Raw genomic sequence first — 114,359 nt, forward strand, 5'->3', positions numbered from 1 at the left:
ATATCTCGCCCAGCCGCTCGGTTGAGCCAACGGGTGAGGTCGATTCGAGAATGACAACATTGCCCTTCTCAAGCACCGGCGCGATGGTGCGCGCGGCAGCTTCTACAAACGCCATGTCCGGACCTTCGTTCACCATCGGCGTGGGAACTGCGATCAGGAAAAATTCAGCTGGTTCGGGCGTAGTCGTCGCGCGCAGGCGTTTGGTGTCGACAGCAGCGGACAGCAGCATCTGCAAGTCCGGTTCCTGAAAATGCGCCTGCCCTGCGTTCACCGCGTCAACAACGCTCTGGTTCACATCGAGCCCGATAACTTCGTGTCCCCTGCTCGCCAGCATGGCGGCGGTTGGCAGGCCGATATAGCCCAGCCCCACGGTGCAAACTTTCATTGTGCTTGATCCTTCGGGACTTGCGCAGACTTTACGAATTCAGCGACCGACGCGGCGATTTTCTGTGATGCCGTGCCGTCGCCATAAGGAAAAACCTTGCGCGCGCGGCGGCCGTAATGGTCGGGATCAGACAGGAGGCGCGTTGCCGCGGCCACAATCCCGTCAACATCGGTGCCAACCAATTGGGCAACGCCGGTGGCAACTGCTTCGGGGCGCTCCGTCACTTCGCGCATAACCAGCACCGGCTTACCCAGCGCGGGCGCTTCTTCCTGAATGCCGCCGCTGTCGGTCAGCACGAAATGCGAAGCCTGCATCAGCGCGACCATCTGCACGTAATCGACTGGCGGGATAAGGTGGATGGAACTTGTGTCGCCAAGTCTGCGTTCGACCACTTCTTTCACTTGAGGGTTGAGGTGGACGGGATAGACGATCTCTACATCGCCGCGCGCGGCGATCGTGCCCAGTGCATCACAAATCCGGCCAAACCCGTCACCGAAGCTTTCACGGCGATGCCCCGTCACGAGAATGAGCTTCTTCGCCGGGTCAAGCGTGAGGCCGAGCGATTTTGTTTCATCACCCTTCAGGCCGTTTGCGACATGCAGCAAGGCATCGATCCCGGAATTGCCGGTAATCTCTATATGGCGTGTCTTGTCGCGCTTCACCGGGCGTTCTGCGCGCAGGTTCTGCACCGCCATGCTGGTTGGTGCCCACAAAAGCTGCGCTAGCGCATCAATGGAAATGCGGTTGTATTCCTCTGGCCAAGGGCGCTGGATATCATGGCTTCGCAAGCCTGCTTCCACATGCCCCACCGGCACGCGCGCATAAAATGCTGCAAGGGCAGCGGCCATGGCGGACGTTGTGTCGCCGTGCACCATCACCAGTCCCGGATCATACTCAGCAATCAGACGCTCCATTTCCTTGAGCACGCGCGAGGTAATATCACCCAGCGTTTGCCCCGGCGTCATCAGATCCAGGTCGATGTCTGGCTGTTCGCCAAACACGGCAAACACCTGATCGAGCATCTGGCGATGCTGGCCGGTGGTGACGACCTTCAGATCCACCTCCGGCACTTGCCGCAGAGCGCGCACAACGGGCAGCATCTTGATCGCTTCCGGCCTGGTGCCGATTACGAGCAGAACTGGCGTCACCTGGTGAGCGCCGACGAGAGAGGATGGATTGAGTTCGACCACGAACCCGCTCTAGCAAGCCCGCGTAAAAATAGTCCTACCGGGACATTCACCTTATTGCACTGTCTGTCCGGCCAGCGCCGCCGCGCGCGTCAACGGCGGCCTGCACCACTTCATAAAACGCATCACGTTGCGCCATGGCTCCGCCTTCACCCCTGCCATCGGGCCAATTGGCGTTGCTGGCAATAATGAGGTCCCGTGCAGGATCGATGAAAATACCCTGCCCGAACAAACCGCGCGCGGCGTAGGCTGCACCGGGATAGGTCCACCATTGATAGCCGTAACCAACTGATCGGCCACCCGTTTCATACAGAGACTGGGTCGCCTCCTCAAACCAGCCCTCAGGCACCATTTGCGCCCCGCCAGCTTCCCCGCCGCCCATGACAAAAAGGCCAAAACGCGCCATGTCGCGCGTACTCGCCTGAATGCAGCAGCCGGATATCTCGCTGCCGGTACTGGACAGCAGCCATGTGGCATCCTGTTCCATGCCAAACGGTGCCCAGACTTTCTCAGACAGGTAGTCAGCCAGATTCTTGCCTGTCGCCTCGCGCACCAACATACCGATCATGTTCGTCTCGCCGGTATTATATTGCCACCGCGTACCCGGCTCTGCATCGCGCGGAAGCTGGCGCATGTAATCAACCAGAGCGTCGACGCCCTGCTGGGTGGTTACATGCTCGTTGAAGCGTGCGACGTCGCTTTCGGGGTCGTTGTAATCCTCGCTCCACTGAATGCCGCTGGTCATGGTCAGAAGCTGCTTGATCGTAACACCATCATAGGCGGAGCCCGCAAGGTCGGGCAGATACTGCGTCACAAGATCATCCACGCTGCCAATATTGCCATCGGCAATGGCTGCACCGACCAATGTAGAAGTAAGGCTTTTCGCGACGGAGAAGCTGGTCCAGCGGCCTTGTGCAGTAAAGTCACTGTCATAGCGTTCCAGTACCACCTCACCGTCCAGCACAATCACGATTGCAGCTGAATTTTGCGCGTCGGCAAAGGCATCAAGGTCGAAATCACCAAGGTCCAGCGTTTCGCCTTCAGGCAAGGGATAAGTCGGTCCCCCCGCCTCGATCACACGTGACTGGGCGAGTGCCGGCAGCGCATCCATCGCACGGAAGGCAGCGTTGCGCGTATCGTAATCCCAGAACAGCACATTGCGGTCTGTCGGCATATTCGCGATCAGGTTGCGTTGGTCTTGATCAAGCGAGTACCAGCCAATCCCGAACAGCCCCGCCAGAGCAACAGCGATAACGAGCAGCCACTTTTTCATGGTTTGAGCCTTTGCGTCAGTTGCTTATTCGCTGCCGCGCGCATCGACAGCTGCCATCACCGCACGGTAAAATCCGAAGGTTCGCGCACCCGTTCCGTTGCCGCCAGATGCCTGAGGCCAATTCGAATTGGTGGCAATGACCAGGTTTCGCGCGGGATCGATGAAGATGCCCTGCCCGAAGATTCCTTGCGCCGCATAGATTTCGCCGGGGAAGGTCCACCATTGGTAGCCATATCCGCGGCCCGAATCGCCAAGCGAAACAACCGGAGACGTTGCTTCGGCAAACCAGCCCTCTGGCACAACGCGCTCTCCGTTGATCATGCCGTCACCCAAGGTCAGAAGCCCAAAACGCGCCATGTCGCGGGTGCCTGCCTGAATGCAGCAACCGGCAATTTCCTGCCCGGTGTTGCCAAGCAGCCATGTGGCATCATGCGCCATCCCGAACGGTACCCAGACCTTTTCAGACAGGTAATCCGCCAAGGTTTTCCCGGTTGCTTCTGTCACCAGCACGCCGACCAGATTGGTTTCCCCGGTACTGTAATTCCAATTCGTGCCAGGATCAGAAGCGCGCGGCAAATTGCGCAAGTAGCTGACTGTTGGATCGAAGCCATCTTCATCCACATGATTGTTGAATTGTGCGACGTCCGAATTCGGATCACCGTAGTCTTCGTTCCACTGCACACCCGAAGTCATCGTCAACAGTTGGCGTATCGAAACGCCATCATAGGCGGAACCGCGCAAATCGGTGATGTAGTCTGTGACAGGATCATCGAGACTGGTGATATATCCATCAACGATTGCTGCACCGACAAGGGTAGATGTCAGGCTTTTGGCCACCGAAAAGCTGGTCCAGCGTTCGTCCGCAGAAAAGCCGAGGCCGTAACGCTCCAGCACAATCTCGCCGTCCAATACTACGATGATTGCGGCAGTGCTTTGCTCCTGCATGAAACCATCCAGATCAAAGTCACCCAGATCAAGCGTTTCGCCTATCGGCAACGATACCGCGTTCCCGCTCGCAGCAATGGTTCGTGATTCGGCCAATTGCGGCATCTGGTCCATCACCCGGAAAGCTGCTGCGCGCTGTTCCTGGCTCCAGAACAGGACATTGCGATCGGTTGGCATGGCGACAGCGTTGGTCGACATTGCCTGCGGGGCAGGCGGCGCCGTTGCTGCTACAGTGGCGATCGGTTCCGCATGATTGGCGGTGCAGCCTGCCAGAAGCATTCCGGCCAAAGTCAGAGCATAGCCGCCACGTATCTTGCTGTTCATCCAGTTTGCCCTTTCACAAGTGTTACCTGGCTTACCGTAATCCCGCCGCCGCGAAAGCCGCCTTCGCAATACATCAGGTAAAACCGCCAAAGGTCGCGAAAACGGCCGTCGAAGCCTGAGGGCAGCTGATTGGCGATCGCTGCAGCGTCGAAGCGCTCGCGCCAGATTTTCAGGGTTTCGGCATAGTCGAGGGCGAAATCTTCCTGATCGGTCCAAACCAATCCGCGTGCCTCGGCCAACTGGCGGAATTCGCTGGTGCGGATCAGCAGACCTCCCGGGAAGACATAGGCCTGAATGAAGTCGGCACTTCTGGCGTAGGCATCGAACAGATCGTCGCGCATGGCGATGAACTGGATCGCCGCCTTACCGCCGGGTTTAAGATTTCTGGCAATGCAGTCCATGAATGTGGGCCAGTATTCACGGCCGAGGGCCTCCACCATCTCGACACTGACGATGGCATCGAATTGCCCGGCGGTATCGCGGTAATCCTGCTTCAGGAATTGCACGCCGGGATGGTGCATCCGCGCCCAGTCCAGCTGTTCATCCGATAGGCTGATCGCATCGACCCGCGCGCCATTTTGCGCAAAATGCGCTGACAGTGCGCCCCAGCCACAACCGATTTCGAGCAGGCCTTCAGGGCTGCCAAGCCGCTGCGACAATCGGTCCCACTTGCGGCGCTGCGCAGCCTCCAGATCGCCCCCGTCCGTCTGATACGCGCTGGAATAGCTCATCGTCGGATCAAGCCATGCGGCGTAGAAATCATTACCGAGATCGTAATGTGCGTGGATGTTCTTTTCAGCCTGCGCCTTGGTATTGCGATTCAGTGCGTGCAGCGCCCTTGCCGCCCAGCGCCATGGGCCTTTTGCCCGCGCCGTGTCGCCCAGGGAATCGCTGTTCGCGACGAACAGGGCGAAGAAGTTGACAGGATCAGGACTGGACCACTCGGCTGCTTCCCATGCCTGATACAGGCCGATGGAGCCATTGGTGGCGATGCGTAGCAATGCGCGCCAATCGTGCAGGGTGACATCGCATTCGAAACCAGGTGCACGCCCGCCCAAGGTGCAGCGCGAACCATCGGGCAAGGTGCCGTGCAAAGTGCCGCGTTCAAGCCCGCGATCTATGATTTCAAGCAGGCGGTTGGTGGCAGGGGTAAAGAGACGCGCAACAAAACCTGGCTCCGCCGCATAACGCCGCCCGCTTTCGAGCAGCATGCCTCCTCTTTCGTCTTGCGCCTGCATCCGGGCGCTTATGGCGGGCCTCCATGACAGGGGCAAGCTCAGCGGGGCGTTCTTCGCAGTTTAATCCTTGTTCGCGCGGTAGGTTTCCAAAGCACGTTCCCGCGCTTCCTTATGCCCGATGATCTTGGGTGGGTAATTTGCAGGCTTGCAGCCGTGCTCCTCCGGATCATGGACGTAAGGATCGCTCAATTCCGCCAGTTCGGGTATCCATTTGCGAATGTAATCACCGGCATCGAATTTCTCGCTCTGGCTGAGGGGCGCCATGATCCGCACGAACATATTGCTGTCCACGCCCGTTCCGCTCACCCATTGCCAATTGGTTGCATTAGAGGCGTAATCCGCATCCACCAACGTATCCCAGAACCACCGTTCGCCGTGGGTCCAGTTTATCATGAGGTGCTTGATAAGGAAGCTGGCGGCAATCATCCGCACGCGGTTATGCATCCAGCCGGTCGAGTATAATTCACGCATTCCGGCATCGACAATCGGATATCCGGTCTGGCCGCGCTGCCATGCTTCCAGTTCTTGCTGGATATCATCGCTGCGATTGGGATTGCGCCAGAAATTCTCGCCGTAACCCTCGCGATAAGGCTCTACGCCATATGACGGATATTGGCAGATGACATTTTGCGCGTAATCGCGCCACACCAGTTCTTGCCGGTAAATGGTCGCTCCTTCGCTGGTGTACCGGCTCATTGCGTCCCACAGCATTCGCGGAGAGACCTCTCCGAAATGCAGGTGCGGGCTCATCCGGCTCGTACCCTCTATAGAGGGCAAATTGCGCTTCTCGTCGTATTCGGAAACGATATCGAGGTAGTCTTCGAATTGCGCCATTGCCGCCGCAGTGCCATGCCGGGCACCCCAGAATTCCCGCATCCCGCCTGCCCAATCCGGCTTTGCGGGCAACAAGTCCCATGCTGCAAGATCATCACTGTTAGGCCAGCTTTCCGGCGCAGAAAGGCTTGGTTCGGGCAGGATGTCAAAGCTGTCGATCGCCTCGAACATGGCGTTCTTAAATGGCGTGTAAATCTTGTACGGATTGCCCGATCCGGTTTTAACTGTGCCTGGCGGAAGCAAGTAATTGCCGTCATGCAATTGCAGGTCGAGACTGTCCTTCAGCGCCCCTTGCGCCTTGCGCCACCACGGTTCGTAATGTCGGATAGCGTGAACGGTTTTCGCGCCCGTTTCACCAGCCAGCCTGGCCAGTTCTTCTGCCGCAGTGCCTCGCCGCAGGATCAGTTTTGAATTGTGCCGTCCAAGGTCCTTCTGCAGGGCAGAGAGCGAATGGTGCAACCACCACCGGCTTGCCCCGCCCATCTTGTGGTCGCCGGGTGTGTCATCATCAAGGACATAGACCGCGATGACCGGCCCCGCTTGTGCGGCAGCAGCAAAGGCGGGATGATCGGTGATGCGCAAGTCGCGCCGCAGCCAGACGATTTGTGGTTCAGACAATCAGTTTCCCCAAGGGCTTCACATTTCAGGGCCTCAACCGCCAACGGGTTCCAGGCAGAATTCATTCGGCACTATCACGCTGAACCTTCCGTCCCGCACTGCATAGTAACGAGCATCGGCCAATTGGTAGGATCCGTCCTCCAATTGATCGAGAACCGGAGCGCGCGACCAAAACAGGAAGGCGTCAACCTGCGCGTTCCGGTCTCGTGCCGCATCCAGATCGCACGCAGCAAGCGGCTTGCTGCCGACACGCTCTCCTGCGACAAAAAAGCTCCCGCTGCCACTCACGCCGATGCTTTGTCGCTGCCAGAAGGCAAGCGGCGGCGGGGAACTGATCGTTTCGACAAATGCACCATTCTGCATCCGGTCATATTGCGAGATGGCATAATTCGCAGCGAGATAAAGGCCGGCAATTCCCAGCACATTGCGCGCCAGCCTGCGCCAGTCACCGCCGCGCTTTTCTCTCCGGAAGGATAGCCACAGGCCAATTCCCATTAGCAACCATAGCCAAACATCAATGATGAACAGCACGTCGCCATAGAACCAGCGGCTGCTGAACGGTTCAAGCAAGCGAATGCCATAAACGTTCATCCAGTCGAGTGCAGGGTGTGTCAGGCAACCAATAAGCGCGAGCGCGTAGAGCCAGCCAAAATGTACTGGCAAACGCTTTTCGGGCCGTCTCCCGCGCGAAGTTTGCCAGCGGTCCCAACCCCATAACAATCCCGCCAGTATCAGTGGGAGGAGCACCAAGGCCGGCGGCCCGTGGGTAATACCGCGCCGGAAAGCAAGGTGTTCTACCCCTTCAAGCCAGAAGAAGCAGGCCGCATCAACATCGGGCAGGTTCGCGCCGATAATCAACGCAGGCATGGCAAGGCCCGATTTCTTCTTGAGGCCTGCCTGTCCGATCAAGGCGCCGACTAGAGAGTGGGTCAGATTGTCCACCTGCCTAAGCTGACTTGCCAACGAAATCGGGGCCGGCAAATGCGGGGCTAACAAATGCGGGACAATCGCCCTTCCCCAGCACCCACCGGTACATAGCCAGATATTGCTGTGCCACGCTGCCCCAGGTGAATTTCTCCGCGCACAAGGCCTTTGCCCGCGCAGCCATGGCGGCAAGGTGGGGATCTTCAAGCCGTGCGCGCAACACTTGCGCCAGTTCAACAGGATCGGTCGTCACGCGAACTGCCGCATCACGCATAAAGCCTTCAGGCAAATTACAACCGTCGGTGATGAATGTCGGAGTGCTGTAAGCCCATGCCTCCAGCACGGCGACGGGCAGGCCTTCGGAATAGGACGGCAGGATAAAAGCATCAGCGTCACAGAAGGCCGCGTGCTTTTCTTCGCCATGAAGCGCCCCCGGGAAATCAACTTGCGCGATGTCTGGCAAACTGGCGGCCTGCGCCATCAAAGCCGCGCGGTGACCGCCATCGTCCCAACCGGCAATGACGACCCGCCAACGGGCGGCAAGCAAGGGATCTTCACGGGCCACCGTGTCCCATGCGAACAGCAATTCCTGCACGCCCTTTTTGGGATGCAGCCGGCCAAGAAACAGCAGCGTCTTGCGTTCACCCGATGAGGAAGGCGGACATGACGTTTCGGGAAGATCAATCCCGTTGGGAATTTCCGCAACCGGATTGATATAACCCGCAGCGCGAATGGCCTTGGTTTCGGCATCAGCCAAAGCGTGCAAACAAGCTGCACCGCGCAAATTTGCACGTTCATACAGAGCGCCTGCCAATTTCTTCTTCCAACCCGAATTGGCCAATGCCCATGGGTCCAGCATGCCATGAGGAGAAATCACCACAGGTCTGCCCGTTTGATTGCGCCAGCGGCTGACAGCCAGCGACGGACCTTGCCAAATGCCATGCTGATGGAGCAGATCATGGTTTCCCAGCCGCCTCGTCAGATCGGGTGAATAGCCAAGTGCTGCAGGCCCTGCCGGTTCGACAAGGACTGTCTTGATATGCCCCCAATCGGCCAGATCGGCAGCGGAATGTTCATCGCGCAAAGCATATACAGTCACATCGCAACCGAGCGCTGCCAGCCCCTGCACTGCCCGCCGCAGCACGACTGACACTCCGCCGGCCTTTCGGGAAATACTGGTGCAGACGAATCCGATATCCAGTCTTGCGCCTTCGCTCATGCCGGATCACCAGCGCTCAATGTATCTACGTGGGCAGCAAAATACGCATGCAATTTCAACGCTGCCTGACGGGACGGCAGACCGTCAAGTGTGCCTAACCTGGTCAGGATGGCGGCTTGCCCGGCGCGGTTACCGGCAACACCCCATTCGCTGTGAGGGCTGTAATTTGGCGCTCGCCCGACCCGCGCAATGCTAACGCGGTCGCGCACGGAATTGACCGATTGCACAAACTCGTCATGCACCTCGGGTGTATCCAAAGCCATACCAAAGCGGGCGTTGATCGCCTGCACGACAAGGTCAAACCTTTCGAGCAGGAGCGCAAAGGGCGTAATCACAAATCCTGCTTCACGTCCCTTAAGTGGCCGGTAATAGGCGCAGTAATCGCGGTAATGAATGTCTGGCTGGTCCACTCCGGAAGCTGCGATCATGCTTGCCACGGCATCATCCGGGTCGCGTAGCAAGAGCACGGCTGCCACGCCTTTATCCATCGCGCGCAATATCTGCGCGGGGCTGTGGGCATGGCTTTTCAGGGCGATACCGCGCGCGCGTTGCGAGTGGAGAAACGCGGCCTCTGCAAAGCTGTTTCCGCTGCGGGGAAAGCCATCGACGACCAGTTCCGTATCATGGTCCAGCAATTGCCGGTTCCCCGTCAGCCTGGCGAATGGAAAGAACAGCGCCGGGCGGCCCACGATGTGGCGGCGAAAGGCTCTGACAAGAGGGAAATAGCGCAAGAGTGGGACTTCCGGAATCCACGGGTTCTCCCCGCCATGTTGATCTGCACCTACCAACCGCCGCCGCCGCGCTCAAGGCTGATGCGGCCCGCTATGCCGGTGCAAGTTGATTTCGGAAGGTTCGCCGCATAAAGCTGCGCCGTCGCAACGGCACGTGAAACCCGCGTCCGGCACCAAGTGGAGATTTTGGCAGGCTGGCAATCGCAGTCTGTTGAATACATCGATGAAATTGTCACCGCTCCCTCCGCCTTCATTGGCCAATAAGCTGAAGCGATTTGTGTGGTCGCTGGCCTGGGTGTTTCTTTACCGGCCTACCCCGTCGATGATGCATGGCTGGCGCTGCTTCCTGCTCCGCTGTTTCGGCGCGGATATTCGTAAAGGGGCGCATCCCTACCCTTCTGCCAGGATTTGGGCACCGTGGAATCTCGTCATGCTGGAAGACAGCTGCCTTGGTCCGAACACCGATTGCTACAATGCCGCCAAAGTCACGCTGGGGAAACGGGCGATTGTCAGCCAGAAGGCGTATTTGTGCACTCCCAGTCACACGATTGATGACAGTTTCACGCTGGTAGGGGCGCCAATCCACATCGATGATTTCGCCTGGGTGGCAGCCCGCGCGATGGTCGGCCCTGGCGTGACCATCAATCGCGGCGCAGTGGTTGGCGCAGGCGCAGTCGTGACGAAGGATGTTGCGCCCGGCAAGATCGTGGCAGGCAATCCGGCGCGAGAGGTCAGTGAAAGCGCGCTAGGCCAAAGCGATGGCGCAATCACGCGGCAGGCCGACCGGTGACCAGCCCCACCGTTACCGCGATCATCCTTACCATGAATGAGGAGCAGCACCTGCGCCGGGCGCTGCAATCCGCGATGCCGCATTGCTGCGAAGTGATCGTGGTAGATTCCGGTTCGACAGACGGTACGGAGGCTATTGCCCGCGAACTGGGTGCCAGATGGCATATCAATCCGTGGATCAATTACGCCACCCAATTCAACCACGGCGTCGATCTTGCAGGCGAAACATCGGACTGGATCCTGCGCCTTGATGCAGACGAGGTTCTGGATGGCGACTGGTATTCGCGTTTCTGCGCGCTGGTGGCGCACAAGCCGGAAACCACTGGCATTGCCCTGCGCCGAATGATGACTTTTCGCGGAAAGGCCATTCGCCACGGTCTTGCACAGACGTGGCAGTTGCGCCTCTTCAGATCGGGCCGCGGCCGCTGCGAAGCGCGCTGGATGGACGAGCATATCGTCGTCGATGGCCCTGTTGAACAGCTGCCCGTGCAATTGCTTGACGACAACTTGAACGATCTGAAGTGGTGGACGCAGAAACATCTCGGCTATGCCGACCGGGAGGCAGTTGACCTGCTGCTGAGTGAGGAGCGCGCTGCGACAGTCGCGCCTGCGCAAGCGGGGGCCATGACGGGACAAGCCAGGCTGAAACGCTGGCTGAAAATCAAGGTCTATGCCCGCCTGCCAATCGGGCTGCGCGCGCTTCTGTTTTTCGTCCTGCGCTATGTCTTTGCGCTGGGCTTTCTGGATGGCCTGCGCGGCTTCCAGTTCCATTTTCTGCAAGGCTTCTGGTACCGGATGTATACGGACATAAGGCTTGATGAGATCCGTAACCTGCAAGCGGCAGAAAACCTGCCTTTAGAAGAAGCAATCCGGCGCGTAACGGGCTTGGAAGTGCCCCTTCAACACGTGCTCGCCAAGGATCCGGAAAATGGCGGATAAGCCCGCGCGCGGTTCGCTGATCTTCGTCAATCGCTACTTCTGGCCAGACCGAAGCGCGACGTCGCAGATTCTTACCGATGTCGCGTTCCATCTGGCGCAAGAAGGTTACGGCGTCAAAGTGATCGCCAGCCGCCTTTCGTACGAAAGTGATGAAGGCCGCTATGCGGCAGCAGAAACGCACAAGGGCGTTGCTGTAGAGCGCGTTGCGACCCCAAGTTTCGGACGCGGAAGCATTGCGGGGCGCGTAGCCGACTATCTCGGCTTTTACATCACAGCCTTTTTCAAGACGCTGGCGACAGCGAAAAAGGGCGATGTTGTCATTGCCAAAACCGATCCGCCGGTTCTGTCATGGCCGATAGGCCTCGCCGCCCGGATAAAGGGCGCGCGCCGCGCCAATTGGTTGCAGGACCTCTATCCCGAAGTGGCAGAAGCTTTTGGCGTTCTTGGCAGCGATGCAATTTCAACGCGCATGGTGCGCCGACTGCGGGACAATTCGCTGCGCCAGGCAGATTGTAATGTCGCCATCGGAGACCGCATGGCGGACCTGCTGCGCCAACAAGGCGTGGCAGACAGCCGTATCACTGTGATCCCAAATATGACCGATGACGAGGCCATTCGCCCTATCGCTGCGGAGGACAATCCCTTGCGAAAGGAATGGGGCTTTGCCGATAGCGATCTGGTCGTTGGCTATTCCGGTAATCTTGGACGCGCGCATGAAGTAGACACACTGCTGGATGCGGCGCAGCTGTTACAGGCGGAGGGCCGCAGCGAAATTCATTTTCTTGTCATCGGTGGCGGGTTTCTGCGCGAAAAGCTCGAGAGCGAGATAACGAGACGCAGCCTCTCCAATTTCAGGCTGGAACCCTATCAACCGCGCGATCAGCTGCATTTCTCTCTGACGGTGCCCGATGTCCACTGGGTATCTCTGCTACCCGACCTCGAAGGGTTGATCGTGCCGAGCAAGTTCTACGGCGCTGCGGCAAGCGGCAGACCCGTGATTTTCATCGGCAGCCATTCCGGTGAACTGGGCAGCATCGTGCCGGAGCGCAATTGCGGCGCTGTGGTGGACGTTGGCGCATTTGAGCGATTGGCGGACTTGCTGCGCGGCTATGCCGATAATCCGGCAAACCGGCTCCATCAGGGTCGCAATGCCCGTGAATTGGTGGAAGGCGGCTTCAATCGCGCGGCCGTTTTCGCGAAATGGGAAACATTCGCTGCGAGTTTCGTAGGCCGCAGCTAGACTGGCTCAAGGGGCTTGGCTCTTGGAGCTGGCTCCAGGGTCTGGCTCCAGGGTCTGGTCCACGGGTAGCTCTACTCTGGCTACTCCGTCAGAAACGAAATCCTATTTCGCGCCCTGCCCGCTGAAAACGACTTGGGCCGTGCGCGCCAGAATCACGAAATCCAGCCAGTACGAAAAATTCTTGATATAATAGAAGTCGTACTGAAGCTTGTCGTCGACGTCCGATAGCCGCGTCACGTGTCCCTGATTGACTTGCGCCCACCCGGTGATGCCGGGGCGCACGATGTGACGGTAATCGTAAAATGGTATTTCCTGCTGATACCAGCGTGACAGCTCCATCGCCTCAGGACGCGGACCAATCCAGCTCATATGGCCACGCAGGATGTTGTACATTTGCGGCAATTCATCAATGCGTGTCTGGCGCAGGAAGCGGCCGAATTTCGTGACACGCGGATCGGCATCGCCCGTCATGGCGTTGTGACGGCGTGTTTCCTCATCCATCTCTGCCAATTCAACACACATCGTGCGGAACTTCAGAACGTAAAAAGGATCACCGCGATAGCCGATGCGGCGCTGCCGGAAAAAAGCGGGCCCGGGTGAATCAAGCCTGATCATCATGGCAACGATGGCCAGCGGAACGATCATGATCGGCAATAAGAACAGAACCAACGCAATATCGGCAAACCTCTTCAACCGCATGAAAGACATGCTGGGAAGCAATGATCCAAAGCTGTTTTCGGAAAGGTGCTCGATCCTGATCTTGCCAGTCGCCGCTTCGTAAACCTGTTTGAAGTGGAAGACCGGAATACCCTGCAAGGCGGCGCTGGCCAGCAAACGCTCCCAAGCGTCATCGTGATCGGCATGAAGGTCAGCCACCAGAATAGCTCCGCGATGCTTGGGCAGCATTGGTTCTGAAAGCTCATGGGTCTGCAAACCGACGTTCTTCAAACGTTTGATCCGCCCGCCGGGGACGGTGTAAAAAATGTTCTGATCGGACCGCGTAGCCAGCACCATCACGATCAGATAGACCGAAAGCGACATGGCAAAGTTCATGCCGAACACAGGGATCGAATAGGTCAGACGAAGCATCAAGATGGCCATGGCAACCACGCCAAAGCTCATGATGAAAGACGGGATCACCGATCCGAACTGTTTCACGCCGGGATAAATATTAACGCGGCGGGCAAACAGGATACCGCCAATGCTTGCGATGACAGTTCCGATTACCGAATGCTGGACGGGGCCAGGTGTCAGAAAGGCCACCCGGCTGCCGAAAAACAGCAGTGGCGGCAACAGCGACCCAAGCATCAGACATGACAGGACCTGCAGCCCGAAAGAGCGATAGAGGCTGCGACCATCCTGGATCAGCTCATTTGGTGCTGCCATCAACATTGCGATGTCGCCTTGATCCCTGTCAACTCTATGTTTTTGTGCACTATTTTCAAAGCGCAGACACGCCTACTACGCCTGTCTTGCATTAACTGCAAGGTTGCGTACCAGACTTTACCTCAGGCCGGCAATGTCATGTCATTGTCGATTATCGCAACGGGAAAAGGCCCCGGGGGATTATTCCGCGTCGACGGTCCAGGTCTGACCCTTGGCGAGAAGTGCGGAAAGATTTGGTTCCTTGCCTTCACTCGCCCGCTCGCGCTCTTCCGCCACAAGCGTTTCAAAAGTCGGTGCCGGGTCGTCGTAGATCACGCCCAAAGCTTTCGGAAACGGGCCGAACGGCAATTCCACCAGCATATGCGCGATAGAGCGGTTCTTTACGTTGTGCCGGATCACACCCGCCGCCTGCCAATCGCCATCAACCACGTCGACGATCTTGAGCGCAAGCGTTTCAAGATCAAGCGCAACGCCCTTGGCACCATTAGCAAACAGCATCGGTTCGCCATCTTCCAGCCAAAGCTGGCTGTCTTCCGCGCCCTTGGGCGCAGCGAAGCCGTCGAACACGTCCTTGTTGTAGACGATGCAGTTCTGGTAAATTTCAATGATTGCAGCACCTTGGTGCGCATGCGCGGCCTTGAGCACTTCGGGCAATTTTTTCGAAACATCGAAGCCACGCGCAACAAAACGTGCACCCACGCCCAGTGCGAAAGCTGCAACGCGTGTGGGGCTGTCTACCGAGCCGGTCGGGGTCGACGGACTTCGCGTACCGATACGGCTGGTGGGCGATGCCTGACCCTTTGTCAGGCCGTAAATCTCGTTATTGAACAGCAGAATCTGCATGTTCACATTACGCCGCAGCACATGCATGAGATGGTTGCCGCCAATGGACAGGCCATCGCCGTCGCCAGTCACCAGCCACACATCCAGATCGGGATTGGCCAGCTTCACGCCCGTCGCCACCGCCGGCGCGCGGCCGTGGATCGTATGAAAGCCATAGCTTTCAATGTAATAGGGGAACCGGCTGGAACAGCCGATGCCGCTGATGAAAACGGTGTTTGCCGGATCACATCCAAGCTCCGGCAAGGTGCGCTGCACTGCCTTCAGAATGGCATAGTCACCGCAGCCGGGGCACCAGCGCACTTCCTGGTCGGTTTCCCAGTCCTTCAGGGTGGTTTCGATTTTTACAGGAGCGTTCATATGAATATCCGAAGAAAGCTTAGAGCGAGATAAAGACGACGATGTTGATCAGAATCACAGCAACAATGCTGATGAACCACCAACGCCGGAGACGGACAGAAATGGCATTTTCGGGCTCATAGGTCATTCATCGCCTCCTACCGGGCTCGGCAATTGCTGCTCATTCACAGCAACCTGCCCGCCCTCATTATCCGGAATGCCGTCAAAATATTTGCCGATAGCGTCTTCTATCTCGGCAATCGCAAATGGCTGGCCACTCGTTTTGGTAAGCGGCTGGGCGTCGACCAGATATTGATCGCGCAGCACGGTCTTGAACTGGCCGGTATTCATTTCCGGCACCAGCACATGATCGAAGCCGCGCAGCAAATCGCCCAGATTGCCAGGTAGAGGCCAGATGTGGCGCACATGGATGTGGCTGACCGAAAGCCCCTTCGCGATGGCGCGCTTCACACCCTGATGGATCGGGCCATAAGAACTTCCCCAACCGACCACAGCGAGCGTGCCGGAGGACTCTCCAAGACACACGTCCTGATCAGGAATATCCACGCCGAGTATTTTGTTCTGGCGCAGATCCGTCATCAGCTGGTGGTTGTCCGGCGAATAATCGATATGGCCGGTATCTGCCGCCTTCTCGATTCCGCCGATGCGGTGCATCATGCCGGGTGTGCCGGGCTTGATCCACGGACGAGCGCCGCGTTCATTGCGCTTGTAGGGGAGCAATTGCTCGCCGCGCGGCTCTGTCAGGAATTCAGCCGGAAACCGCTCGAAACTGTCAGGATCGGGCACTTGCCATGGCTCGCTGGCATTGGCGATATAACCATCGGTCAACAGCATCACCGGGGTCATGTATTGTACTGCAATCCGGCACGCCTCGATGGCGCATTCAAATGCATCACCGGGGCTGCGCGCTGCGATAACCGGCATTGGTGCATCGCCATTACGGCCATAGACGGCCTGATAGAGGTCGCTCTGCTCGGTCTTGGTGGGTAGGCCGGTGGAAGGGCCGCCGCGCTGGCTGTTGATGATGACTAGCGGCAGCTCTGTCATGATGCCCAGCCCCATCGCTTCGCCCTTCAGCGCAATGCCGGGGCCGGATGATGACGTGACGCCGAGCGAACCCGCATAGCTGGCCCCGATGGCAGCACAGATCGCGGCGATTTCATCTTCCGCCTGAAACGTAGTTACGTTGAACTCTTTCAGCTTCGCAAGGTGATGCAGGATCGCGCTGGCCGGAGTGATCGGGTATCCGCCGAAAAACATCGGCAAGCGGAGCAACCGTGCACCGGCCACCAGCCCAAGCGAAATCGCCTCTGCTCCGGTGACAGTCCGGTACAACCCTGGCGCCGTTGGTACGGGATCAAGATGCACCTGCTGCAACGGCCCGGCCAGTTCAGCCGTTTCACCATAAGCATGGCCCGCGTCGAGCGCGGCGATATTGGCGTCGGCAATGTCCGGCTTCTTGGCAAATTTTTCACGTAGCCAGTTTTGCAGCGGCTCTCGCGGGCGATCGAACATCCACAGCGCCAGGCCCAGCGTCCACATGTTCTTGCAGCGCAGCGCCTCTTTCTTGCCGAGGCCGAACGGCTTCACCGCTTCCAGCGTCATGTCGGAAATATCGAGCTGCAACGTATCGTATTTTGCCAGCGTATCGTCTTCCAGCGGGCTGACGTCGTATTTGGCCTTGTCGAGATTACGCTTCGTAAATTCACCGGTGTCGATGATGACCAGGCCGCCGGGCTTCAATGCCGGAAGATTGGTCTTCAGCGCGGCCGGGTTCATCGCCACGAGTACATCGGGCGTATCGCCAGCCGTATCGACTTCACGGGCACCGAAATTGATCTGGAACGCAGAAACGCCAAACAGCGTGCCTTGCGGCGCGCGAATTTCGGCGGGAAAATCCGGGAAAGTCGCAAGATCATTGCCCGCGAGCGCAGTGGAAAGCGTAAATTGTCCGCCGGTCAGCTGCATCCCGTCGCCGCTGTCGCCAGCGAAGCGGACAGTGATTGCATCCTGCTGAGAAAGGTCGGACCGCGGTGCGGCCTTTTGGGTTGCCATAAATATTCTTCCTGCGGCGCCCGATTGCCGTGTTAAGTTTGGCGCGCTTGTTTCGAATGCGACCTAGGTTCCCATTCGGTCCGAGACAATCAAGTTTTTCTGTTTGTCCTGCAATAGCTGGCTTTCGCCCGTCCACTGGTGCGGCTACATCGGCTTCATGACCAGACCAGATTACGACCAGTATCGCCCGTGCGTGGGCACAATGCTCATCAATGCATCCAGCAAGGTTTTTGTCGGAAAACGCATCGACAACCGGGAAGGCGACTGGTGGCAGATGCCCCAAGGCGGTGTTGATCCAGGCGAAGATCTGGATGTCGCCATGATCCGCGAATTGGGCGAAGAAACGGGCGCCCGTTCAGAACACCTGACGATCATGCACCGGATGGAGGAAGAGCTGTTTTACGACCTTCCGCCTGAACTGCAGGGCAAGTTATGGGGCGGCAGATACAAGGGACAGCGGCAGATATGGTATCTCGCGCGATTTACCGGCGCGGATAGCGACATCGACCTGGAGGCGCACAAGCACCCGGAATTTTGCGAATGGAAGTGGGTTGAGCCGCATGAGCTCCCCGAACTGATCGTACCGTTCAAGAAGCCGATATATCAGGCTGTGGTAAACGCATTTGCGGGGCACCTCTGAAACGCAAGAGAGCGAAGCACCGTCAGTTCTGCGTAACCTCGTCAGCAGGCGATACGACTACCGCGGTCATCACTGGCGGACCTTGTGCAATTGCGGCGGCAAGCTCTATCGTTTCTGCACAACCATCGCCGCACATGCTTTGCAGCACGGCCAAATTCTCGCGCGCCGCGCTCAATGCGCCCATTTCGACCAAAGCTTCACCCTCGCCCGCAATGGCCGCGAGGTTTTCGGGTTCACGTCCCCGCGCCTCCCGGTAATAACGGATCGCCTTTCCTTGCAGTCCATCAGCCCGGGCAGCTTCGGCCAATGACAGATAGACGTCGGTGTAGGCCGGATCGAGTGCCAACGCGGCTTCGAACGAATCAATTGCCGCCTGCGTATCGCCCGCTGTCAATTGCGCCCGGCCTTCGGCAACAAGTGCTTCGGCGCGCGGATCGGGCGGACTTACGCTTGCGTAGCCAACGCTGGCGTTCACCGCGAACAGGAGCGAAAGAGCAGCAGCGGCAGGTCCGAAACGCATGAAAAATTCCTTCGCGCGGGAAATGGTAAGGGCGGATTGGGCGTCCATGAGGGCGCTGGTTAACACGGCTTCCCTAGACGTGCGATGAAAAATCCGTCCGTGCCATCGGTGGACGGGGTGAGGCGCAATCCATCACCGTGCGGTGTACCCAGCGGCAATTCGGAACGGTCCGATATCCAACCGGGATTGTCGGCGATGAAGCGCGCGATCTGGTTCTTGCCTTCTTCGTCCAGCAGCGAACACGTCACATAGGTCAGATGACCGCCCGGTTTTACAAGCGGCGCGGCAATCCCCAGCAACCGCGCTTGCAGTGCGGCCAATCGCCCGAGTTCGGCAGGAGTAAGCCGCCAGCGCGCTTCTGGATTGCGCCGCCATGTGCCTGTGCCCGAACATGGCGCGTCGATCAGAACATGATCCGCCTTGCCCTCCCACTCGGCCAGAGCTTCAGCCTCGCTACCCGGATCGAGCAGAACAATCTGCGCAATCTGCGCCCCTGCCCGCTCTGCCCGCGGTTCCAGCTGCGACAGGCGGCGTTTGTCAGTATCTGCAGCCACCAGCGTGCCTTCGTTCGCCAAAGCAGCAGCCAGCGCGATGGTCTTTCCGCCAGCGCCTGCACACAGGTCTATCACAGTATCACCCGGAGCCGCGCCAACGGCAGAACAAGCAATCTGGCTGCCGAGGTCCTGCACTTCGATCAGGCCTTGTTCGTAGGCCTCCCATTCCGTCACTTTCGTGCCAGAAGGAAAACGCAGCGCACCGGGCAGAGCAAGCGGATCGCCCGCTTCGGGAAACTCACCTGTGCCATCGGGCAGTTTGAGGCGGTTAACCCGCACATCCAGCGGCGCGCGGGAAAGCAGGGATTGCGCCTCTTCCTCTCCGATACCCGATGCAATCAGGCGATTTTCCAGCCATTCCGGCGCGATGCCGCCAGCGGCGACGGACTCGTCTTCGACAATGGCGGCAGGTCCGTATCCTTCACCGCTGAAAAGTTCGCGCAGGTCGTCCTGCTCTTCCGCCAGCCCCAGCATGGCCGCGCGTCCGCTGGACGGGATCGGCCCGCATGCGCGGATCGCGTCATACACCAACTCGCGAATGGCGCGTTTGTCCTTTGAACCGGCGAAGCGGTGGTCCTTGAACCATTGCGCGACCAGCCTGTCTGCCGGAGGTCCTTTAGAGCGCGCTGCTTCGATGATGCTGTCGAGTATTTCGATCGCGGCCTGAACGCGTGCAGCAGGCGTCACCGTGTGGGATAATTCGGAGCTTCGCGCGTGATGCTGACATCATGCACATGGCTTTCCGAAAGACCGGCATTGGTGATGCGGATGAACTTGCCGCGTTCCTTCAGATCGGCAATCGTCGCGCTGCCGGTGTAACCCATCGCGGCCTTGATACCGCCAACCAACTGGTGAACTACATCGCGCGCCGGTCCCTTGTACGGCACCTGGCCTTCAATACCTTCGGGCACCAGTTTCATCTGATCCTTGATATCCTGCTGGAAATACCGGTCCGCACTGCCGCGCGCCATTGCGCTGACGCTGCCCATGCCGCGGTACGCCTTGTAAGCGCGGCCTTGATACAGGAAAGTATCACCCGGGGCTTCCTCTGTTCCGGCGAGCAGGCTGCCGATCATCACGGTAGAAGCGCCCGCCGCCAAAGCCTTCGCCGCATCGCCGCTGGTGCGCAGTCCGCCATCGGCAATGATGGGCATATCGCCTGCTGCGCCCGCGGCATCCATGATCGCGGTCAGTTGCGGCACGCCTACACCGGCAACGATACGCGTCGTGCAGATGGAACCTGGCCCGATGCCGACCTTCACCGCATCGGCACCTGCGTCTGCCAAAGCTCTGGTCGCTTCCGCAGTCGCAACGTTCCCGGCAACGATCTGCACAGTGCTGGAAAGCTTCTTGGCGCGCGTCACTGCCTCAGCCACGGCCTTGTTGTGACCATGTGCGGTATCGATGATGATGACATCGCATTCGGCATCGATCAGCGCTTCGGTCCGCTCGAAGCCCTTGTCGCCAACGGTTGTGGCGGCAGCTACTCGCAGGCGGCCCGTGCCATCTTTCGTCGCGTCAGGGTTGAGGACAGCCTTTTCTATGTCCTTCACCGTGATCAGCCCGACACATTTGTGATCGCTATCAACAACCAGCAGCTTTTCGATACGCCGCTGGTGGAGAATTTTCTGCGCCTGTTCCTGCGTCACCCCTTCGGACACCGTAGCGAGGTTTTCGCTCGTCATCAGTTCCTTCACCGGCTGGCGCGGATTGTCGGCAAAGCGCACATCGCGGTTGGTCAGGATGCCGACCAGCTTGCCGTCGGGGGCCGTCACGGGAATGCCGCTGATATTGTGCTGGTCCATCAGCGCCTGCGCATCGCCCAGCGTGGCATCGGGCGTGATGGTGATCGGGTTGACGACCATTCCGCTTTCAAAGCGCTTCACCCGGCGCACCGCGATGCACTGTTCTTCAGTCGTCAAATTGCGGTGGAGCACGCCAATGCCGCCCATCTGCGCCATGACAATCGCCATTTCGCTTTCGGTAACAGTGTCCATGGCGGCAGAAAGCACCGGAATATTGAGCGCAATACCGCGCGTCAGCTGCGTTTTGGTGCTGGCCTGAGACGGCAAGATATCGCTCTCCGCCGGACGGAGGAGAACGTCGTCAAAGGTAAGGCCGGTTACAATTTCCATGGATGCCACTTCTGTCTGGTGCGTTTCGATGCTGTTTCGATTCGTGGCGGTCCATGTAAACGCACTGTGTGGCAGGCGCTAGGGGGGGCGTAGCGCTAATACGCGGAATGGCTGATCTGGTCAGCCGCGCATGTCTTTCGAAGAACCGAGACTGAAATGCGAAGTGATGCTCGCTACTTGCGGCAACACTCCCAGCGTATCGGAATGGAAGGTCTTGTAGCTTTGCAAGCAATCGACCTCGACACGGAGGAGATATTCCACCGAACCTGTTATATTGTGACATTCGCGCACTTCTGGTGCGGCATCCATGGCGAGTTCGAATTCCCGCGCATCTTTTGCAAGATGGGCAGAAAGACCGACCGTCACGAAGACGGTAATTTCACCGCCCAGGCGGCTGCGGTCCAGCACTGCCCGATAGCCTTTGATATAACCGCTCTGCTCAAGCTCCTGCACCCGCCGCAAACAGGCCGATGCGGATAACCCGACCAGCCCCGCCAAATTGGTATTGCTGATTCTGCCGTCATTTTCGAGCGTGCGCAATATTTTGTGGTCAATAGCGTCCATAACCGAACAATATTCAGAAAATGATGGCCGAGGCAACGCATTTCACAAGGATTAATGGGCAAGATCGGCATATGATTGCACCGTGACCCATACTCCTGGGAGATTATGCAACATGGTACACCTGACCGCAGCCGAAATCGGCCTGAGACGGCTTGAATGCTACGACATGTCGTCGGACGGCGGCTTTCTGTGCCGCTATGATGCGAACAAGGTCGAACTTCCCGATTGCTGGGCCGATGCCGCAGCAACCGCGCTGCAATTGCCGCAGGTGCTCCCGTCAGGAATGGTCCGCAGCTTCCTGAAGGCCAACTCGCCCGATGCGGCCGATTTGTCAGACGCAGCCGAACTTACCGATCGGCAGGCGCGCATGGCGACGGTGCATTACACATTTATGGTGCAGTCCTACATCTGGGGGGAGATCGGTCATACGAATGTGCTGCCGGCCAACCTTGCTGTGCCAATGGTCGCCCTTGCCGACAGGCTTGGCCAGCAACCGCTCCTGACTTACAGTTCATACGTGCTCGACAATTGGGCGCTGATCGATCCGGCCAGGCCGCTTGGGCTGGACAATATCCGGATGATCCAGAACTTCCTGGGCGGTCAGGATGAAGCGTGGTTCGTGCTGGTGCATGTCGCGATAGAGGCATATGCGGGCAAGGTTCTTGCGCGGTTTGCCGATATCCATGACGCAGTGGCGCGGGATGATGCCGCGATGGTTCAGCAGCATCTGGAACAAACGGCGGGCACCTGGGCCAAGATTAACGCGCTGTTCGACCGTATGCCGGAACGCTGCGATCCCTACATCTATTTTGAAAGGGTGCGCCCCTATATCCATGGCTGGAAGGACAATCCCGCCCTGCCCGATGGCGTGATTTATGAAGGCGTCGAACGCTTCGGCTCCGCCGCGCAGGCGTTTCGCGGTCAGACCGGATCGCAATCGTCAATCGTGCCGAGCATGGACGCGCTGTTCGGCGTTGGACACGCAGCCGATCCCTTGCGCGAGTATCTCGATCAATTGCACGAATACCGTCCGCAGGGCCATCGCCGCTTTGTCGATGATGTGCGGGCCAGCAGCAGGCTGCGGCCATTCGTGCAAACGGTTGGGCCGCGAGGGCTGAAGGATGCCTACAACGCCAATATCCAGGCCATGTCTGATTTCCGCACACGCCATCTTGAATATGCCGCAAGCTACATCAACAAACAGGGCAAGAAAGCGGCCGGCAACGATACAGAAGTGGGCACAGGCGGTACGCCATTCATGCGTTATCTGAAAAAGCACCGCGACGAAACGCGTGGCAATCTGCTGTAAGCCGCTGATCGCAATTTGAACGCCAATCAGGGCAGCTTGAGTTGGATTAGCGCAGCTTTGGGAATATCCAGCTTACCAGCGCCGCTATCACGACTAGCCAGACGATAATAACCGCACCCGCTGCGATCCAGCTTGTCGGACGGCCCGATCTCTCCAGCGCCTCTGCTCTGAACTCTGCCATCAATTCAGCCGGTATGGTGCGCACCACCAGTGCAATTCCCAAGGGCACGATAATCAGATCGTCGAGATAGCCGATAATTGGAATGAAATCGGGAATAAGATCGACAGGACTGAGGGCATAGGCTGCCACAATTCCGGCGATCAGACGGGCGATCCACGGCGTCCTGCGATTGCGCGCTGCGATCCAGAGCGCAACGACATCGCGCTTGACCGCTTGCGCCCATGTTTTCAGCGTTTGCAGCCCCCAGGTCATCGCATTCCTTTACCGGGACTTAGCTGGCGATCATCGGCACCTTGCCAATTAACCGCCTATTCCGCCGTCCAGCCGCCATCGATGCTCCAGTTGGCGCCGGTTACATTGCCCATTTCCGTGCGGCACAGGAACGTTGCCAGCGCGCCCACTTCCTCGACCTGCACGAATTTCTTGGTCGGCTGTTTCGCCAGCAGTACATCGTTGATGACCTGTTCCTCGGTCAGGCCGCGCGCCTTCATGGTATCGGGGATCTGGCCTTCGATCAGCGGTGTCCAGACATAGCCGGGACTGATGCAGTTCGCCGTCACACCGGTTTCTGCCAGTTCCAGCGCGACCGTTTTGGTGAAGCCGTCCACGCCGTGCTTGCTGGCGTTATAGGCGCTCTTGAAAGGACTTGCGGTTTTCGAATGGGCTGACGCAGTGTTGATGATGCGGCCCCAACCCTTTTCCCTCATTGCCGGCACTGCCAGCCGCGTCGTGTGAAACACTGCGGTAAGGTTGAGCGCGATCACCTGATGCCATTTTTCGACCGGGAATTCCTCCACCGGGCAGACGTGCTGCATTCCGGCATTGTTGACGAGGATATCGAGCGGGCCAGCCTCCGCCATCATCGTCTCGATCTCTCCCACATCCATCAAATTCGCGCCGGAATGTGTCGCGCCGATTTCCGCGCAAATCCCCGCAATCTCATCTGCGTCGCCAAAACCGTTGATCACCACGCTTGCGCCTTCGGCTGCCAGCGCCTTTGCGATGGCGAGGCCGATGCCGGAGGTTGAACCGGTGACCAGCGCACGTTTGCCTTCGAGGAACATTTGATTCTCCATGGGATTACTCTCACACATGGTCCTAATGATGTCGGGATAAGGGTCCAGCGGAAACTGGACGTAACGAAGGGTAGGAATGTTGGATGAGGCTTAATCCATTTGATACGAGCAAGATTAATGTCGGCACCACCGGCGGCAGAGGCGGCGGCTTGGGCGGCGGGAAGCTGGGTTGTGGCGGTCTTGTGGTGGTGCTGATCGGCGCACTGGTGTTCGGTGTTGATCCGACGCAGATGATCGGTTCTCTGGAAGGGGCTCAGGGCGGATCGGGGCAAACGGTTTCATCAAGCGAAGACGAGCAGGCGATCTGCACTTCCAACGCCTATGCGCAGGAAAGCTGCAACGCGCTGACATCGTTGAACGAGACTTGGGCAGCGCGCTTCCAGGAAGCCGGAATTGGCAACCAGTTCCGCGATCCACGTCTGGAATTTGCCGACGCACAGAGTTTCGACACAGGCTGCGGTCCGGGGTCAGTGGGCATGGGACCATTCTACTGCCCTGCTGACGAGACAATGTATATCGACGTGGAGTTCTATAATCAGCTTGCCCGGATGTCCGGTAATCGCGGCGATTTCGCGCGCTATTATGTGGTGGCGCATGAATATGCCCATCATATCCAGACTGTCACAGGTATCTCCGGGCAGATCCGCAGTGCACAGCAACAGAACCCGCGACAGGCAAATCAACTCAGCGTGATGATGGAGCTACATGCCGATTGTTATGCAGGCGTTTGGGCGGGCCGGAACCGCAATCTGATCGATCCAGGAGATCTGGAGGAAGGCATGGAGGCCGCTGCTGCCATCGGAGATGACAATCTGACCGGAGGTCGCGTCAGCGCGGAAAACTTCACCCACGGCACCAGCCAGCAGCGGATGGCGGCATTGCGTCTTGGCATGCAAACGGGTGACGATGACCGGTGCGACAGCGAAATCCTGCAAATGCGCTAGCCGGGCGCTAATCACGCGCTACCAAAAAAGGGGGCGGAGCCATTGGCCCCGCCCCCTTTTTTTGGTCAATGTTGCGGCCCAATCAGGCGCGGGTACCTGGCGAGGTATGTTCACACTCCTCGCGCGTGCCGGGCAAGGCGGCCGGCATACCCGTCAATGGATGCACCATCGGTAATAAACGGACTGCCTGCGATCCGGCTCCACCGTTGGCATAGCCAAAGGTCATGCCGTCCGTGCGGGTCAGCACTTCCGGAAGTTTCTGCGGTCTGGACGGTATTGGAAAGGTAAGCCGCGAGGATACGTGCTCCAATTCAGACCGCAATCGTTCCACTTCCGAGATGGCTTCTTCCAGCTGACGGGTGATCTCTTCGCGCCTTTCTGCGGAAATCTGCCGGTTGGCTGCAATCGAAGCGATCACGCTGCGCAGACCATCCGTGGCATGTGCACGTATGGCAGTATGGCAAATGACCATGGCACGCCGACCATCAGCCATTTCGACTTCGCTAACATCCTGGCCATCTTCGCACCGCGCGCGGATGGCGTTGTTACCCTGCTGATCTTCGTCGATCACGAACAGATTGGTGCCCGAATCTCCGGCGCGCGAACGAAGGACGATTGCCCGCTCGACATGGCTCTCGATTTCATCATCAAGCCCTTCCAGTTCGCGCTCGACCTCGGCCATGGCAGCGCGAATTTCTTCGGCCCGCCGCACGGTGCTTTGATCACCATCGCCGCGGCGGATAACCCGGCGGACTGTGCGCCGCTCGCCATCGCTGGAATGGGTGGTGCGGATGGTAATGCGCTGGCCATCTTCTGTATCTTCAATGTCGACATCGAAATCGCCATCCGGTTCCGGGCCAAGTTCGCTATCTCCTTCCACATCCCGTTCGGCATCGCCTTCAGCTTGCCTCTCGATGCGTACAACGCGAATGGTTGTGTTGGGGTCTATGGTCGTGCCGTCCTGATCATCGGAATCGCCCGATTGTGGCCCGGATTGCGGCCCGGATTGTGTCCCGGATTGATCAAGGGCTGCGTTCTCTGCCGGTGGCTGGGCGTAGCTGATCGAAGCAGTCAGCGGCAGTGCCAGGGCGGTGGTGGTTATCGCGGCAATACCAATCCGGCGGCGGCGGGTAGAAATATCAGTCAAGGTGAGGCTCCTCAATCGGTGGATGATGGACTTCTCGCCAAGCACCGGACATGCCATTGCTGTGGCCATCCCGCCGGCCATTCCATTTATCGTCGGAGCCGCCAATGCCAGGTGCTCGCCAGCAGCAAAGCCGGCAATAACCTCTGCATAGGCAACCCTTTCCGACTGCGCACGGCCAGCAACAACGCGCGCGTCGCACGCTGCCTCCTGATCCCTGCGCATTGCTCGCCAGCCCCACCAGGCGAGAGGATTGAACCAGTGCAAAGCCAACAGCGGCTGGGCCGCAATATTGGCGAGAAGATCGTGGCCGCGATGATGCTCAAGCTCATGCGCAATGGCCATGTCGCGCGCCCGCACATCGAGCAGCGCCATAAAGTTCACCGGCAGCGCAACCACCTTGTCGCGCACGCCGAAAGCAACCGGCGCGCTGACAGCGGATGTCTCCACCAACCGGACCTTGCCGGCTTCGCCCATCGGCCGAGCATCAGCAAGCAGGTCTCGCCGCATCTGCCAATATTGTCGAATGCGCCAGCCAAGGAATACTACAGCGCCTGCAAGCCAGAGCGGGATGAGAAGCTCGGTCGCCGTGATCCCAAGTTCCGGTACTGCAGAGCCAGCGGACGTATCGCCAAACGCCGAGGGTGCATCGGAGATGATCACAATCATTTGTTCCGCGCCGCTGGTCATGGCTTGCGAAGAGGCATGCGAATGGGCCTGCGATTGAGCCTGCAATCCAGCCAGGGATGTGGCCTGCTCTGAGGGGGCCATCCAGGTTGGGAGGACGATTGGCGGCATCACCAGCCGCAGCAGCGGAAGTACCCACAGGGCATAGGCGATTTTCGGGCCGAAATACCGGGCGACCGGCCGCCGCACCAGCATAACCAGTGCGATCAGCAGCCCGGTGTAGATGAAGGTATCAACCATCCATTCGGATAGAGCGATTGAGTGCAGGTCGATCATTTCTTCATCTCCTGCAAGAGACGCTCGATCTCGGAAATATCATCCGCCGTCAGCGCTTCGCTCTCGGCAAGATGGGCGAATAGCGGCGCCGCGCGGCCACCGAACAGACGTTCAACCAGCCTTTTCGATTCCGTCCCGACATAATCATGCCTTGCAATGCGCGGAGTGTACAAAAAACGCCTGCCATCAGGCTTGGTCGCGAGGGCTCCCTTGGCCACAAGACGCGAAAGCAATGTCTTTACAGTCGGAATGGACCAGCCGCGCTGCGTGCATACGGCATCGCAAACTTCGGCGGCGGTTTGCGGACTGGTCAGCCACAATGCCTCCATCACGGCAAGTTCTGCCTCGCTGATCCGCTCGGTGCCAGCACCACCCGAACCCGGTCCCACATTGGCAGCCATCTTGTTCTCCCCAAACAACTACGTGCTCCGACCTTACGATTACGTTTGTAATCTGAACGGTTCTTGAATGCAAGGCGCAAGCTTTCTAGGTCTGTGCCGCGGCTCCGCCAAAACAGGGGGATTCAAGCATTGGTGAATTTTCCGGAAAACTGTGTAACCGTGGGCGCGAATGGGACGAACTGACAATCACAAGCCGGCTTCTGCCGACACGCTGGACCGCCTTATGGCGGCTTCGCGTGAAGGTGACCGCAAGGCTTACCGGCAATTTCTTGCCGAGGCTTCTGTCCGCATCCGCTCCATGCTGGCGCGGAAAGTAGGGGCTTACAGCGAATTGGAGGACGTTTTGCAGGAATGTCTGATCGCCTTGCATACCAAGCGCCACACGCTGGACCCCGGGCGTCCTGTGGGGCCGTGGATGTATGCGATCGCGAATTACAAGCTGATCGATCACTGGCGCAAACGCGGACGCAGTCCGTTGGTGCTGGATGATGATGCGGACATGGATGTGGCGGCGGATACGTTTGCTGGCATGGACGTTGAAGGTCTGCTGGGCGCATTACCCGAGGCGCAGGCGGAAGCGATCCGCCTGACGCATATCGAAGGTCTCACCAATCGAGAGGCGAGCGACCGGATCGGCATTGGACATTCGGCAATGAAGCTGCGGGTCCATCGCGGCATGTTGCGGCTGAAAGAAATCGTGGACGAACAGGAACGATGAACAAAACTGATTCCATTCTCGATGAACTGGCCAGCCAGGGGGCACTGCCTGCGGCCGGACATTCACTGCGCTTTATCACCCCGCTGCTGGTGGCACTGGTCGTATGCGCCGGTGCAACAATTGCCGTGCTTGATGATGCTTTCCCCGGCATTGCGACTACCGGTGCCGGGCCGATCCTTACCAAATGGGGCTTTTCGCTCGCCTTGGTGCTGATGGCACCAATCGCGCTGTGGGCACTCGGGCGACCAGGCCGTAGGACCAATTTGTCGGTCGCGATCCTATCTGTGCCGTTTGTGCTGGTCCTTGGCCTGCTGGCAATGGACCTTTCGATAAATTCGCAGACGTCTTTTCCTGGCGAAACCTGGCAGCGGTGTCTGACAGCAATGGCGCTCCTCAGCCCGCTCGCCTTTGGCGGTGCAATCATCGCTATGCGTGCCCTTGCCCCCACCAATCTGCGGCGCGCCGGCCTTGTCGCGGGGTTGTTCGGGGGCGGCGTTGCTATGACAGCCTATGCGCCTTTCTGTCCGGAGCGCGGAATGCTTTACATGGCCGTTTTTTACTGCCTGCCGATCTTGATAATGGCTGGCATCGGCTGGCTGGCTGGGCCAAAATTGCTGCGCTGGTAAATTGCCAGACTAAACGAATCAAGGGGTAAGCTGGCCTGACCAGCTTACCCCTTTTTCTCTGCGTTCCTGTGGCGGGCGGTGATCAGGCGAAGCTCTCCTCCGCGTCATCGCGCTGCGCCACCTCGCTCCAGTTCACATGCCGGGTGGCGTACATTATCGCGCCAAGCGCTGCGAACAGCAGCACCGATCCGATCACCAGCGACCATGTTTCCATACTCAGCAGGACAAACAGAAGGGCGTACAGACCTGCAAGCATCGAACCGATAAAGCCAGACCTGCGCCAGGTGCCAAGTACCGCCGCGCTGTACGCAGTCAGCAAGCCGATAATCGCAGCTGCGGCGATAACATATGCCAGCGCAAACCCGACCACTTCGGCAAAGGCCAGCAGCATCACGAAAAACAGGATCAGCCCTGCCCCGGTCAGTAGATATTCCGCACTGGCGACGCGCGCGCCGCCGACCACGTCGAACATGAGGAAAGCTGCGAAGGTGAAGCCGATGAATAGAAATCCGTATTTCACGGCGCGGTCTACCTGGCTGTACAGGTCAACCGGATCAACCAGCGCAATGCTCGCAATCGCGCTGCTGCCTGCTCCGCCCCTGGCTGCTCTTTCGTAAGCCTCCGAATCGGAACCTTCGACATGCATTATTGCTCCTGCTGCGGAATGGTCGGATGTCGCCAGCAAGCGTTCTCCAAGGGCCAGATTGGTGATGCCGCGATAGGTTGCGGCGAAGCCTTCATCCGTAATCTCGCGCTCATCAGGCACAAAGCCGGTAAAACTGGGGTGCGGCCAGTCTGACGTAACGCTCCATGACGTTTCTCCTCCGCGCGGAACGAGTGAAAGTGACCGGCTGCCACGCAGGCCATATTCCCATGCGACTTCCAAAGGTTCACCTGCCAGCCAGGCGACGGGCGCGGAAAAGCCCGATCCTGCCGTGGCCACCGGGCCGTTGCCGGGGCTGAGCTGGGCTGCTTCTCCGTTGACGGTCACCCGCGCGCCATCCGTGATACCGCGCGGATCGGAAATACCGAAACGCAGTTCCGCCGCATCCAGCAACAGGTCGGACTGTGCAATGCCCAGCCGTTCAAGATCATCGTTCAGCACAAATTGCGCCGTGCCGCTCATGCTGCCCTGATACACCACGCTTTCATAAATGGCGTAGCCCTTGCGGTCCGGTTCGATGGTCGTCTGCACATCCTGCGTTAGCGGAGAGACAAACAATTCGCGGCGGACCTGGCGGCGGCGTTCCTGCGTCACACCATTCACCGTTTCCGTTTCGACTTGTTCGTCATTGTAGGGGATCACCAGCAACGGACCGGTCACCGTCTGCGCCCCGCCCCAGCCCGCGGTAATCTGCGATTGCGCCAACTGTGACTGCATTTCCCGGTCCCACACCAGCGCGTAAACCATCATCAAAGGCACAATCAGAACCGCTGCGACCAATCCGGTGATGAACAATTTCATCCCGGGGCTGCGTTCTTTGGACATCAACTCAACTCCCTCATGATTACGATGAACTGTGCTTTGATAGCGATGAACTGAATTTGCTGTGAATGGCGGTCGGGAGAATTTGACGCGAGCGTGCATGCTGTATCAACTAGCGCCATGCTGACCCGATTCACTATTCTCGCATTGTTCCTGGCATCGCCTGCCATCGCCCAGGATGCCGCCGATCCCGGCACGGAAACCGCGCCGGCCTACGAAACGGCGCAGGTCGTGCTCGAAACCACAATGGGCAACATCGTCATTGCGCTGGAGACGGAGCGCGCGCCGATCACGGCGGGCAATTTCCTGCGGTATGTCGAGGAAGGCCGCTTCGACGGCATCGTATTCTACCGCGCAATGCATCTTGACTGGGGCGAACAGCCGAACGGGTTGATCCAGGGCGGCGCACAGTGGGATCCGGATCGTATCCTGCCGCAAATCGCGCATGAACCCACGACCGTCACGGGCCTCAGCCATACACGCGGGGCGCTTTCCATGGCGATGGGCGAACCCGGAACCGCAAATGGTGATTTTTCGATCATGCTGGGCGACCAGACCGGCCTGGACGCGAATCCCGAGGCCGAGGATCCCGTGTGGCAGAACGGTTATGCCGTGTTCGGGCATGTCATCGAAGGCATGGATGTGGTGGAGGCAATCCACGCTGCCCCGATTGATCCTGCAAAAGGGGAAGGCTGGATGCGCGGGGAAATGCTCGGCGAACCGGTAGTTGTTGTCGAAGCGCGGCGGTTGCCGACCGAATAGGCACGGTGCCGACAAAGCAGTTGTGGTGATTTGGGCGAAGGGCTAACGCGCGCTCCTCGCAGTCGCATTATCTGGGAAATCTGCATGGCTTTCGGCGATGACGTGCAAACCGACAAGCCTTGCTTGAAGCCGCGCATTCGCTGGTTGGCGCAATCCACCTTGTTCATTACCAGAAGCATGGTTATGACCCGCCAAGGATTTGGAAATTGACGCCATTTCAGAACCTTCGCCGGAATTTCGCCAAGGCGGTGATGGAAACATATGCCGTATCGGCGCTGAATTTCGCTGGCTTGATGATCAATACCAATGCGCTCGGTGTGCTCCTTTTTGGGCAGCTGATCGTGATCCAGTCCCTGACCGAACTGTTCAGCGGGATTTTCAGCTTCAATACCTGGCAGTCGCTCAATCGCTTTGGCGCTGACGATCTGGAAAAGGGCAATTATTCGAAGTTGCGGCAACGCTATTTTTTCGCTCTCGGGCTCGATTTTCTAGCAGCATGCACAGCGGCGATATGCGCAATCGTGGCGTTCCTGTTTTTTATCGAAGTCTTCGGTCTTGATAGTGAATTGCGGTGGCTTGGCGTCGTCTATGGATTTAGTGTCGCGTTTCACGCCCGCAGCGCCAGCGTTGGTATCTTCCGCCTTTTGGAACGGTTCGGTATTCCCATCATGTTTACCGTAACCGAAGCTGCGGCCCTTGCGATAAACGCCGCCGTATTGTGGTGGATCGACGCGCCGCTGGAATATTATGTCTATTCCATAGCCTTTATTCAGGTCTTCACTTCGGTAACGCTGTCTGCATGCGGCCTGATCATGGTCGGCCGGATGGAAAAGCGCGGAGGTTACAACGAGGACAAATCATTCCCGAAACGCGAATTCCTGCGCTTCGCCTTTGCGGTTTCCGCGACCGGGACTGTCGGAATAATGCTTAGGAAAGGTGAGGTCCTGTTGATCTCCATGTTGCTCGGCCCTGCTGCCGCCGGGCTGTTCGGCGTGGCATTCCGGGGTGCCTATTTCTTCGCGCGCTTCGCAGACGCCGGAAATGTTTCGGTCTATCCGATCATCGCCAAGATGGCAGTGAGCGGTGAGGTCGCCAAGGCGAAGGATATCGTCATGCGGGCCACCCTCCCCGTTGTGGGCGTCGCGCTAGTGATGTTCACCGCCGCGATCCTGGGGGGTCGCCCGGCACTGGAAATTATCTTCGGTGATGAATTCGGCGCCGCTTATCCAAACTTGCTCTGGCTGGCTGCAGGTACGCTGACAAACGCCTGTTTCTTTGCCGTCATACCACTGATCGACATCGTACTTGGGGCGACGCGAACTTTCGTGTTTTCGATCATCTCGTTCGTATCATTCCTGGTCGCGTCAATTGTCGGTCTTTCAGTTTTCGGATTGCCCGCTGGTGGTGTGGGAACGGCGGCATATTTTGCGACCCTGGCGCTTCTGGCAATTTGGCAGGTTCGCAAGCTGCCATTGATCAAGGCACCAGCTAATTCCCCTGTTCATTAAAGGGCCAAAGAAGCCTGGTTACTGCGATCTCGGCTTGACGCTTTCTGATCTTTTTTGCAGCCGCACCAACCAGCGGAGCGAAAGTATCGCGGAAAACTACATCCGGCTTGGACGCTCGAAGCTGGCAAAAAACGCATCAAGGCGTTAGGTCACGCAATCCAAAGACGTATTCCACTTCAACCGTGTGCCCGAGCGACTTCGACAGACTTGGCCCCTGCACAATGAAACTTGATTATGGCAGCTGAAACAAGTCCAAGCATCCTCGTCGTTCAGTTCGGATCGCGGCGGCAATACGATATGCCGATTGCGCTGGAGCGCGCCGGCATGCTGGAGGCACTGTACACAGATCTAACGGGATCTGCCGGCTTCGGCAAACTAGTTGCTCCGCTTGCGAACCGGTTGGGCGGACGCCTTCGCAAACTGGCGAAACGCCAATTGCCGGAAGACGTCGCGGAAAAAACCGTAAGCTTCCCTTCCTGGACGCTGGAAATGGAACAGGCCGCGCGCTTGGGCAGTTCTGCAGACCGCGCCCGCGCCTATATCGATGCGCACAAGAGTGTTGGCGCAAAAATGGTCCGTAAGGGGCTTGGCGATGCTTCACACCTGCTCGTGATCTTCATGGAGGCGCAGGGCATGCTGACTGCGGCAAAGAAGGCAGGCCTCACCACGATTTCCGACATGGTCATCGCCCTGTCTACAGAACGAATTGTTCGAGAAGAACGGCAACTGCATCCCGGATGGGAGCCGGACGGTTATTACTGGGGCGAGACCCTGACCGCAGTTGATCCCGGCTTCCGCCCAAGCGAAGAAACTCTGGCGATGACCGATATTTTTCTGTGTCCGTCTACTTTTGTCCAGGATGATCTCGTCGAGAATTTTGGTGTGCCGCGTGAAAAGACGCTGCTGCAACCTTACACGACGAATCCGATGTTTCTTGAAATCCAACCCGAGACGCAAAAAGGGCGCATTTTCTTCGCCGGCGAACCGGGTCTTCGCAAGGGCATCCATACGCTTGCCGCAGCTGCCCGCATCCTGCGGGAACGCGGGCGGACATATGAATTCCGCATCGCGGGTCATGCAACCGACACAGTTCGAAATCGTCCGGAAACCAGTGAGTTGAATTTCCTCGGCCGGATCCCGCACGATCAAATGCGCGGCGAGCTTGCAGCGGCAGACGTTTTTGCCTTCCCCAGCATTGCGGAAGGTTCCGCCGGGGTCACCTACGAAGCGATGGGCGCACGCGTTCCAATAGTCACCACGCCCGAAGCTGGCAGCGTGGCGCGCGACGGTGTGGACGGTCTGATTGTACCGCGCGGCGATCCCACTGCCCTTGCCGATGCGATCGAACGCATTGTGGAGAACCGGGATCTGCGCGAAACACTTGCTGCGTCAGCACGGGAAAAAGCGCGGGAATATTCGTGGGACACGTTCTCGGCCCGGCTGCCGGAAGCAATATTGTCGTTCGAAGCTGCCAGGGATGCAGCATCAGCATGACATACATCCTGTTTATCGTCGCATTGTTCATCGGGCTGCGCGGGCTGCTGGAGCCTGCGGGCTACCTTCGCGCGCCCACACTTATGGCACTGGTGTTCCTTATGTGGTTCGCCCCGCAATTGCTCCTCCTCGCGCGGGATCCGATCGTCCCGCGTGATGCAATCGTCGGTCTTGGGTTCATGGCGACCTTGTGCCTGCTGCTTGCTACTGCGGGATGGTACGCAGCTGTAGCCCGTCAGAGAAATCGCGCGCTGGCACATCGGACACCGCCACCGCCAAAATTCAGCGCAATGCAATTGCTGCCCGCGGTCATCGCGCTGACTGTGTTTTCGCTGGGGTCGAACATCGTGCTGGAGCAGATGCGGCCGCAATATGCGGGGGTTTCACAGTGGAGCGGGCCGATCACAATCGTCGCTTTCTTCGCCCAGATGCGCATTCCAGCGCTGGCCGCATCACTGCTGCTGGTGCTTCGTGAACGCAATGCGTTCACCATGATCCTTGCCGGGATCAATCTGCTGATTTGCGTTCAGGTTGCCTTTGTGTTTCTTCGCCGGTCCGAGATGATTGATGTCTTTGTGACGGTTGCCGCCGTGCTCTGGTTTGCCCGACGCATCCGCATCCCGCTTCCTGCTGTTATCACCGGAATGATGCTGTTCGCCGTTGTCGTGTTCTCGATGGCCCCGCTCCGTCAGGCACAGGAAAAAATCATCGCCGAAACCGGGCAGACGGTATCTATTATCAACCCGCAGCTGTGGGTCCGTGTCGACGTGGGCGCTACGCTTCGACGAAATGCAGAAATCGCACATGATGTGCGCAATGCCGCATATCTCGTTCAATATATGAACGATACCGACGATTATACCTATGGCGGTGCACTGTGGAACCGTCTTGTAAACCAATATATTCCGGGACAACTGGTTGGCCGGGAACTCAAAAAGAACCTGATGGCAGGGACAGACCCGATCAACACGGAATACCTTGCCAATCAATACAACTTTTTCTTCAAGACCGGTACAACGCCAACTGGCCCCGGCGCTGCCTATCGCGATTTAGGATACTTTGGCGCATTCTATTTCTTCCTGATGACCTACATTCTTGGTGTCCTTTACTGGAAGGCGATGAATCGCGGATTCTTCTGGCAAGTCGCCTATGTCAGCCTGCTGCCCTATTCGCTTACGGCGATTACCCACGGACATGATTTGTTGTTCGTGAACCTGCCAATCTACGCAGCTGTCATATGGGCGTCTTATGTTGTCGCAAAATGGGCCCGCAACCGGATGACCGGGCAGGCGCAGGTGTATCAGGCGGCCTCACGCAGGCGTTCAAGCGCAAGCCGGTTACCGCCAGTCCACAGAACCGGTCGATAGGATAGCGCTGCATGTCTTTTCTTCTCCGAGCACTTTCGATTGTGCTGCAAAAGCTCATCATGGCGCTGCGCTGGACGTGGTATAATCTGCGCGTATTCATTTGGCATCGCCCTGCCCCGGTCGGCACGCGGTTTTACGGGCCGATCCAATTCAGCCACCTGCCTTGCCGTATAGAGCTTGGCCGGGATTGCGTCTTGGGGGAACACCTGCTGCTTGCTCCGGGACGCAATGCGACGATCGTGCTTGGTGACGGATCGTCCATCAACCGCGGCAGCGTGCTGGTCGCGTCGGAACGTATAACCATCGGAAAACGCGTGGCGATTGCAGAATATGTCTCCATCCGCGATCAGGAACACATCCATGTTCCCGGGATTGGCGTGCGCGACCAGGGCTTTACCGTCGCTCCGGTCGAGATCGGCGATTTCAGCTGGATAGGCCGCAATAGCTATCTTGGGCCCGGCACAAAAATCGGCCGGAATTGCATTGTCGGGGCGAACAGCGTGGTGCGCGGCGAATTTCCCGATGGAGTGCTGATTGCTGGTGCTCCTGCCAAGATCAAGAAATACCTGAACCCTGAAGACGAAGGCCATTTGCCGACACCGCACTCCGCCCAAGAGTCCTGAGATGCGGATAGCAGTCCTGACCCGGCAAATTGGCAATTACCACCATGCCCGCTTTGCCGCCCTAACGGCGTCGGCAGCCGATTTTGCGGTGATCTCTCTTGCGAACGAGGGCACCTTCGAAGGCTTCGTTTCCACGTCGAATACTGATTATGAAGTCCACCGGCTTTACGACAACAAGGCAAGCTATGCTGCCGCAGTTCGGGAAGGCCGGGCAGAGGCCGATGTCAGCAATACGCTGGACACAGTCAAACCGGATGTCGTCGCCCTGCCCGGCTGGGCCTGTGCGGAAAGCTTTGCGGGCCTCAGGTGGGCCTATCGCAACAACGCTGCTGTGGTGATGATGTCTGACAGCCAGGCTACCGATGCAGCGCGCAACACTTGGCGTGAAGCCATCAAGGCCCGCATAATCCGGTACTGCGATGCAGGCTTTGTGGCTGGCGATGCGCACCGCGAATATCTCTCGACGCTGGGCATGAACGAAGACCGGATAACCCGCGGATATGATGTGATAGACAACGCCCACTTCGCCTGCGGTGCCTTGGCAGCCCGCAACAATGCAGCGGCGCTGCGCACATCGAACAACTTGCCGGAAGGGCCCTATTTCCTCGCAAGCAGCCGTTTTATCGTTAAGAAAAATCTGCCTGCTCTTATCGAAGCCTATTCCCGTGTCGCCGCATCGCAAAGCGATTGCCCCGATTTGTGTATTCTGGGTGACGGAGAGCAACGTGAATTGCTCGAAGCGCTTATCAGCAAGCTTGGCATCGCCAACAAGGTTCATCTTCTAGGCTACCGCGCCTATGATGACTTGCCGGCAATTTACGGTCTGGCAGAGGCGTTTATTCATCCGGCACTGCATGAACAGTGGGGGCTGGTCATATCCGAAGCTGGTGCAAGCGGCCTGCCGCTTGCCGTATCGCGAAGCGCGGGTGCAGCGCAGTTGGTGGAAGATGGCGCAAACGGTGTTCTGTTTGATCCGGCAGAACCGGACGAGATAGAAAATGCCATCGCCACTCTCGCGGATTTGTCCGCCCAGCAACGGCGGCAATGGGGAAAGCGTAGCGCCGCCATTATGGATGATTGGGGACCGGAGCGGTTTGTCCGCGGCTTGCACAAGGCATCGCGCCTTGCGATTGACCACGCAGCCAGCCCGGGCAGGCGCAAGTCGATCTTGGCGCCGGACAAGCTGCTGATCCGTTATCTTTCCCGCAAAATCATCATGGATGTCACCTGAGTGCGCCGCGCGAAAGCAACCACATGAACAGCAAACCGATCATGGTCGCGTCGCATCCGCGCTCCGGCACGCATCTTGTGCTTGATACACTGCGCCGGCAGTTTCCGACGGCGCGATCGCAGCGCATGTTCGGCAGGCCGCTGGACCACCTTTATCTGAACATCGAGCGGCTAACATCGGAGTTTCGCCCGTTCTCTGATGAACTGGCGGGGAAAATCCTTTCGGCAGTACCCAATCCGCTGATGAAGACCCACTATCTCGCCGATTTGTCAGAAACGTGGGTGGCAGAGGAAACCGGCAAGCTGGCTGGCAAATGGCGGGAAGCCGTGGCCGGTGCGCATGTGCTGTATGTTCACCGCGACCCGCGCGAAGTCATGGTGTCCTACAAACAATTCCTGTCACCCGACCACGCCGATGTTGCTGACATAACGCTTGGCGCATTTCTGCGCCGTCCACATTGGAACGGTAGAGATACAATGCTGGAATGGTGGGTGCGCCATGTAGAAAGCTGGCTGGCTGTGCCCGGCATAATGCCTTTTGGCTTTCGTGAACTGACAAGCGATCCGCACGCGACATTGGCGGCGATCGGCGCGCATATCGGGCGCACGCCGGATATGCGGGAGCCGTTTCTGCCCAAAAAGCCCAGCTCCATAAATCGCCAGCGGCTGAACCGGCTGCTGTCGCTTGCCCCTTCATCGACAGCAATCATTGCCGACGCCAAACGCTTCCCCGCGCCGAATTGGCATGTCGCCAGTACGGATGATGACGTGTCGTATTTGCAGCAGATCGCCGGTCCGCTGATGGAACGCCTAGGCTATGATCCCGGGGCATACAGCCCCGCTCGCTAGACTGAACCGGGATGATCAATCAGCGCGGCGGAAATCGATCCGGCTCAACATGCCCTCTATCGGGTTGCGCTGTTCAAAAGTGTCAGCACCCAGCATCAGCCAATGGATCGTGCAACCCGCAGCAACGGTAAAGCGCGTTTCTTCCGCCCCTTGCTGCCATTGCGGGTTGGCATCACTGTTGGCACATCGCAGCGCGCTTCGCAGCCGCGCAATCACAGCATCATCGCCCTGTATTTCAAGCACATATTGACCAGGCTCAAGACGAACCAACTGCTGTCCGATAGCCCCGTCGGAATTCCCGGCGACAAAAATCCGGTAGCCGCCCGATCCCGTCACATTGACCGATTTCCGGCCCGTTTTCTCAAAATCCCACCCGATCGGCGCGTAGGATTCGTCGGGAATGTAGGCGAGCCTGCTGGCGCTTTCGCCTGCCAGCCTATCCCACATGGCAAGGGCATCCGCGTGCCGGTTTTGCTGTACGGCGGCCGCCATCAGCAGCTCGTCGCTCTCGGCACTGGTGCCCGTATCGACACGGCTGCGAAGCTCTATGAGGCCCGCGACAGTTTCAGGATTGCGCGGAGCGAAGATCCAGAAATCCTCGGCCCATACAGGGTCTCTGGAAAGTGCCTCTGCCATACTGGAAAGCGTCACAGGTTCAGCAAGAAGCGGCGTCATCGCGGTCACCAGCGGCCCCGCCATGTCAGGGTTGACCAGCGCGAACTGGTCCAGCACCGCAAAGGCATCGTCGATATTCTCGTCGGCCAGCGCATTCTGCATACGCAAGATTCCGACGTACCGATTGCGCTGTTCAAGCTGCCCGGCAAGCTGGACGATTTCTCGCGCTGCCTCTTCACCGCGCTGTTCCTGCGCTTCTACTGCAAGCACGAACAGCGCATCGCTCGCCAACGGTTCCGAAGCGAACGCCATCCGCGCCAAATCGGGACCGGGCTCACGAATGCTGAATTGCGGCACTTCGCCGTCCACGACCTCTCCCGCTTCCAGCCGGGCCAGCGCGAATTTGGCGGTCTGGAAGCCATTCCAGTGCTGTGCCGGCGGGATCGCAAGATTGGCATTCGCCAGTGACTGCAGGCCGACTATCGGCGCCAGCGCCGCAATACCGAGCGCCAGGATAACGCGCGCGAACCGCATGGCTTAACCTTCTGCTGGCCGGGCGACGGCAGGAACCCCGCCCTGCTCACCTTCAGCACCATCTTCGTCACCATCCTTGCGGCCGTATCCGTATCCATAACCATAGCCATAACCATAGCCATAAGATGAATTGCGTTCGTCCAGCTTCGTCACAATCACGCCGAGAACATTGGCATGGCTCTGCTCGAGCCGCGCAAGAGCATTTTCGACGAAGCGCCATTTGCCCGCATTTGCTTCGATCGCAAGCAGGACGGCATTCACCAGGCCGGCGATCAAGGGTGCATCGGCAAGGCCAAGCACTGGCGGGCCATCGATGATCACCAGATCATATTCCTTTTCGACCTCGTCGAGCAGGGTCGAAAAGCGCGAGCCGGACAGCAGTTCTGCCGCAGACGCGCTGTTGCGGCCAGCAGCGATGATATCGAAATTGTCCATATCGGGCGCTTTGAGGAGAACATCGTGCCATGACGCTTCCCCGCGCAGCACCTGGGAGAGGCCCATACTGGATTCAAGCGACAGGTAGGTTCGTAGCACGGAGTTGCGGATATCAGCATCAACAAGCAAGACCCGCTTTTCCTGCCTCGCGGCGATGGAAGCCAGTGCGATTGCGCTGGAACTTTTTCCTTCGCCGGGACGAGAGCTGGTGATCATGATCGATTTCGGCAGGATCCCCTTATTCAGTGCAGCAGCAGAGCTGAGCGCACTGAAATATGCCTCGTAAACGCCGGTATATGGCGTGTTGATTTCCTGAACCAGATCGTCTTCCTCGCTTTTCGGGATGCTGGCGACAACCGGCAGGCCGAGCCGCTCCGAAACTTCGCGAGGATCGCGCAGGCTCTGGTTGAGTTGTTCACGCAGGAACACGACACCCGATGCAGCAAGCAGGCCGATGAACAGCGAAAGTAGCACGTTCTGCGACAGGCTGGGCGACCATGGCCCACCCGGCATGCGGGCGGTATCCACGATGGTGACGTTGTTCTCGCCTACATCGGCGACGCCGATTTCGCGGTAACGCTGTAGCAAGCCGTTATACAGCTCGCGGTTTGTGTCCACTTCGCGCTGGAGTATATTATACTGGACGCTCCGCCCGCGCTGATCCTGGAATTCCGCGCGCAATTCATTCACGCGCGTCTGCAGTTGCCGTTCCCGCGACAGGGCCTGCGTATAGCGGTCGCTAACGCTGCCTTCCGCACGCCGCTGCTCGCGGACGATTTCACTGTCGAGCTGCGCGATTTGCGCGGAAAGCGCTTCGATGGGTGGATATTGATCGGCAAAGCGGGTGCGCAATTCAGCACGCTGGGTCACCAGCGTTGCCCTCTGCCCGCGCAATGCCGCCAATACGCCGAGGTCTTGCTCATCAAGAGACGCGCCGGGCGCGGTTAACGTACTTTGTGCCGCGATACGGTCCGCTGTGGCCTGCGCCAATGCGGCATTGAGGGCCTGCAAATCGCTCGCAACCATCGTCTGGGATGCTGTTTCACCGCTGCCGCCGTCACTGGGCGACTGGATCGTGAAGAGATTGTTGGCCGCACCATACTGGATCAATTCGCGCTCCGCCTCTTCCAGCCTGACGCGCAATTCACTCAGCCGTTCTTCAAGGAACTGGCGTGCCTCGACCGTGGCGCCGAAGCGGCGATCCAGGTTGGAGGAGATGTATTCTTCCGCCCAGGCATTGGCGACCTGCATCGACACCAGCGGATCAGGACTGATGAAGCTGATATCCACCAGCGAAGACCGTTCCACCGGCGTGATGTCGAGATTGGCCAACAAAACCGCAGTAAGCTGACGTTCCGGGTTGTTTTCAGGAAGGCCCGTCAGACCAAAGGCTTCAATGAATCGTTCATCCTGGGCAAGATTCATCTCGCGCACTACACGCTCGGCCAGGGAACGGGCCCGCAATATCTGATACTGCGTCTCATAATATTGCTGGTCACGCATCCGTTCATCAACGGTCACGCCTTCAACACCGACAACCGAATTATCCACCCGGCTGATTTCGAGCCTGGAACTTGCCCGGTACAGCGTGGTTTCCAGCAGCGTGGCGACGATGCCTATGATCAGGCTTGCAGCCACGATCGCCACAATAAGCCAGCGATTGTTCCGCACTGCCTGCATGACCTGTTCGATCATTGGTCCCATCGAAAGGGTCTGCATGCTGGGGTTCATGCCTTCGCGCATGTCGGATGTGTCCTGCACTATGGGCTGGATGCGATTGTTTGCCATCGTTGTTACCTTATCACCCGCTCAAGCAGAACAAGAGGCGTAGCGATCGCTGTTGTCAGCGACAGAATGCTTTCCAGACGGCGGCGTCCCGGTGAATCACCAACGATCACGATATCGCTGGGGTAGATTACAGGGTCGGCGTAATTGCCGCGCTGGATGCCCTCGACGTTGTAAACGCCGATATAACGCTCTTCGCCCACCGTGCGGAACACCAGCACTTCATCCTTGTCGGCATATTCATCCATGCCCCCGCCGATCGCGACAGCTTCCATCAGCGTAATAGGTGCGACGATGGGATAGCGGCCCGGATTGGAGACCTCTCCGCCAATAGTAAACAATCGCTGGCTGCGTTCGGTTATGCGCGTCGAAACATCGGGTTCCAGCACATAGGTGCCACGCAGGCGCGATTCGATTTCAAGCGAAAGCTCTTCCGGACTGCGGCCGGCTGCCTGGACAGTGCCGATAAGCGGGAAATCAATCGAACCCGTTGCTCCGACCTGTACTTCGCGGGTCAGTTCAGGAACGCTGAAAACGTCGATCTGGAGGACATCAAGCGGACGCAGCAGATTGTCCTGCACGTCGGGCAGGAAATCACCCTCGCCAGGCGTGGGCATGGTCGAGTAATCGGCTATCGAGACGCCAGGCGCTCCGCCCATCGGCGGCGGAGAAGCACATGCAGCAAGCAGCGGCAGAACCAGCAGAACAGCGAATTTCCGTAAGTTGAACAATGCGTTACCCTCAGCAACAATTTTGAATTCGCGGAAGCGAAAAGGCCTATGACTTTGGCTGCGAATGCGCAACCTGTAAGGCATCATCCGTCCCCGAAACAGGACGTAGTACCGTCGCGAGACAATAAACCGCAAAGATCATCGCCAGCGGTGTACGAAGCGGATAGTCGACAAGGCTGCCAGCAGCAAAAAGCGCCAGCAGCATCAGGGCCAGCAAGGTCTGCCGCCGGCCGGCAGTGCCGCTACTGCCGGACCGCACCATTTTCACCGCTGCGCGCAATATCAGCACCGCGAACAGAACCAAAATCACCGCGGCAAAGGCACCGCCTTCGATAAAGAACTGGATCCAGTCGTTATGCGCCTGGTTGAGATAGCGCGGCCCCAGCGTCTCTGCCGGCTCGATGGTGCGATAGGCCTGCTCGAAGGCGCCGAAGCCTGCGCCCCATGGCATGTAATCCTGCAACATCTGCCAGAAATAGGGCAGCAACTGCGTCCGCTGCTCTCCCAACGGATCCTGTTCGACAAGGCGCGTGAGCCCCGTCAGGCGGTTCTGCGCAAACAGCATGGCAGCCAGGATTGCCGCACCTGCAACCGGCAGAACGGCATAAAGCAGGCGCAGCGCCACGCTGCCCTTGCCATAGCCATCGCCACTGCGCAGCATGATAAACTGGCGGATCGATGTCAGTGCAAACACCAGCACCAATACCAGCAGGCCGGCGCGAGAAGCGTTCACCAGAATCCCTATGACCAGCAATGCCGCAATCGATGCACCACCGATGCGAAACGGCCAGTCGCTGCCGCCCCATTCTTCCTGCAGACGGTCAATCGCGGCAAGCAGTGCAATCCCGCAGAAAATCGCATTGTGATTGCGATTGGCAAACAAACCAACCGCAGAACCATTGTTGGTAATATCGTAGAAATAGAGATTGTCAGCCGAAGGCAGTGCCAGCTGGACCACACCCAAAAATGCGCTGAACGCTCCGATGCTTACAAATACCCATAACGTCTGGCGCCGTTCAGCCCTGTCCATCCAGGCCAGCAGCGCAAGGGCGGCTGCAGGCACGGCAAGCGAAGCCAGCGAGTTCCAGGTGGCTGCTGGCGAGAAGGTAATCGGCCGCCATATATCCTCCATCCCGGCTGCAACGCCGATACGGTAGATGATGTCGCGTCCGGCAAGATCCTGCCAGATCGAGGGCGGAAGCTTGATCAGCTGCATCACCATCGTAGCGGCCAGAAGGCCAAGCAGAACCATAGGCCATTTGACCGCGCGCAGCCGGTCCGCTGGCATCTTCCAGGCGGCAAATGCCAGCACCAGCACACTGACCACGCGAAGGACCGGCAAGCTTTCGACATCATAGCGCGACGCGCCGCCAAGCAGCGCCACGAAGCTGGCAAAAGCGGCAAATCCCCAGAATGCGCGGCTCATGTCAGCAAACACGTTGCCGGACAGCGGCACCGCGCGCTGGCGCGCCGATTTCTTGCGTGAGCTGGCCATTATTCCCTAATGCTTTCCATCGACGCGGCCGCGCTGGGCCGAATCGCCTTCTTCCTCGACAGCCGATTCACCGGGCGCCATTACGCCGCGGAGGTAGAGCCAGATACGGTAATAGACAACTCCGACTGTGGCCGCGATAACATCCGTTACGAAATCACTCCATTCGCCGTGGCGATGCAGGCTTGTTGTGCCCTGCGCCAACTCAATTCCGCCGCCAAGCATGACCAGCGCGGTCCAGATTGTAACAAGGCGCAATTTCGGAAAGGCTGCCGGCGTCAGCACTCCAAGCACAACAAATGCAACCCCGTGATACCCGGCCCCGCCCAAACCGCCCCAACTGGGCGGGATAAACGCGAACCATAAGGTCGCTGCTATCGCCAGAAACCAGACTAAGCGCATCATCTGAAATTCGTGCCTTTCCCGGCCTGCCGGTTGAATTGTACACGCGGTCCATGTGCCCAGCTTGCTGAACGCGCGATGTTCAATGCTCCTGGCGCGGGTAATCTTCTGCTGCCAAGCGCGTCATCAGGATTGCTGCGCGCTGGGCCTGTCGGATAAAGCTGGCAAGATCGACGCTTTCGCCCTCTGCATGGGCGCCGCTGCCGTTCGGCCCCATTCCCGCCAGCCCGTCTGTGTAGGGCGCTACAAAGCTGATATCGGCAGCCCCGCGAAGCGCTGGCGGAAACTCTGCCATTTGCTCCAGCCCCATATCGGCATTGATCACATTGAGCCGCGCCAGCAGTGCGCGGTTGGCATCCGTGGGCGACATTGGCGGGTAGCGGAAGTTGAAGCTGATCTGCGCATCGGTGCCGGTCAGATTGTTATCGACAATCACCTGCATGGCGGCAGCAACACGCTCTGTCTGCTCCTGCGAAATCGTGCGCAAATCACCGCGCGCAACGGCGCTGTCCGGTATGATATTGGTCTTGCCTATGGTGGTGGCGGAAAGATTGTCCTCGCCCATCTCGGCCGGTGTGCCGCCCGCCATGAAGCCGACATTATAGGTAAGGTTTTCCTCCGGCAATTCGCGGCGGAAGGCATCCAGAATGCGCGTCATTTCATATATCGCGCCATAGCCCGCGCCGTCGGTGAAAATGCGTGAGGAGTGACCGCTTTGGCCGGTGGTATTCAGCGTCCAGTTGTTTGAGGAACGCCGCGCAACAACGCCCATATCGCGCTCCTCCATCACCGCCAGCCCTTCAAACCCCAGCGCAACATCAGCCCATTGGCCCGTTCGGATCAAATGCTCGCGCGATTGCTCGATAGGATAGCCGGCATCCTCCTCGTCCCCGGTCAGCGCGACAACGATATTGGCGCTGTCCAGAGTGCCTGCCGCCTGCATGGCGCGAAGCGCAGAGAGGATCACGATGATCCCGCCCTTGTTGTCATTCACGCCGGGGCCGATGGCGGTATCGCCGTCGCGGATGAACGTCTGGAAGGGCGATGTCGGCTCGAACACCGTGTCGATGTGGCCAATCATCAGGATGCGCGTCGCACCGGGATTGCCCTCATGCCGGGCGAACAGATGGCCTGCGCGATCGACGTGGCTCTGGTCGATAAATTCGGTGGTGAAACCGAGCGCCTCGAATTCAGGGATGAGCAAGTCCGCAACCGCGCGCACGCCTTCGTGGTTGTGCGTGCCGGAATTGATATTCACCATCGCTTCAAGCAATGCGACATCATCCTCGAAGCCCGCTTCCACGGCGGAAGTGATGGCTTGCTCAGGCGGCGCAAGCTGAGCTGCAGCAGGGGCGGAGAGAACAAGGGCGGAAAGGACAAATGCGGCCGGGCCGCGCATATGGTGCATGATCATGCCGCAATGATTAGCCCAGCAAGCGCGCCCTGCCAATTGCTACTAAAGTTTCGCCAACATCCAGGCTGCCACTCCAAGCAAGGCCAATGCGGATACTGCCCTGACAGCAGTGCTGTGTGCCTGTTTGATGACCAACCGGCCCAACCGGTTTCCACCAAGCACGAGGATCACGTGGATTGCTGTCGCGATCGACAGATAAATGCCGGTCAAAAGCAGATATTGCTGAGTGATCGCGCGCTGCGGATCGATGAAATTGGGCAGCACCGTCAGGAAAAACATCGCCGCCTTGGCGTTGAGGACATTGATCAGCAAACCGCGCAAAAAGGCCAGGCGGCTCGTCTGCTGCACGGAGTTGGCCCATGATGCCTGATCGGCAGGATCACGCCAGGCATCCCACGCCAGCCAGACCATGAATGCAACTCCGGTAAGACAGATGCCCTGATACAGCAGCGGATACTCTGCCACCAATTGCGCCAGCCCGAACACTGCCGCCAGCGCGAGCAAGCCGAGGCCGAGCGCAATGCCGAGCGTTGCCGCAAAACCAGCGCGCCTGCCCTGCCGCGCGCTGAGGAGCGCCAGCCAGACCATGTTCGGGCCGGGAGTGAGCTCGATCAGGAAGGCCGTCAGCGCGAAGGACAGGGTTAGGGTAGAGAGGATGGGGTTGGGTTTCCGCTATATGCGCGCTTTCACAGTGGGAATGATGGTTCTCTCGGGCTCTGCACATGGGATACCTTGGGGGTTGACTCGATCACCCAAGGGAAATTTGAACAACGACGAAAACTCAAAATCGCTTAATGTCGCAAAGGCTTTAATTTGTAAGTGGCATGATTGGATTTTGGCCGCCGCTCATCCAATCCAAATATGCGTTGCCTCCTTGTATCATGCCGCTCTCAAAAGATGACTGGTCGCGCAGCCACCTAGTTAGAGTCTTCTGACCTGCTTTTCCGAATGCAGCCTCAAACGACACGGCCATGATGGCAAAAACTCCAGCATCATCTAACCCAAGTGATTGCGTGGCTGCGTCGCAAAATCCCGCCGTCCAGCCTATTTGTTGATCAGTTGGCTTTGGCGTTCCAAAAATGCCCTTCTTCACAAAAAGTTCTGAATTCATCGAAAGAACATTGACGCAGGTCTTTGTTACAACCGCAATTTTTTCGTCGTCCGACCCCATCAATAAACCCGCTTTTTCGGCTCGATGTACTCCGCATCATCGGTCAGCGTGTACTCATGCACCGGGCGGTAATCGATCTTCACCGTTCCGTCAGAGCCGCCCCAGCCTTCGAACCATGCGGCGGTGTGCTTCATCCACTCTTTGTCGTTGCGATCGGGGAAATCTTCGTGGGCATGGGCGCCGCGTGATTCCTTGCGGTTTTCCGCGGAGGCCATCGTCACCACAGCCTGCGCCATCAGATTGTCGAGTTCCATCGTTTCGATGAGGTCGCTGTTCCAGATCAGGGATTGATCGTGGACCTTCACGTCCGCCATGCGCTTGTTCGTGGCAGTCAGCTGGCGAACGCCTTCGCTCATGAGCTCGCTGTCACGGAACACGGCGGCGTGGGCCTGCATCGTTTGCTGCATTTCCTTGCGCAGTTCCGCCGTGGTTGAACCGCCATCGGCAAAGCGGAAATGGTCGAGACGGGTCAGCGCAAGATCAGCCGAGTCGCCCGGCAATTCATCATGCGCGGTGCCGGCCTTGATAAGCTCGTTCAAACGGAAGCCGGTTGCCCGGCCAAACACCACAAGATCGATCAGCGAGTTGGAGCCAAGGCGGTTTGCGCCGTGGACGGACACACAGGCCGCTTCGCCAACGGCAAACAGGCCGGGGACCACGGTATCGGGATTGCCGTCCGGGCCGATCGTGACGACTTCGCCGTGATAGTTACACGGAATGCCGCCCATGTTGTAATGCACGGTTGGTGTTACCGGCAGCGGCTGGCGGGTCAGGTCGACGCCGGCGAAAATCTTGCCGCTTTCGGTGATGCCGGGCAGACGCTCTGCCAGAACGGCGGGGTCGATATGGTCGAGGTGGAGGTGAATGTGATCACCGTTTTCGCCCACGCCGCGCCCTTCGCGCATTTCCAGCGCCATCGAACGGGAGACAACATCGCGGCTCGCTAGATCCTTTGCGGAGGGAGCATAGCGTTCCATGAACCGCTCGCCTTCGGAATTGGTGAGGTATCCGCCCTCGCCCCGCGCGCCCTCGGTAATGAGAACGCCCGCGCCGTAAATGCCGGTGGGGTGGAACTGCACGAATTCCATATCCTGCAATGGCAGGCCTGCGCGCAGCACCATGCCGCCGCCGTCGCCGGTGCATGTGTGAGCGCTGGTGGCAGTGAAATAGCAGCGGCCATAACCACCTGTCGCCAGCACAACGCCGTGGGCGCGGAAGCGGTGGATCGTGCCATCGTCAAGGCACATGGCGATCACGCCAACACAGCGGCGGTTAGGCCCCTCGCCCGACATGATCAGATCGATTGCGAAATATTCAATGAAGAAGTCTGCGGCATACTTCAGGCTCTGCTGATACAGTGCGTGAAGCATGGCGTGGCCGGTACGGTCAGCCGCGGCGCAGGTGCGCTGCACGGGCGGGCCGTCACCCATGTTCTGCATGTGGCCGCCGAAGGGGCGCTGGTAGATCGTGCCGTCTTCATTGCGAGAAAACGGAACGCCTGCATGCTCCAGCTCATACACGGCCTGCGGAGCTTCACGCGCCAGATATTCGATCGCGTCCTGGTCGCCCAGCCAGTCTGCACCTTTCACGGTGTCATACATGTGCCAGGACCAGTGATCAGGCGTGTTGTTGCCCAGGCTCGCCGCGATGCCGCCCTGCGCTGCCACTGTGTGGGAGCGTGTGGGGAACACCTTGGAGATATTCGCCGTTTTCAAGCCGGCTTCGGCAGCGCCCATCGTGGCCCGCAGGCCGGAACCGCCTGCACCCACAACCACCACATCATATGTGTGGTCGGTGATCGGGTATGCGCGTCCGTTGATTTCAAAAGTTTCCGTACGGGCCATCAGGCAGCTCCTCCGCCAAAGGCAAGGCGGGCGATGCAGAAGAGGCCAAAGCCTGCCCCTGCGAAGGTCAAAAGGTTGAGGACGAGAATAGCGGCGAACTTGCTGCCGGCTTCATGCACGTAATCCTCTATCAGCACCTGCAGCCCGAGCCGCGCGTGCCAGAATGTCGTGACGACCAGCAATGCCATCATGAAGGCGGGGATCGGCTCTGAAATCCAGCCCGATACCGTTGAATGGCTGAGGTCCGGCAGCATCACCAGCGAGATGATGAGAAACAGCACCGTCACCAGATTACCGACGGCGGTGAAGCGTTGCACCAGCCAGTGATGCGGCCCTTCGTGAGCCGAACCGAGACCGCGCACGCGGCCGATGGAAGTTCCGTTACCCATTGTAAGTCCTAACGCAGCAAAATGTAGGCCCAGACGGCGGCGGTCAGCACGACTGCGCCGACCATCGAAATCCAGGACCAATTGCGGTTGGTGTCGAGTTCAAATCCGGCACCTGCATCCATCACGAAGTGACGGATGCCCGATGCCGCATGATTGAAGAAAGCCCAGGTCAGACCGATCATGATGACATAGCCGAATGGCGAGCCCATCCAATCCGAGAAGTGGGCATAATATTCAGGACCGCTTGCCAAAGCGCCCAACCACCAGAGCAGCATGAACAGGCCGACAATTGCCATGCCGTCCCCTGTAACACGGTGGAGGATCGAAACCGCCATATGCGGTCCCCATTTCCAGATAGAAAGATGCGGCGAAAGGGGGCGTTCTGCCATGATGTGTCCCGTTGGATGCGAATATGGCTCCCACTTAGCGGATGATACGCGTGAGACAAGCGCACCTTCGTCCGTATGCCGTTCTTTTCTGCGGCTTGCGCACTGCTCTTCCACCACTCGCGATGCGCCGCTATGATGCGTTGCCATGACGAACATACTTGTGACAGGCAGCAGCCGAGGCATCGGACAAGCAATCGCGGATCAGCTGACGGAACGCGGCTGCAATGTGATCGGCCACGCCACCAAGGCGATTGATGCACGCACCATTGCCGCAGATTTCTGCGATCCTCCCGCCGCACAAATGCTGTGGCAGGAAGCTCTGGAGCGGCTGAATGGAAAAATAGATGTGCTGGTGAACAATGCCGGGCTGTTCGAACAAAGTCCGCTGCATGCCAGTGACATTGAATGGCTCGATCGCTGGGAAGATACCATGCGGATCAACTTGACGAGCGCCGCGCAGCTCAGTCGCTTTGCCATCCGCCATTGGCAGGACCGCGCAGAGCAAGACAAGGGTCGAGGCGGGCGGATTATCCACATCGCCAGCCGCGCCGCCTATCGCGGCGATTCCCCGGCGCATTGGCACTATGCCGCAGCCAAGGGCGGTATGGTGGCAATGCACAAGACAATTGCCCGTGGATATGCGCGCGACAATATCTTCAGTTACGCCATCACTCCCGGCTTTACCGATACAGCGATGGCAGGCGATTATCTCGAAAGCCGGGGCGGCGATGGCTTGTTGGCCGACATCCCGCTGGGCCGTGTGGCAGAACCGGAAGAGATTGCGGATATCGCTGTGTTCTGCGCACTTGATGCTCCGGCCAGCATGACAGGGGCGGTAATTGACGCAAACGGTGCCAGCTTTGTCCGTTAGGCTGGCCGCATTGGCAGCAGTTGGAACCGCGGTTACCGCATGCGTTGCGCCGCAACCGCCCGCCCCGCCTTCTTCCGCCTCTGTGGTCGCAGCTGCACGACAGCTCGCCCCTCCGGCCAGCGAATGGACCGGCGCTTGCGAAGACTGGGACGAATGGGAAAAACGCGCATCACCCTTCCGGGTTCACGGCAATACCTATCATGTTGGCACATGCGGCATAACGGCGCTGCTTGTGGCAGGGCCGGATGGCCATGTGCTGATAGATACCGGTACCCGCAATGGATCCATTATCGTACTCGAGAATATCCGCTTGCTGGGCCTGCGACCGGAAAATGTTACTACCGTGCTGACCAGTCACGAACACTTCGATCATGTCGGCGGCGTGTGGTGGGTCATGCAAAATACCGGCGCGCGGGTGATCACTTCTCCTGTTGCGGCGCGGGTCATCGAAAGCGGCAGCCTTGATCCGCTTGATCCGCAAAACGGAGTGCAACCTCCCATGCAGGCCGTGGAAGCTTCGTTGATCACCGCGCTTACGCCCGGCCAGTCAATCGATCTGCACGGCACCCGCTTCACGCCGCTCGCCACTCCTGGCCACACGCCTGGCGCGCTGACATGGCAATGGGAAAGCTGCGACAATGGCGAGTGCCTGACCATTGTTTACGCTGACAGCCTCAGCCCGGTCAGCGGAGACATTTATCGCTTTTCCGATCACCCGGGATATGTGCAGGCCTATCGCGACGGCCTCGCTGAACTGGCTGCGCTTGATTGCGATATCCTGCTTACTCCCCACCCCTCCGCCAGCAGTATGCGGGGCAAGCTGCTGGAAGGCGATCTGACCTCCGGCATGGATTGCGCTGCCTATGCGGCAGACCGGCTTGAACGGCTGGAAATCCGACTGGCAAACGAAGCACAGGACGCCTCACAATGAATTGGAAATTGTCCGCAATCGCTTCGAAAGCGCACATAGAAGAGGCGTTGTACCGGCGCGACGAGAATATCGGTTGGGACGAACATATCGTGCTGGCCGGTTTCGAAGTCGATCCGGATGAACCGGACTGCTGGCAGCTTGACGCCTATCTTGAAAACAAGCCCACTGAAAGTGACCGCAAAGCCGTGCGCTCGCTATTTGAAGGCAAGCCGCCTCGCCTTGTAGCTGAAGAAATACCGGAAACCGATTGGGTCAGCGTCAGCCAACGCGGAGTTGAACCGATCCGCGCTGGCCGTTTCCATGTGCACACGCCTGATCACTCGCCCAGCAAGGACCGCGGTGTGCGCAATTTTTGCATTCCGGCCGCGCAGGCGTTTGGCACCGGTCATCATGAAACCACTGCCGGCTGCCTGATCATGCTGGATGCGATGCGGCGGCAGGGTGTCAATCCGCGCCATGTTGCCGATATCGGCACGGGCACCGGACTGCTGGCCTTCGCGGCGTTGGAATTGTGGCCCTATGCCGTTGTTACAGCGTCGGACAATGATCCGGTTTGTGAACCTGCCGTTCTGGACAATGCCCGGCGCAACAACGTGCGTCTCGGCACTGGCCATTCCGAAGTCACCATGGTGATTGCAGACGGCATGAACCATCCGCTGCTGCAGTCCGCCGCGCCGTTCGATCTGCTGATTGCCAATATTCTGGCCGGTCCGCTGATCGAGATGGCAGAAGACTTTAGCCAAGCTGTTGCCCCGCGCGGCCATATCGTTCTGTCAGGCCTCCTCACCCGGCAGGAAGCCGCAGTGCGCAGCGCCTATCGCCGCAGGGGCTTTCGCCTGCACCGCCGCCTATCCTCTGGCGACTGGTCAATCCTGTGGTTGAAACATAGATTCACCGGATGAAGTACAAGAGCATTCCGGCACTTCGGCGGGTAATCGGGGCGGTTTTGGCTCTGCTCGCGCTGGTCGTCATCGGGTATCTGGTGGCGGCATGGGTGGGCAGCACAATCCCGCAAAACAGCGGTTGGACCCCGCCTGAAGACGGGGTGGATATCATGGTCGAAACCAATGGCGCGCACACCTCCATTATCGTCCCGATTGTCAGCGACCAGAAGGACTGGCGGGAAATTTTCCCAAGCGCCGCCCGCGCGGTTCCTTCTGGAACAATGCCGACCCATATTGCCATTGGATACGGAGAGCGGGAGGTGTTCCTTCATGTCCCCACCTGGGGTGATCTGAAGCCAGGCACAGCCCTGCGCATTGCGACGGTCGGAGGGGATGCATTGCTGCGGGTGAGCCATTACGTGCGGCCTGCGCCCAGCGAACACCACCGGCCTTTGCGGATTACCCGCGATCAATATGCAGAACTTGTTGCTGCCATCGAAACCGCCGTACCCGATCTGTCGCCGGAACAGATTCGAGAGGAATTTCACGGCACCTATGTCGACGATACTTATTACAGGGCGCTCGGCAGCTACACGATGATCAACACCTGCAACACCTGGGTGGGTGACCAACTGGCCGAAGCAGGCATTCCGATGGGGCTGTGGACCCCGCTGGCGGGCGGCGTAATGAAATGGATACCGGAGCCAGGGGGCCAGGCCGGAAGCTAGACTCGATTGCGGAACTGCCGCGCGCCCCGCCCATTCTCTTTGCAACCAGACATTTTCCAGAGAGAATAGTATAATGATCAAGACCCTCCTCATCACCGGCGCCTCCTCCGGCATCGGAGCTGCCACTGCCCGCGCCGCTTCCGCCGCAGGCTGGAACGTCGCCCTCCTCGCCCGGTCAGCTGACAAATTGAACGAATTGGCTGCCGAAATTGGCGATACCGCCCTCGCGATCCCCTGCGACGTCACCGACCGCAGCGCGCTGGTGGATGCGGTCAACCAGACGGTTGCAAAATTCGGCGCGCTGGACGGTGCCTTCGCCAACGCCGGAACGGGCGTGAAATCGCCCGGTGTCGAAAACGGCGATCCGGACGAATGGCATGACATGATCCACATCAATATCCTGGCCGTGCTCTACACCGCGCACGCCACGCTGCCGCATTTGAAGAAGACAAAGGGCCACTTCATCGTCACCGGCTCCAAGGCCGGACGCGAGCATTTCAAAGGCTCAATCTACAGCGCCAGCAAGTGGTTCGTGCATGGCTTTGCAGGCAATCTTGCAGAGGAAATGCGCGAATGGCAGGGCCGCTGCACAGTGATCTCGCCGGGCATGGTCGACACACCATTCTTCGATGAAGGCAAGCCCACAAAGCTGCAACCCGATGATGTGGCCGACGCGGTTGTATTTGCGCTCAGCCAACGCGGTTCCTCTGGTATCCGCGAAATTCACCTTATGCCAAACGACTGATGGCGGAGCAGGCGGCGCGCATCACCCGCGCCGCCTGCCCGCTCTCGCCCCTGTCCGGAATTATCCGGCAGCTGCCACAATAGCGGCCCAGCCTGCTTCGTCGATTACCTCTATGCCGAGGGTCTCGGCCTTTTTCAGCTTGCTGCCAGCTCCGGGCCCGGCGATCAGCAGATCGGTCTTTGCGCTGACTGAACCGGAGGCCTTGGCGCCAAGCCGCTCGGCCTGCGCCTTGGCCTCATCCCGGCTCATGGTTTCGAGCTTTCCGGTGAACACCACGGTCTTGCCCGCAACAGGGCTTTCCACGCGTTCAACGACGTATCGCGGCGGAGAGACTTCGGAGAGCAGATCTTCCCAAACAGCAACATTGTGGTCTTCGTGAAAGAAGTCACCCAGGGCTTCGACCACGGCAGGGCCGATGCCGTCGATATCGGTGAGTTCTGCCAGCGCCTCCTCATCGCCTGCGCGGACCTTCTCGGCCAGACTTCGCACGGCAGGAAGCTCATGAAAATGCTTTAGCAGATCGCGCGCCGTCACCGCGCCGATATGGCGGATACCAAGGCCGAACAGCAGCCGTGCAGCATCAGGTTGGCGCTTGTTTTCCACAGATGCCAACAGGTTATCGACAGACTTGTCCTGCCAGCCTTCAAGCGCCAGGATGGCATCGCGGCGATCTTTCAGGCGGAAAATATCCGCCGGGCTTTCCAGCCAGCCAAGGGCAAAGAACTGGTCGATGGTCTTCTCGCCCAGCCCCTCGATATCGAGCGCGCCACGGCTGACGAAATGCTTGAGCCGTTCGGTCCTCTGCGCCGGACAAATGAGCCCGCCCGTGCAACGCACATCGACTTCGCCTTCTGCCGCCACGGCCTCGCTGCCGCATTCGGGACAGTGATCGGGGAAGTCGAACGCGGGCCGATCCTCGTCGCGAGTCAAATTTTCCGCAACCTGCGGGATCACATCGCCTGCGCGCTGCACCACGACGCGGTCTCCCGGACGCACGCCAAGCCGCGCGATTTCGTCGCGATTGTGGAGAGTGACATTTGTCACGGTGACGCCGCCGACGGTCACAGGCTTCAGCCGCCCGACAGGTGTCAGCTTGCCGGTGCGGCCAATCTGGATGTCGATCGCTTCCAGCGTCGTCTGCGCCTGTTCTGCCGGAAACTTGTGCGCCATCGCCCAGCGCGGAGCCTTGGCGACAAAGCCCAATCGCTTCTGCCAATCGAGCCGGTCCACTTTGTAAACCACGCCGTCAATATCGTAGCCGAGGTCCGCCCGCGCCCTTTCTATGCTGCGGTAATGGGCAAGCATTTCTTCGGTGCTTTGTGCAACGGTAAATAGATCGCTGACCGGAAAGCCCCAGCTTTCAATCGCGCGCATAACTTCGTGCTGCGTTTCTCCCGGCACCTGCGATGCTGCACCCCAGCCATGCGCCCAGAAGCCCAGCGGACGCTGCGCCGTGACGTTGGCATCCTTCTGGCGAAGTGACCCGGCGGCAGCATTGCGAGGGTTGGCAAACAGCTTCCCGCCGGCTGCCTCTTGTGCAGCATTGAGTGCGGTAAACGCCTGTTTATCCATATAGACTTCGCCGCGCACTTCGAACACGTCTGGTACGTTCTCACCGCTCAATTGCTGCGGAATGTCTGCAATATGCGCGACGTTCGGAGTGACGTTTTCACCCACCTGCCCGTCTCCGCGGGTGGCGGCGAGAACCAGTTTGCCACCTTCATAACGCAGCGAGCAGGACAGGCCGTCAATCTTGTCCTCTGCTGTAAAGGCCACCATCTCGTCGTCAGCGAGCGACAGGAACCGCTTTACCCGCGCGACGAAATCGGCGACCTCCTCATCGGAAAAAGCATTGTCGAGGCTGAGCATCCGCACCTCATGCGTCACCTTCGAAAGCGGCGATGCGGCAATGTCATGGCCGACTTGCCTGGACGGCGAATCCTCGCGCGCCAGATGCGGGAATTGCTCCTCCAGCTCCGCATTGCGGCGGATCAGCGCGTCATATTCCGCGTCCGAAATCTCGGGCGAATCTTCGACGTGGTAGAGTTTGTTGTGCAGCGCAATCGCCTTGGCGAGACGCATCAGCTCATTGGCGGCTTCGGCTTCGGTGATTTGATCAACCATCAGAAAGTGACCGAACCATTTTCGAGTTTGATGTGCACCCTGCCGTCGCCTTCCCGGCACTTCTCTAATTCACCAGACAAGACCGCTTCGCCGATTTGTTGAGCGAATTCGCGGCACTGTTTCGCGAGCCACCAACAATCATTCATAGCATTTACAACATCGTTTTCGTCGGCCCTCAGTGACCGACGATAACAATAAGCGACAGGCTTGCCGTCTGGTCGACAGGCCCATGTAGCGTGGACAACAAGATTTCTCTTGTCCCGCCACCTCTCGTGGCTCGCAAAGATGCAGCTAAAGGCTTCTTTGAGCTTTGGCATGTCCTCGACTGCCGCTGAAATATCAGTCACAATTTGTTTGAATTGCTTCTTATCCGAAGCGATCCACTCAGTGTGATTAGAGTTTCGAAGCCTCTTCAACGAGAGGGTCAGAAAATTCTTAGCTTGGGCCTCTAACGCGGTTGCACGACCGATCATCGCTAGGTGATCGTCATTTAGCGAAATCTCCGCTGGACCAAGCTCCATCAAACCCCCTCCAGCAAACGATCCGCCTGCGCTCTCGCCTCGGGTGTAACTTCCGCCCCGCTCAGCATTCGCGCGATTTCTTCCTTGCGCCCTTCGGCATCAAGCCGCGCAACGGAGGTCTTCGTCACCGTCCCCTTTGACGATTTCGCGATCATGTAATGCGTGTTTCCACGCGCGGCGACTTGGGGACTGTGCGTCACCGCCAGCAATTGCCCGCCGCTTGCCAGCCTCGCCAGGCGTTCACCGATGGCAGAGGCCACTGCCCCGCCCACGCCGCGGTCGATTTCGTCGAAGATCACTGTTGCCGCCCCGCCCTGCTCCGCCAAAGCCACTTTCAGCGCGAGGATAAAGCGGGAAAGTTCGCCCCCCGATGCGATCTTGTTCAGAGGCGCAAAATCTGCGCCCGGATTGGTGGAAATCAGGAATTCCACCGCGTCCATACCGCTTGGCCCCCAGCGATCCTCGGGCAGCTTCATAATCGAAGTCTGGAACCGCGCCGCGTCCAGTTTAAGCGGCGCAAGCTCTCCTGCCACCGCTCTATCAAGCTTCACGCCCGCTTTCACACGCGCTGCATGGAGAGCCTCAGCCGCCTTGCGATAAGCCTCGCCCGCCGCCGCCTCCGCCTTGATCAATTCCGCCAGATTGGCATCGCCCTGCTCAATGGCATCAAGCTTTTCGCGCATCTCGTTCATCACACGCGGCAGGTCATCGACCTGGCAATTGTGCTTGCGGGCCTGCGCGCGCAGTTCAAACAGGCGCGTTTCAATGTCGTCAAGCTGTTCGGGATCGTGGGTGAGCGCGAGGGCTGCCGCGTTCAGCTTTACCTCTGCTTCATCCGCGTCAATAATGGCGCGGTCGAGGCTCGCCAAAGCCTCTGCCAAGAGCGCGTGCTCGGGCGCGATCCGGTCCAGCTTGCGCGCCGCGCTGCGCAATTGGGCAAGCGGCGACTTGCTGCCATCCCAAACGGAACGCAAATCGTCCAGATCACCCTGCAATTTCTCGCCCTTCTGCATGTCGGAGCGGGATGTTGCGAGATTCTCCTCCTCGCCCACTTCAGGCGCAATCGCTGTCAGTTCGGCAAGATACGCCAGCAGCAAATCCTGATCCGCCCGCGCCTGTTCAATGCCTGCCCGCGCAGATTCCAGCTGGGCGCGCGCGCCGTGCCATTTTTCCCAAGCGGATGATACGCGCGCCGCGTCGGCTCCGGCGAAACGGTCCAGCAGGAGCCTGTGGCCGCGCGGGTTCACAAGGCCGCGATCATCATGCTGGCCGTGCAATTCCACCAGCGCACCTGCCAGCTGGCGCAGCAAGGCCACGCTGACCGGCTGATCATTTATGAACGCCTTCGATCCGCCATCAGCCTTCAGCCGTCGCCGCACGATCAGCGGCTCGCCCGGCTCGATCTCGACTTCAGCCTCGCCCAGAGCATTGCTGATGGCAGGCGGAAAGGAATCGAATTCGAATGTGGCGGTGGCGCTGGCCTGATCTTCTCCGCTGCGCACCAGCGAAGTTTCTGCCCGCGCGCCCAGCACCAGACCCAAAGCATCCAGCAAGATAGATTTGCCCGCGCCCGTTTCGCCTGTCAGCACGCCAAGCCCTGGCCTGAAATTCAGGTCCAGCGCTTCGATCAGCACGATGTTCCGGATGGCAAGAGTGGTCAGCATAATGGTTTGGCCGCAAGCAATACGGCTCCACCCGTCCCGGCGCAACGATGGCTCGTCGCGAAATGGTGGAGCTTGAGTGAATTTTAACTCCTATCTGCTGGAATAGGGTCGCAGTAATAGAAGGTATGGCCACCATGTCGGTGCTCACGATCAGGGCTCACAAGCGTTATGCGCTCCGGATGCCCTCCAAACTGGAAAGCGAGGGGCGCAAACCCGCCCCCTGCCTGCTCATCGAGCTTTCGCAGCACGGTGCGCGAATCAGCAACCTTGGACAGCGCAAATTTGCCGTTGGTGAAAGCGTGGCCCTGGACACCAGTTGCGGCCGCCGACTCGACGGGACGATTCGCTGGGCGCATGACGGGCGCGCAGGGATAGAGCTGGGCAAATCATTGCACCTGCCGGACCTTGCCGAATTGATTGATGCAAACCGCCGGGAAACGGCGGTCGCGTAAGCCTGGCTAGCCGCTGACCCGTGCTGGCTGATGTTCTTCCATCAGCTCAAACGCGCGTTCATACCATTCACTGCCCGGATAGTTTGCACCGAGCACGGCGGCATAACGCTGCGCCTCTTCAGGCACGCCAATCGAAAGGCTGGTTTCCACAAGCCGGTAAAGCGCTTCTGGCGTGTGGCTGGTTGTCTGGTAATCATCGATTACATTCTGAAAGCGCAGCTGCGCGGCAAGCCATTGCCCGGTCCGTTCATAAAAACGGCCGATTTCCATTTCCTTGCCGGCAAGGTGATCATTCACAAGATCAATCTTGAGCCGCGCATCGGCCGCGTAGGGGCTGCGAGGGTAGCGGCGGACGATTTCGTTCAGCGCAGTGAGCGCCTGACGGGTAATAGCCTGATCGCGTTCCACATCGCTGATCTGCTCGTAATAGCTGAGCGCGATGAGGTAATAGGCGTAGGGCGCGTCCGCATTGCCCGGGTGAATTGACAAAAAGCGCGATGCAGAAGCAATTGCGCCATTATATTCGCGCGCTGCGTAATAGGAAAAAGAGCTCATCAGCTGCGCGCGGCGTGCCCATGGTGAATAGGGGTGTTGCCGTTCCACTTCATCGAACAGCGCCGCGGCAACTGCCAGATCACCCCGGTCAAGCCGTTCCTTCGCTGCGTTGTAGAGCGTTTCCACATCACGCGCGACATAGGCAAGGTCGGTCTGCTCGTTTGAACTGCCGCCTCCGCAGCCGGTCAGGACGAGAGCAAATGTAGCGGCCGCAAGGGCACCGCGAAGCGATTTTGTCGATGTCATAAGGTGCCTATAGCTACGCCAGCGCTGAACGCCAAGTGAAGGCGCGCCGCCATTACAAAATAGCGGGGCCAAAATGGCGGGTCCCAATAAGATGGCCCAAACGAGATGGGGCCAAATTCCCTTCCGACCGGCAAAAATCCAAACGCTCGACGCTGGTCGTGACAAATATGGCTGTCGTCCGGCGCGCCAGCGGTTCGTCGGAATTGCGCGATTGCCGGTCGAGACAGGCAATCATTTCAATACTGCCGTCCGTAGAAAACACTCATCGCTTCCGGTCACCCCCCACCCCCCAAATAGGGCCGGCAGCGCAAAGAGGAGGAAACAGGATGACCAATTTTCTGAAAGGCAGCCTTGCTGCTGCAATGTTCGCCAGCACGATGGCCGCCGCCCCGGCATTCGCCAATGACTCGGATGCTGTGGCAATGGCTCTGGTAGAGTATGGCGATCTCGATCTTTCGACCGAGCGCGGACAGGACCGGCTGCACAATCGCCTGCGCAGCGCCGCCCAGTATGCTTGCGGGATGGACATCAGAAGCGCCAGGTCGCTTCTCCCGAGCCGCCAGGCCCGCGAATGTTACACCGAAAAAATGCGCGGTTTCGAACGGCAGGTCACAGCTTTGATAGGCACCGAAACCCGCCGCGGCTGACAAGCTGGCCTAACGCGGCCTCGCTGGCTGAAGGTCGTGAGGTAAGCGCGGCCCGCATCCAGCGAAGCGCTCCGGAGCCCGCAGCATTTGTATTTCCTCCACCGGAAACATTGCGGCGGGCTCCTTCTTTTTGATGTGTGCGGGGCTGGCGCAGCAGGCCATGCTTTCGTATACGATGCGCCATGGCGAAATCGCTTTTCGAACTGAACCCCGATCTCGACCGAGCCGCACTGGCAACAGAGTTTGCAGGCGCGAACCGGTTGCAGATCAGGAACATCCTCACCGATGAAACCGCGCGCGAACTGCGCACGATCCTGCATGACCACACGGATTGGGGACTGGGACTTCAAGCCGGTACGCACGGCAAGCCGCAAGGTTTCAGAGCGCAGGATTTGCGCCAGAAAGACATCGCCATGCAGGCGATGGAATTGGCAAAGGAGACGGACAAGGCTGCGGCGGGGCGCGACTATGCTTACCGATCGCTACGCTATTCACTGGTCGAGGCATTGCAGGGCGGCTGGGATCCAGACGGTCCGCATGAAATCCTGCTTGAACATCTGAACGCGGAGCCCTTCCTCGGCCTCATGCGTGATATCACCGGCATTGCGGAACTGGCCAAGGCCGATGCCCATGCCAGTTGCTTTGGAGCACAGCATTTCCTCGGCCGCCACGTTGACAGTCATGTCGAGGAAGGCTGGCGGATCGCCTACGTCCTCAATCTGACCATCGATGACTGGTATCCGGACTGGGGCGGTTATCTGGTCTTCTTCGATGACGACGACAATATTGAAACCGGTTTCAAACCCCGGTTCAACACGCTGAACCTGTTTCGGGTACCGCAGGCACACGCCGTCACATACGTCCCGCCGTTCGCACCGAAGGGCCGCTATGCGATAAGCGGCTGGCTGCACGATAGATGATCGCCGGGAATCCGCGAGACTGCTTCATGCAGGCGCAAACTGCCGCTCAGGCGGGTAACACTGCCGAGGCATTGGCTATCCTTGAGCGGGGCATAGCGCAATTTCCACGCGAAGCGGCTCTACCGCATGCCGCTGGCAAGATATTGCTCGAAAAAGGTGATCCCTCTGCCGCTGCAGACTGGTTTGGGAAAGCCTACAAACTGGCTCCCGCCGCAAACAATTTCGCCATTGATCAGGCAATCGCCCTGGGTACCGCGGGCCGCCATGATGAGGCGCTGGCCGTATTGAATACCGTTGAAAAAACCTGCAAAAACAGTGCGGTGTATTGCTCGACCAGGGCATTCTCCGAACGCGCTACCAACAATCTTTCCGCCGCTGCGCAATGGTACGACCGGGCAACTGCGATCGAACCGCAGCGCCTGCGCGCAATGCAGGGACGCGCCACGGTTGCCCTGGAGCGGGGAGAAAACGATGCAGTCGAGCAGATGGACCGCGCGCTGCGGCTTAACCAGGGCGATCCGTTCATGTGGTACAGCAAGGCGCAGGCACTTGATGTGGCCGGGCGGTCCGATGAAGCACGCAAAATCATGGACTCACTTCTCGAAAAGCTGCCGCAGTGGACCGATGCGCTGCGATTCGTTGCTCAATTGAGGCTAGCGGCTGGCGACAAGAACTTTGCGTCCCACTATGGCGATGCGGCAAAGCGCGTTCCGCAAGATGCCAACATTCCGATCGAATGGGCAGCGCAGCTTTCCGGCCTGGACCTTGCAGCGGAAGCCGCAGAGGTCATTACCAATGCACGGCGAAGATTCCCGGATCACCACCGACTTGCGCTGCTTGAGGCGATTTATGCCGGCGATGCAGGTGATCTGGACATGGCCAGACGCCTGTTTGCCGATAACAAGGATGATACGCAGGAACGCTGGGTACATGAAGGCAGGCACGCCATCCGGGCATCCGAACCGGACCGCGCAGAATATGCGTTGGAACGGGCACTGCAGCATAACCCGTTAAGCATCGCGGCATGGGCATTCCGCGGGATCGTTTGGCGCCTGACCGAAGACCCGCGTGCCGCGTGGCTGCACGAACAGGCCGGGCTGGTGCAGCGGATAGAATTGCATGACGCCGATTCGGTTTTGCCGCCAGCTATCAATCTGCTCGGCACGCTCCATGATGGCAGTCCCTTTCCCCTTGGCCAATCGCTCAGGGGAGGAACACAAACCCGCGGCCAGCTGTTCGACCGTGCCGAGCCGGAATTTCAGGCCTTGCGGGCGGCGATATTATCGACCTTGCAAGAATATCGCGCGGGCCTTCCGTTGCGCGATGACGCCCATCCCCTGCTGCGCCACCGCGATACGGACTGGACTTTCGCGGGATCATGGTCAGTCCGGCTTGCGGGAGGCGGAGATTACCACACACCGCACATCCATCCGCAAGGGCTGCTGTCCTCTGCACTCTATGTCAACGTGCCACACAGGTCGAAAGATGATGATGAGCGAGCCGGCTGGCTCGAAGTTGGTCGTCCGCCGCCCGACCTCGGGCTTGATCTGGGGCCGCTGCACATTGTCGAACCCAAGGAGCAGCATCTAGCCCTGTTTCCCAGCACGCTGTTCCATGGAACCAGGCCTTTCTCGGAAGGGACGCGAATGACCGTTGCGTTCGACGTCGTGAACCGCAAGAACCGGACTGCATGACCGATACCAATGTCCATGATGCCTGGAATGCTTTCTGGGAACACCAATCGCGCGGCCCAGCTGCTGCTTCAGGCCAGAAGCCGGGGCGCGGTACAGGCTGCTTGCCTGACGGCTGGCAAGGTATCGAGGACACGCGTGGTGCGCGCTGGAAGAAATTTGCCGCCACGCTGCCGCGAAACGCGAAACTGCTCGATCTTGCTTCGGGTGACGGCATTGTCATGACGCAGGTGATGGCGGCGCGGCGCGACATCAAGCCCGTCGGTATCGACCTTGCTACCGCCCTGCCCCCGGCCCCGCGCGGCGCGAAATTGCGCGGCGGGGTGAGCATGGAAAATCTGCCGTTCGGCGATAATCAATTCGCGGTCGTCACCAGCCAGTTCGGCTTCGAGTATGGCCGTATAGATCGCATTGCGGCTGAAATTGCGCGCGTTCTGCGCCCGGCGGGCCAGCTCGCATTGATGACGCACCGGATCGACGGACCGATAGTTGCGCACAATCGCAAGCGCCGCGAACAACTCCGATGGGCTTTGGAAGAACAGCAACTTCTTGGAATCGCGAAAAGAAGTCTTGCTCTGCGCGGGGCCGGCATTGCCGCCATTCCAGTCCAGATCATCGAGGCACCCGAAAAGGGTGCGGCACTGCATGGGCCATCGTCGGCTGCATGGGAGATTGCCGAGGCGATCCGGCGCACACTCCATCTCGGTCGTCAGGACGCGGCACCCCGTGTTGCCAGCATTCTGGATGATATCGCCAATCAGGCCGAGAACGAGCTCGGCCGCATAGCCTCGCTAGAACTTGCCGCTGAAGCTGCCAGCGACCGTGAAACCGTCGTCGCCGTGCTGGCCGCTGCGGGGCTGGAACTTGAGCGGGAAGAACCGTTGCTCGACGGCAGAGCGCCCATGCCCTTTGCCGACTTCAGGGTCTATAAACGCACCGCTTAGGCGGCCATTCCCAATACAGTCCAATCGCTTGCGCTCGCGGATTTCGCGTGGGTGCTGCGCGCATGCCGTGCGAATCCGGCGCGGATTTATTTTCACAAAAAAGGGCGGGAGACCCGAAAGTCTCCCGCCCGTTTTTTGTTGAGCTTTCGCTCGGGCTGATGCCGCTTAGAAGCGAACCAGAACCGATGCGAAGAAGTCGCGACCAAGCACGTCGTAAGTCGACGGATAGGTGTTGGCCTGCTCCTGGTTGTCACCGAGCAACAGCGAGTTCGGACGACCCTGAACAACGCCATTGGCGTCGAACGTAGGCGTATCGGGCAGTGTGTCGAACAAGTTGTTCACACCAACCGAGAACGTCAGAGCTTCGTTGAAGTCGTACGAAAGCGTCAGATCGATGAGATCATATGCCTTGATACGCTCGATACCGTTGAACGCGGTGTAGTCCGTGTTGTCATCATCATCGTCCACGGCCGACAGGTGGCGCCAGCGTGTCGATACAGTCATCGGACCATCAACCCAGCTCAAGCGGTTCGTCCATTTGAACGAAGGCGTTGGGTTGTTACAGGTCGTACCAAAGCGTCCGGCACACTCGATCACGGTATCGAAACCGGCAACCGGGAAGGTGTCGTTGGTTTCGGTCCATGTACCCAGGAACGCGAAGCTAAGGTCCGAAGCACCGTTCGAAGTGAACAACGAGAACGGAACGTCCGTGCTGTAGTTCAACTGAAGATCGATGCCGGAAACCTGCAAGGCGGCCACGTTGGACGAAATGATCAGCGGCGGGTTAGCCGTGGTGATCGCGCCGTTTACGCGTGAACCATTGATTGCCTGACAGTAGATGCTCGAGAGGTCCTGCACCACATTGTAACACAGGTTCAGCGTGTTGTTCAGACCGCCACCGAAGTTCGCAATCGCGTTTTCGATTTCGATGTTGAAGTAGTCCACTGTCAACGACAGACCCGGAACCGAAGTCGGCTGAATTACAACGCCAACAGTCCAGGAGTCCGATGTTTCTTCGAACAAATTGCCGTTACCACCGAAGATCGCAGGAGTCTGAGCGTTTGGCTGCAGATCTGGATCGCCCGTGCTGCCAACCGGTACGCCGGTGCCTTCACAAAGCGCGATGATGGTAGCGTCATTGACATTGTTCGCATCAGCACACGGATCCGAAACAGTCGGGAAGCCGATTGCACGACCGCCAAACAGTTCACCCACGTTCGGAGCACGAACAGCGCGCTGATACTGCGCACGGAACTTGACGTCCGGGATCGGAGCGAATTCGATACCACCAGCATAGGTCCATACGCCGCCAATCGCTTCGAGCGAGTAGTCGGAGTAACGGCCTGCAAGATTGATATCGAGTGTCATGCCGGAATCGGTGTCGAGGATCGGAATGTCGAGCTCGCCGAAGAATTCCTTCACATCATACGAACCTTGCGTCGATTGACCGGCGTTGAAGCCGATCACGTCGCCGCTGGAAAGGGCCGTATCAGGAACGAACTGCGACGAAACCTTCCGGTATTCTGCACCAAGCGCGAAACCGATCGGAGCAGCGTTGCCAATAGCGGCATCGCCGAAAGTACCCGACAGGAAGCCGGTGGCCACGGACAGTTCCGAAATGTCGCTGTTCTGCGCCAGGATCGAAATCTGGTTGACCATCGTAGGTGTCAGGGTGTCCGCACCGAAGATGTTGATCGCCGGAGCACTTCCGTCAAGGCCAGCCTGGAAGGCGGACCTCGAGATGTTACCAGCCTGGATCTGCGAGTTCCGCGTACGTGCATACATGTAGTAGGCATCGTAGTTGATGTAATCGGTGATATCACCGCGGATACCGCCAACCACACGGAACGCATTACGCTCGTCAAGGCTGTTACGGGCACCGGTTTCGGTAACACGACGCTGTACGAAGAAGTTCACAACGCCCGGATCATCGGTAACCGGTGTGAACTGCACACCTGGTGTATCGGGATCCTGGTCAGCCATGGCCGCATTGAATGCAGCGTTCGCAACAGTTTCGTTGGCATCAATCGACTGCAACTGGGCAAAATCGCCAGCAATCAGGAATGGCTGCACAGCTGCGAGGTTTACGTTGAAGTTGCCTGTCACAGGAGTGGAGGCAAGCTCACCGGCAACACGGTTGTTCACGAAAGAAACTTCCGTGTACACTTCGTGTCCGTCGGCAATTTCATACTCGGCCATACCGCCAAGCAGGTAACGTTCCTGCGGAACCTGCAGGTAGTTTACCGGAGCATAGTTGTATGCATCGCCTGCACGGCGACGGAAGTCACCGGCAACGTCATCGAAGACAACGCCTGTGCCGAAGCCGACAGCGCCAGCATTACCGAATTCAGTGCCAGCAGGCAAAGTTGCCGTGCCCGATGCACCGCCGAGATAGCGAAGCACGCCGCTTGGCAATGTGGACGAACCACCCTGCTGAAGCGGAGGACCGAAGTTGGCAGGCAATTCGCTCAAAGCGAATTCGGAGAAGCCGCGCTCACCCTGGAAGAGCGATTCGCGGTTGAAATATTCAGCGTAAACAGTCGCACGACCGCGGCCATCGCCGAACTCGGTGCCGATTGCGCCGTGGACCTGATAACGGTCAGCGTCCCACTCGTCGGTGATCGAATACTGACCACCAAGCTCTACGCCATCAACGTGACGCAGGTTGAAGTTGACGACGCCTGCAAGAGCATCGGAACCGTAAACGGCCGAAGCACCACCGGTCACAACATCAACGGTTTCCAGCAGGAACTGCGGGATGGTGTTGAGATCGACCTGCTGGGCGGTATCATAGAACATCCAGCGACGGCCGTTGACCAGAACCATGGTGCGAGCAGCGCCGAGGCCGCGCAAATCCACAGTAGCCGTGCCGTTGCCGGGGTTGTTGGAGTTCGAAGTGAAGCCAGGAACAACCTGCGGAAGCGTGTTGATCACGTTTTCGATGTTGACCGTACCCGAGAGCGAGAACTCTTCGGAATCGACAACTGCGACAGGCGCAGCGGTATCGACATTCTGACGCGCGATGCGCGAACCGGTGACGACGATACGCTCACCTTCTGTCACGGCAGGATCTGCCATGGGGTCGTCTTGCGCCATTGCCGGCGTTGCAACCAGTGATGCAAAGATCACTGAGCTCGCGAGCAACGAAGCCTTTGTCTTGCGATTAAACATTCAAATACTCCTGGTAAGGGGGAGAAACTGCTGAAAAGAAGCACCGGGCCTGCGGAATTATGTCCGTCATGGTGATCCGGTAAACGATACCTCTTCTCTGACTGCGCTCCAAAACACGAACCTTGGGCCAGATACAACGCCTGTGTGGTCTGGTTTCACAGGAGACAAGATCGTGTGACATTTTTGAAACAATGCCCCGAAGCGCCTTTTTGGCGGGCAGCAGCGCTGTCCAATCCAGAGCATATTATTGTTAGTCCAGATACTTAAGAGCAGTTTTTGCACATCCGTCGGCACTGAATTCCGCGCTCAAAATCGGTCCGGGGCTGTCTGGCTGGCCCTTTTTGCAACAGCAGTCTGCATGTTGGAGCGCCGACGTTGCCAAGCCAAAATTGTGTCCGAAACAGGTCTTTTGGGGCCAGCAAGCACCCACAAGCGCGGCGTACACCTGATATTTACCCTGCTTGCCTATCCCGCAGTAACCATGATCTGGGATGCAGGAAAACGCACATGTCTGTTCGCCATTTTCGCCGCCTGATCGCTGATCAGACCGGTACAGCAGCCGTTGAGTACGGCATAATCGCGATGCTGATCGCGGTTGCGTTGGCGGGCACCATGCTGTCGCTCGGCAATGAGGTCGACACGCAGTATGATACGATCGCGACCGAATATGCGGACGCCAACAGCCCGCCCGGCTGACACCCAGCCTCCGCGAACAGCTTTCCTACAGCAACCGCACACCGGCACCGCGCAAGGCCCCCCAGCCCGCCGGAGCCATCCCTCGTGCCCAAAGCCAATCCCAAAGCCGCCACCCTCCCTGCCTTTACGCCGGTCCCGCGCAAATGCGCGCGCCATGACGGGTGGACGCCCGAACGCCAGCAATTGTTCATGGAGGCGCTGGCCGATTACGGTTCTGTGCGGGCGGCGGCGAACAGCGTGGGGATGACGCCGGAGGGCGCGTATCTCCTGCGCCGCCATCCAGAGGCGCACAGCTTCCGCAAGGCGTGGAAGGCCGCGCTCAGCCTTGGCGTGCAGCGGATCGAGGATGTGGCGATGGACCGCGCGCTGAACGGCGTGCAGGTGCCGGTGTACGCCTATGGCAAGATCATCGGCAGCCGCACCGTATATAATGACCGGCTGCTGATGTTCATGCTGCGCAACCGCGCGCCGAAGCGCTTTGCCTCTGACGGGGCGAAGGGCATGAACGCGCTCGACCGCCACCGCCTGGCGCAGATGAAAAAGGAATGGCGCAAGGAATGGGAGCGGGACGCCCTCGCCGCTACCAAGACCAAGCGCGGCTCCACCCTGGAATCGCTCACCACCAAGCTGGACCTGATGCGCAGCCGCGAGGAAGCGATGATGAGCCCCGAAACGCTCGCCCTGCGCGATGCCTTCGAGGAAAGCCGGAACCGCGACAGGGAAAGCGGCTACGCGTGGAAGAGCGAAGAGGACGCCGCGCGCAAAACCCGCTCCCCCGCCGAAGACGCCGAATGGGAAGAGCCGGACGATGAGCGGGACTTCGACCCCATCAAGGAATTGAACAAACGCCTCTCCGCCGAACGGCGGGTGGAGAAGGATGACGGCTGGGAACTGATCGACCCGGATGCGGACGAAAGCGCATGACTAAAACAAATGACAACGAACCGTCTGCCGCAGGCGGACGGCAAGGCCGACTGGCCGCCCGCAGCCGCCCCGAAGCGAAGCGGAGGGATTCAGACGAGGATAGCCTGAGCGAGCGGATGCGAGCGCCGGCGCCTGAGGCTAAACAAACAAAAACGCGACCGGGACAAATCCGCGTGCATCGCGGGTTTTTGCAGGCGGAGAGCTTGCAGGCGCTTTGGCCGGATGACGTGGTGCGGGTTCGGGAGGCTGGCGAACCGCGCCCAGCCAAGACGCCGCCTACCTGATCTCCTACCGCTTGCGGGAGGGGCAGCGAGACTTGCCGAACCGAAGGTGAGACTAGTCGCAGCGGGGTGGGCCTGACGGCCCAGCGCTAGCAAGCAGCCTGAAACCAGCCGATGGATATCCTTTACAACTTGCGGATCGCGCCATCAAAGGAAATGGGCTCTTGCATCAGTAATTTCCTCATAGAACTTGTCATGCTTGTCGCAAGCTGACCTCAGTTTTTCGGCAACAGACAGCATTATTTCACTGTCATCGCCAGGAATCCAAATACGCGCGATGTCTTGCGGATAAATCTCAACCTGACCACTTGAGCCATTTATGTATCGGTAAAGCTGGTCCCTCCCTTCGTCCGACATCAGATATGACGCACTATACCAAGAAAGAGTTGGATCTTTGAAGCGTATAATAGATACGTGGCCGTCGACCACAGCTGGAAATGACTGACCATACACCGCGACCCGACCTATAGTTCCATCACCGGTAGAATTTATCAATAAGTCGCCTTTCTGCACACTCGATCTGTCCTTTACCTTTGTAAAAAAAGCGCGACTGACCGAGCGAGCGAGGTCGAAATCAATAAAGCCATTTCGGATGCAGTTGGATTTCAGGGCACACACGTTTGCCTTTCCATCATCATCTCCATGGCGGGTCCCGTCGCGTTGCAGCATTCCCTCAAAAGACAAGCTTTCAAGATCGCAGTCGTCATCAGCATACTCCGGCTGACGACCACGAGAGATACTTCTGACCAAAAGGGTTTCATCGCCTAATTGGAAGGCATTCTTCTTACCTGCTGCATTCAAAACTGCATCGACATATTGATCCTGATGAAACTCCGGCTCCAAAATATGATTGTGCTGTTCTAGTCCCGTTGCCGCCTGAGGCAGGTCGAGCTTGGTTGCTTCGAATGGTCTGACAACTAATTGCGCCATTAGCTCCACTCCGAATTGGCTAAAATGAAATTTGCGATCTCGTCCAAGTCTGAGACCACCTCGCCGTCTTCATCACGAATAAGCTGCCCAGAGCGCGACTTACCCGGACGAGTGGTTTGACAGAAAACTATCTCAGGGTCGGCTTTGGCATCCTCAAGACTCTCAAGCGGCGACATTCGCTTTTGTAAAAACAGGACGCACGTCTTTGTATTTGTGAAAGGTTTGAACATTTCCCCACTGAGGCCAACCGATGCGATCACCCGAAAATCTCTAATTATGAACTTGCGTACATATTCATCTGTGTAATTTTTTAAGATACCGCGAGGCAGAACGATTGCCATTCGCCCCCCTGGCTTCAAAAACTCTGAGCATCTTTCTATAAATAGCCTGTCGCGAGAAACCTGCGAAAATCGCTTCTTCTTGCCACCTTGGATTTTAAATGCGACTTCATACTTGGATAGGGTCTCTTCAGACTTGATGGCGCCGCCAAAGGGTGGGTTTGTAGCTATTACATCGAACTGCTTAAGCTCTGCGGAATTGCCGGACCCCAAGGTGAATTTCGCTTTTGCACCTTTGTTCCAGTTGTTTTCGTTCAGGGCGTCAGCAACGGCGATGTTCGATCGTCCATCCCCCCAAATAAGCATGTAAGCCTTCGCAACTTTTGCCAAAGTACGGTCATAATCCATGCCGTAAACGTATGTTGAAGCGTAGTCCTTCTGGTTTTCAAGAATCTCCGACAAATCATCGCGATCATCAGCAATCTCTTTGAATACTTTATCCATTGCATAGATAAGAAAACCGCCACTACCGCATGCTGGATCAAATACAGACTCATCGTCTTTCGGATCAAGAACATCGATGCAAAGCTTCACGACGTGGCGAGGCGTGAAATATTGGCCCTTGTCGCCTTTCATGCCTGGATTGATCATCACCTCAAAAGCTGCGCCTAGCGCATCTGCATCTGAACGAAGCAGATAAGCCTTTTGGAGGGCCGATACGCAAAACGCGAGCGTCTCGTCGGTGAGCTCAATCTGATCAGAGTCATCAAAGACGCCAGCCCAATGCTTCTTCGCAGCGTCAAACAAAGCGACGATGCGATTTCGTGCACCATCGGCTGACTCAAATGCGCCAACCCTAAACTGACAGATCGATTGATCATTCTTTAGATTTCGTCGCTCATCGTATAACTTCGCGAAAACCAATTTGAATATCTCTGAAAACGGATCGGCACCCTCATGTGCCTTGATGTAATCTTCGCATTCTTTAAAAAGCGATATAAAATCTTTTACCGGATCGAGTTCCTTCCGAGTAATAGGTGAGTCAACGTCAGATAAATCTTCGTTCTTCCGCGGTATGTTTCGCAACTCACGCCACAAAGGCTGTTCTGACGCCCCTTTCGGTTCCACTCGCAAAAGGTACACATGCGGCGGAGCGCCATTGCTCCAAAGACCGATTCTGCAACCGGTGGCGTTCATGTAAACCTGCAGCTGGTCTACGCCGTCTTTTCTATTAGGCTTCTTGACCTCAATAAAAATTCGCGGCGTCTTTCGCTTGCTGTCCGAATAGACGACGATGTCCGCCGATTTTTTGGCTTCAGTCGATCCGACCTTGACCGAGACCTCTACGTCCAACTGTTCGAACGAGTATCCATATTCTGAGTGTAGACGGTAGAGCCACCATTGACGGACAAGCTCTTCCGGCTTCGAATCGATTTTGTATGCTCGTGTACGGATCGGGCAAAATACATAACGATCAGCAGATACTTGAAAGACAGTTAGCTCGTCCGGTGCTGTATTCGGTTTTTGGCTCGAAATGACTGTTTTGTATTTCATTCTGACCCTAGCTCATCTTATTTTTGTCGTTATTGAAAAATAGTATTTTGAGAATACGAAGGCTTCACTCACTCCTCCCCCATCTTCAGAGCAGCGATAAACGCCTCCTGCGGAATGCTCACGTTGCCATATTCGCGCATCCGGGCTTTGCCCTTTTTCTGCTTTTCCAGCAGCTTTTTCTTGCGCGAAATGTCGCCGCCGTAACATTTGGCGGTCACGTCCTTGCGCATCGCGGCGATGGTTTCGCGGGCGATGATCTTGCCGCCGATCGCGGCCTGGACGGGGATTTTGAACAGGTGGCGGGGGATCAGGTCTTTCAGGCGTTCGCACATGCCGCGGCCGCGCTCTTCCGCCACGGCGCGGTGGACGATCAGGGACAGGGCGTCCACGGGTTCTGCATTCACCAGAATGTTCATTTTCACCAGATCGCCTTCGCGGTTGCCGATCTGTTCGTAATCGAAACTGGCATAGCCCCGGCTGATCGACTTTAGCCGGTCATAGAAGTCAAACACCACTTCGTTGAGCGGCAGTTCATAGGTCACCTGCGCGCGCCCGCCGACATAGGTGAGGTTGGTCTGGATGCCGCGCCGGTCCTGGCACAGTTTCAGGATGGAGCCGAGGTATTCGTCCGGCGTGTAAATCACCGCCTTGATCCACGGTTCCTCGATCATCTCGATCCGGTTCACATCCGGCCAGTCGGCGGGATTGTGAATGTCGATGACCTTTGCGTCCTCATTCTTGGTATGGCCGAGGTGTATGCGGTAAACCACTGAAGGCGCAGTGGTAATCAGGTCCAGATCATATTCGCGGCTGAGCCGTTCCTGAATGATTTCCAGATGCAGCAGGCCAAGGAAACCGGCGCGGAAGCCGAAGCCCAGCGCGGCGCTGCTTTCCATCTCGTAACTGAAGCTGGCGTCGTTCAGGCGCAGCTTGCCGATGCTTTCGCGCAGCTTTTCAAAGTCCGCCGCGTCCACCGGGAACAGCCCGCAGAACACCACCGGCTGCACTTCCTTATACCCGGTCAGCGCCTTTTCCGCGCCGCCCTTTACCGTGGTGATCGTGTCACCCACGCGGGCCTGTTCGACTTCCTTGATCTGCGCGGTGATGAAGCCGATTTCGCCGGGGCCGATTTCAGGCAATTCCATGCGTTTCGGGCCGAAGCAGCCCACGCGGTCCACCAGATGCTGCGTCCCGCCTTGCATGAAGCGGATGTCGAGGCCCTTTTTCAGCACGCCGTCGATCACGCGCACAAGGATGACCACGCCGAGGTACGGATCGTACCAGCTATCGACCAGCATGGCCTTCAGCGGGCCATCGCGTTCACCCTTGGGCGGCGGGATCTTGGCGACGACGGCTTCCAGCACGTCCTCGATCCCGATGCCCGATTTGGCGGAGGTGAGGACAGCTTCGGATGCGTCGAGGCCGATGATGTCTTCGATCTCTGCCTTGACCTTTTCGGGCTCGGCAGCGGGCAGATCTATCTTGTTGATGACGCACACGATTTCGTGGTCATGCTCGATGGACTGGTAAACATTCGCAAGGGTTTGCGCCTCCACCCCCTGCGCCGCGTCCACCACCAGCAACGCGCCTTCGCATGCCGCAAGGGAGCGGGAGACTTCATAGGCGAAGTCGACATGGCCGGGGGTGTCCATGAGGTTCAGCTCATAGGTTTCGCCGTCCTTGGCGGTGTAATTGAGGCGCACGGTCTGCGCCTTGATGGTGATGCCGCGCTCCTTCTCAATGTCCATGTTATCAAGGACTTGCTCGGACATCTCGCGCAGGGTGAGGCCCCCGCACTGTTGGATAAGGCGGTCGGCCAGCGTGGACTTGCCGTGGTCAATATGAGCAATAATGCTGAAATTGCGGATTTTTGAAAGGTCTGTCATTTGATGCAGCCATTAGCCGCGCTTCCGGCAAATGTCAGCATGTCTTATGGGCTATAGCAACAGCGGTCCTGTTCGTGATAATCGCGCCCTTGCCAGATTACGGTCTAGCCAGCGCAGAGTATCAGAAGAACGCGCCGGGTTCACGGCACCGGATCGCCATTGAACCGCCAACTTCGGTACCCTGCAACGATAAGCGGTAGGGAATGGGCTTGCAAAAAGACAGCTGCGCGCGGGCTTCATGCAGCTTTGCATTGAAGTGGCGATTTTGATTGGGCCACGCGCTCTTTATCCAGCGCGCAGAGAGCCTGCAGATACGTCTACCTGCATGAACTGCGGAGAGCCTACAGGAGCGCCGATATCTCTGGGAGGCGCATAATGGCCCGCCGGAAGCGCTCGCAATGGCATGCCTGCAGCCGCCAGCATATAGGGCGATACGCGGTGCCGTGTGCACAGACCGCCTGCCCCGTCGCTCACCAAAGGCGTTTCAAAGGAGAGGCCCTGCGTGGCATCTTGTGAGCGTCGCACGGACCCGACAATCAATTGCCCTTCTCCAAGATCAAGCAGCAATTGCGTACCGACCGGAACACCGGCCAGCCCTTCTATGCGCGCTCCGCTTCGTGACAGGTCACGCAATATCGCAGTGTAGTGATGGTCTTCGTGGATCACACCAACTCGGCGGAAAAGCATCTTGCGGTCAGCACGATGTTTCGCAGGTCCGAGCGGTTCGTAGCGCAACTCACCAGACTCCAGCTTTTTCATGACTGAGGAATGCGGCACGGCACGTGAAAAGATAAAGCCTTGAACAAAGTCTGCATTCAGACCGGCGATGCACTGCAGTTCGTCCAGCGCTTCGACGCCTTCCGCCGTGGTTGCCATGTTCATTGCACTGGCAAGACTGATGATTGCCGTGATGATAGCAGCGTTCGAATTGTCCTTGTCGGTACATCCCCGAACGAAACTCTGGTCGATTTTAATCTTGTCGAATGGCGCTCGGCGCAAATAGGAAAGCGACGAATAGCCGGTGCCAAAATCGTCAAGCGCCAGCTTGATGCCAATCTTGCGGAGCGCCGCAAACATCTGATCGGTTGCGCCAACTTCACCCATGAAGACGCTTTCGGTAATCTCCAGCTCAAGCCTTCTGGCAGGAAGGCCTGATGCTGAAAGCGCGTTCGTTATGATGGTTGGTAAATTGTCACTGACGAATTGCTGGGCGGAAACATTTACCGCCACAGTCAGTTCGCCCGGCCAATTGGCTGCATCGGCGCATGCCTGACGCAGAGCCCATTCGCCCAGTTCATCTATCAGATTGCTGTCTTCGGCAATCGGGATGAATACACTCGGCATTATCGTTCCGTGCTCTGGATGATGCCAGCGCATAAGTGCCTCAAAACCGCGGACCATATGGGTCTTGGTATCAACTGTCGGCTGGTAATGCATTTCCAACTGACCCTGCGCCAGGGCGTCACGAAGATCTTCTTCGATTTCGCGTCGATCTTCGGCGGATTCTTTCAGGTCGTTGGAATAAAAGCGGAACTGTCCTCTTCCTCCGGCTTTGGCAGCATAAAGCGCCAGATCGGATGCCTTGATCAATTCGTTCGGTTCGATCCCGTCATAGGGCGCAATGGCGATGCCGATGGAGGTCCCGATAATAGCGCGGCTACCTTCAATCGAATATGGCTGCGAAATCATCTGGATGATGCGGTTAGCCAACTCTCCCAGCGTTCCGCGATCATCCATATCTGGAAGTATGATCTGGAACTCATCGCCGCCCAGCCTGCCGATTTCCGTTTCTGCAGGCAAAATCTGCTGCAAACGCTGTGAAACCTGTCGTAGCAATTCATCACCAGCAGGATGCCCCAGCGTATCGTTAACCTGTTTGAACCGGTCAAGATCCAGCATGAGCAACGCGCAAGAGCGTTTTTCCAGACGATAGGCATTCAGTACTGCAGTCAGCCGCTTCGTCATGCGGTGCCGATTTGCGAGTCCTGTCAGCGAGTCATAGGCTGCTGCACGAGAGGAATCGCGAAGTTGCTGATACGTCGACGTGATATCTTTTGCGCTGCCGCGATATCCGAGGAAGTTTTGAGCTCTATCGAAATGCGGTTTGCCAGTCAGCGCCCACCATACCTCATTTCGAGAAGTTCCACCGTCCCCCGCAGTAGCCAACCGGACAGGTTGTTCGCTGAATGTCGTCCGCGCGCTGAGCAGGAAAGACAGCGGCCTTGCACGGATTTCTCTGTCCGTACCTTCTACAGTTTCGACAAGTTTTCCCAATTGCTCGCCAATAACAACGCGGCCTTCCTTGAACTGGTCGATTGCCGTTGGTGAAAGGTAGGTCAGCATGCCTTTGGCATCGGTGGACCAGAACCAGCCAATGCCAGTCGCTTCCAATGCTTCGAACATCGCCAGTCGCTGGCGATCATCCAGAATGGCAGCGCGGGCGACGACCGCTTCTGCGTCGGGCACGCGAACTTGGTCAGCTCGCTGGCCGCCAAGATTCCTGAACATCCCGCGTACGCCCACCTTGTCTATTCTCCAAAATTCACGCCGCCGGATTCTCGAAGGCTTTACGCGCTGTCAGCATTACTCGCGCGACCTTACCAATTAACTAAGTATGGTAGCGAAGTTCGGTGTTCCTATGCACACTATCCAGCCTTGCGCATTTCCCCTGCGACGATCTGCTTTGGTGGAGGCCCCTGAATGGCTGTAATCTGGCCTGTGCCATCGCGCTGTAGAGGGTTGGCAAATTCCACGCCCATCCGGTCTTGCACGCTCCAACGGGCAATGCAGGATACAACTTGGCTGGTCGAAATGTGCACGTGGAATGTCGTGCCGACCGGCACATTCCACAAGCCTTCGACCATGGCCCCTGTGACCGATATGTTCCGGATTGTGCCGTTGTACAGATGACCATCATGATCCAGCACCACTTTGCGCAGCATTTTCTGACGTGTGGCGCGGCTGGATTTGGGGCCCTCCGCAACGGTTCCCAATCCGCCAGCCAAGCGCTCCAAAACTTGTTCAAGCGGCTGGGAGCGATCAAAGATATAGCCCTGCACATGGCTGCAACCATGACGCCGGATGAGCTCCAGTTCATCATGCGTTTCTACGCCCTCGGCTGTGGTATCCATTCCAAGCGACTGCGCGAGGCTGGTTATCGAGGTAATAATTGCGCCGTTCCGGCTGCCCTTTTCGGTCATACCGCGTACAAAGCTCTGATCGATCTTGATCTTGTCGAACGGAGCTTTCTTCAAATAGCCGAGTGAGGAATACCCGGTGCCAAAATCGTCCAGTGCCAGCCGCACACCAATCCGCTTGAGCGCAGCGAACATCTCATCGTTGCCATGATCATCACCCAGGAAAATGCTTTCGGTGATTTCCAATTCCAATCGCGAGGCGCGAACGTCGGCATGTGCGATCGCGTTTTTCACAATGTTCGGAAAATCCACGTTCGAAAACTGGATCGGCGAAACATTGACGGCCACGCATACTTCGTCTGGCCAAAGCGCCAGATCCTTGCATGCCTGGCGCAAGGCCCATTCACCGAGCGAATTGATGATGCCACTATCTTCCGCGATGCCGATGAAACGCGTGGGCGAAATCCATCCTTTGACAGGATGATTCCAGCGAAGCAGCGCTTCAAATCCTGAAATCCGGTCTGTCGCCATCGAAACGATGGGTTGGTAGTGAAGTTCCATTTCTCCCTTGACGACCGCATCGCGCAAATCTTCTTCCAGCTGAGAGCGCGCTTCCGCCTCTGCATGCAAATCTTCAGCGTAGAAATGGTATCGTCCGCGCCCACCGTCCTTGGCTGCATACAGCGCCAGGTCAGCGTTGCGGATCAGTTCCTCGCTGTTGTCGCCATGCTCGGGCGATACCGCGATACCGATCGACAAGCCGATTACGACCCGCTGCCCATCGATGGAATAGGGCTGTGAAATAGAATGGATGATTTCCTTGCTCAGATTGGCCAGAACATTCCTTTCCACACGGCTCGGGATGATGACCTTGAATTCATCGCCGCCAAGACGGCCAACCTGCCCCAGCTTGCCTACGGCCCGTTCAAGCCGCTGCGAGACCTGCTTTAGCAGGGCGTCACCAGCTGGATGGCCCATCGTATCATTCACCTGCTTGAACCGGTCGAGATCGAGCAGCAAGATCGCGCAGTGGCGATTGGCTTCGGATTGCGCACCCAGAATCTTTTCAAGGCTCTGCGACATCTGGAACCGGTTTGCGAGCCCGGTGAGAGCATCATACCGCGCCAATCGCGTCGCCTGCTCCTGACTGCGCTTGCGCTCTGTCAGATCGGTGCCAGATCCGCGAAAACCGACGAAGTTGTCAAATTGGTCATATATCGGCCGACCCGAGACAGACCACCAGCGCTCTTCCTTTTCGATGGCTGCGCGGACCGGCAACTCGCTGAATGCAGAACGCGCCGACAGGTGGAATATCAGTGTGCGCTCGCCCTCGTCGCCTGTATCTTCCAGGTCAAACAGGCGCGTGAATGACTGGCCGATCAAACGATCGGGGTTCCGTCTGAGCGCTTTGGCCACCGGTGGCGAGATATAGGTCAACAAGGATCGGCGATCAGTCTCCCAGAACCAGCCTTGCCCCGTTTCTTCGTAATCGGAAAGAATATCACGGGCGCGGGTTTGCACCCTTTCCTGTGTTTCCAGCCGTTCATATTCGGATTTCTGTTCGAGCAATTGTTCGCGCGTGACAAGCACTGCCACAGTAAGGCCGACAAACAACCCGAGGATACCAGCGAGCGATGCGTGAACCATCACGGCGGCTGACCATATCGCAAACTGCGCTGCGAAAATCGCCCCTGGCTGGCGCCTGAGATAGGCCGTCGCAATACAGGAAACACACAATATGCCAGCCATTGCGACATCCCAGCGAATGCCCTCGTTGCTTGCCCAGACTGTAAGGCCGAAGCCCATCATGAACAAAGGCAGCACCACAACTGCAACAAGCCCGATAGCCTTTGCCAAATTGCTGCGTGGCATCACGAAATCATGAACCCGTGCAATCGGCAATGTAAACAGCACTGCAAAGGCCAGAACAAGCCAAGTGCCTGGACGTGGCAAAGTAGTGGACGCGATAGTACAAACCGCGATTGTCATTATGCAAGCCAGGATCAGATAGGTCCATTTGCGCGGAAACCACTGTTCATCCAGACCCGCGACCGGCGGAGAATTCACGCTCCGGTCAAACTTCGGTTCGCGGCGCGTACCTTTACGCCTATCCTTGGAAGCTTCAGCACCTTCCAATACCGGGTGCTGGTCCGCCCCCTCATCGTTAGCAAATGCGCGCATAGCAGCACGCTTTCCATCGCGGTCTTGCGCGGGAAAGGGCGCCGGGGCCTTGCTGACCTTGCGGATCGCATCTTGCATGGGTTTCCCTTGCCTCAAGGCGTTTGAAGAACGGTTAACCGCCAGCGAAATTTTGTTATGGACAGTCAACTGGGTAGAGGCACCTACGCTGCATTGCCGGGACGTGAAAAAGGGTTAAGAAAAGCGCGTCAGGGCAGCGTTGGGGAATAAACATGCGCCATATCGCCATAGTCGGTTCGGGACCTGCCGGATATTACACGGCTGAAGCCGCGCAGAAGGCCATGGGCGACGATGTCCGCATCGATGTTTTTGACATGCTGCCGGTGCCCTACGGCCTGATAAGGACCGGTGTTGCCCCGGATCATCAATCGATCAAGGGCGTATCGCGGCGGTATGAGAAAACCGCGCTGAGCGAAAATGTGCGCTTTGTCGGGAATGTGGCCATCGGGCGCGATATTGAAATCGCTGAACTGCAATCAATGTACGATGCCGTAGTCCTGGCGACAGGCGCCCCCAGGGACCGCGAACTGGACTTGCCGGGAGAAACTCTTGGCAATGTAATGGGCAGCGCGTCCTTCGTCGGCTGGTACAACGGCCATCCAGAATTCGCGGGCCTTTCACCCGATCTTTCCGGTAATACCGCAGTGGTCATCGGCATGGGCAATGTCGCACTGGATGTGGCACGAATGCTCGCCAAAACAACTGATGAATTCGATGGCAGCGACATAGTTGCCCACGCCTACGACGCGTTGCAAGCAAGCCGGATCGAGCGGATCATAATCCTCGGCAGGCGCGGGCCGCACCAGATCATGATGACGCCCAAGGAACTGGCAGAGTTGGGCGAACTCGACCGCGCCGCGCCGCACGTGGCACGTGATGATTTGCCCGAAGAAGGGGAGGATGCGCTGCTGGAACCTGGCCAGCGCAAGTCCGTGACCTTGTTAAGGCAGTTTGCCGCCATTCCCGAACATATCCGCGCGGAAAAACCGATCGCGATAGAATTTGCATTCTTTACGCAGCCGGTCGCCCTGATTGGCGAAGATAAAGTGACCGCAATCGAGGTCGAAAAGACCGAGATCACAAAAGGCCGCGCGGTTGGCACCGGTGAGATCAAAATATTGCCTGCGGATTTGGTGATAAGCTGCATTGGCTATCGCACAGCGCAGATCCCCGGTGTTCCTTTCGATACACGCGCAGGACGCTTCGCCAACGATCAGGGCCGCATCCTGCCCGGTCTTTATTGTGTCGGTTGGGCCCGGCGCGGGCCCTCCGGAACCATCGGCACCAACCGGCCGGACGGCCAAGGCATTGTCGAACTTATTGGTGCCGATATCAAGAATGGCACGATCGGCAATGGCGGCAAGACGGGCCGCGCGGGCTTTGACGCACTAGCAGCAGATCGCGGGCTGGATGTAGTGACGTTCCAGGATTGGAAGAAGATCGAGGAAGCAGAAACGGAGGCAGCCCGGATCGGCGCTCCGCGCGAGAAATTTGTTGATATTGAAGCGATGATCAGAGCTGCGAATTAGACCAAGTCTCGAGGCCTGGTTTTCAGGCAGAGCAAGCTTTCCGTCCGATTCTATGCAATATATCGCCCCACATTCCGGCCAATGGAACGACCTTCGGCCCAAGTGCCGCCTGCTAACGGTTATACCCGCATTGGCATCAGCACATAAAGCGCGGGGCTGCTTTCGTCTTCGCGGATCAGTGTCGGCGCGCCAGCATCGGCAAAGTGCAGTTCCACCGTGTCATTGCTGAGCTGCGCGAGAATATCCTTGAGATAGGTGGCGTTGAAGCCGATCTCCATCGCTTCCGAGCTGTACTGGGAGCTTACCTCTTCAACAGCATTGCCATTGTCGGGACTTGTGACAGTCAAGGTCACCTTGTCCGCATCGAGGCCCATTTTGACAGCCCGGGTCTTTTCCGTGGCTATGGTTGCGACACGGTCAACACCGGCGAACAGTGATTTCGGATCGACTTTCAACAGCTTGTCATTGCCGGTCGGGATGACGCGGCTGTAATCGGGGAAGGTCCCGTCGATCAGCTTGCTGGTCAGCACCACCCCGCCCTCTCCGCCGATCGTGAAACGGATCTTGGACGGGCTGAGGTCGATATGGACATTGCCCTCGGTCGCTTCTTCCAGCAATTTGCGCAGCTCTGCCACGGCTTTACGCGGCACGATGACGTCAGGCATTCCTTCGGCACCTTCTGGGCGCGAAATGGTGAAGCGGGCAAGCCGGTGACCATCGGTTGCCGCCGCCTTCAGAACGCCGCCGTCCTCATCCGCCACATGCAGGAAAATGCCGTTGAGATAGTAGCGCGTTTCTTCGGTAGAGATCGCAAAACGGGTGCGGTCGATCATTTCGGCCAGCGTCTTTGCGGGCAGTTCGAAACTGGTCGGCAGATCACCTTCCACGATCACCGGGAAATCATCGCGCGGCAGGGTCGGCAGCGAGAAGCGGCTGCGCCCGGCCTTGATAGTCATGCGGTTATCGCCCGTTTCCAGACTGACTTCGCTGCCATCGGCCAGCTTGCGGGCAATATCGAACAGCAAATGTGCAGACACAGTTATAGCGCCTTCGCCGTCCACCTTATTGGCGCGCAGATTGTCGATCACCTGCAGATCGAGATCGGTCGCCATGATGCGGACATGGCCACCAGTTTCGGCTTCGATGAGCACGTTTGACAGGATCGGAATGGTGTTGCGCCGCTCCACCACGCTCTGGACGTGGGACAGGCTGCGAAGCAGCTCTGCGCGTTCGATGGTGACTTTCATGGCCAATCATTCCCTATTCGTGCCCTGATCGTGCGACTTGGTGACCGGGAAACCCCGGAATCGCCTGCCAGCGCCGGTAAATTGCTACGTTACCCTTAGCGCAGGTGCGTTTGCGGGCAAGGATTCGGGGCTGAGAAGCGGGATTCGCTGGGGAAAAGTGAGAATTAGGTCCCCTGCAGACGCATGTATGAGTACGACTTCTTGAACCGGCTTACCCCAGCATAGCCATGCCGCCGTTCACGTGAATGGTCTGGCCGGTCACATATCCCGCTTCCTTCGAAGCCAGATAGGCAACTGCTGCGCCGATATCGTCGCCCTCGCCCATGCGGCCCATCGGGATACGGGCGTTGATTACGTCTTTTTGCTTGTCGTCCAGCGCCTCTGTCATGGCGGTGCGGATAAAGCCGGGGGACACGCAATTCACTGTGATGCCTCTGCTGGCGACTTCCTGTGCCAGGCTTTTTGACGCGCCGACGAGGCCAGCCTTCGCTGCAACGTAATTCATCTGTCCCGGATTGCCGGTGCTGCCCACCACGCTGGTGATATTGATCATCCGGCCAAAGCGGGCTTTCATCATCGGGCGCGTCGCGGCGCGCATCAGGCGGAAGCTTGCCTCCAGATTGATACGGATCACTTCGTCCCATTCCTCGTCCTTCATCCGCATAGCGAGATTGTCGCGCGTGATGCCGGCGTTGTTCACAAGGATATCGATCCCGCCCAGCGTATCGACTGCGGCTGGCACCAGTTCTTCGACCTGCGCGGAATCCGACAGATTGCAGGTGATCTCGACATGGCCATCATGATCGTGATGGGCGAAGCTTTCGTTCAGTTCTTCGCGGAAGGCGCGCAGTTTGCCGCCATTGGAACCTGACAGCGCCAATCGCGCTCCCTGAGATGCGAGTGCTCGGGCGATGGATGAACCAATCCCTCCGCTGGCTCCGGTTACAAGGGCATTCATTCCTTCGAGTGAAAACATGGGCTGCGTATCCTTGGCTCTTAAGTGTTGCGCACGCCTGTTGCGCGTAGCCGCCGCTTTGGTCAACCAATGGACTACTGCGGGGTGCGGCTGCGCGGGATAAAGTTCACCCGGCGAACCTCATTGATATCAGCGCCATCCAGGCGGCCTTCGACCAATTCGTATCCCATCAGTGCGAAGATACGGTTGCCGAGGAAGATCGGCCGGGCATTCCCGTACCAATCTACGCAGGAGGCCACGCAATTGTCATCCCTTCCCTCTTTGGCGCGGCTGATGAGATTGCCTGCCGGAGTGAATTCACGATTGTCGCGGCGCATGAAGAAAATGGCCGAGGCGTTGCCGAGGAATTCGCCGCCAGTGCTGGTAAGTTGGCGTGTGATGGGCAGGCCGAGCGTTCCCGATAATCCGCCGGGCGAACCGGTATCAGGACGATAGAAAAATGCCTGACTACGCACTTCGCCTTCGCTGGCAGAGGGCAGCATGTAGACATCCTCCACACGGACCTGATTGCCCAATGACATCGCTGAGAAGCCCAGCGCATTGTCACTGCCCGGCCCCACCGCGATGGCGTCTGACCCCATGACGTCAAACCGCGTCACGCCGTGCTCCAAGTCAATCCGCTGCGCCGCACGTCCATCGACGGGCGCAGCGTAGATGAAACGCTCATCTTCCTCATTGCCGTAATTGCCCGCCGCATAAAGCAGGTAATCACCCACAAAGCGGTTGTGAAAACGCCATCCTTCAACGGATGGAAGTTCGCGCATCGCCTGCTGCGGGATACGCTCTGACCCATCCGTGAAAGCGCCCAGCGGGATCGTCAGCAGGCCTAGGTCGCCGCCGGAAAATTCAGCTCCCCACATGCCCTCACCACTGCCATCGGCGCGCAAGACAACGCGCAGCACGCCGTCATCGCGGTCTTCGGTAAAGGAGAACTGGTCGATCGGCGCGCCGTTGACCGGCACCGCGCCAGGACGCGATCCGTCGAGCGGCAAACGGAACAGCTGGCCTTCTGCGGTGCCGCCGTCGTAGCTTGTCTCTCCTGTCCACAGATACACCGCCCGCTGGCTAACATAGAACACGCGGCTCCATGTGCCCAGAACAGCTGTGGCTTCGCATTCCAGCTCTGCAGAGGAGAGATCGCAGCGCGTCACAGCATGGGCCATCGGCAACACGAATTTACCGCGCCTTGCAGGCTCTGTGACGTAGATATCTTCCGGCTCCACCAGATCGACCACTTCGCCGTCCGGTCCGCCGCGCCGCAGGGCGGGCATTGTGGCGCGCCAGTCGTTCCAACGCATGGAGACAGGCGCATAGAAAATCAGTTCGTCACCGATCATGCGAGAGGCGTAATTGCTGGAAGAATAATAATCGCCGGACCGCAGATAATGCGTGTCGCGGTACGTCAGGCTGCCATCCTTGCCCAGCCGGAAGCGGTTAATCTCGGTCCCGAAATCGCCATAGGAATAGCCGACCACGATCACCTGATCGCCGCGCAACAGCATCTCGTCATACCAGGTGGAGCCGGCATTCTCAGCATCGGGCGGGAAGGCGTTGATGCTGTCCACCGGAGCAAGCGCATCGCCGCCGTGGCGCACGGTGAAAATGCGTCCGCGACGCAGGATGACGAGGTAATCGCCTGCGTCCTTGACGATAGCGCCTTCGTCAACGCCTGCTTCCTGCGTGTTGGTGATCTGCTCACCGTCCGAATCGAAGGAATCGGCTGCAACTTCTGCAACCGCCATTGCGGCAGGCGGCGGCGGCGTAGGCGCGGCTTGAATCCCAGAAGTCCCAGTCACTGTGATCTCAGCGTCACCACCGTTGCCGCGATTTCGCGAGCTAGACAATTCCTGCATCTGTTCAGCGAAGGCCGCAAACGCCTCTTCATGCGGGAACGAATGCAGTCCGACATCATCACTTGTGCCCAAGACGCTGTTCGCTCCGCGCTGCGCCGCGGCCGATTGGCAGGCCGCCAACGTCAAACAAAGCGCAAGGCCCGCACCAGCCTTTGCGACCGAATTCTGAAAACGCAACTTCATGAAACATCCCCGACTGTGTGACAATGTTACATCGCCGCGCTAGCCTGAATGCACGATGTATTCCAGATCAGTTCAAATTCACGAATTCCCGGCGGCCCATCCGCTGTAATCCCATGAAGCCAAGCAGCATGCCTACCTTCTCGGCCACCACCGTGTCTTGATCTTCAACATCCAAACCCGCCCCGATTATGAACGTGCCGAGCAGCATGGCGTCACCGTTGGAAACAGGCGCTTCGCCGCCGCTCATACCGCCCATCACGCCCGCTTCGATTACACTCCAAAGGCGATCACGATTGCCGATCGCCAAGGCATCATCGAGCTGACGCAATTGCTGCGATGAAAGCTCGCCAGAGGCACGATAGGCGGCCTCGCTAAGACGGCCCATTTCGAACAGCGTTGCATGCAAAATCTGTTCGTCAGTCCAGCCGCGTGAAGCAGCACAGCTTCCAATCGCGGTCATCGCAATTGCGCCGATCTGGTCGAAAACGGCCTGCTCCAGCTGTGTTTCGCCAGCGCTCGAACTTGGGGTCAGTTGACCGAGTTCTTCAAGTTGAGCCGCGCTATATGCGCCGCGCATGCAATTCACGCCCTTGCCCTGTGCCATGGCAGGCACAGACATCACCGGCAGCGCAAGTACGCCAAGTGTGAGTTTGAAAAGCGTGCGACCCATTGAAATACCTTCTGAAACTCAGATGTCCTTGGCCAGCGCCTCTATATCGTCCATCCTGATCACGCTAGTCACCGTTACGTCGGGCGCGATTTTGCGAATCATCGGGCCGAGCACCTTGCCGCCCAGTTCCACAAAATGGCTGATCCCGGCTTCCTGCATCGCCAGCACGCTTTCACGCCAGCGGACGCGGCCGGTGATCTGATCGACCAGCAGGCCCTTTTGCACTTCGGCATCAGTCACCGGCGCGGCGGTGACATTGGCGTAGACGGGCAGGCGGAAGCCTTGCGGCGGTGTTTCGTCCAGCGCAGTTTTCATTCTCAGCGCGGCGGGTGCCATCAGCGAGCAATGAAAGGGCGCGGAGACCGGCAGCTTGATCGCGCGCTTGCAGCCGTGATCCTTTGCCATTTCAATTGCGCGATCGATGGCTTCGGCATGACCGGACAGCACAACCTGCCCCGGATCATTGTCGTTCGCTACCTCGCACACCTGGCCTTGTGCAGCAGCATCAGCGAGAGCTTGTGCCTTCTCGAGATCGGCCCCCAGCAAAGCGCACATCGCGCCCACGCCGATCGGCACTGCATCCTGCATGGAAATGCCGCGAATGCGCAACAGCTTTGCAGTGTCGGTAAGGTTGAAAGCCCCCACGCTGGCAAGCGCAGAATATTCTCCCAGAGAATGTCCCGCGACCGCCTCGCCTTTTTCGGACAGGTTCACGCCGCCGCTTTCCAGCACGCGCGCCACGGCGATGGCATTGGCCATGATCGCGGGCTGCGCATTGGCTGTCAGCGTCAGCTCGCTTTCCGGTCCTTCGCGCATGAGATGGAAAAGCTTCTGCTTCAGCGCCTCATCCACTTCCTGAAACACTTCGCGCGCGGCGGAGCTGGCATCGGCAAGCTCTGCGCCCATGCCGACCTTCTGGCTGCCTTGGCCGGGAAAAACGAATGCAATCATGTGAAATCCCTCAAATTCTTTAGGTAGTTTTTCGATTGGTCCCGAACGGAACGATGGCATTTTGGGAGTCATGGCCGATATCGGCGCGGCCAAGATAGCGAATGGCTGACTTTTCACACCAATAGCGCGCGATATCCTCTGCGGTAGAGCCGAAGGGTCGGTCATTCTCGGGCACAGCAGAAACGCGGCCAAGCCGGATGCCGGCAGCTCCTTTCAAATGTTGGGTGATGTGGAAAAACAGCCGGTCTACCGCGTAGAGGTGTTCTGCCACTTCTTCGACCATAACAACATGATCGGTCAGGTCGGGCATGAGGTCTGTGCCCGCTAACATTGCAAGCGTCATCAGATTGAACGCGGCCGTCGGGCGATCATCCAGCCCAGCCTCAAGTTCCACGGGCTTGCCAGAAAGATAGCGCAGCACCCGCCGCACTGCATCGTCGCCGCCTTCGCGCTTGATGTCGCCAGCCAGCGGACCATGGACGGGTTTGCCGATGCCTTCTCGGTAGAGCGCGCCCAGGATCGTGCCGGCATCCGAATAGCCAAGATAGGTTTTGCTGCGCGCAGCTTCGCGCATGCCGGCCACCGCGTCGCCAGCTATCCTGCACGCCCCATAACCGCCCATGCCGAACCATACGGCGTCCACATCGGGATCATTCGCTGTTTCGAGCAAGGCTGCCAGCCGCGTCTCATCATCGCCGGCAAAATGGCCGGATTCCAAAAAACACTGCGGATGGAAGGCGAGTTCAGCCTGCGGAAACTCCGCTACCGCGAGCGCCAATACCTTGTCCGCCCGCTCTTGGCGGAGCGGTTTTCCGGGACAGACGATGGCGATGCGTGTTGTCATCCAATTCCCTCTAACATCCGCTTCACAAAGTGCCACAGCCAGCATAGGCACATCCCCATGAATGATACGACAAACATCAGCGCGCGGTCCTATTTCTTCTGCGGCATCGGCGGATCGGGAATGCTGCCCCTCGGCCAGATCGTGAAGGGTATGGGCGCCGAAGTCGGGGGATCGGACCGCAGTTTCGACCAAGGCCGCACGCCTGAAAAATTCGCCGCGCTGGAACGGCAGGGTTACGCGCTATTCCCGCAAGACGGCAGCGGGCTGACCTCGGGCGATCAGGTGCTGATTGCCTCGGCGGCGATTGAAGACACTGTACCGGAAATTGCCCGCGCCAAGGAACTGGGCTGTGAACGCCTGACGCGCGCGGAATTGCTCGCGCGCCTGTTCAATGATGCGCCGCAAAGCATCGCCATCGGCGGGACCAGCGGTAAATCGACCACTACCGCGATGCTCGGCTGGATCATGCAGGCGACAGGCCGCGCGCCGACAATCATGAACGGCGCGGTGATGAAGAATTTCGTTTCCGAAGAGCGCCCCTTCGCCAGCGCCGTGGTCGGAGACGGCGAGACATTTGTGAGCGAAGTGGACGAAAGCGACGGCTCCATCGCGCTCTACCGTCCGTCGGTCGCGCTGCTGCTGAATGTCAGCCTCGATCACAAAAGCATGAATGAACTGCGCGAACTGTTCGGCAATTTCCTGTTGGTCGCGGATCGCGGGGTGGTGAATGCAGATGATCTGGAAGCCTTCCGCCTCGTTGCGCAGGCGAACGAGCCGCTGACTTTCGGCATCGACAACAGCTGCGCCGCGCTGGGCATTGCAGAAGGCAGCATTGCCGATGGACCGACCAAACAGGCCGCGCTGGTGGTGGACCGCCGCGATGATAGCGAACATGCGCTGCGCCTTGCCATGCCGGGGCGGCACAATCTCTCCAATGCGCTCGCCGCGATTGCTGCGGCCAATGCTGCTGGCGTTCCGGTGGCGGAAGCTGTGGCCGCGCTGGCAGACTTCAAAGGCCTCGCCCGCCGCTTCGACATTGTTGGCACTTCGGCGAATGGCGTGACGGTAATCGACGATTTCGGCCACAATCCGGAAAAAGCCCGCGCCACACTGCGCACCCTGAAGGCTCACGAGGGCCGCGTGATCGCGTTTTTCCAGCCGCATGGCTACGGCCCTTTGCGCCAAATGGGCGCTGAACTGGCGGAGACTTTTGCTGAAGAACTCGGCCCCGACGATCTGACCATCCTGTGCGATCCGGTATACTTTGGCGGAACGGTGGATCGCAGCGAAGGCAGCGAGCGGATAATCGACCTTATCGCTAAGGCTGGCGGAAAAGCGCTTCATATAAACACCCGCGAAGGCTGCGGCGATTTCATCGTCCAGAACGCGAGGCCGGGCGACCGCATCGCGGTCATGGGCGCGCGCGATGATACTTTGACGGAGTTCGCGGAAAGCCTTTTGCAACGTTTGTAGGCCAATACAGCGTCCAGGACGCACATCAGGAGGGCGCAAACAGGTGCAGAAGAGTTATCGCGAGAGCGGCGTCGGCATGTTCGATGCGGCACCGGGCACCTACGTCGTATCCGCATATTTCGACGATAATCAGGTCGATCTGGTGTACTGCAATGTGCTCGGCTGGCAGGTGGGCAAAGACCGCCGCCTGACCCCCATGTGCCTCGATCACCTGGCGGTGCAGGACGACCCCTGGTTTGTCACACACCCCGATGGCCGGGTTGAAAGCAACGACGGGCGGAGCTGGCCAAACACCGACGCCTGGGTTGAAGAACAGCGCCGCGCAAGGCGGGCCGCAGCCTGAAAACCGGAGGCGTTAATGCGCCGCAGAACCGGCCGCTTCTTCGGTATGCCCAAGGCCGAGGACATTGTGCAGAACAAAAACGATAATTGCGCCGAGCACCAGTCCCACCACTGCCGAAAGACCGGCAAAAGTAAGCCAGCCCAGAACGCCGCCCAGCCCGCCAGCAATTGTTTCCACCCAATGCTGCGCCTGATGGATGGCAGCTTCCGGCAACAGAATGCCAAGCTCGTGCAGGCCATGGATGATTATCCCGCCGCCGACCCACAGCATCGCTACCGTGCCTACAAATGAGAGAGTAGTTAGGAGATGGGGCATCGCGCTCACCAGCGATCGGCCAAAATTGCGCCCCGCTTCAGTTCTGCCCTCTTTGGCAAAGTGCAGTCCGACATCATCCATCTTCACGATCAGCGCCACCGCGCCGTAAACGACCACGGTGATAAGAACGCCAATGATCGCCAGCACGCCTGCGCGTACCAGCAGGCTGTCCGCCGCAACTTCGCTCAGCGTGATGGCCATGATCTCTGCCGACAGGATCAGATCTGTGCGGATGGCACCCTTCACGCGCTTGTCTTCAAACGCGACCGGATCCTCGATCGGACTCTCCAGGTTTTCCCCGTGCTTGGCCCCGCCCAGCTTTTCGAGCACCTTTTCAGCGCCTTCGTAACACAGAAACGCGCCGCCAAGCATAAGGATAGGGATGATCGCCCATGGCAAAAATTCGCTCAGCAGCAGCGCGGCTGGCAGCAGGATGATCAGCTTGTTGAAAAAGCTGCCCTTGGCGATCTTCCATATGATCGGAAGCTCACGCGCCGGTGAAAGCCCGGTGACGTAGGACGGCGTGACCGCAGCATCGTCGATCACAACCCCTGCTGTCTTGGAGCCTGCGCGCCCCGCGGCAGCGGCAATGTCATCCACACTGGCAGAAGCGGCACGGGCGATGATGGACACGTCGTCTAGAAGAGCTGCTAGGCCAGATGGCATGTGGAATATTTCCTGTTTCGCGTGGTATTGGCTCCCTGCCTCGCACGCTCCGGTACTGCAACCCCCTGTTCTTCCGCACCCCCGCCAATCAGCCACTGCACTCAGTCAATGCGCTTGCATTTACGGACATTCCCGCTATGTGCGCTCCTTCCTTGGGAATCAGCGCATCGCGCCCTTCCTGCGGAAAACCCAAGAAAGCCGGAGGGGCCCCGTCATCCGGACGGACAAGCCAGCGATCGGCAGTAACATGAAAGGAAGCGCACATGGCTCTATATGAGCACGTGTTCCTCGCGCGTCAGGATCTGAGCCAGGCTCAGGTAGACGCGCTCGCCACCGGCGCCACGGAAATCGTGGAAGCCAATGGCGGTAAGGTCGTAAAGACCGAGACCTGGGGCCTTAAGTCCCTCGCCTACAAAATTGACCGCAACCGCAAGGCGCATTTTGTCATGCTCAACATCGACGGCCCCGGCACGTTGGTAGCTGAGCTTGAGCGCCAGAACCGCATCAACGAAGATATCATTCGTTGGCTGACGATCGCCGTGGAAGACCACGAAGACGGTCCGTCTGTCATGATGCGCAAGAACGACCGCGACAAGAAGCGCCGTTCCGACCGTGAGGAGCGTAACTGATGGCCCGTCCGTTTTACCGTCGCCGCAAGTCCTGCCCGTTCTCGGGTAAGGAAGCGCCGCAGATCGACTACAAAGACACGCGCCTGCTGCAGGGCTTCATGTCCGAGCGTGGCAAGATCGTGCCAAGCCGTATCACCGCCGTTTCCGGCAAGAAGCAGCGCGAGCTGGCCAAGGCGATCAAGCGCGCCCGCCACTTGGGCCTGCTGCCCTACATCGTTAAGTAAGAGGAGAGACACTCATGGATATCATCCTCCTCGAACGTGTTGGCGGCCTCGGCCAGATCGGTGACGTTGTCACTGTGAAGGACGGATACGCCCGCAACTTCCTGCTCCCGCAGAAGAAGGCCCTTCGCGCCAACGCGGCGAACAAGCAGGTCTTCGATGCCAACCGTGAAAATCTGGAAGCCGAGAACGCCGAGAAGCGTACCGAAGCTGAAAAGCACGGCGAAAAGGTGGCTGGCACCGAAATCGTGTTGCTTCGTGCCGCATCGAACGCTGGTCAGCTGTATGGCTCGGTCAATGTGCGTGACGTCGCTGCTGGTCTGGTCGAAAAGGGCCACGAGATCGACAAGAAGCAGGTCATCATGGGCGCGCCGATCAAGACAATCGGCATGTTTGACGTGACCGTTCGCCTGCACCCGGAAGTCGAAGTCATCGTGAAGGCCAATGTGGCCCGTTCGGACGACGAAGCGGAACTGCAGAGCCAGGGCATCGACGTGATCGCGCAGATGAACGAAGACGAACTCGCAGCTGATGCCCAAGCCGGCTTCCAGCATGAGCTCGACCCCGACCGCGAGCTCGGCGACTTGCCTCCCGCAGAAGATGACGAAGCTTCGGAAGACGCTGCGCCAGAAGGCGAAGCTGCTGAAGGCGAAGAGACCAGCGAAGGCTGATCTCCCGCAATTCGACGCATCAAGATTAAGGGGCGTTGCCAGCGATGGCAGCGCCCCTTTTTCATGTGTTTCGCATTCCCTTCTCCAAGGCAGATCATGAAAATTAAAAAAGATTGGTTTTGTCTGGAACCATTCTTGTTCAGCGGCATTTCCCCTTCGCGTACCGGGCCCCTCTGGCGTTTGCTGCTCTGCAGTTTGCGTGATGTCGGACGTGATCAGAGGGAGCTACCGCAGGACGCGCGTCCAGCACAATTAGGCTCCCTGAATAACAATTCAGTCCCCACGACGGGGGGTAAAGCTTTTTGGAGTTTTTTTGGACATGAACAAGTACTTTGCACTGCCACTGCTCGGCGCCGCTTCTGTTGCTCTGGCTGCTTGCGGCGAAACCGCAACGACCGACACGGCTACGGCCGAAACCGTAAACCCTATCACTGCTGAAGAAGTTACCGCTGCGCAGCAGGCCTGGGGCGAAGGCATTGTGGCAATTGGCGCCGTCAGCACCGAAGGTGGTGACGTGAATGTTGCCGCAACCGACCACATCAATACTTTTTATGGTTACGAAGATGGCATGGAAATCCTTTTCAAGCCGACTTTGGCAGCCGAAGACCAGTTCCGTGGCACTTTTGACGAAGCGCTGAGCTACTTCATCGGTTCCGAAGGCACCGAAGACGGTGGTTTCGCGCTAGCTCCGTACACAGCAGTGCGTTGGGAAAACGAAGGCACGATCATTGATGAAGCTGCCGACACTGCGATGGCCATGGGCAACTACTATTTCACCGGCACCGACGGCAACGAGACCAAGGTGGAATATTCCTTCGGTTACGAGCGAAACGAAGCTGGCGAACTCGTGATCGTACTGCACCACAGCTCGCTGCCGTTCTCGGCCCAGTAAGCATTGGTCCGATAGATAGTGGTCCGGTAAATACTGGACTGCTCGGCATCAGGTAAACCGGCTCCCGCTCTTCCCCCCTCCCCTTCGAGCGGGAAAGCCGGACTAAGCGACCCCCGTCGGCCACCATGGCCGGCGGGGGTCTTCTTTTACTTCAATCAATCACCGCCAGCCCATCCCCGCCCGGTCCTGTCGGCAGGCGGCGCAACACTTCGCCGCTGGCGAAGTCGATCTCGGCAATCATGTCTGTGGCGGTTTCGGCCGCGTAGAGGCGCGTGCCGTCCTGGCTGAATACCAAAGTGACCTGCGCTGCATCGTCGTTGCCTGAAACGATGATGGTGCGGACCGCCTCATTGGTCGCAGTGTGGATGACTGTCAGATCGCCGCCGCCGTAATTAGAGCTGACCACAAAGTCGCCTGAGGGGTGCATGGCAAGTCGAATTGGGACATCGCCCGTGGGCACCTCAGCCTGCACTTCCAGCGTCAAGGGATCGAGACGATACGCGATGCTGTCTGTGTTGGAGGCGACCCACAGGCTTGTCCCATCAGGAGAGATCGCCACTGCCTCTATCTGCTCGCCGATACGTCTGCTGGCAGCCTCGGCGCTGTTTTCGATGTCGTAACGGATCACGTCACCATTGGGGATGATTGTTCCATACGCATAACGCCCGCCGGGATCGACCGCGATCAGATGCGGTCCCGGTGCAAAAGGCGGTCCACCGCGGCCGATTTCCCTGAATGAAACAATGGGAGCAATGGCGCCGCGGTCCATGAATGCCGCGATGACATACAACGATCCGCGCCCCTCTGCTCCGGCAAGCACGCGCCCGTCATCCAGCCAAATTGCCGAATGCACTCGCGCGTTCTCGCCAAGCTGCAGAGGGCCGACTGGAGTGAGGTCGGAGGTCGAAAAAATCTCTACCGAACGCCCGGAATAGCACGCGACCAAAACGAATGACTCGTCCGGCGAGACTGTCAGTTCATGCGGGTTTTCGCACGTATCAGCGCGGTGCGTTTCTTCGCCCGTGGACAAGTCAATCCGTGAAAGGCTTGCCCCGCGTTTGTTGGCGACAAACATCGTGCCAGACACTTCGCCAGAAGGTGACGTCTGCATTTCCGGTTCAGCGCCAGCGCTGCACGCGATCAAGGCAAATGGCGCGGTGATGATTGGCAGGATACGCATGGCAGTTCTCCGAGTGGTACGTGCCCCGTGCAACCTGCCGTAATGTTAGGCCGAAAGAAAGCGCACAATTGCAGCCGAGAGGCCGGGCTGCGTAACGCAGCTCATGTGGTTGCCGGCAATTGTCTCAACGAAAGCATCGGGCAGCGCGTCAGCAAGCCTTTCCGGTGAACCATTGTCACGGTCTTCATCCCCGATCAGCACCATGGTCGGCATTGCAATCGTGGAGAGTTTGGCAGTGTCGATCTGCTCCACACCGCGCGTCAGCAGCAGGCGGGCAGCCACCGGATCAATGCCTTGCGCTTTCATAAAGCTCTTGGCGATAAACGCGGGATCGCCGCGCTCGATCTCGTCATAGCGGTCGATCATGTCGATGAAAAACGCGACCCGCTTTTCCCAATTGGTCAGACCTTCCAGTCCCATGCCACTGATAACCAGCCGGCGCGGTGTTAGGCCTGCAAGGACTGCGCTGATTGATGTGCGCGCGCCAAGCGAGAAGCCGACCAGATCGTAATCCGTGAGGCCCAGCGCTTCCACCACAGCAAATGCATCGCGCACCAGCACGCCCGCCGGATAGGCCTCAGGATCAGTCGGCGCATCGCTGTCGCCGTGTACCCGCCAATCGGGCATGATGCATTCGAAGCCAGCACCAGCCAAAGCCGCAGCGTGGCCGTATTTGATCCAATTGACGTCCGCATTGGAGAAAAGCCCGTGCAGCAAAACCACCGGGCGACCTTCACCCATGCGGTGAATGGCCATCTGCGTGCCGTCGAAACTTTCGATATGGGTGGTAATCAGATCGCTCACCGCAAGATCACCGCGCGATACAATTTTCGCCTGCCCACAGGGCTTCGACAACCGCATCATCGCCTGCCCCGGAGAACACGCCTGAGATGATTTGCTCCCCCTCACCAATAGTAAATTCCTCGCCGAGGGAGCTTTCTTCGACGAGGGAGACAGCGGGATCGGCCAGCATTTCGGCGCGCGTCAGTTGAGGCACATAAGGAGCGGTCGCGTAATAGCCCACGAAGCTGTCGGCGTTAAACGATACGCTGATACCTTCAAAAGATGTGCCATTCAGCCGGCAGTCGGTTTCGCCTTCAACTGCGTCAAAGGTTCCCGTGCTTGCACCGACCACATTGGCCAAAGTCGCTTCGGTCGGAGCGCGCATTGAGCCGAATGGCACGTCAAGTTGCTCAAAACCGTTCTGCGCAGGGATTGTGATCCCTGTCGCCTGCAAATCCAATGTCGCATCTTCCAGCGGCGCGGTCGCTTCCATACCAGCGGCATCGCCCTCAGCTGCAGGCTCCTGAGAACAGGCGGCGAGCGCAAAAAGCGGGAGAGCAAGGTAGGCAAGACGCATGGATTTTATCCCTTTTGCAAGTGTCGGCGGCCAAGCAGTTCTGCGATCTGCACCGCGTTGAGTGCTGCACCTTTACGCAAGTTGTCCGATACGCACCACAGGGTGATGCCGTTTTCAACGGTCGGGTCCTCGCGCACGCGGCTGATGTATGTCGCGCTGTCGCCAGCAGCCTCTGTCGGGGTGACGTAGCCGCCATCTTCACGCTTATCGACCAGCATGATGCCAGGGGCTTCGCGCAGGATATCCTGCGCCTGCTTGGCAGTGATTTCGTTTTCGAATTCGATATTGACCGCTTCGGAATGACCGACAAATACCGGCACCCGTACGCAAGTCGCGTTCATCTTGATCTTCGGGTCGAGGATCTTTTTCGTCTCGACCATCATCTTCCACTCTTCCTTGGTGGAGCCGTCATCCATGAATTCGTCGATATGCGGAATGACGTTGAAAGCGATCTGCTTGGTGAATTTGCGCGGCTCCACACGGTCGCCCACAAAGATGGCGCGGCTCTGCTCGAACAGTTCATCCATCCCCTCTTTCCCGGCACCGGAAACAGATTGATAGGTGGAGACGATGACGCGCTTGATCTTGGCGAAATCATGCAGCGGCTTCAGCGCCACCACCAACTGTGCGGTCGAGCAATTGGGATTGGCGATGATGTTGCGCTTTTTGTATCCGTCGATAGCGTCCGGGTTCACTTCCGGCACGATCAGCGGCACATCCGGGTCCATGCGGTAGAGCGAGCTGTTGTCGATCACTACGCAACCAGCGGCCGCAGCCTTGGGCGCGTATTCCTTGGTCGGGCCGGAGCCTGCCGCAAACAGCGCGATATCCCAGCCGGTGAAGTCGAAATGTTCAAGGCTTTTGCACTTCACCATCTTGCCGGAATCGCCGACTTCAAGCTCCATGCCGATGGATCGCGAACTGGCAACTGCAGCAACTTCGTCCATCGGAAATTCGCGCTCTGCCAGAATGGCGAGCATTTCGCGGCCGACATTCCCGGTCGCTCCGACCACTGCAACTCGGTAACCCATTTCAGTCTTGCTCCATTCCATCCGGTTGGGGCTGCCTAGCGCGCCTGTACACCGGTGCAACCGGAAATCCGGTTGCCATTGTAACGTAATTTATGCTGCAATCAGAAAGGGCGGCCTCCCGATACGGGAAGCCGCCCTTTAATTGTCTCGGTTGCGAGTGTCGCCTTACTTGGAAACGTTATCGCGGCGCTCTGCAATACGGGCGCGCTTGCCAGTGAGGCCGCGCAGGTAATACAGCTTGGCGCGGCGCACGATACCGCGGCGAACCACGGTGATGCTGTCCACGATCGGCGAATACAGCGGAAACACACGTTCCACGCCTTCGCTGAAGCTGATTTTGCGCACTGTGAAGTTGCTGCCCATGCCGCGATTAGAGCGGGCGATGCACACACCTTCGAAATTCTGGATACGCTCACGCGTACCTTCAACGACCTTCACGCCGACACGTACGGTGTCGCCGGGACGGAAATCGGGAATATCTTTCCCGAGGGCTTCGATGGCTTCCGCCTCGAGAGTCTGGAGCAGGTTCATGGCCTGTAAGTCCTACTTTTTACGCTGCACATCAGAGGCAGACTGACCCGGATCGCCACCATGACGTTCCCAAAGATCTGGCCTGCGTGACCGAGTATCATCTTCCGAGCGGGCTTTCCTCCACGCGGCTATCTTCGCATGATCCCCCGATCGCAGCACTTCAGGGATCGTGCGCCCTTCCCATTCCTGAGGTCGGGTATACTGCGGGTATTCCAAAAGGCCGTCCTCGAACGACTCTTCGGTCCCACTAGAAGCCGCGCCCATTACGCGGGGAAGCAGCCGAATGCAAGCATCGAGTATGGCAAGCGCAGCAGGTTCTCCGCCCGAAAGCACGATATCGGCAAGGCTGACCTGCTCGATTTCGGGATGAGCGTCGAAAACGCGCTCGTCAAAGCCTTCGAACCGGCCGCACAGGATGATAACTCCGGGTCCGCTGGCGATCTCCCGAATACGCTCCTGCGTGATCGGCTTCCCGCGCGGCGTCATGGCGAGAATGGGCGTTTTGGGCTGGCGCTGGATCGCATGATCGACCGCCGCGCCCAGCACATCGGCCCGAAGCACCATGCCCGCCCCGCCGCCTGCCGGCGTATCATCGACATTGCGGTGCTTGCCGGCGGCGAAATCGCGGATCTGGATCGTTTCACACGACCACTTCTGCTCCTCCAAAGCGCGGCCCGCGAGCGATACGCGCAAGGGACCGGGGAACATCTCCGGGTAGAGTGTGAGGATGGTGGCGGTGAAGGTCATGGATCAACCCATTCGCCGCGTTCGAGCACAAAAGCAATGTGGCCGAGGGTAAGTCGCTGCTTGTTGCTGGGATAGCTGAACCGGCCTCGAAACGGCCAACTAGCAAGCTGCCATACAAGCATGAATGGGAACAGGAGTGACAAACCCTCATTGAGATCCGCAAATCGCTGCCAAGGCCAATCGGCAACCTGATCGCCGTACCTCTCGGCCAATCTCAGCGCGAAATCGTCAACGTCCTCTCCGCCAATACCCAGATCCTGCATGACAGCAGAAAGTTCAGTCGCATTTGTGCAGCCTTGCCATTCGCGCGCCACCCAAAGCACGTAAGCTAGCGCGCCGTCGCTTTTCGGCGGTGGGTCAATCATGGACCCAATTCACCCCATCCTTCGCCCGCGTATCGACGCTAAGCTCAAACACATCGGGACGCGAGTAGTGGCCGTCGGTATCGAGGCTTGCCAAGCCCTCGTCGCGCGCTGACAGGTCGAGTATCGCGGTGAGGGTTTCCTTGCCCTCGCCCGCTTGCGCAATCACGCCAGCGTCCGGCGCGGCGATTAGCGAGCCGCCTGCATTCAGCACATCGCCCGGTATCGCTTCGAGCAAGTCTTGCGCCTCGGCAGAACCACCGCACCGCTCCAGCCCGTCCAGCACATCATCCTTCGTCTGCACCAGCCCCGCCGCCAGCACGAAGCAGCGGCCTTCCATCGCGTAGTGGCGGCTCGCAATCGCGTAGCTTTCGCGCACGGTCGGCCAAGCGGCCACGTGCACGCTTTCGCCCAGATTGTGCATCGCCGCGCGCGCCAGAGGCATCCAGTGCTCCCAGCAGATGAGCGAGCCGACATTGCCCCACTCGGCCTGATGCACACCCAACGTCGAGCCATCGCCGCGCATCCACACCAGCCGCTCCCCATGTGTGGGCACCAGCTTGCGGTGATCGAGCACCGGCAGGCCGGGGCGGAAGGTCATCTGGTTGTTGTAGAGGCTTTGGCGAACCCGCTCATGCGCGCCGATGGAAATCACCGCTCCGCTTTCATCGCACAGTTCCTGCAACGGCAGCAGCCGCTCATCCCCCGGCACCACGGCCTGCTCCATCAGGATACGGTGCAGCGCCTTGCTGCCCGGATGGTCCCACAGCGCAGCTCCAGGAGCCTCATCCAGCCAAACGGGATATCCGCCCAGAAACGTCTCGCCAAAGGCCACGACTTGCGCGCCGCCCTCCACAGCTTCACGCGCCAGCCGCACGGCCTTGTCGATACCATCGGAAATGGCGAGCGGGACAGGCGCGGCCTGACAGATTGCGACGTTTAGCTTGGTCATGCCAGCCACTTACGCCGAGAGGTCATCCCCCGCAACCGCCGCAGCCTCCGCCACCGCAGCCCGATCCGCCGCCATCGCTGCCGCCGCCATCTCCAGAATCGCCGCCATCCCCGGCATAGCCGCCAACGCCGTTCGCCCCGGCAGCCGCTTTCATTGCGTGCAATTCCGAAAAAGGCGTGCCGACCAGAATGGCCGTACCGAACAGGGCAACGCCCATGCCCATTTCGCTGCCCCGGGGAGCAGCGCGCAGCCGCGACTGCTCTTCATATCGCTGATCAAGCAAGTTCTCGCCTGCTACAGTAAGCGGTGACATTCTGGCGACCCGCACGATCATGACGACGACCGTGACTACCATAAGCGCGACGAGGAAGCCGACGGGCGCACCTTGCAATACGCCGCCCAGCAGACGCCACATGCCAACTGCCAGGATCAGCAGAAACGGGATTGCCGCCATCATCCGCAGGCGGAACCGCTCGCTGTCGTCCATCAACAGACCCTTGCGCACCAGATCAGCATTGATCTTCCGGGCATGGGGTATGATGGCCTTATGCGCCGCCTTCAGACCGAAATCGCCGGTGATGCGTGACACGGCCTTTTCCGGAGCAGTCTCGCCAGCACCTGCCTGCACAGACCACAACTTGCGGTCTGCGGTTACCTTTACTGCATCCGCAGCGATCAGGCTGGCCAGCGTTGCTTCGGTCAGCCGCCGTTCTCCGCCCGCAAGATAGGCGAGTTCTGCTGCATCGTGCGTGGTGGAGGTGCGACCATCAGGCCGAACACGGATCGTAATAAAAATGCTGGCCCCTGCGGATGCTGCAAACAGCAGGACGTAGAACAGCAGGAATTGCCCACCGGAATACCCTGAGAAACTGGTTTCGATCATGCGAAATATGCCCCCAATACTGCAGCCAGTGCCAGCATCGCCATCGCTGCTGATATCGATGGCCACAGCCAGCGCCTATCCATCACGATAGCATCTGCCGGGTTAACGCGAAATGCCAGCGGATCGACATTGAAACGTCTTGCAGCCGGTGGCCAAATGTCTAGCGGCGGAGACTCTCCGAATGTGTCCTCATACGCCTTCAGTGTTTCAGCATATTGATCATAATAGCGGCTGCGCTCGGCTTTTCCGCCAGCAGTCGGGCCGTGGTGCAAATCGCAGCCGAGAATATCCGGGCAAAATCGCTGCCAGTAATCGCGGCTGTAAGTGAGGTGCAGGTGCCATGCCTGATCTACAGCGTCGGAGGGTGTGACCTGCCGCCCGGCCATTACGGCCAGAAAACAGAAGCGCTTGTATTCGCTGATGACCCGCGCGGCAAAATCGGGTGGCCAGCGGTTCTCGCGGGCAAGGCGGTGCTCGAAGGAGAATGTCGCGGTGGCCGGGCCGATGGCGTAGCTGGAAAGCCGCTCGCGCATTTCCAGAAGAGCTCTTTTTTTTTTTCTGCTGCGGAATTCTGGTCGATCATCGGGAAAGGTTAGGCAAGCGCTGGTCCTGGCGCAATCGCGGCGATTCTCCCGGTCAGGAGAAGACTTCCGGATTCACGCGGCCGTCATCACCGATCTTGCGGGAAAGAATATAGGCGCCGGGCAAGGAAACAAGCGTGCCGAAGGCGAAGCATATTGCCAGAACAAATGCCCCTATGGCGACGCCTTCCCCAAGGTCTCCAAGATTGGTCACACTGCCGGACAACATCGCCAGGCAAGCCAATCCCGTGCTCAGCGCCCCGGTGAACGCGCGTTTCATCACACCTTGGGAGTTTCGCCAGAAATACACCGCCGCGACGACCCCTGCTGCAAAACCGTTCAATATCACAATGAACACCGCAACCGCGATCAGCCCAACGAGCATGCTACTCATCGACAAAATCCGCATTCACGACGATGTGCGTGGCATCCCACTTCGGCACGGCATCAGCGCGCATGGGGACCATGAAGGTCTTGGCCTTCTGCCCTTCCACGGCGGGTCGCTTGATTTCGATTACGTCGCCGGCGCCGAAATCATCCACCGCGATCACTTCGCCCAGCACTTCGCCTGTGCTCGACACAGCGGCAAGGCCCAGCAGATCGGCGTGGTAATACTCACCCTCAGCCAGTGGCGGGAGCGCGGAGCGGGGGACGGTGAGCACAGTGCCGCGCAGTTTTTCAGCCGCGGTGCGATCAGGGATTTCTTCAAAGCGGGCAACTGCACCGCCCTTGTTGTCGTCCCGCACCTTTTTCAAATTGAAAGCGCCGTTATTGAAGCTTTTGTGCGGTTTGAAGGTCGCCAGACCCTCTCCGAACAGCTTCAGACGGACTTCGCCCGCCACGCCATGCGCACCAGCGATGGCGGCCAGCGTGACGGGCTTGTCCTGTTCCAAGGGGATCAGCCCTCGGTCTTATCTTCGGCAGGAGCTTCCTCGGCGGGAGCTTCTTCCTTGGCTTCTTCGGCTGGGGCTTCTGCAGCGGCAGCTTCCTCAGCAGGAGCGGCTTCCTCAGTTGCAGCTTCTTCAGCCGGAGCTTCTTCCATGGGAGCAGGAGCGGCAGCAGCGGCCTTCGCTTCTTCTTCAGCAGCCTTCTTGGCTTCCTCGGCTTCAGCGGCCTTCGTCGCCTTTTCTTCAGCACGTTCCGTGGCGGCTTCGCCCGGCTTTGCCTTGTTGGGGTTATTGCGTGCAGGACGTTCCATGATGCCGGCAGCGTCGAGGAAACGCAGTACACGGTCGCTTGGCTGTGCGCCAACGCCCAGCCAGTAACGGATGCGGTCTTCGATCAGCGTAACGCGCTTTTCATCGTCCTTGGCGAGCAGCGGGTTATATGTGCCCAGCTGTTCCAGATACTTGCCGTCACGTGCACGGCGGCTGTCAGCAGCCACGATGCGATAGTATGGGCGCTTCTTTGCGCCGCCACGGGAGAGGCGAATTGCAATTGCCATTTTAGATTACCTTTCGAGTATATATAATTGAATTAAATCGGATTATTTCTTGTTCAACAAATTCTGAATGTCCTGCGGCATGCCGCCCATTCCGCCGCCCATGCCGCCTCCGGGCAGCCCTGGCATTCCGCCGCCACCGCCGCCCGGCATTCCGGGCATCCCGCCACCGCCGCCGAACATGGCAGCAAGGCCTTTAATGCCGCCCATCTTCTTGATCTGCTTCATCGCGCGGCCCATTTCCTGATGCATCTTGAGGATCTTGTTGACCTCCTGCACCGATGTGCCGCTGCCCGCTGCAACGCGCTTTTTCCGCTTGGCATTGAGCAATTGCGGATGCGTACGCTCTTTCTTCGTCATGGAGCCGATGATGGCGTCCATATGCGTCAGCACCTTGTCGTCCATATCGGCATTGGCCATCGCAGCCTTCGCCTTCTTCATGCCCGGCATCATGCCAGCCAACATGCCCAGTCCGCCCATATTCTGCATCTGCTGAAGCTGTTTGCGCAGGTCGTTCATGTCGAACTTGCCCGCCATCATCTTCTGGGCGAGCTCTTCCGCGTCCTCCGCGTTGATCGTTTCGGCGGCCTTTTCGACCAGCGATACGACATCACCCATGCCCAGGATGCGGTCGGCAACGCGTGCCGGATGGAACAGCTCTATCGCGTCAAGCTTTTCGCCGGTACCGGCAAACTTGATAGGCTTGCCCGTAACCGCACGCATCGAAAGCGCCGCACCGCCGCGTGCATCACCGTCCATACGGGTAAGCACAACACCGGTCAGCGGGACTTCGTTGCTGAAATTCTGTGCGACATTGACCGCATCCTGACCTGTCAGGCTGTCCACGACCAGAAGGACCTCAGCGGGGTCTGAAACGCCCGCAACGGCCTTCATCTCGGCCATCAAGGCTTCATCTACATGCAGGCGGCCAGCGGTATCGAGCAACAGCACATCGACATTCTGGAGCTTCGCAGCTTCCAGCGCGCGGCGGGCAATATCAACAGGCTGCTGGCCCTGAACGATGGGCAGCGTTGCAACACCGGCCTGCTCACCCAGAATGGCGAGCTGTTCCTGCGCTGCCGGACGGTTCACATCGAGCGAAGCCATCAACGGTTTCTTGCCCTGCTTGTCTTTCAGGAGCTTTGCGATCTTGGCCGTGCTGGTGGTCTTACCCGAACCCTGCAGGCCGACCATCATGATGACGGCGGGCGGCTTTACATCGAGATTAAGCGGCGTTGCGTCACCGGCCCCCTCGTGCTCGCCGCCAAGCATGGTAATCAGTTCGTCATTGACGATCTTGATGACCTGCTGGCCCGGCGTCACCGATTTGAGCACTTCCTGCCCAATGGCGCGCTCCGTCACGCGTTCGATAAAGTCGCGGGCGACCTGCAGCGCCACATCGGCTTCGAGCAACGCGACACGCACTTCGCGCATGGCATCGCGCACATCCTGTTCGCCCAGCGCCCCGCGGCCGCGCAGGCGGCTGAAGACATTGTTCAAACGATCAGACAGCGTATCAAACATGCGCGTCTCACTCCTCAATCTGACATCCCGCTACCCGATATGGGTGCGCCTACGCCATTTGTCAGGTCGCATCCCGAACCGAAAAAGTGGTGCCCACCTTATTCTGGGATACTCCCAAATGCCAAAAACGCCGGCGGACGAAACCTCGTCAGCCAGCGGGAGCCACCAATTGTCAGGGGCCCGGTCAAAAATGTTGTCCTGCAGGGGTGCAGAACAGAAATCCTGTATTTCGATGGTGGAGCCTAGCGGGATCGAACCGCTGACCTCAACACTGCCAGTGTTGCGCTCTCCCAGCTGAGCTAAGGCCCCGTATCCATCGATTTCGCCATCATACCGGATGGCTATCCGACTGCAAAGCAATCGGGAGGCAGCCCTTTATTAAGGGGCTGCCTCCAACGCAAGTGCTAAATCAACTCTCGACTTCGTCACCGTCGTTCTTGGTCGCGTCGACGCCAAGGTCGTCGTCAGTGTCCAGATCGACGTCAGCATCAGGCGAAACATTGTCATCATCGACGTCAATATCGTCCAGATCATCATCGCCGAGATCGGAATCGCTATCCTTGTCCTTATCGTCTTTCTTCTTGTCGCCCTGCTCATCGAACGGGATCGGCTGCTTGGACTTGAGAACAGGCTCAGGCGTCCATTCGTTGCCGCATTCGATGCAGGTGACCGGGTCTTCCTGACCAAGATCGTAAAAGCGGATACCGCATTTGGGGCAAGTACGCTTGGTGCCCCATTCTGGCTTGACCATCATGTATGTCCTTAAACTCGTCCCGGCCATGCAGAAGGCGTGGCCGGGGAAATTCGTATGCGTTCCGCCAAGGAGCGGAATCACAAGCGGGCGCGCCTTGCCATAGGGCTATCGCGCTGTCAAAGCCGCGCCTGTTATTCATAGCACTGAACGTCATAGCCCAGATTGCCATAACTAGGTAGCCGCGTGAACCATTCCAACCCGCCCTCGCCCAAACGCTTTGCCTCCGCAGGACCGCTGACTGGCCAAATCGCTGTCCCTGGTGACAAATCAATCAGCCATCGCTCGCTGATGCTCGGCGCGCTGGCTGTCGGGGAAACGCGCGTCACAGGTCTGCTGGAAGGCGAGGACGTGCTGGCCACGGCCGCCGCGATGCGGGCGATGGGCGCGACTATTGCACGCGAGAATGACGGCACGTGGAGCATTCACGGCGTCGGTGTCGGCTCTTTGCTCCAGCCGAACCAGGCTCTCGCCATGGGCAATAGCGGCACCAGCACACGATTGCTTATGGGACTTGTGGCAAGCCACCCCATCAGTGCAATGTTTACCGGCGATGCCAGCCTGTCAGGGCGCCCGATGGGCCGTGTGATCACTCCGCTGAGCGAAATGGGTGCGAGCTTCGAGGCATCGCAGGGCGGCACGCTTCCCTTGATGCTGCGCGGCATTTCTCCTGCGGTGCCGATCACCTACCGCCTGCCTGTCGCCAGCGCGCAGGTAAAAAGCGCTGTGCTGCTCGCCGGATTGAACACAGCAGGCATATCGACCGTAATCGAGCCTGTACCAACGCGCGACCATTCCGAACGAATGCTGCGCGGGTTCGGCGCAAAGCTGGAAGTGGGCGAGGAAAAAGGAGCCAACGGACTTGAACGCGTGATCCGCATTCACGGTGAGGCGGACTTGCAACCCCAAACCATTACCGTGCCGGGCGATCCCTCCAGCGCCGCCTTCTTCACCGTGGCCGCGCTGCTGGTGCCCGGCAGCGACCTCATTATCCAGAACGTCGGGCTCAACCCCACTCGCGCCGCGCTGTTCGATGTGCTGCGCGATATGGGCGGGAGCATTGAGGAACTGGACCGGCGCGAAGTCGGCGGAGAGCCGGTGGCAGATCTGCGCGTGCAGCATTCGGCACTGACAGGCATCGAAGTAGATCCAGCCGTCGTTCCGGCGATGGTCGATGAATTTCCCATCCTGTTCGTCGCCGCCAGTCTTGCGCAAGGGACTACGGTAACGCGCGGACTGGAAGAATTGCGGGTGAAGGAAAGTGATCGGTTGGCCGCAATGGCCAGTGCACTGATCCTCGCAGGCGCCAAGGTCGAAGAATATGGCGACGGCTTGGTGATACAGGGCACCGGCGGTGACCCCCTGCCGGGCACCGCGGACGGCACTGCCATTGCCACGCACCTGGACCACCGTATCGCAATGAGCATGGCCGTCGCAGGGCTTGCCAGCGAAAACGGGGTGAAAATTGATGATACCGCGCCGATTGCAACAAGCTTTCCAACGTTTGAGGCACTGCTCGACAGCGCGAGCGCACAGTGACAAAAGACTTGCGAGCCAAATGCCCGGAGACAATTCGATGACCCTTCGCTCTATCCGCAGCTCTCTTGCACCTGCCCTGCTGATGCTGGCTGCCTGTTCAAGTGCCGTGCAAGCGGCAACATATCAGATGTTCCGCGATCCCAATTGCGGCTGCTGCGAGCTGTGGGCAGACCACGTTCGCACAGAGGCGGCTACCGAAATCGTCGAAACCGTCACCAGCGATATGGCCCTGGTCAAGACATCGAACGGCGTACCGCCGGATCTGTGGAGCTGCCACACGATGATCGTCGATGGCTATGTGATCGAAGGCCACGTGCCCGCCGCCGATATCGAGCGGCTGCTTGCGGAACGCCCGGAAGGCGTGCGCGGGCTTGCCGTGCCGGGAATGCCGGTTGGATCACCGGGGATGGAAATGGGGGATCGCACGCAGCCCTATCAGGTCATTGCGTTTGGTGATGCGGGCCTCAGCGTCTTTGCGACTTACGAATAGCGCGTGAATACTCCGCTCGACCTGTATTCGATCATCGGATTTTTCGGTACGGCCTGCATCATCGGCGCGTATTTCTACCTGACTGCGGTGGAGAAGCCGAACCCCTGGGTTCTGCACGGCACCAATCTGGCAGGCGCTGGATTGCTGACTGTATCGCTTCTCGTCCACACCAATTGGCCCAGCCTTGTGCTGGAAGGATTCTGGGCAGCGATTGCTGTGTGGGGCCTCAGCAAGGCGCTGCTCAAGAAAAGGCGAACAGAGCCGGAGGAAAGCGAAGCATGATTATCGCCGTCGATGGACCCACCGCCAGCGGGAAAGGCACCATTGCGAAGGCGCTTGCGGCGCACTTCGGACTGCCGCATCTCGACACCGGGCTGCTGTACCGCGCCGTGGGGAAGCAGGTCGTACAGGCCGGGGGCGATCCGGATTCGCCCGCGGATGCCCTCGCGGCCACCGAATTTCCCGACAGCCTACTGGACGATCCCGACTTGCGCAATGAAGTGACTGGCAGCCTTGCCAGCCGTGTTTCGATACACCCGGCAGTGCGTCAGGCCTTGTTTGCCCGCCAGCGCAGCTTCGCCACACAGGCAGGCGGTGCAGTTCTGGATGGGCGCGATATAGGCACGGTGATCGCACCTGAAGCTCAAGTGAAGCTTTATGTGACGGCCAGCGTGGAAGTCCGCGCGCAGCGGCGCTGTGCCGAAATGCGGGATGCGGGCCGCGAAGTTTCTCTTGATGAAATGATGGCCGATCTCGCTGCCCGCGATGAACGTGACACCAACCGCAACGATGCTCCGCTGATGGTCGCGCCCGATGCACTGCTGATTGATACGACTTCGCTTGGCAAGGATGCTGCTATTGCCGCCGCAGTTGACGCGGTTAACAGTGCAACAGGGCAGCAGCCCTGCCCTTAACGGTCAGCTGGCAGCCAGCCCCTCGACTTCGCGTTTGAGATCCCTGAACATGCCCAGCGCGAACAAAGCCTCGGCTACTACGAAAATCGGACCCACCAAAAGCCCGCGCAAATCGTCCACGAATGCAGGCTTGCGGCCTTCATAATGGTGGCCGAGGAACTGGAATGCCCAGCCCACCACGAACAGGCCGATACCGCCGCCAAGCCATGCCATGACCGAAATGCCGGCGATTAACTTGCCCAGTGAAATGAACACGGCGAGCAGCATGGTCATCAGCAGGCCGAACTTGAAATCGAGCTGGATGTACCAGAACGCCGCGAAGGCGCTGGCGACCATGGCGGGGGTTAACGCTACGCCAAGCAGCGGGATGTCGAAAATGGGCCTCGACAGCAACACCATCATCGCCAACACAATCATCGGAACACCAACCGCATGGGTCAACACATTGCGGTGATCGCGGTGGTATTCGCCGTATTTGGCAAGGTGCTGGGCAAGGGTCATCAAACTTCTCCTTAATCCCATTGTCGGACAAACAAGCGGGCGGTTCAAGGGGGCACTCCCGCGTTGACTGCCCTTACGCCGTGCTCGCCTTGCCCCAATTCGCTTGCCTTTCGCAGGCATTTCGCCTAGCCGCACGCCCGTTCGACGGACAGAATACATGTTCGCAAATGACAAACCAGCATGGCCGGGTTTCCTCCCCGGGCGCAACGCCGCCCTAACCTGCTGTTTTTGTTCTTCGCGTGATGGCCTGTTCCAAGGGCGCCTTTGCGGCATGAGGCCGCTTTGGCAGTTCGGCCTTTTGGCCCATCTTCCGCAATCCCGCGAAAGGTGGAGACAAGACCCCCAGATACACTGGGTGGCCGGTCAAAACGTGAAGTAGGACTATTAACCACATGGCAACTAGCGCCAATCCGACCCGCGACGATTTCGCGGCAATGCTTGATGAACAACTTGGTGGGGCCGATGGCGGCTTCGAAGGCCGGGTTGTAAAGGGCACCGTCACTGCCATAGAAAATGGCATGGCAATCATCGATGTCGGCCTCAAATCCGAAGGCCGCGTCAATCTCAAAGAATTCGAACGTGGCGAAGGCGACCAGGATCTGGCCGTCGGCAGCGAAGTTGAAGTGTTTGTCGACCGTGTCGAAAACGCCGACGGCGAAGCCATGCTCAGCCGTGACCGCGCCCGCCGCGAAGCCGCTTGGGACAAGCTGGAAAGCGAATTTGGCGAAAGCGCCCGCGTTGAAGGCCGCATCTTCGGCCGCGTCAAAGGCGGCTTCACTGTCGATCTTGACGGCGCCGTGGCCTTCCTGCCCGGATCGCAGGTTGATATCCGCCCTGTGCGCGATGTCACCCCGCTGATGGACATGCCGCAGCCTTTCCAGATCTTGAAAATGGACCGTCGCCGCGGCAACATCGTTGTATCGCGCCGCGCCGTGCTGGAAGAAACCCGCGCAGAACAGCGCAGCGAATTGATCGACAAGCTGGCCGAAAACCAGATCACCGAAGGCGTGGTCAAGAACATCACCGATTACGGTGCGTTCGTGGATCTCGGCGGTATCGACGGCCTGCTGCATGTCACCGACATGAGCTACAAGCGCGTCAATCACCCCAGCGAAGTGATCGAAATCGGCCAGACCGTGACCGTACAGATCATCCGCATCAATGCCGAAACACAGCGTATTTCGCTCGGCATGAAGCAGCTGGAAAGCGATCCGTGGGAAGGCGTCGGCGCCAAGTATCCGGTTGGCATCAAGGTCAGCGGCCAGGTCACGAACATCACCGAATATGGTGCATTCGTAGAATTGGAAGCTGGCATCGAAGGCCTCGTCCACGTTTCCGAAATGAGCTGGACCAAGAAGAACGTCCACCCGGGCAAGATCGTTTCGACGAGCCAGGAAGTGGAAGTCATGGTTCTGGAAGTGGATGCCGAAAAGCGTCGCATCAGCCTTGGCCTCAAGCAGGCCCAGCGCAATCCATGGGAAGAATTCGTCGAAGGTCACCCAATCGGCTCGACCGTCACCGGCGAAGTCAAGAACGCGACCGAATTCGGTCTGTTCATCGGCCTGCCAGGCGATGTGGACGGCATGGTTCACATGTCCGACATCGCATGGGGCATTTCGGGTGAAGACGCGCTGGCACTGCACCGTAAGGGTGAAGAAGTGCAGGCCGTGGTTCTCGATATCGACGTCGACAAGGAACGCATCAGCCTGGGCATGAAGCAGCTTGAAAAGGGTGCTCCTGCAGAAGGCGGCGTAGAGGGCAGCCTGAAGCGCGGCGAAGTCGTTACCGTTACCGTCCTCGAAGTTCGCGATGGCGGCCTCGAAGTGCAGGTTGGCGAAGATGGCGCAACCGGCTTCATCAAGCGTTCCGACCTTGGCCGTGACCGTGACGAACAGCGTCCCGATCGCTTCCAGGCCGGTCAGAAGATCGATGCCATGGTTACCGGTTTCGACCGTTCGAAGAAGCCTAACTTCTCCATCAAGGCGCATCAGATCGCTGAAGAGAAGGAAGCTGTGGCACAGTTCGGCTCGGCCGACAGCGGCGCATCGCTCGGGGACATCCTCGGCGCAGCGCTGAAGAAGGACGAAAAGGCTGCCAAGGCTGATAAGGACGCCGACAAGGAGTAATCCTCCTTTAGTCCTAATCTAAGAACAAAGGCCCGCTTGCCACTCCGGCAGGCGGGCCTTTCTTGTAACTGCAGGGCTTTTCTGGATTGGCTGAACGTGTAGTCTATCGCCCATGACCATTTCCGTTCACCAATTTCCGTGTCTGCAGGACAATTACGGTTTTCTGCTGCATGACAGTGAAAGCGGTGAGACCGCCTGTATCGACACGCCCGATGGCGAGGAATATCTGAAACAGGCGCAGGCCAAGCGCTGGCAGATTACGGCGATCTGGAACACCCACTGGCACCCCGATCATGCGGGCGGGAATGAAGTGATCAAGGCGGCCACGGGCTGCAAGATCATTGCACCACAGGAAGTGGAACGAATTTCACCTATCGATCGAATCGTCGGCCACGGTGACGTGGTATTGCTCGGCGCGCACAAGGCTGATGTGATTGATGTCGGCGGGCACACGACCGGCCACATCGCCTATCATCTTGCAGACCAGTCACTCGCGTTCGTTGGTGATGCTGTCTTCGCGCTAGGTTGTGGCCGCATGTTTGAAGGCACAGCCGAACAGTTCTGGGCCAGCCTGGAACGGATCAGAGAGCTACCAGCCGAAACGCTGCTGTATTGCGCGCATGAATACACCAGCGCGAATGCAGGTTTTGCGGTCCATGCCGACCCGGACAATTCCGCCTTGCAAGCCTATGCCGCCTGGGTGGATGAGAAGCGCGCGCACGGAGAAGCGACCGTGCCCACAACGCTGGCGCGCGAGCTGGAGAGCAATCCCTTCCTGCGCGCGGACGATCCCGCGATGATCGCGCGCTGGGGCGGAAGTCAGCCGCATGAAACCTTCGCCGCGCTGCGTGCCGCAAAGGATTCGTTCAGGGCCTAACCCGCCAGCACGAAGCCTACGAATGCCACTGCGCCAACTGCGCTGCTGGCAACAGTGATGCGGCGCAATGCCTTCACCTGAAGGCCCATAACCACACCGCTAGCGACCAGCAGGAACAGGACAGCGGCAAGCATGGTCGCGTAAATCTTGAACCAGACGCTTCCCTTGGCCTTATGCAATTGCACCAGCCAGCGGTGCAGTGTGGCTTCTTTCACGGCAACTTCGGCAACCATCGGATCATCAGCGGCGCTGACGGTGGCTTCGCTGCGCGCTCCGGTCCAGCTTAGGGCCTGATCCGCACCTTCTCCGTCTACGCTGAGCGATCCACTCGGTTCAGGCAGGTCCGCCGCAGCAAGACCCGCCAGAGCAGCAGCGCGAAGACCGGCCTCGTCCTGTGCTTCATAAGGCTGCTGGAGCGAAACCAGTTGCGTGCTTTCACGCCATTCGCCTTTGTTGCCCCACGTATAAAGACCCCCGGTGATGAGGAACATCAACACGGCTGGGAACATGAAGGCAGCAGCAACCAAATGGAGCTTTGTAAGCAGAGCGCGGTTCATTTGTAATCCTTATTGCGATTTAATCGCATTAGCATTCGCGGTGGGAATGCCAACAAAAAAGCGCACCGCATCTATCTGAATGCGGTGCGCTTTTTGGATGTTGGTTTTTAAGTCGTTCCGCGATCAGATCTGACCGATCACCTCGTCTGCTAGCGCGCGGTCAGCGGCGGCATCGTGATTGACAGCGATCAGCTTTGCAGCCGCAGCGGTGGAGGCGTCGGCAGCGCGGGCGCGAAGCTCGTCAACGGCCTGACGTTCTGCCGCAGAGATTTTGTCCTGCGCCATGCGTTCACGCCGGGCGATCATTGCGGTGGTATCGTCCTTTGCCTTTGCGACAATGCCGTCAGCTTCGCGCTGGGCATTTTCCAGCATTGCTTCGGCGTCTTTTTCGGCACCGGCGATCTTGGCAGCGTACTCTGCACGAAGGGTCTCAGCTTCGGCGCGCAACGCCTTCGCTTCGTCCAGATTGTCGCGAATGGCCTTGATCTTGTTGTCGAGTCCGCCAGCAATGGTCTTGTGGACCTTGGCACCAGCAAACGCGATGATCAACAGGACCAGCATCGCGATGGACACCCACTGATATGGCTCCATGCCCATCAAAGTCGGTTCAAGATGCTCGCCTGCCTGACCATCCTCGATCGTAACGGCGAGATTTTCCTGCGCCGCATCGGTCGCAATAACTTCGGGTAGTCCGTTGCCGGACATGCTTTGAGGATTAGCCACGGCGCATAGCCTCCTTGACGGCGGACTTGGCAGCGGTCTTGGTGACGCTGACATTGGCTAGGCGAGCAGCAATATCCTGAGCGGCTTCGGCTGCTACTGTTTCGATTTCCGCAGCGGCCTCGGCGCGGCTTGCATTGATGCGCGCTTCTGCCTCTTCCAACTGCGTATCAATCACGGCCTGAACCTTTGCCAGCTTGGTTTCAGTGGACTTTTGCGCCTTGGCCTTGGCCTTGCCCACAAGATCCTGCGCTGCTTCACGGTTGGCGTTTTCACGCATCCGCCAGGCTTCCTCTGCCTGATCCGCCGCATCGCGGGCAGACTGGGCAGCAGCAAGGTCGCTGGCGATCTGCGCATCACGCATGCCGACAGTATCCATCACCCGGGGCAGCATGCCCTTACCGATGACGAAAAACACGAAGCCGAACGTGATCAGCAGCCAGAACAGCTGGCTGGACCAAATCTCGGCAATTTGAGCTATCTGAGGCATGGACGGATTCCGCCTATTGGCAACAAGTCAGGTCATGGACCGGCCAGACGCGAACCGCCTGGCCGATCAATGTCGATTAAACGAAGAGGATGATCATCGCCACAACGAACGCCAGCAGGCCGAGAAGCTCGGCAGCGGCGAAGCCGATGAACAGACGGCCCTGCTGGCTGTCTGCAGCGCCGGGGTTGCGCAATGCGCTTTCGAGGAACGAACCGAACACGTTACCCACGCCCAGTGCGGCCATGCCAGCACCGATTGCAGCGAGACCGGCACCAACCATCTTGGCAGCTTCGAGATCCATGAGATAATCCTTTCAAGTGAACTTAAAAAATTGGAAGAAAATTGAGGAAGTAAAACGACTTAGTGCAGGTTCTCGGCATCGTTGATGTACAGCGAAGCAAGAAGCGCGAAAACATAGGCCTGAATGCCCGCGACCAGGATTTCCAGTGCGGAAATGCCGACCATCAGGATGAAGCTTGGTACGCCGACCAGCAGACCGTAACCCGCCCCAGCGTTCCAGCCGTTGATGACGAAGCCCGAAAGCACCTTCAGCAAAACGTGGCCCGCCATCATGGCGACGAACAACCGCAGCGCGAGGCTGAACGGGCGCACCATGAAGGAAATCAGTTCGATCGGGAACAGGATCGGGATCATGGGCAGCGGCGTGCCGTGCGGCACGAACAGGCTGAAGAAGTGCAGCCCGTGCTTCCAGAAGCCCACGATCAGAACGATGGAGAAGCTCATGATTGCCAGCACGCCGGTAACGGTGAAGTGGCTGGTGAATGTGAACGGATGCACGCCGATCAGGCCGACCGGCAGCAGGCCGAGGAGGTTGGCGAACAGGATGAACATGAACAGGCTGAAGATATAAGGCACATATTTGCGCCCTTCCTTGCCAACGTTAGCTTCCAGCATATCGTCGATAAAGCCGGTGAAGGTTTCCACCGTCATCTGCCAGCGGCCGGGCACCAGCTCGCGCTTCATCCCGCCCAGCATGAAGATGAACAACGCCACAGCGGTGATCGTCATCCACAAAGCGGAATTGGTGAAAGCAATATTGTAGCCCGCAATGTTCCAGGTCTCGCCGAGCAAAGGCTCAACGGTGAACTGGTACATCGGGTCAACTTTGCCCGACGCCTGGGCCATTTCGGCTTCGCCTGCCACGTGCTTTGCTTCCCTGTCGCTACTAGCTGTCAGAGCCCTTGTCGGAGCTGCTGCTTGAATTCCGAATGATATTCCTGAAGGCCACCACTATTCCAAGGAACAGGCCGACCAACAGTGCCCCGGGATTGAGATCGAAGAACCATCCGATGGTCCAGCCGACAACAACACCGCCGATAAGCCCACCAAGCAGATCGGCAAGAGCGCGGCTGCCAGCTTTGTCGCTGGAACCTGCTCCGCTGACCCGCGGCTTGTTGCGCTGCTCTTCACGCTCTCGTGCAGCCCTAAGCCGCTCTTCGAGCGCATCAATTCGCGCATCTTCGCCGATGGGTTCCCGTTCGGGCTCTTTATCGCTCATGCTTGAAGCCTTTAGGCAAAGGATTTCGCAAGCGCAACAAAGTGCCCGCTAAGGGCGCCGCCCCCTTAGAAGGGGGGTGTTGGCGAGTCAACCGGTGTGGGGGTGGAAAAGGGCACTCCATCGATCTCCGGCTTTGAGTCCTGAAGGCAAAAACCAAACAACGGGCTTCGGATGATATTTGGGCCATCTGATTTTGATCTTAGCGCCACACAATCTCTTTGCGACCGGATTCGTCATGTGCAATCAAAGACGTATGAAGATTCACGGCCAACGGTGGCGCTACCAACTCGCAAATACAGAGCTTTACGTCGACAATGCATTCAGTTGGTTCGGATGGGCACAGGAACGCGCGCTCGTGAACGGCAAAATGGTCCAGTCCGCTGGCGGGTGGCTGATCTTCCGAAGGTCATTCAAAGAGTCCTGGCTCACACCCACTGGCGATGGTGAACTGACAATTGCAATGCACTCAGCCGCTTCAGGAATCGTTGTCGAAGTCAAACTTGGCGGGGCAGTGATCGAGCACGAGGAATTGTTTGAAGCGACTTGGCATGGGCGAGGTGGCTGGCCCAGTGAATTAGATTGGAACAGGACCGAGCAATTCACAATTTTCAATTTTCTCAAAAGAGATTGAAAATTCGCACGTTATGTCGGAGCAAAAGAGGCGAAATGATAGCAAATGCGCCGTCAGAACAATTGATCTAAGGACAACGCGGATCGCGCTGCGCCGGGCCGGTACCGCGCTGAACCCAGCTACCGCTCGGGGCCTGATACATTTCACCCGGCGACGTGCGGGCAATCGCCAGGCAACCGGAGGTGAAGGCATATTCTTCCAGCGTCGCGTTCTCGGCCTGCGCGCGTTCCGCATAAACGGCGCGGCGGCGGATGTTGATGTCGTTCACGACGCGCTGCAATTCCGGTGTCGAGGCGCCGACAATGCCGATGTAGCCATCCATCTTTTCACCAATCTGTCCAGCGGCGCGGGCGGCGGCATAGGCGGGATCGCGCTGCGCCATTGCGGGCGCGGCAACAAGGCCAAGGGCCAGCACGGCGCCGGCAGCGGTCAGCAGGGTTTTGCGCATTGTCATTCGTTCAAGCTCCGGGTTGCCGCTCAGAAAATGTCGGCATTCTCATCAATCGTGTTCTCGGCATCTTCTGCCAGTCGGTAAATCACTTCCTGCGTGATGTTGATGTTAAGCTCGATCACAATCGGTTTGTCGGGCGCTTCCAGATTGATGCACCCGGCAAGTGGGATCGCGCCC

Annotated in this window: 114 protein-coding genes and 1 tRNA gene (2 of these 115 cut by a window edge); 41 read left to right on the plus strand and 74 right to left on the minus strand. The window is 58.5% G+C overall.

Features of this window, described 5'->3' with window-relative positions:
- The 9 genes in view from wecC to AB731_RS08055 are tightly spaced (at most 60 nt apart) and all read right to left on the minus strand, a layout consistent with a single transcriptional unit that may run on beyond the window.
- Positions 1–385 carry the beginning of a UDP-N-acetyl-D-mannosamine dehydrogenase gene (wecC, locus tag AB731_RS08015; protein ID WP_047093556.1) on the minus strand. The gene continues 884 nt to the left of window position 1, outside the view, so the window shows 385 of its 1,269 coding nt (coding positions 1–385); its start codon is at positions 383–385; the stop codon falls past the left edge of the window.
- A complete protein-coding gene (gene wecB / locus AB731_RS08020; protein WP_269429518.1) occupies positions 382–1,575 on the minus strand; it encodes a non-hydrolyzing UDP-N-acetylglucosamine 2-epimerase in 1,194 nt (397 codons plus the stop codon). The genes wecC and wecB overlap by 4 nt, the downstream gene beginning before the upstream one ends.
- Before the next feature lie 46 nt (positions 1,576–1,621).
- Positions 1,622–2,845, minus strand: a complete 1,224-nt coding sequence (locus tag AB731_RS08025) for a serine hydrolase domain-containing protein (protein ID WP_047093555.1) — start codon at positions 2,843–2,845, stop codon at positions 1,622–1,624.
- A 24-nt stretch (positions 2,846–2,869) separates the two neighbouring features.
- A complete protein-coding gene (locus tag AB731_RS08030; protein WP_231638884.1) occupies positions 2,870–4,114 on the minus strand; it encodes a serine hydrolase domain-containing protein in 1,245 nt (414 codons plus the stop codon).
- Positions 4,111–5,352, minus strand: a complete 1,242-nt coding sequence (locus tag AB731_RS08035; RefSeq protein WP_047093554.1) for an SAM-dependent methyltransferase — start codon at positions 5,350–5,352, stop codon at positions 4,111–4,113. The genes AB731_RS08030 and AB731_RS08035 overlap by 4 nt, the downstream gene beginning before the upstream one ends.
- Positions 5,353–5,412: 60 nt before the next feature.
- Entirely contained in the window at positions 5,413–6,804 is a 1,392-nt protein-coding gene (locus AB731_RS08040; protein ID WP_047093553.1) for a cryptochrome/photolyase family protein, read from the minus strand.
- Positions 6,805–6,837: 33 nt separating this feature from the next.
- The gene (locus AB731_RS08045) at positions 6,838–7,746 is read right to left on the minus strand and encodes a metal-dependent hydrolase (RefSeq protein ID WP_047093552.1); all 909 of its coding nucleotides are present in this window, start codon (positions 7,744–7,746) and stop codon (positions 6,838–6,840) included.
- 4 nt (positions 7,747–7,750) lie between these two features.
- Positions 7,751–8,947, minus strand: a complete 1,197-nt coding sequence (locus tag AB731_RS08050) for a glycosyltransferase (RefSeq protein WP_047093551.1) — start codon at positions 8,945–8,947, stop codon at positions 7,751–7,753.
- Positions 8,944–9,678, minus strand: a complete 735-nt coding sequence (locus tag AB731_RS08055) for a hypothetical protein (protein ID WP_156167410.1) — start codon at positions 9,676–9,678, stop codon at positions 8,944–8,946. The genes AB731_RS08050 and AB731_RS08055 overlap by 4 nt, the downstream gene beginning before the upstream one ends.
- Positions 9,679–10,108: 430 nt before the next feature.
- On the opposite strand from AB731_RS08055, the gene AB731_RS14390 reads away from it, so the two are divergent.
- The 3 genes from AB731_RS14390 to AB731_RS08070 are packed head-to-tail and all read left to right on the plus strand — an operon-like array spanning position 10,109 to position 12,646.
- A complete protein-coding gene (locus AB731_RS14390) occupies positions 10,109–10,468 on the plus strand; it encodes an LbetaH domain-containing protein (RefSeq protein WP_407921643.1) in 360 nt (119 codons plus the stop codon).
- The gene (locus tag AB731_RS08065; protein WP_052768987.1) at positions 10,465–11,406 is read left to right on the plus strand and encodes a glycosyltransferase family 2 protein; all 942 of its coding nucleotides are present in this window, start codon (positions 10,465–10,467) and stop codon (positions 11,404–11,406) included. The genes AB731_RS14390 and AB731_RS08065 overlap by 4 nt, the downstream gene beginning before the upstream one ends.
- Positions 11,396–12,646 carry a glycosyltransferase family 4 protein gene (locus tag AB731_RS08070; protein ID WP_047093548.1) on the plus strand — a complete coding sequence of 417 codons (1,251 nt, stop codon included), beginning with the start codon at positions 11,396–11,398 and terminating at the stop codon, positions 12,644–12,646. The genes AB731_RS08065 and AB731_RS08070 overlap by 11 nt, the downstream gene beginning before the upstream one ends.
- 102 nt (positions 12,647–12,748) lie before the next feature.
- Here AB731_RS08070 and AB731_RS08075 read toward each other — a convergent pair whose 3' ends face one another.
- From AB731_RS08075 to AB731_RS08085, 3 genes are all read right to left on the minus strand, one after another.
- Positions 12,749–14,032, minus strand: coding sequence for an exopolysaccharide biosynthesis polyprenyl glycosylphosphotransferase (locus tag AB731_RS08075; RefSeq protein ID WP_047093547.1), 1,284 nt, complete (start codon positions 14,030–14,032; stop codon positions 12,749–12,751).
- Between the two features lie 180 nt (positions 14,033–14,212).
- Positions 14,213–15,232 (minus strand): 2-oxoacid:ferredoxin oxidoreductase subunit beta, encoded by a 1,020-nt coding sequence (locus AB731_RS08080; protein WP_047093546.1) that lies wholly within the window; start codon positions 15,230–15,232, stop codon positions 14,213–14,215.
- 123 nt (positions 15,233–15,355) lie between these two features.
- Positions 15,356–17,287, minus strand: coding sequence for a 2-oxoacid:acceptor oxidoreductase subunit alpha (locus tag AB731_RS08085; protein ID WP_047093545.1), 1,932 nt, complete (start codon positions 17,285–17,287; stop codon positions 15,356–15,358).
- Between the two features lie 157 nt (positions 17,288–17,444).
- Here AB731_RS08085 and AB731_RS08090 point away from each other — a divergent pair, with 157 nt between their 5' ends.
- Complete coding sequence (locus AB731_RS08090; RefSeq protein ID WP_047093544.1) at positions 17,445–17,927, plus strand: RNA pyrophosphohydrolase; 483 nt, start codon at positions 17,445–17,447, stop codon at positions 17,925–17,927.
- Positions 17,928–17,949: 22 nt separating this feature from the next.
- On the opposite strand, the gene AB731_RS08095 is transcribed toward AB731_RS08090, so the two are convergent.
- The 4 genes from AB731_RS08095 to AB731_RS08110 form a co-directional block, all read right to left on the minus strand.
- Positions 17,950–18,447: a tetratricopeptide repeat protein gene (locus tag AB731_RS08095; RefSeq protein ID WP_156167434.1), complete on the minus strand. Its 498-nt coding sequence runs from the start codon at positions 18,445–18,447 to the stop codon at positions 17,950–17,952.
- Positions 18,448–18,506: 59 nt separating this feature from the next.
- Positions 18,507–19,688 carry an RsmB/NOP family class I SAM-dependent RNA methyltransferase gene (locus tag AB731_RS08100; RefSeq protein WP_047093543.1) on the minus strand — a complete coding sequence of 394 codons (1,182 nt, stop codon included), beginning with the start codon at positions 19,686–19,688 and terminating at the stop codon, positions 18,507–18,509.
- Positions 19,685–21,136: an IMP dehydrogenase gene (gene guaB, locus AB731_RS08105; RefSeq protein WP_047093542.1), complete on the minus strand. Its 1,452-nt coding sequence runs from the start codon at positions 21,134–21,136 to the stop codon at positions 19,685–19,687. Before guaB ends, AB731_RS08100 begins: the two co-directional genes overlap by 4 nt.
- A gap of 120 nt (positions 21,137–21,256) precedes the next feature.
- Positions 21,257–21,700 (minus strand): Lrp/AsnC family transcriptional regulator, encoded by a 444-nt coding sequence (locus AB731_RS08110; protein ID WP_047093541.1) that lies wholly within the window; start codon positions 21,698–21,700, stop codon positions 21,257–21,259.
- A 112-nt stretch (positions 21,701–21,812) separates the two neighbouring features.
- Between AB731_RS08110 and AB731_RS08115 the strand changes: the two genes are divergently transcribed.
- Positions 21,813–23,009 (plus strand): PrnB family protein, encoded by a 1,197-nt coding sequence (locus AB731_RS08115; RefSeq protein ID WP_047093540.1) that lies wholly within the window; start codon positions 21,813–21,815, stop codon positions 23,007–23,009.
- A gap of 46 nt (positions 23,010–23,055) precedes the next feature.
- Here the strand turns inward: AB731_RS08115 and AB731_RS08120 are convergent, their stop codons facing one another.
- Both AB731_RS08120 and AB731_RS08125 read right to left on the minus strand, forming a co-directional pair.
- Entirely contained in the window at positions 23,056–23,442 is a 387-nt protein-coding gene (locus tag AB731_RS08120) for a YkvA family protein (protein ID WP_047093539.1), read from the minus strand.
- A 56-nt stretch (positions 23,443–23,498) separates the two neighbouring features.
- The gene (locus tag AB731_RS08125; protein ID WP_047093910.1) at positions 23,499–24,254 is read right to left on the minus strand and encodes a 3-hydroxybutyrate dehydrogenase; all 756 of its coding nucleotides are present in this window, start codon (positions 24,252–24,254) and stop codon (positions 23,499–23,501) included.
- Positions 24,255–24,349: 95 nt separating this feature from the next.
- Between AB731_RS08125 and ypfJ the strand changes: the two genes are divergently transcribed.
- Complete coding sequence (gene ypfJ, locus AB731_RS08130) at positions 24,350–25,210, plus strand: KPN_02809 family neutral zinc metallopeptidase (protein ID WP_047093538.1); 861 nt, start codon at positions 24,350–24,352, stop codon at positions 25,208–25,210.
- A gap of 82 nt (positions 25,211–25,292) precedes the next feature.
- On the opposite strand, the gene AB731_RS08135 is transcribed toward ypfJ, so the two are convergent.
- The gene (locus tag AB731_RS08135) at positions 25,293–27,317 is read right to left on the minus strand and encodes a M56 family metallopeptidase (RefSeq protein WP_047310208.1); all 2,025 of its coding nucleotides are present in this window, start codon (positions 27,315–27,317) and stop codon (positions 25,293–25,295) included.
- A complete protein-coding gene (locus AB731_RS08140; RefSeq protein ID WP_047093536.1) occupies positions 27,314–27,718 on the minus strand; it encodes a BlaI/MecI/CopY family transcriptional regulator in 405 nt (134 codons plus the stop codon). The genes AB731_RS08135 and AB731_RS08140 overlap by 4 nt, the downstream gene beginning before the upstream one ends.
- 169 nt (positions 27,719–27,887) lie before the next feature.
- Between AB731_RS08140 and AB731_RS08145 the strand changes: the two genes are divergently transcribed.
- Complete coding sequence (locus tag AB731_RS08145) at positions 27,888–28,436, plus strand: sigma-70 family RNA polymerase sigma factor (RefSeq protein WP_047093535.1); 549 nt, start codon at positions 27,888–27,890, stop codon at positions 28,434–28,436.
- Positions 28,433–29,062 (plus strand): DUF1109 domain-containing protein, encoded by a 630-nt coding sequence (locus tag AB731_RS08150; RefSeq protein WP_052768986.1) that lies wholly within the window; start codon positions 28,433–28,435, stop codon positions 29,060–29,062. The genes AB731_RS08145 and AB731_RS08150 overlap by 4 nt, the downstream gene beginning before the upstream one ends.
- 82 nt (positions 29,063–29,144) lie before the next feature.
- Here the strand turns inward: AB731_RS08150 and creD are convergent, their stop codons facing one another.
- Positions 29,145–30,551: a cell envelope integrity protein CreD gene (creD, locus tag AB731_RS08155; protein ID WP_047093534.1), complete on the minus strand. Its 1,407-nt coding sequence runs from the start codon at positions 30,549–30,551 to the stop codon at positions 29,145–29,147.
- A 117-nt stretch (positions 30,552–30,668) separates the two neighbouring features.
- On the opposite strand from creD, the gene AB731_RS08160 reads away from it, so the two are divergent.
- The 7 genes from AB731_RS08160 (at position 30,669) to AB731_RS08190 (ending at position 38,381) form a co-directional block, all read left to right on the plus strand.
- The gene (locus AB731_RS08160; protein ID WP_047093533.1) at positions 30,669–31,310 is read left to right on the plus strand and encodes a peptidylprolyl isomerase; all 642 of its coding nucleotides are present in this window, start codon (positions 30,669–30,671) and stop codon (positions 31,308–31,310) included.
- Between the two features lie 206 nt (positions 31,311–31,516).
- Positions 31,517–32,818 (plus strand): lipopolysaccharide biosynthesis protein, encoded by a 1,302-nt coding sequence (locus tag AB731_RS08165; RefSeq protein WP_156167411.1) that lies wholly within the window; start codon positions 31,517–31,519, stop codon positions 32,816–32,818.
- Between the two features lie 234 nt (positions 32,819–33,052).
- On the plus strand, positions 33,053–34,312 hold the full coding sequence (locus AB731_RS08170; RefSeq protein ID WP_047093531.1) for a glycosyltransferase family 4 protein: 1,260 nt from the start codon (positions 33,053–33,055) through the stop codon (positions 34,310–34,312).
- A complete protein-coding gene (locus AB731_RS08175) occupies positions 34,309–35,679 on the plus strand; it encodes a hypothetical protein (RefSeq protein ID WP_047093530.1) in 1,371 nt (456 codons plus the stop codon). Before AB731_RS08170 ends, AB731_RS08175 begins: the two co-directional genes overlap by 4 nt.
- An 11-nt stretch (positions 35,680–35,690) precedes the next feature.
- Positions 35,691–36,302 (plus strand): acyltransferase, encoded by a 612-nt coding sequence (locus tag AB731_RS08180; RefSeq protein WP_052768985.1) that lies wholly within the window; start codon positions 35,691–35,693, stop codon positions 36,300–36,302.
- 1 nt (position 36,303) lies between these two features.
- Positions 36,304–37,533, plus strand: a complete 1,230-nt coding sequence (locus tag AB731_RS08185; protein ID WP_047093529.1) for a glycosyltransferase family 4 protein — start codon at positions 36,304–36,306, stop codon at positions 37,531–37,533.
- 23 nt (positions 37,534–37,556) lie between these two features.
- Positions 37,557–38,381, plus strand: coding sequence for a sulfotransferase family protein (locus tag AB731_RS08190; protein ID WP_047093528.1), 825 nt, complete (start codon positions 37,557–37,559; stop codon positions 38,379–38,381).
- Positions 38,382–38,396: 15 nt separating this feature from the next.
- Here the strand turns inward: AB731_RS08190 and AB731_RS08195 are convergent, their stop codons facing one another.
- From AB731_RS08195 to sdhC, 11 genes are all read right to left on the minus strand, one after another.
- The gene (locus AB731_RS08195; protein ID WP_047093527.1) at positions 38,397–39,530 is read right to left on the minus strand and encodes a hypothetical protein; all 1,134 of its coding nucleotides are present in this window, start codon (positions 39,528–39,530) and stop codon (positions 38,397–38,399) included.
- 3 nt (positions 39,531–39,533) lie between these two features.
- Positions 39,534–41,753: a GumC family protein gene (locus AB731_RS08200; protein WP_052768984.1), complete on the minus strand. Its 2,220-nt coding sequence runs from the start codon at positions 41,751–41,753 to the stop codon at positions 39,534–39,536.
- Positions 41,754–41,758: 5 nt separating this feature from the next.
- Complete coding sequence (locus AB731_RS08205; RefSeq protein WP_047093526.1) at positions 41,759–42,481, minus strand: polysaccharide biosynthesis/export family protein; 723 nt, start codon at positions 42,479–42,481, stop codon at positions 41,759–41,761.
- A 46-nt stretch (positions 42,482–42,527) separates the two neighbouring features.
- Complete coding sequence (locus AB731_RS08210) at positions 42,528–43,976, minus strand: O-antigen ligase family protein (protein WP_047093525.1); 1,449 nt, start codon at positions 43,974–43,976, stop codon at positions 42,528–42,530.
- Positions 43,977–43,982: 6 nt separating this feature from the next.
- Complete coding sequence (locus AB731_RS08215) at positions 43,983–44,378, minus strand: hypothetical protein (protein ID WP_047093524.1); 396 nt, start codon at positions 44,376–44,378, stop codon at positions 43,983–43,985.
- Positions 44,379–44,457: 79 nt separating this feature from the next.
- Complete coding sequence (locus AB731_RS08220) at positions 44,458–45,789, minus strand: M20/M25/M40 family metallo-hydrolase (protein WP_231638885.1); 1,332 nt, start codon at positions 45,787–45,789, stop codon at positions 44,458–44,460.
- A 42-nt stretch (positions 45,790–45,831) separates the two neighbouring features.
- On the minus strand, positions 45,832–46,446 hold the full coding sequence (locus AB731_RS08225; protein WP_047093523.1) for a LysE family translocator: 615 nt from the start codon (positions 46,444–46,446) through the stop codon (positions 45,832–45,834).
- A gap of 151 nt (positions 46,447–46,597) precedes the next feature.
- Complete coding sequence (locus AB731_RS08230; RefSeq protein ID WP_156167412.1) at positions 46,598–46,900, minus strand: hypothetical protein; 303 nt, start codon at positions 46,898–46,900, stop codon at positions 46,598–46,600.
- A 59-nt stretch (positions 46,901–46,959) separates the two neighbouring features.
- Positions 46,960–48,804, minus strand: a complete 1,845-nt coding sequence (gene sdhA, locus AB731_RS08235) for a succinate dehydrogenase flavoprotein subunit (protein WP_047093521.1) — start codon at positions 48,802–48,804, stop codon at positions 46,960–46,962.
- Positions 48,804–49,193, minus strand: coding sequence for a succinate dehydrogenase, hydrophobic membrane anchor protein (gene sdhD / locus AB731_RS08240; protein ID WP_047093520.1), 390 nt, complete (start codon positions 49,191–49,193; stop codon positions 48,804–48,806). Before sdhD ends, sdhA begins: the two co-directional genes overlap by 1 nt.
- Positions 49,194–49,201: 8 nt before the next feature.
- A complete protein-coding gene (gene sdhC / locus AB731_RS08245; protein ID WP_047093519.1) occupies positions 49,202–49,582 on the minus strand; it encodes a succinate dehydrogenase, cytochrome b556 subunit in 381 nt (126 codons plus the stop codon).
- Between the two features lie 145 nt (positions 49,583–49,727).
- Here sdhC and AB731_RS08250 point away from each other — a divergent pair, with 145 nt between their 5' ends.
- From AB731_RS08250 to AB731_RS08270, 5 genes are all read left to right on the plus strand, one after another.
- Entirely contained in the window at positions 49,728–50,453 is a 726-nt protein-coding gene (locus AB731_RS08250) for an SDR family NAD(P)-dependent oxidoreductase (protein WP_047093518.1), read from the plus strand.
- Between the two features lie 82 nt (positions 50,454–50,535).
- Positions 50,536–51,384: an MBL fold metallo-hydrolase gene (locus AB731_RS08255; protein WP_162199469.1), complete on the plus strand. Its 849-nt coding sequence runs from the start codon at positions 50,536–50,538 to the stop codon at positions 51,382–51,384.
- Positions 51,381–52,286: a 50S ribosomal protein L11 methyltransferase gene (locus tag AB731_RS08260; RefSeq protein ID WP_047093516.1), complete on the plus strand. Its 906-nt coding sequence runs from the start codon at positions 51,381–51,383 to the stop codon at positions 52,284–52,286. Before AB731_RS08255 ends, AB731_RS08260 begins: the two co-directional genes overlap by 4 nt.
- The gene (locus tag AB731_RS08265; RefSeq protein WP_047093515.1) at positions 52,283–52,996 is read left to right on the plus strand and encodes a DUF2459 domain-containing protein; all 714 of its coding nucleotides are present in this window, start codon (positions 52,283–52,285) and stop codon (positions 52,994–52,996) included. Before AB731_RS08260 ends, AB731_RS08265 begins: the two co-directional genes overlap by 4 nt.
- A gap of 73 nt (positions 52,997–53,069) precedes the next feature.
- Positions 53,070–53,741 carry an SDR family oxidoreductase gene (locus AB731_RS08270; protein ID WP_047093514.1) on the plus strand — a complete coding sequence of 224 codons (672 nt, stop codon included), beginning with the start codon at positions 53,070–53,072 and terminating at the stop codon, positions 53,739–53,741.
- Between the two features lie 60 nt (positions 53,742–53,801).
- Here the strand turns inward: AB731_RS08270 and ligA are convergent, their stop codons facing one another.
- The 3 genes from ligA to recN are packed head-to-tail and all read right to left on the minus strand — an operon-like array spanning position 53,802 to position 58,050.
- A complete protein-coding gene (gene ligA / locus AB731_RS08275; RefSeq protein WP_173425746.1) occupies positions 53,802–55,865 on the minus strand; it encodes an NAD-dependent DNA ligase LigA in 2,064 nt (687 codons plus the stop codon).
- A complete protein-coding gene (locus AB731_RS08280) occupies positions 55,865–56,386 on the minus strand; it encodes a hypothetical protein (RefSeq protein ID WP_047093513.1) in 522 nt (173 codons plus the stop codon). Before AB731_RS08280 ends, ligA begins: the two co-directional genes overlap by 1 nt.
- Positions 56,386–58,050, minus strand: coding sequence for a DNA repair protein RecN (recN, locus tag AB731_RS08285; RefSeq protein WP_047093512.1), 1,665 nt, complete (start codon positions 58,048–58,050; stop codon positions 56,386–56,388). The genes AB731_RS08280 and recN overlap by 1 nt, the downstream gene beginning before the upstream one ends.
- Positions 58,051–58,184: 134 nt before the next feature.
- Between recN and AB731_RS08290 the strand changes: the two genes are divergently transcribed.
- Positions 58,185–58,502, plus strand: coding sequence for a PilZ domain-containing protein (locus tag AB731_RS08290; protein WP_197076220.1), 318 nt, complete (start codon positions 58,185–58,187; stop codon positions 58,500–58,502).
- Between the two features lie 6 nt (positions 58,503–58,508).
- On the opposite strand, the gene AB731_RS08295 is transcribed toward AB731_RS08290, so the two are convergent.
- Positions 58,509–59,303: an outer membrane protein assembly factor BamD gene (locus AB731_RS08295; protein ID WP_047093510.1), complete on the minus strand. Its 795-nt coding sequence runs from the start codon at positions 59,301–59,303 to the stop codon at positions 58,509–58,511.
- A 326-nt stretch (positions 59,304–59,629) separates the two neighbouring features.
- On the opposite strand from AB731_RS08295, the gene AB731_RS08305 reads away from it, so the two are divergent.
- The 4 genes from AB731_RS08305 (at position 59,630) to AB731_RS08320 (ending at position 63,505) form a co-directional block, all read left to right on the plus strand.
- Positions 59,630–59,950, plus strand: coding sequence for a UrcA family protein (locus AB731_RS08305; RefSeq protein WP_047093508.1), 321 nt, complete (start codon positions 59,630–59,632; stop codon positions 59,948–59,950).
- A 182-nt stretch (positions 59,951–60,132) separates the two neighbouring features.
- Entirely contained in the window at positions 60,133–60,870 is a 738-nt protein-coding gene (locus AB731_RS08310) for a 2OG-Fe(II) oxygenase (protein ID WP_047093507.1), read from the plus strand.
- Positions 60,867–62,564 carry a putative 2OG-Fe(II) oxygenase gene (locus AB731_RS08315; RefSeq protein WP_047093506.1) on the plus strand — a complete coding sequence of 566 codons (1,698 nt, stop codon included), beginning with the start codon at positions 60,867–60,869 and terminating at the stop codon, positions 62,562–62,564. Before AB731_RS08310 ends, AB731_RS08315 begins: the two co-directional genes overlap by 4 nt.
- A complete protein-coding gene (locus AB731_RS08320; RefSeq protein WP_047093505.1) occupies positions 62,561–63,505 on the plus strand; it encodes a class I SAM-dependent methyltransferase in 945 nt (314 codons plus the stop codon). Before AB731_RS08315 ends, AB731_RS08320 begins: the two co-directional genes overlap by 4 nt.
- A gap of 165 nt (positions 63,506–63,670) precedes the next feature.
- Here the strand turns inward: AB731_RS08320 and AB731_RS08325 are convergent, their stop codons facing one another.
- Positions 63,671–66,583: a TonB-dependent receptor domain-containing protein gene (locus AB731_RS08325; protein WP_231638886.1), complete on the minus strand. Its 2,913-nt coding sequence runs from the start codon at positions 66,581–66,583 to the stop codon at positions 63,671–63,673.
- A 600-nt stretch (positions 66,584–67,183) separates the two neighbouring features.
- On the opposite strand from AB731_RS08325, the gene AB731_RS08330 reads away from it, so the two are divergent.
- Both AB731_RS08330 and AB731_RS08335 read left to right on the plus strand, forming a co-directional pair.
- Positions 67,184–67,372, plus strand: coding sequence for a Flp family type IVb pilin (locus AB731_RS08330; protein WP_047093503.1), 189 nt, complete (start codon positions 67,184–67,186; stop codon positions 67,370–67,372).
- An 84-nt stretch (positions 67,373–67,456) separates the two neighbouring features.
- A complete protein-coding gene (locus tag AB731_RS08335) occupies positions 67,457–68,296 on the plus strand; it encodes a hypothetical protein (protein ID WP_052768981.1) in 840 nt (279 codons plus the stop codon).
- A 428-nt stretch (positions 68,297–68,724) separates the two neighbouring features.
- Here the strand turns inward: AB731_RS08335 and AB731_RS08340 are convergent, their stop codons facing one another.
- From AB731_RS08340 to AB731_RS08360, 5 genes are all read right to left on the minus strand, one after another.
- Positions 68,725–69,507 carry a restriction endonuclease subunit S domain-containing protein gene (locus AB731_RS08340; RefSeq protein ID WP_047093501.1) on the minus strand — a complete coding sequence of 261 codons (783 nt, stop codon included), beginning with the start codon at positions 69,505–69,507 and terminating at the stop codon, positions 68,725–68,727.
- Positions 69,507–71,339 (minus strand): N-6 DNA methylase, encoded by a 1,833-nt coding sequence (locus AB731_RS08345; RefSeq protein ID WP_047093500.1) that lies wholly within the window; start codon positions 71,337–71,339, stop codon positions 69,507–69,509. Before AB731_RS08345 ends, AB731_RS08340 begins: the two co-directional genes overlap by 1 nt.
- A gap of 68 nt (positions 71,340–71,407) precedes the next feature.
- Entirely contained in the window at positions 71,408–73,225 is a 1,818-nt protein-coding gene (gene lepA / locus AB731_RS08350) for a translation elongation factor 4 (protein WP_047093499.1), read from the minus strand.
- 285 nt (positions 73,226–73,510) lie between these two features.
- On the minus strand, positions 73,511–75,691 hold the full coding sequence (locus AB731_RS08355; RefSeq protein ID WP_231638887.1) for a putative bifunctional diguanylate cyclase/phosphodiesterase: 2,181 nt from the start codon (positions 75,689–75,691) through the stop codon (positions 73,511–73,513).
- Positions 75,692–75,870: 179 nt separating this feature from the next.
- Positions 75,871–78,621 carry an EAL domain-containing protein gene (locus tag AB731_RS08360; protein WP_047093497.1) on the minus strand — a complete coding sequence of 917 codons (2,751 nt, stop codon included), beginning with the start codon at positions 78,619–78,621 and terminating at the stop codon, positions 75,871–75,873.
- 152 nt (positions 78,622–78,773) lie between these two features.
- Here AB731_RS08360 and AB731_RS08365 point away from each other — a divergent pair, with 152 nt between their 5' ends.
- Positions 78,774–80,090 (plus strand): FAD-dependent oxidoreductase, encoded by a 1,317-nt coding sequence (locus tag AB731_RS08365; protein ID WP_047093496.1) that lies wholly within the window; start codon positions 78,774–78,776, stop codon positions 80,088–80,090.
- Between the two features lie 119 nt (positions 80,091–80,209).
- On the opposite strand, the gene dnaN is transcribed toward AB731_RS08365, so the two are convergent.
- The 6 genes from dnaN to AB731_RS08395 all read right to left on the minus strand — a co-directional run bounded on the left by dnaN (position 80,210) and on the right by AB731_RS08395 (position 86,814).
- A complete protein-coding gene (dnaN, locus tag AB731_RS08370; protein WP_047093495.1) occupies positions 80,210–81,337 on the minus strand; it encodes a DNA polymerase III subunit beta in 1,128 nt (375 codons plus the stop codon).
- Positions 81,338–81,548: 211 nt separating this feature from the next.
- The gene (gene fabG / locus AB731_RS08375) at positions 81,549–82,313 is read right to left on the minus strand and encodes a 3-oxoacyl-[acyl-carrier-protein] reductase (protein ID WP_047093494.1); all 765 of its coding nucleotides are present in this window, start codon (positions 82,311–82,313) and stop codon (positions 81,549–81,551) included.
- Between the two features lie 74 nt (positions 82,314–82,387).
- Positions 82,388–84,349, minus strand: coding sequence for a beta-propeller domain-containing protein (locus AB731_RS08380; protein ID WP_052768980.1), 1,962 nt, complete (start codon positions 84,347–84,349; stop codon positions 82,388–82,390).
- Positions 84,350–84,416: 67 nt separating this feature from the next.
- Entirely contained in the window at positions 84,417–85,019 is a 603-nt protein-coding gene (locus AB731_RS08385) for a hypothetical protein (protein ID WP_047093493.1), read from the minus strand.
- 18 nt (positions 85,020–85,037) lie between these two features.
- Complete coding sequence (gene fabD / locus AB731_RS08390; protein ID WP_047093492.1) at positions 85,038–85,970, minus strand: ACP S-malonyltransferase; 933 nt, start codon at positions 85,968–85,970, stop codon at positions 85,038–85,040.
- Between the two features lie 19 nt (positions 85,971–85,989).
- Positions 85,990–86,814, minus strand: coding sequence for an LD-carboxypeptidase (locus AB731_RS08395; RefSeq protein WP_047093491.1), 825 nt, complete (start codon positions 86,812–86,814; stop codon positions 85,990–85,992).
- Between the two features lie 57 nt (positions 86,815–86,871).
- On the opposite strand from AB731_RS08395, the gene AB731_RS08400 reads away from it, so the two are divergent.
- Together AB731_RS08400 and AB731_RS08405 are read left to right on the plus strand one after the other, a co-directional pair.
- A complete protein-coding gene (locus AB731_RS08400) occupies positions 86,872–88,287 on the plus strand; it encodes a glutamate ligase domain-containing protein (RefSeq protein ID WP_047093490.1) in 1,416 nt (471 codons plus the stop codon).
- Between the two features lie 43 nt (positions 88,288–88,330).
- A complete protein-coding gene (locus AB731_RS08405) occupies positions 88,331–88,630 on the plus strand; it encodes a hypothetical protein (protein ID WP_047093489.1) in 300 nt (99 codons plus the stop codon).
- Positions 88,631–88,642: 12 nt separating this feature from the next.
- Here AB731_RS08405 and AB731_RS08410 read toward each other — a convergent pair whose 3' ends face one another.
- Complete coding sequence (locus tag AB731_RS08410) at positions 88,643–89,611, minus strand: DUF808 domain-containing protein (protein ID WP_047093488.1); 969 nt, start codon at positions 89,609–89,611, stop codon at positions 88,643–88,645.
- A 263-nt stretch (positions 89,612–89,874) separates the two neighbouring features.
- Between AB731_RS08410 and rpsF the strand changes: the two genes are divergently transcribed.
- The 4 genes from rpsF (at position 89,875) to AB731_RS08430 (ending at position 92,024) form a co-directional block, all read left to right on the plus strand.
- Positions 89,875–90,240 (plus strand): 30S ribosomal protein S6, encoded by a 366-nt coding sequence (gene rpsF, locus AB731_RS08415; RefSeq protein ID WP_047093487.1) that lies wholly within the window; start codon positions 89,875–89,877, stop codon positions 90,238–90,240.
- Complete coding sequence (gene rpsR / locus AB731_RS08420; RefSeq protein ID WP_047093486.1) at positions 90,240–90,464, plus strand: 30S ribosomal protein S18; 225 nt, start codon at positions 90,240–90,242, stop codon at positions 90,462–90,464. The genes rpsF and rpsR overlap by 1 nt, the downstream gene beginning before the upstream one ends.
- 14 nt (positions 90,465–90,478) lie before the next feature.
- Positions 90,479–91,132, plus strand: coding sequence for a 50S ribosomal protein L9 (gene rplI, locus AB731_RS08425; protein WP_047093485.1), 654 nt, complete (start codon positions 90,479–90,481; stop codon positions 91,130–91,132).
- Positions 91,133–91,451: 319 nt separating this feature from the next.
- Positions 91,452–92,024 carry a phosphoribosyl-AMP cyclohydrolase gene (locus tag AB731_RS08430; RefSeq protein WP_052768979.1) on the plus strand — a complete coding sequence of 191 codons (573 nt, stop codon included), beginning with the start codon at positions 91,452–91,454 and terminating at the stop codon, positions 92,022–92,024.
- Between the two features lie 151 nt (positions 92,025–92,175).
- On the opposite strand, the gene AB731_RS08435 is transcribed toward AB731_RS08430, so the two are convergent.
- The 16 genes from AB731_RS08435 to AB731_RS08510 form a co-directional block, all read right to left on the minus strand.
- Positions 92,176–93,204: a YncE family protein gene (locus tag AB731_RS08435; protein ID WP_047093484.1), complete on the minus strand. Its 1,029-nt coding sequence runs from the start codon at positions 93,202–93,204 to the stop codon at positions 92,176–92,178.
- 45 nt (positions 93,205–93,249) lie between these two features.
- Positions 93,250–94,008 (minus strand): alpha/beta fold hydrolase, encoded by a 759-nt coding sequence (locus AB731_RS08440; RefSeq protein WP_047093483.1) that lies wholly within the window; start codon positions 94,006–94,008, stop codon positions 93,250–93,252.
- Between the two features lie 7 nt (positions 94,009–94,015).
- The gene (locus AB731_RS08445; RefSeq protein ID WP_047093482.1) at positions 94,016–94,564 is read right to left on the minus strand and encodes a hypothetical protein; all 549 of its coding nucleotides are present in this window, start codon (positions 94,562–94,564) and stop codon (positions 94,016–94,018) included.
- A gap of 5 nt (positions 94,565–94,569) precedes the next feature.
- Positions 94,570–95,595, minus strand: a complete 1,026-nt coding sequence (locus tag AB731_RS08450; protein WP_047093901.1) for an aspartate-semialdehyde dehydrogenase — start codon at positions 95,593–95,595, stop codon at positions 94,570–94,572.
- 165 nt (positions 95,596–95,760) lie between these two features.
- Complete coding sequence (gene rplS, locus AB731_RS08455) at positions 95,761–96,126, minus strand: 50S ribosomal protein L19 (RefSeq protein ID WP_047093481.1); 366 nt, start codon at positions 96,124–96,126, stop codon at positions 95,761–95,763.
- A gap of 12 nt (positions 96,127–96,138) precedes the next feature.
- The gene (trmD, locus tag AB731_RS08460; RefSeq protein WP_047093480.1) at positions 96,139–96,873 is read right to left on the minus strand and encodes a tRNA (guanosine(37)-N1)-methyltransferase TrmD; all 735 of its coding nucleotides are present in this window, start codon (positions 96,871–96,873) and stop codon (positions 96,139–96,141) included.
- Positions 96,870–97,238: a hypothetical protein gene (locus tag AB731_RS08465; protein ID WP_047093479.1), complete on the minus strand. Its 369-nt coding sequence runs from the start codon at positions 97,236–97,238 to the stop codon at positions 96,870–96,872. Before AB731_RS08465 ends, trmD begins: the two co-directional genes overlap by 4 nt.
- Positions 97,231–98,187: a carbon-nitrogen hydrolase family protein gene (locus AB731_RS08470; protein WP_047093478.1), complete on the minus strand. Its 957-nt coding sequence runs from the start codon at positions 98,185–98,187 to the stop codon at positions 97,231–97,233. The genes AB731_RS08465 and AB731_RS08470 overlap by 8 nt, the downstream gene beginning before the upstream one ends.
- Positions 98,188–98,209: 22 nt before the next feature.
- Positions 98,210–99,070 carry a TIGR04222 domain-containing membrane protein gene (locus tag AB731_RS08475; protein ID WP_052768978.1) on the minus strand — a complete coding sequence of 287 codons (861 nt, stop codon included), beginning with the start codon at positions 99,068–99,070 and terminating at the stop codon, positions 98,210–98,212.
- Positions 99,067–99,603, minus strand: a complete 537-nt coding sequence (locus tag AB731_RS08480) for a glycine-rich domain-containing protein (protein ID WP_052768977.1) — start codon at positions 99,601–99,603, stop codon at positions 99,067–99,069. The genes AB731_RS08475 and AB731_RS08480 overlap by 4 nt, the downstream gene beginning before the upstream one ends.
- Before the next feature lie 103 nt (positions 99,604–99,706).
- Positions 99,707–100,045 (minus strand): hypothetical protein, encoded by a 339-nt coding sequence (locus AB731_RS08485; protein ID WP_156167415.1) that lies wholly within the window; start codon positions 100,043–100,045, stop codon positions 99,707–99,709.
- Positions 100,038–100,544 carry a ribosome maturation factor RimM gene (rimM, locus tag AB731_RS08490; protein WP_047093475.1) on the minus strand — a complete coding sequence of 169 codons (507 nt, stop codon included), beginning with the start codon at positions 100,542–100,544 and terminating at the stop codon, positions 100,038–100,040. Before rimM ends, AB731_RS08485 begins: the two co-directional genes overlap by 8 nt.
- 5 nt (positions 100,545–100,549) lie before the next feature.
- Positions 100,550–101,095: a 30S ribosomal protein S16 gene (rpsP, locus tag AB731_RS08495; protein WP_047093474.1), complete on the minus strand. Its 546-nt coding sequence runs from the start codon at positions 101,093–101,095 to the stop codon at positions 100,550–100,552.
- 42 nt (positions 101,096–101,137) lie between these two features.
- Positions 101,138–102,616 carry a signal recognition particle protein gene (ffh, locus tag AB731_RS08500; protein WP_047093473.1) on the minus strand — a complete coding sequence of 493 codons (1,479 nt, stop codon included), beginning with the start codon at positions 102,614–102,616 and terminating at the stop codon, positions 101,138–101,140.
- A gap of 233 nt (positions 102,617–102,849) precedes the next feature.
- Positions 102,850–102,925: transfer RNA gene (locus AB731_RS08505), tRNA-Ala, on the minus strand.
- Between the two features lie 100 nt (positions 102,926–103,025).
- Positions 103,026–103,367, minus strand: a complete 342-nt coding sequence (locus tag AB731_RS08510) for a TIGR02300 family protein (RefSeq protein WP_047093899.1) — start codon at positions 103,365–103,367, stop codon at positions 103,026–103,028.
- A gap of 186 nt (positions 103,368–103,553) precedes the next feature.
- On the opposite strand from AB731_RS08510, the gene aroA reads away from it, so the two are divergent.
- The 4 genes from aroA to AB731_RS08530 are packed head-to-tail and all read left to right on the plus strand — an operon-like array spanning position 103,554 to position 106,310.
- A complete protein-coding gene (gene aroA / locus AB731_RS08515; protein ID WP_047093472.1) occupies positions 103,554–104,906 on the plus strand; it encodes a 3-phosphoshikimate 1-carboxyvinyltransferase in 1,353 nt (450 codons plus the stop codon).
- A gap of 37 nt (positions 104,907–104,943) precedes the next feature.
- Positions 104,944–105,396, plus strand: a complete 453-nt coding sequence (locus AB731_RS08520; RefSeq protein ID WP_047093471.1) for a DUF411 domain-containing protein — start codon at positions 104,944–104,946, stop codon at positions 105,394–105,396.
- A gap of 3 nt (positions 105,397–105,399) precedes the next feature.
- Positions 105,400–105,678 carry a CBU_0592 family membrane protein gene (locus AB731_RS08525; RefSeq protein ID WP_047093470.1) on the plus strand — a complete coding sequence of 93 codons (279 nt, stop codon included), beginning with the start codon at positions 105,400–105,402 and terminating at the stop codon, positions 105,676–105,678.
- On the plus strand, positions 105,675–106,310 hold the full coding sequence (locus AB731_RS08530) for a (d)CMP kinase (RefSeq protein WP_047093469.1): 636 nt from the start codon (positions 105,675–105,677) through the stop codon (positions 106,308–106,310). The genes AB731_RS08525 and AB731_RS08530 overlap by 4 nt, the downstream gene beginning before the upstream one ends.
- Before the next feature lie 3 nt (positions 106,311–106,313).
- Here AB731_RS08530 and AB731_RS08535 read toward each other — a convergent pair whose 3' ends face one another.
- The gene (locus tag AB731_RS08535; protein WP_197076221.1) at positions 106,314–106,811 is read right to left on the minus strand and encodes an Mpo1 family 2-hydroxy fatty acid dioxygenase; all 498 of its coding nucleotides are present in this window, start codon (positions 106,809–106,811) and stop codon (positions 106,314–106,316) included.
- A gap of 392 nt (positions 106,812–107,203) precedes the next feature.
- Between AB731_RS08535 and rpsA the strand changes: the two genes are divergently transcribed.
- Positions 107,204–108,937: a 30S ribosomal protein S1 gene (rpsA, locus tag AB731_RS08540; RefSeq protein WP_047093467.1), complete on the plus strand. Its 1,734-nt coding sequence runs from the start codon at positions 107,204–107,206 to the stop codon at positions 108,935–108,937.
- A gap of 112 nt (positions 108,938–109,049) precedes the next feature.
- Positions 109,050–109,814 (plus strand): hydroxyacylglutathione hydrolase, encoded by a 765-nt coding sequence (gene gloB, locus AB731_RS08545; protein WP_047093466.1) that lies wholly within the window; start codon positions 109,050–109,052, stop codon positions 109,812–109,814.
- Here gloB and AB731_RS08550 read toward each other — a convergent pair.
- The 6 genes from AB731_RS08550 to AB731_RS08575 form a co-directional block, all read right to left on the minus strand.
- Positions 109,811–110,371, minus strand: coding sequence for a PepSY domain-containing protein (locus tag AB731_RS08550; protein ID WP_047093465.1), 561 nt, complete (start codon positions 110,369–110,371; stop codon positions 109,811–109,813). The genes gloB and AB731_RS08550 overlap by 4 nt on opposite strands.
- A gap of 123 nt (positions 110,372–110,494) precedes the next feature.
- Positions 110,495–111,094, minus strand: a complete 600-nt coding sequence (locus AB731_RS08555) for a F0F1 ATP synthase subunit B family protein (RefSeq protein WP_231638888.1) — start codon at positions 111,092–111,094, stop codon at positions 110,495–110,497.
- Entirely contained in the window at positions 111,087–111,581 is a 495-nt protein-coding gene (locus AB731_RS08560) for a F0F1 ATP synthase subunit B family protein (protein ID WP_047093463.1), read from the minus strand. Before AB731_RS08560 ends, AB731_RS08555 begins: the two co-directional genes overlap by 8 nt.
- 76 nt (positions 111,582–111,657) lie before the next feature.
- Positions 111,658–111,882, minus strand: a complete 225-nt coding sequence (locus AB731_RS08565; RefSeq protein WP_047093462.1) for a F0F1 ATP synthase subunit C — start codon at positions 111,880–111,882, stop codon at positions 111,658–111,660.
- Between the two features lie 59 nt (positions 111,883–111,941).
- Positions 111,942–112,727, minus strand: coding sequence for a F0F1 ATP synthase subunit A (locus tag AB731_RS08570; RefSeq protein ID WP_047093898.1), 786 nt, complete (start codon positions 112,725–112,727; stop codon positions 111,942–111,944).
- A gap of 40 nt (positions 112,728–112,767) precedes the next feature.
- Positions 112,768–113,100: a hypothetical protein gene (locus AB731_RS08575; RefSeq protein ID WP_047093461.1), complete on the minus strand. Its 333-nt coding sequence runs from the start codon at positions 113,098–113,100 to the stop codon at positions 112,768–112,770.
- A gap of 253 nt (positions 113,101–113,353) precedes the next feature.
- Between AB731_RS08575 and AB731_RS08580 the strand changes: the two genes are divergently transcribed.
- The gene (locus tag AB731_RS08580) at positions 113,354–113,731 is read left to right on the plus strand and encodes a hypothetical protein (protein WP_047093460.1); all 378 of its coding nucleotides are present in this window, start codon (positions 113,354–113,356) and stop codon (positions 113,729–113,731) included.
- 67 nt (positions 113,732–113,798) lie between these two features.
- Here AB731_RS08580 and AB731_RS08585 read toward each other — a convergent pair whose 3' ends face one another.
- Positions 113,799–114,185: a YdbL family protein gene (locus AB731_RS08585; RefSeq protein WP_047093459.1), complete on the minus strand. Its 387-nt coding sequence runs from the start codon at positions 114,183–114,185 to the stop codon at positions 113,799–113,801.
- Between the two features lie 23 nt (positions 114,186–114,208).
- A protein-coding gene (locus AB731_RS13810; protein WP_231638889.1) for a YnbE family lipoprotein crosses the window boundary here: on the minus strand, positions 114,209–114,359 show its 3' portion. It continues 41 nt past the right edge of the window; the window shows 151 of its 192 coding nt (coding positions 42–192); its start codon lies off the right edge, out of view — the gene reads right to left on this strand; the stop codon is at positions 114,209–114,211.

The sequence above is a fragment of the Aurantiacibacter marinus genome (assembly GCF_001021555.1).
GTDB lineage: Bacteria > Pseudomonadota > Alphaproteobacteria > Sphingomonadales > Sphingomonadaceae > Alteraurantiacibacter > Alteraurantiacibacter marinus.

Coding starts and splice junctions, on each gene's coding strand:
- rpsR (WP_047093486.1), top strand. CDS start 90,240: ATGGCCCGTCCGTTTTACCGTCGCCGCAAGTCCTGCCCGTTCTCGGGT.
- AB731_RS08095 (WP_156167434.1), bottom strand. CDS start 18,447: ATGCGTTTCGGACCTGCCGCTGCTGCTCTTTCGCTCCTGTTCGCGGTG.
- recN (WP_047093512.1), bottom strand. CDS start 58,050: ATGCTGACCACTCTTGCCATCCGGAACATCGTGCTGATCGAAGCGCTG.
- AB731_RS08230 (WP_156167412.1), bottom strand. CDS start 46,900: ATGAATTCAGAACTTTTTGTGAAGAAGGGCATTTTTGGAACGCCAAAG.
- AB731_RS08360 (WP_047093497.1), bottom strand. CDS start 78,621: ATGCAAGATGCGATCCGCAAGGTCAGCAAGGCCCCGGCGCCCTTTCCC.
- dnaN (WP_047093495.1), bottom strand. CDS start 81,337: ATGAAAGTCACCATCGAACGCGCAGAGCTGCTTCGCAGCCTGTCCCAC.
- AB731_RS08565 (WP_047093462.1), bottom strand. CDS start 111,882: ATGGATCTCGAAGCTGCCAAGATGGTTGGTGCCGGTCTCGCTGCAATC.
- AB731_RS08345 (WP_047093500.1), bottom strand. CDS start 71,339: ATGAAATACAAAACAGTCATTTCGAGCCAAAAACCGAATACAGCACCG.
- AB731_RS08115 (WP_047093540.1), top strand. CDS start 21,813: ATGGTACACCTGACCGCAGCCGAAATCGGCCTGAGACGGCTTGAATGC.
- AB731_RS08385 (WP_047093493.1), bottom strand. CDS start 85,019: ATGGGTCGCACGCTTTTCAAACTCACACTTGGCGTACTTGCGCTGCCG.
- AB731_RS08030 (WP_231638884.1), bottom strand. CDS start 4,114: ATGAACAGCAAGATACGTGGCGGCTATGCTCTGACTTTGGCCGGAATG.
- creD (WP_047093534.1), bottom strand. CDS start 30,551: ATGTCCAAAGAACGCAGCCCCGGGATGAAATTGTTCATCACCGGATTG.
- AB731_RS08530 (WP_047093469.1), top strand. CDS start 105,675: ATGATTATCGCCGTCGATGGACCCACCGCCAGCGGGAAAGGCACCATT.
- AB731_RS08445 (WP_047093482.1), bottom strand. CDS start 94,564: ATGCGTCTTGCCTACCTTGCTCTCCCGCTTTTTGCGCTCGCCGCCTGT.
- AB731_RS08325 (WP_231638886.1), bottom strand. CDS start 66,583: ATGGCAGATCCTGCCGTGACAGAAGGTGAGCGTATCGTCGTCACCGGT.
- AB731_RS08200 (WP_052768984.1), bottom strand. CDS start 41,753: ATGGCAAACAATCGCATCCAGCCCATAGTGCAGGACACATCCGACATG.
- ffh (WP_047093473.1), bottom strand. CDS start 102,616: ATGTTTGATACGCTGTCTGATCGTTTGAACAATGTCTTCAGCCGCCTG.
- AB731_RS08575 (WP_047093461.1), bottom strand. CDS start 113,100: ATGAGCGATAAAGAGCCCGAACGGGAACCCATCGGCGAAGATGCGCGA.
- ligA (WP_173425746.1), bottom strand. CDS start 55,865: ATGGTTGATCAAATCACCGAAGCCGAAGCCGCCAATGAGCTGATGCGT.
- AB731_RS08410 (WP_047093488.1), bottom strand. CDS start 89,611: ATGCCATCTGGCCTAGCAGCTCTTCTAGACGACGTGTCCATCATCGCC.
- rplS (WP_047093481.1), bottom strand. CDS start 96,126: ATGAACCTGCTCCAGACTCTCGAGGCGGAAGCCATCGAAGCCCTCGGG.
- AB731_RS08475 (WP_052768978.1), bottom strand. CDS start 99,070: ATGATCGAAACCAGTTTCTCAGGGTATTCCGGTGGGCAATTCCTGCTG.
- AB731_RS08080 (WP_047093546.1), bottom strand. CDS start 15,232: ATGAACGCTCCTGTAAAAATCGAAACCACCCTGAAGGACTGGGAAACC.
- AB731_RS08265 (WP_047093515.1), top strand. CDS start 52,283: ATGAAGTACAAGAGCATTCCGGCACTTCGGCGGGTAATCGGGGCGGTT.
- AB731_RS08305 (WP_047093508.1), top strand. CDS start 59,630: ATGACCAATTTTCTGAAAGGCAGCCTTGCTGCTGCAATGTTCGCCAGC.
- AB731_RS08025 (WP_047093555.1), bottom strand. CDS start 2,845: ATGAAAAAGTGGCTGCTCGTTATCGCTGTTGCTCTGGCGGGGCTGTTC.
- AB731_RS08570 (WP_047093898.1), bottom strand. CDS start 112,727: ATGGCCCAGGCGTCGGGCAAAGTTGACCCGATGTACCAGTTCACCGTT.
- AB731_RS08150 (WP_052768986.1), top strand. CDS start 28,433: ATGAACAAAACTGATTCCATTCTCGATGAACTGGCCAGCCAGGGGGCA.
- AB731_RS08365 (WP_047093496.1), top strand. CDS start 78,774: ATGCGCCATATCGCCATAGTCGGTTCGGGACCTGCCGGATATTACACG.
- AB731_RS08485 (WP_156167415.1), bottom strand. CDS start 100,045: ATGAGTAGCATGCTCGTTGGGCTGATCGCGGTTGCGGTGTTCATTGTG.
- AB731_RS08190 (WP_047093528.1), top strand. CDS start 37,557: ATGAACAGCAAACCGATCATGGTCGCGTCGCATCCGCGCTCCGGCACG.
- AB731_RS08070 (WP_047093548.1), top strand. CDS start 11,396: ATGGCGGATAAGCCCGCGCGCGGTTCGCTGATCTTCGTCAATCGCTAC.
- AB731_RS08135 (WP_047310208.1), bottom strand. CDS start 27,317: ATGATCGACCTGCACTCAATCGCTCTATCCGAATGGATGGTTGATACC.
- rpsP (WP_047093474.1), bottom strand. CDS start 101,095: ATGGCAATTGCAATTCGCCTCTCCCGTGGCGGCGCAAAGAAGCGCCCA.
- sdhD (WP_047093520.1), bottom strand. CDS start 49,193: ATGGGTAACGGAACTTCCATCGGCCGCGTGCGCGGTCTCGGTTCGGCT.
- gloB (WP_047093466.1), top strand. CDS start 109,050: ATGACCATTTCCGTTCACCAATTTCCGTGTCTGCAGGACAATTACGGT.
- AB731_RS08400 (WP_047093490.1), top strand. CDS start 86,872: ATGAATGATACGACAAACATCAGCGCGCGGTCCTATTTCTTCTGCGGC.
- AB731_RS08280 (WP_047093513.1), bottom strand. CDS start 56,386: ATGGAGCTTGGTCCAGCGGAGATTTCGCTAAATGACGATCACCTAGCG.
- AB731_RS08380 (WP_052768980.1), bottom strand. CDS start 84,349: ATGAAGTTGCGTTTTCAGAATTCGGTCGCAAAGGCTGGTGCGGGCCTT.
- AB731_RS08220 (WP_231638885.1), bottom strand. CDS start 45,789: ATGATCATGCACCATATGCGCGGCCCGGCCGCATTTGTCCTTTCCGCC.
- AB731_RS08585 (WP_047093459.1), bottom strand. CDS start 114,185: ATGACAATGCGCAAAACCCTGCTGACCGCTGCCGGCGCCGTGCTGGCC.
- AB731_RS08510 (WP_047093899.1), bottom strand. CDS start 103,367: ATGGTCAAGCCAGAATGGGGCACCAAGCGTACTTGCCCCAAATGCGGT.
- AB731_RS08250 (WP_047093518.1), top strand. CDS start 49,728: ATGACGAACATACTTGTGACAGGCAGCAGCCGAGGCATCGGACAAGCA.
- AB731_RS08175 (WP_047093530.1), top strand. CDS start 34,309: ATGACATACATCCTGTTTATCGTCGCATTGTTCATCGGGCTGCGCGGG.
- AB731_RS08090 (WP_047093544.1), top strand. CDS start 17,445: ATGACCAGACCAGATTACGACCAGTATCGCCCGTGCGTGGGCACAATG.
- AB731_RS08215 (WP_047093524.1), bottom strand. CDS start 44,378: ATGATGCGCTTAGTCTGGTTTCTGGCGATAGCAGCGACCTTATGGTTC.
- trmD (WP_047093480.1), bottom strand. CDS start 96,873: ATGACCTTCACCGCCACCATCCTCACACTCTACCCGGAGATGTTCCCC.
- AB731_RS08120 (WP_047093539.1), bottom strand. CDS start 23,442: ATGACCTGGGGGCTGCAAACGCTGAAAACATGGGCGCAAGCGGTCAAG.
- AB731_RS08170 (WP_047093531.1), top strand. CDS start 33,053: ATGGCAGCTGAAACAAGTCCAAGCATCCTCGTCGTTCAGTTCGGATCG.
- sdhA (WP_047093521.1), bottom strand. CDS start 48,804: ATGGCCCGTACGGAAACTTTTGAAATCAACGGACGCGCATACCCGATC.
- AB731_RS08550 (WP_047093465.1), bottom strand. CDS start 110,371: ATGAACCGCGCTCTGCTTACAAAGCTCCATTTGGTTGCTGCTGCCTTC.
- AB731_RS08160 (WP_047093533.1), top strand. CDS start 30,669: ATGCTGACCCGATTCACTATTCTCGCATTGTTCCTGGCATCGCCTGCC.
- ypfJ (WP_047093538.1), top strand. CDS start 24,350: ATGAGGCTTAATCCATTTGATACGAGCAAGATTAATGTCGGCACCACC.
- AB731_RS08320 (WP_047093505.1), top strand. CDS start 62,561: ATGACCGATACCAATGTCCATGATGCCTGGAATGCTTTCTGGGAACAC.
- AB731_RS08340 (WP_047093501.1), bottom strand. CDS start 69,507: ATGGCGCAATTAGTTGTCAGACCATTCGAAGCAACCAAGCTCGACCTG.
- lepA (WP_047093499.1), bottom strand. CDS start 73,225: ATGACAGACCTTTCAAAAATCCGCAATTTCAGCATTATTGCTCATATT.
- AB731_RS08035 (WP_047093554.1), bottom strand. CDS start 5,352: ATGCAGGCGCAAGACGAAAGAGGAGGCATGCTGCTCGAAAGCGGGCGG.
- AB731_RS08430 (WP_052768979.1), top strand. CDS start 91,452: ATGAACAAGTACTTTGCACTGCCACTGCTCGGCGCCGCTTCTGTTGCT.
- AB731_RS08330 (WP_047093503.1), top strand. CDS start 67,184: ATGTCTGTTCGCCATTTTCGCCGCCTGATCGCTGATCAGACCGGTACA.
- AB731_RS08140 (WP_047093536.1), bottom strand. CDS start 27,718: ATGGCTGCCAATGTGGGACCGGGTTCGGGTGGTGCTGGCACCGAGCGG.
- AB731_RS08470 (WP_047093478.1), bottom strand. CDS start 98,187: ATGACCAAGCTAAACGTCGCAATCTGTCAGGCCGCGCCTGTCCCGCTC.
- AB731_RS08290 (WP_197076220.1), top strand. CDS start 58,185: ATGTCGGTGCTCACGATCAGGGCTCACAAGCGTTATGCGCTCCGGATG.
- fabD (WP_047093492.1), bottom strand. CDS start 85,970: ATGATTGCATTCGTTTTTCCCGGCCAAGGCAGCCAGAAGGTCGGCATG.
- AB731_RS14390 (WP_407921643.1), top strand. CDS start 10,109: ATGCTGGAAGACAGCTGCCTTGGTCCGAACACCGATTGCTACAATGCC.
- rpsA (WP_047093467.1), top strand. CDS start 107,204: ATGGCAACTAGCGCCAATCCGACCCGCGACGATTTCGCGGCAATGCTT.
- AB731_RS08260 (WP_047093516.1), top strand. CDS start 51,381: ATGAATTGGAAATTGTCCGCAATCGCTTCGAAAGCGCACATAGAAGAG.
- guaB (WP_047093542.1), bottom strand. CDS start 21,136: ATGGAAATTGTAACCGGCCTTACCTTTGACGACGTTCTCCTCCGTCCG.
- AB731_RS08110 (WP_047093541.1), bottom strand. CDS start 21,700: ATGGACGCTATTGACCACAAAATATTGCGCACGCTCGAAAATGACGGC.
- AB731_RS08125 (WP_047093910.1), bottom strand. CDS start 24,254: ATGTTCCTCGAAGGCAAACGTGCGCTGGTCACCGGTTCAACCTCCGGC.
- sdhC (WP_047093519.1), bottom strand. CDS start 49,582: ATGGCAGAACGCCCCCTTTCGCCGCATCTTTCTATCTGGAAATGGGGA.
- AB731_RS08310 (WP_047093507.1), top strand. CDS start 60,133: ATGGCGAAATCGCTTTTCGAACTGAACCCCGATCTCGACCGAGCCGCA.
- AB731_RS08210 (WP_047093525.1), bottom strand. CDS start 43,976: ATGGCCAGCTCACGCAAGAAATCGGCGCGCCAGCGCGCGGTGCCGCTG.
- AB731_RS08185 (WP_047093529.1), top strand. CDS start 36,304: ATGCGGATAGCAGTCCTGACCCGGCAAATTGGCAATTACCACCATGCC.
- AB731_RS08270 (WP_047093514.1), top strand. CDS start 53,070: ATGATCAAGACCCTCCTCATCACCGGCGCCTCCTCCGGCATCGGAGCT.
- AB731_RS08450 (WP_047093901.1), bottom strand. CDS start 95,595: ATGGGTTACCGAGTTGCAGTGGTCGGAGCGACCGGGAATGTCGGCCGC.
- AB731_RS08535 (WP_197076221.1), bottom strand. CDS start 106,811: ATGACCCTTGCCCAGCACCTTGCCAAATACGGCGAATACCACCGCGAT.
- AB731_RS08085 (WP_047093545.1), bottom strand. CDS start 17,287: ATGGCAACCCAAAAGGCCGCACCGCGGTCCGACCTTTCTCAGCAGGAT.
- AB731_RS08145 (WP_047093535.1), top strand. CDS start 27,888: ATGGGACGAACTGACAATCACAAGCCGGCTTCTGCCGACACGCTGGAC.
- AB731_RS08435 (WP_047093484.1), bottom strand. CDS start 93,204: ATGCGTATCCTGCCAATCATCACCGCGCCATTTGCCTTGATCGCGTGC.
- AB731_RS08315 (WP_047093506.1), top strand. CDS start 60,867: ATGATCGCCGGGAATCCGCGAGACTGCTTCATGCAGGCGCAAACTGCC.
- AB731_RS08465 (WP_047093479.1), bottom strand. CDS start 97,238: ATGATTGACCCACCGCCGAAAAGCGACGGCGCGCTAGCTTACGTGCTT.
- rplI (WP_047093485.1), top strand. CDS start 90,479: ATGGATATCATCCTCCTCGAACGTGTTGGCGGCCTCGGCCAGATCGGT.
- AB731_RS08075 (WP_047093547.1), bottom strand. CDS start 14,032: ATGGCAGCACCAAATGAGCTGATCCAGGATGGTCGCAGCCTCTATCGC.
- AB731_RS08050 (WP_047093551.1), bottom strand. CDS start 8,947: ATGAGCGAAGGCGCAAGACTGGATATCGGATTCGTCTGCACCAGTATT.
- AB731_RS08295 (WP_047093510.1), bottom strand. CDS start 59,303: ATGACATCGACAAAATCGCTTCGCGGTGCCCTTGCGGCCGCTACATTT.
- AB731_RS08395 (WP_047093491.1), bottom strand. CDS start 86,814: ATGACAACACGCATCGCCATCGTCTGTCCCGGAAAACCGCTCCGCCAA.
- AB731_RS08195 (WP_047093527.1), bottom strand. CDS start 39,530: ATGCGGTTCGCGCGCGTTATCCTGGCGCTCGGTATTGCGGCGCTGGCG.
- fabG (WP_047093494.1), bottom strand. CDS start 82,313: ATGTTTTCACTCGAAGGAATGAATGCCCTTGTAACCGGAGCCAGCGGA.
- rpsF (WP_047093487.1), top strand. CDS start 89,875: ATGGCTCTATATGAGCACGTGTTCCTCGCGCGTCAGGATCTGAGCCAG.
- AB731_RS08580 (WP_047093460.1), top strand. CDS start 113,354: ATGAAGATTCACGGCCAACGGTGGCGCTACCAACTCGCAAATACAGAG.
- AB731_RS08480 (WP_052768977.1), bottom strand. CDS start 99,603: ATGCGCGAGCGGCTTTCCAGCTACGCCATCGGCCCGGCCACCGCGACA.
- AB731_RS08560 (WP_047093463.1), bottom strand. CDS start 111,581: ATGCCTCAGATAGCTCAAATTGCCGAGATTTGGTCCAGCCAGCTGTTC.
- AB731_RS08180 (WP_052768985.1), top strand. CDS start 35,691: ATGTCTTTTCTTCTCCGAGCACTTTCGATTGTGCTGCAAAAGCTCATC.
- AB731_RS08520 (WP_047093471.1), top strand. CDS start 104,944: ATGACCCTTCGCTCTATCCGCAGCTCTCTTGCACCTGCCCTGCTGATG.